The organism is Microcoleus sp. Pol11C3, assembly GCF_036701485.1.
Taxonomy (GTDB): Bacteria; Cyanobacteriota; Cyanobacteriia; order Cyanobacteriales; family Microcoleaceae; genus Microcoleus.
Genome location: NZ_JAUBQW010000004.1, coordinates 1 through 115,343 on the forward strand (window position 1 = coordinate 1; position 115,343 = coordinate 115,343).

Genomic DNA, 115,343 nt, shown 5'->3' on the forward strand with positions numbered 1-115,343 from the left:
TTTTTATTCAGACCTTCTAGGGTCGCACCTAAATCGATAAGCTGTTCAATATGACCCCGGTTTCTTTTGATATATTGGAGTTGCTTTTTAATTGCCTGTCTTCTTTTGTTGCGTGTGGGTCGTCTTTGTTTCGCTACTGCTAAGTAGTCTTTTCTTGCTAGATTACGGTAGGTTCTTGGTTTTTTATGGGTTTTTTCTTTGATTTGTTTATACAGGATATCTATGATTTTTTCTGTATGAACTCTGGCTCCGTTTAATAGTCCTAAGTCGGTCGGATAACTAATGTCGGCTGGGGCGCAGGTTGCATCTACGATCAACTTACCGCGATTGGGTGACTCATTTTTGGCGTCCGAATCCTTTTTTCTTTCGGGTTTGACAGGCGTGATGTCTCGCATTTTTTCAACCATGCGTTCGTTCACTTTATGAATTAGGTTGGGACTGATTCGTTGCCGAAAATGTACTAATAGTGATGGATCAAATGCGAGTTCATTGCTGTAGCTTGGTTGACCGATGAAGTATTGTAGATAGGGGTTTTCCCGGATCTGTTCTACTGTTTCCCGATCACTAATTCCTAATTTTTCTTTAATAATTAATGCCCCCAATGCCATCCTAAACGATTTAGCTGGTGCGCCCTTTTCTGTAGGAAAGTTTTTAGCATATTCTGCTTCAAATTCTGACCACGGGATTAGTTCGGCCATTTTTACCCAACGGTTGAGGAGTGACAGTTTTCCACATGAGGGGAGTTCAAAGTCGGAAGGTGAGGGAGTAGCAAGCTCAGCTTTTTTGTACACAATCGCAGGTGGTGATGCACGGGTTTTGACCTATTTTACCTGTTTATCTTGCACTTTATTCTCGATCGCGCGCTCAAAACCCAGGCTACCTCAAGTGCGATCGATATATTCAGCAAGCCCTATGTAGATGTTGTGCGTCCAGGAGTGGAATAATTAACTGGAGATTTGTGCTCCTTGGGTGTCGAGGTCGATCGCCCTTACATCAGCCTTCACCCCAAATTCCCCCCAAGCAGCCGCCATTTCCCTCACAACCACATCAACATTAGTAACATCCGTTAAAGCTAAAAGTGTTGGCCCGGCACCGCTAATTACCATCCCACAAGCCCCTGCATTCACGGCTGCTTCTTGCACCGCTTCATATCCCTTAATCAGCGATTGGCGGTAAGGCTGATGAATTTTGTCTTGGAGGGCGCAGCGCAGCCAGTTTTCATTGCCAGTTTCCAAAGCCCGCACTAGCAAACCAACGTGTGCGGCATTGAAAATCGCGTCAGCCTTACTGTAATCGTTGGGCAAAACTTTGCGCGCTTCGGCGGTAGAAAGTTCAAAATCGGGAATAGCTACCACCGGCACAATACTAGAATGCCAGGGAATATCGCAAATCTCCCAACCAAAGCCCTCTGCATCGTCATCGGGGCGTTCTCTGCGCCTCTGCGGTTGATTTTTCACACTTGACGCTGCGAGGCGACAACCTCCCAATAAAGCGGGGACAACGTTGTCGGGATGTCCTTCAAGTTCGATCGCCAATTGCATCACTTCCACCTGACTCAAAGGCTTTCCGGCTAATTCATTTGCACCGACTAACCCACCGATAATAGCTGTGGCGGAACTCCCCAAACCTCTAGCCAGTGGCACTTGCATATCTATATGTATGGCTACGGGCGGTGGGGATTGGTTCAGGCGATCGTATAACTTGAGAAAGGCTAGATAAGCGAGATTGCTGTCGTCTGTCTTGACTTTGGGGGCTTCTTGGCCTGTAACTGTAATTTTTAGTTTCTCTGTTGCGGAGGGTTCGAGTCGGGAGAATTGGAAGCGGTTGTAGAGGCTTAAAGCGGCACCGATGCAGTCGAATCCTGGGCCCAGGTTGGCGGTTGTGGCGGGTACGGTAACGGTGACGGTGGAGATTACGGACATTTTTTGAATACTTAATTTGGAGTGTTTAACCGCAGATGGACGCGGATGAACGCAGATAAATTTTTGATATCGGTTCGATCGACTATTTTAACTGATTCCTAGAACATCTTCGTAAATTTGTGCGATCGGGCCATGTAATAGCTGATATTTTTTAAGCTGGGCTGATATTATACCATAGACTTCTTGCATAAATCTTCGAGCGGCCAACCGCAGATGCAAAGCAGAGCGACGCAGATTAACGCAGATAATTTCAATAACAGAGAGCGAATGAATGCACTTCTAGTCTCTCTCATGTTTTCAAATAAACTTATTCTTGCAGCATTTCAAGATGCTTGATGGCATCTTGATAATCGTTGGTATTGCCATCTTTTTGATAGAGTTCGGCTGCTTTATGATAATCGGCGATCGCCCCGTCTTTGTCTTCTAAGAACTCGCGGACTCTGGCGCGGTTGTAGTAAGCATCGCCGTAGTTGGGGTTGATTTCTATTGCGCGATCGAAATCTGCTTTGGCTGCTGGATAATCTTTGAGGTTGCGGCCGTGGATGATGCCGCGTTTGTTGTAGGCTTTGGCGTAGTTGGGGTTGAGGCGAATGGCTTCGGTGTAATCGGCGATCGCCCCTTGAATATCTCCTGCTTCTGATTTTGCTAAAGCGCTGTTAAATAAGTCTTCAGCAGAATTTTGAACGATGAGTATTGGCGCTGACTCTGCTCGAATAGCAGGGGATATTCCGCCCAAAATCGTAACAAATCCTAAAATGCCGATCGCCCGGTAAAAGTGTTTCATAAATCTAAGCAAAAATCCGAGCGACAGAGCAACTAAAACCAGGTAACAAAGGCGAGGTCAATTCATCATCGCTCAACAGCGTAGCAACGAGCCTTAAACTTGCTTGTTCCCTGCGATAAACTTCAATTTGTCGCAACCGCCAATTCGCAATCCAGTATTCCTGTACTCCTCGTACCGAATAGAGTCGGAGTTTCAAATCTCTATCCCGTCTTTCATTGTCTGTACCAGCCGATAATACTTCAACAATTAACTCAGGTGCGGCGGTTAAATGGCCTGCTTCGTCTAGCAAGATAGCCAAGCGTTCATTGCTGGCCCAAACTACATCAGGAATAACGTTATCAGCATCCGTGAAAATAAGACCGGGATTGATTGCAGCACGTCCTAAACCAGCAGACATCGACCAAGTATCAAGCACAGAGAAAAATCTGCCACAAGTCTGTTGATGACCCCAATGCGGTGCTCTAGTCACAAATAACTCTCCATCAATAATTTCATAACGATCGCCGTTATCGGGCAATAGTTCTAAATCGGCGGTAGTCCAGCGTACTTTATCAGATATTGTCTGGCTCATACAAACACTCTTAATAGGTCATATAAACATTATAAACCTGTTTGTAGTAAGGACTTCAGTCCTCCGATCGGGCTTTTAGTCAATTAGGGCTAAAGTCCTTACTACAAACAATTCTGCCGATCGCAATTAACCGGACATGACATTACTTCAAAATAGTTTTAGAAGCAATCCGAGTTTTCTTGCGATCGGCTTCACTCAATTGTTCACCAGACTGCAAACGAGTAGCAGAGGTTTGCAGCACAGTTGCGGCACTTTTATCGCCCATTTGCAAAGCAGTTTTAGCCGCCGTTTGCAGCATCGTTGCCGCGCCGGCGCGATCGCCCTGTTGTAATCTAGTTTCTGCCAGTTGAGTTTGGCGGTATTTAGCCAAAGCTAAAATGTGCTGCTGCACCATCGGGTTAATTGCCGGCTGATAAACTTTCAGGACATTAGCAGAAACTGCAACGGGATCGGAAAGTAAACTTGAACCGACAGTCGGATCGTCATAGCGAATTTGCAATTGCCCGATCGCCTGTGTACCTTCGGGTAACTGTCCAATATAAATATTAGCCAAAACTACTCGCTCTATATCCTTCATTAAATCTCCCAGGCGCACCATAAAGCGATCGCCCTCTTGCTGTATCGGTAATTCGATCGTATCTGGGGCAACTTGAGCGATCGGTTTGAGTTCGGCTAACCGCACTTTTGGCATTAGGGAAAATAGCAAATAAGCATTAGTCAAACCTACACCTTGGATGCGAGTAAATAGTTTGCCAAACTCGTCTACCGCATCTTCAGGACGCTGAATGTGTGCCAGAGCACCGCCGCCCGCGTCAGCAATCTTTTCCAAAATATCCTGGTTCCAGTTATCGCCAAATCCCAGAGAATTTAAAGTCATGTTGTAGTCAGCAGCCAATTTAGCCAACTTCAAACAGCGGCTGTCGTCGCCGTGTTCGTTTTCGCCGTCAGTCAGCAGAAATGCCTGAGATATAGCTTCTTTTTTGCCTTTGCCCAACTCTTCAATACCTAACTTAATGCCCTCATCAATTGCTGTGCCACCGGCCGAGCGCAATTGCTCAATTTGCCGTTTAATACTGCTGGGATCTCCTACAATTTGATTGGGGACGAGGACTTTGGCTTTATGATCGAAAGCCACCGCGCAAAAGCGATCCCCGGGCTTCAACCTGTCTAGCAACCGTCCGGCGGCTTGTTTGACGGTTTCCAAGGGGCGTCCGCCCATCGAGCCGCTGTGGTCGAGAATCAGGCACAGGTTTAAGGGTACGCTAGAGTCGATCGAGCTTGCCGTCGCAGATACCGAAATCGCTAGCTGGCGCTGCGTTGAGGGCGCAGCAGCGTCAAGGTTAGGGTCGTTTAAAACCGGGAGCAAACTAACTTTCATGCGGGATACCTAAAGATTGCGTTACTATTTCTTTAAGAATAGCTCCATCAGTTCAGGCAACATTTCGGTTATATGAACACACCAATTAAAGCTGTGCAATCGCCATACTACGGGGAAGGGAACTCTCGGACGCCACCTCCCGATTTGCCATCCCTGTTGCTGAAGGAGCGGATCGTTTATCTGGGTATGCCTCTAGTGCCTGCGGTAACAGAACTGATTATCGCTGAACTGTTGTTCTTGCAGTACGAAGACCCGGATAAGCCGATCAAAATCTACATCAACTCGACCGGCACTTCTGGTTACAGTGGCGAACCCGTCGGCTTTGAAACAGAAGCCTTCGCTATCTGCGATACGATCAGGTACATTAAGCCGCCCGTGCACACTATTTGCCTCGGTTCGGCAATGGGGATGTCTGCGATGCTTTTAGCGGCTGGTACAAAAGGCTTTCGGGCGAGTTTGCCGCACGCTTCGATTGTGTTGCACCAACCCAAGGCTTACACGCGGGGTCAAGCAAGCGACATTCAAATTCGGGCTAAGGAAGTGCTGGCAAATAAAGCGACGATGCTTGAGATTTTTGCAAGCTGTACTGGTCAACCGATCGAAAAGATTACTAAAGATATGGATCGGTTGCTGTACCTGACGCCCCAGGAAGCTAAAGAATACGGTTTGATCGATCGCGTTCTTGAAACATCGGAAGAATTGCCGAAACCGCTGCCTGCAGGAGTCATATAACTGGGAATTGGAAATGGGGAATGGGGAATGGGAAATGGGGAATGGGCATGAGTAATAATTAAGGGTTAATGGCTAGTAGTTTCTACCCTGATTAGTTATTCAATAGTCTTTTTATGACTAACAATTCCCAATTACCGATTCCCAATTACCAATGCCCAATGCCCGATGCCCAATGCCCGATCACCAATTACCAACTAAACGGAGTTCCGAATTATGCCTATCGGTGTGCCAAAAGTTCCCTACAAAATGCCGGGGGGTTATGATACTCAGTGGATTAATATCTACGATCGCCTCTACCGGGAACGGATTATTTTCTTGGGCAGGGACGTTGACGATGAAATTGCCAATCAAATCATCGCTGTGATGCTCTATCTCGATTCGGAAGATTCAGGTAAGGATATCATTTTGTACATCAATTCCCCAGGCGGGATGGTGTCGGCAGGCATGGCTATTTTTGATACCATGCAGCACATTAAATCGGACGTGGTGACGATTTGTGTGGGCTTGGCTGCTTCGATGGGTTCTTTCCTGTTAGCTGCAGGTGCGAAGGGGAAACGGTTAGCTTTGCCTCACTCGCGAATCATGATTCACCAGCCTTCTGGGGGCGCCCGGGGACAAGCAACGGATATTCAGATTGAGGCGAAAGAGATTCTGCGCCTGCGCCACCAACTGAATAATATCTATGCTAAGAACACTGGCAAGCCGATCGAAAAAATCGAGAAGGACATGGATCGCGACTATTTCATGTCCGCTGAGGAAGCCAAGGAATACGGCTTGATTGACAGAGTGATCGAAGATCGTCCGTAAGTTATTTTTTCGCTTCAGTAGTGCGGGCAACCCTCGCACTACAACCTAGTTCGCAGTAAATTTTGGCAGAATCTTTACATTTAAGGATTCTGCCATATTTAATGGTACTATTAACGCTCATTCATGCTAAATGGATATTGCAGATTATTACCGACAGTTAGGACTGAGGTCTGGTGCGAGTTTATCGCAAGTTAAGGCCTCTTATCGGCAGTTAGCCAGACAGTATCACCCCGATGTGAATCCGGGAAACGAACAGGCTAAGAATAAGTTTATTGCTATTACTGAGGCTTATAAGTTCCTGGTGAATGTGGCCCCCCCCGATGTTGCGGAGTCGAAAGTTGCCAATTCAACTGTGCCACCTACTTCGACAAAGCGCGATCGGGGGGTGAAAGCTCAACCGCAGGCAGTTAATGTGAGTCGAAAAGAGCCGCCGGTTCCATCTAACGCGGATCAGTCGGCGGCGGAACAAAAGTTAAAGCAAGATGCTTATTTTGAGCTACAACAGTTGCTGAAATATCAGAGGTTCCCGCGGGCGATCGCCTTGATTGAGGGTTTGGCACAGCGGACTCCCGAAGATTTGGAGGTGCGTCAGTGGCAGGCGATCGCCTATCAGCGCTGGGGACGGCATTTGATCGGAGAAAAGCAGGTTGATAAGGCGAGAATTTATTTGAAAAAGGCGGTAAAAACTGACCCTCACAATCGTGCTTTGTGGGCGGAAGTTGAGCGGGATTTTCGCAAGTTGGAACAGATTTATTGAAGCGATGTTGTGTCCCCCTTTTTCAGGGGGTCTCCGTCGTTAATTTTTAATTTTTCTAAAATAACTTGGGTATTTTCAGGTCGGTTTTCCGGTAGCGGTTCCATTAATTCGTCGATCGAGTCTAGGAGTAACGGGTCAATATCTACAGCTTGATTCCTCCAATTAATTTTACCAGTTTTTTCATTGACGGGAAAGTCGATCGGCTGTATGCCCGTTAATAAATGTACAAAAGTACGCCCCAGGGCAAAAAAGTCCGATCGCACGCCTGCTTTACCTAGAATTTGTTCTGGTGCGGCATATCCAGCAGAACCTATGGGTGCGGTATCTATATCTGCTTCTGTGGCGGCGCCGAAGTCAATTAATCTCAATTTCCCATTGGCTTCAACCATCAGGTTGGATGGCTTAATATCCCGATGTACTACACGATAATTGTGGATTTCATGCAAAATATGAAGCATTTGTTGCAGCCAATCTAGAGCGAGATTTTGAAAAACGTACTGTTTTTTAGTTAAGAATTCTGCCAAGTTGTCTCCGGTAATTTTTTCCATCACCAAACAAGACAATTTCTGGAAGTTATGGGGAAGTTTAATTGGGAAATAACCGTCAGGTTCGACTTGGGGAACTGAGCCCTTTCCGGCCAGCCAAATCAAAACTCGCGCTTCTTGCTTGAACAACCGAACTAAATCGGGATTGTGGGTATGTTTCAAGACTTTTAAAATTTTGACAGTTCCCCATTCGTTTTCCCCTGTTCCCAAATCTTCGACTTCAAAGATGTCTGTAGGGCGTGCCGGATTGGGCGATCGCACTGGTTTAAGGATACGATAGCGATCGGCAATTAACAAATCCGTGCCACAAGCCTGACACTTTTGAGCAGCAGCAGGATTTTCGCGTTGTTCGCATTGAGGATTGATGCAGTAAATCATCTGTCTTGATGCGTCCCCGACTGACGGATTTAACGAATTGAATCAATTATTAGCATAAAACCCAGCAGTTCTGACCTTACTACTGGGTTTATATTTACCGCCCATTTGGGCACACTATCACATTTAAGTCAAGGATTTAAGATTAATAGCATCGCGCTCTACCGATTGAGCTACCCCCCTGCGTTTGGTAGAGGGGGCTGGATATGAGCCAGCAACCTCGATGATGTGATTTTCCTGACATTCGTTTTAGCGATCGGCGGTGAATGCTGAGTTTAGAGTAATAACTTGCTGTTGAATTTGTACGCAATGCTGCCTCTGCCGATTGGGCTACCCCCTATTTTGGGTAGGAGGGACAGGAGTCGAACCTGCACTATCACATTTGTACGGTTTAAGTTGAAGTTTTAGATTGAGCTTCTACTCTGTTTATATCTTAAACTATAACTATCAAAAAAGCAAGCATTCAGCGGAATATAAACTGAAAAAATCTTTCTCCCACTCTCTGTTCCTCAACTTCAGAATTATTAGCTTCTTCGCGGGCGAACATAACAGCTTGCTGCAATATTTCCACCCTTTGCAGCAACTCATTGATCTGCCGTGCTGGTAAAGATCCAGAAAACTTGACAGTCCGCCAGTAGCCGATCGTAATATCTTCGTAATAAACATCGACTTGAGCCGGATGGTGTTCGGTAGCTTCAGCTTTAACGTGATTGCGCGGAGTTTTAAAAGTCTTGAGAGTTTGCACTGGTTCTGTTGCCCAGCAGTCGGCCGAAGCATCGAAGTTCCAAGTCTCGGAAGCATCTAAAACGGGAAGTTTTTTGATGAATGCTTGCAAATCTGCTAACTGCTTTTCAATGAATAGCAAATAGCTGACGGGCACTTGGCTTAAAAGCACGTTGCCGTCTACAGTTACGTCGGCGCGGGCGCTACAATTTGTCCAATCTTTGGTTGCGGTTATGTCGAAGAGTTTGGTCAAAACTTCAGTCGTTTTGCGAATAATCTCTTCGGCTTTGACTTCAACTTTTTTGGACTCGGGCGGCAGTTGTTCGCCTTCTTCGTCTTTGGGACGGTAAGTGCGGGAGATTCCAGAAAGCACAGCGGGCTTCTGGAGTGCTTTTTGAGCTTCTGCTAGTTCTTGAACCGAGCGGCTTTTGATGCCTTTTTCGATCGCGATAATCTGATTTAAACGTGGCATTGTTCGATGTTATTGACGCTCAACTCATATCAAGCCGGGTTAATACTGATAATCAAATTGTTTGTCCTGTGGCTTTTAGGGCTTTGATAACTCTCCCTCCTCAGTACAAACCTCACGATCGTTCTTTAACCAAACTTGCTCATTTTGTAGTATGTCATACTTCACGGTAAATTATAAGCTTTCTTTTCTAGGCGCGGTGCCAAGAAATCCCGCCGCTACCCGTGCCCAGCAATTTATCTCTCAAAAACTCGGCAAAATCTCTAGCGTCGCTACCAAAGCGTAGCAAATATCACTCTTTGTTAGCGCTGTGAGTACCTCTTGAGATAGATGCGGAAATCCCTCCCAGGGCGCGTTGTCATATCGGGAAATATTTCTTAACATATAGATAACAAAGGGAATCCGAGGAGACACCAAAAATCCTTAAGCCCTTGGGGTGCCCCGGTTAATCAGACTTTTCGCAAACAAGGGCTAAATCAATGAACAAGCAGCAAAACTCCGAAGTTTCAGCATTTTTGCCCATGCTCCAAAAAGGCATTTGGCTGTTTGGGATTCTCTCTTGGATATTCGGGCTGACAGATAGAACTATTGCACTATTATCTGACGGATATTTGTCGGCGATCGATATTGTTCAGCTATTTACAGCATCCTTTTTCTTCATTAGCTGGCTGTTGTTAAGCCCGTTTTTGGGTCTTAATTCCCAAAGTCAGCCGAAGGAAGAAGCATCTCCATAGTTTTTAATTGGTAATGTTAGTTTCTCGATCACTCTTTGTTGCTTCTGGGGCAAAGCGGGCCGGCCAAATGCGATCGCAAAAAAACAAAGTTCCCGCCGTCACGCACAGCGGAATCGCCAACAGATTCAACAGCGGAATGCTCACCAAACCCAAACAAACCACACCAAAACTCCCGCTAGCCGGCAAACTCGCCCGAATTAGCTCAAACTTCTCCTGAAAAGGCAGCTTCCGCCGCTCCAAAGGTGCATTTAAAAAGTCCAAACAGACAATAGTCGCGCCCAAAGCTACGCCACCCAAACTGCTCAGAATAGATCCTGCGCCAGGGATAAAATTCAGCAGCAGCAGCGGTATACCGATGCTGAACAAAATTTGTAGTTTTCGCAGTTCAAAGCCGATCGCCATTTGAATATCCCCAAAAATACTCGCTAAATTCATCGGTGCTTCTGCGGGCAATTGACCGTTCCGCAGCAGTTCCAATTGTTCGGAAAGTTTGCCGTACCAGGGCGAACCTAAAATCACACCAAACTGCACTAACAAAAATCCAATTATCAGCAAAAGTCCTGACACTAGGAGGACCCGCAGCAGCCAGCCGAAAGCGACTGTTAACACGCCAAGAAAGCTCAGCCAAGCTGGCAAATTCGCAATTAGAGCATTAAATCGGACGGACAAATCGGCAACTAAAACGTCTATCCCTGCCAAACTGGGAAATAGCAAGCTTAAATAAAGACCAATACCAATTATAAAATTTAGCACGACGGGGACTAATACATAAGTCCATAGCTTGGGAGTTTGCAAAATCAGCGTGAAAGCTCGCAAAGGATAGGTGAAACCTGCCAGTAGTCCAATTTGTGCAGTAATGGCGGCGTGGGCGGGGTTTGAATTGAGCTGTTTAGACATATTTTCTGATTGTGAGGACTTGACTCTATTTTCTATTATCCACTTTCCATTATTATTAATGATGAGGATTTATCGCAGGTTGCCCAAAAGTGAAGCTTTTTATTTACCATACCCCGGAACTTACGCCAGCCGACAAAATGCCGGCTTGCGCGATCGCAGTTGATGTGCTGCGGGCGACTACGACAATGGCAACGGCCTTGAATAATGGGGCGGAAGCTGTTCAAGTTTTCAGCGACTTAGATAAGCTAATGGCCGAGAGCGAAAAATGGCCTGCAGATAAGCGGGTTCGCGCCGGAGAGCGCGGCGGCGGCAAAGTTGACGGATTTGACATGGGGAATTCCCCCTTCGACTGTACGCCAGAAAAGGTGACTGGGAAGCGAATTTTTATCAGCACAACTAATGGTACTCGGGCTCTGGAGCGAGTGCAAGCTGCTGCAACTGTGTTAACGGCGGCTTTGATTAACCGCAAATCTGTGGTGCAGTTTTTGTTAAATAAACAGCCGGAAACTATTTGGATTGTGGGTTCTGGTTGGGAAGGGAGTTATTCGTTGGAAGATACGGTTTGTGCTGGTGCGATCGCCCAAAGTCTCCTGGCAGAAAGCGGTATTCCTGCGAGCGATTTTGCTGGTAACGATGAAGTATTTGGGGCTATTGCTCTTTATTTGCACTGGCAAGATCGGTTGCACGAATTGTTGGAAAGAGCCAGCCACGGCCAGCGCCTCCTCGGTTTAGGTGTTATTGAAGATTTAAAATATTGCGCGCAAACGGATACTTTAGATGTGCTGCCTATGCAGCGAGAACCGGGAGTTTTGGTTAAGTCTGATTTTAAAATTCCTCAGACTGATTTCTGGGTTCAATCTTCGGAAAAAACGGCGACTTGAAATTTTCTGTGAATGCAGTATTAGTAAGGTGCGCCTAGGCGCACCCTACGGAAATTAGTAGGTAGTTAGTGAACAATATTTTTTTTAAGCCAGTAGAATTAAACATACTCGGTAGGAACACAAAATTGTTTTGCTCCTAGTCTATTGCAGGCAATTTAGAATTGCTGTATTCACCGCCGAAGCGCTGAATTAAACACTCGGCAATTCTGGCTGCTGCACCGGGTTCTCCCATGCGGCGCCAACCATTTTCAGCGATTAGCTGTAACCTGTCGGGGTCGCGGAGCAAAGACTGCACGGCGCCGGCAACTTCAGCGGGATGTTTGACTAAAATTAATGACGGGCCTAACAGGCGACTTTGAGCTTCTGCAAAAGCTGGATTAAATTGCGGGCCTTTTCCGGGAATGGCGATCGCCGGTTTTCCTAAACCTACAAATTGTTCTGTAGCAGTTCCTGCCATTGCTATTGCTAAATCGGCTTCGTACAAACAATCGTTAAAACTTTGCTGAGTCAAAATCATCGTGGCGTTTCTCTGCACAAATGTCAAGGGCAATAGCAAATTAGGAGATTCTTGCTGAATTTCTTGAGCGCTAGAAACAGGAGGCCGCAAAATACTTCCTTCTCGTCGCTGCGTTCTAATTTCGCCCTCTTGTCGCCAGCCGAAAAATTCTAAACTAGGTCGCAAAGCTTCTAAGTTTAACTCGGGAGAAATGGCTCCAAAAAATAACAATTTGCGATCGGCAAACAGCGACAAAATTCCGGCTACAGCCTCTACTATTAGCAGCCAATTAGCGTAGGCTTCCGGCGCTCTAGAACCGGGGAGTAAGGTGAAGACGAGCGATCGTTCCATTTCCCGAAACTCTGCGTCAGGGCCGTAAAAACCGGCTGGGTTTTCCGGTTCGAGTCCGTCCATCATCGGATTTCCGAGATTGTAAGCGGGAATTCCCAGCTTTTGTAAAGTCTCGGCGGTCAGAGCGTCCCTGGCAAAAACTGCCCGACAGCGCGATCGAGTCATCAACCAGCGCTCCCAAGGCAAATAAACCGATCGCGACCAACTCCACCCACCAAAGACCCTGGATTTGCGAGCCAGAGGCCCGTCCTCGTCCCGCAAATAATACTCGGACTTGGCAGTACCGACAAAGGCATAGGGCGCGCCGCCCAGCCAAGCAAACAGCAGCGGTACAATATCCCCGCAGGCTAAAATAACGCAGTCTTGATTCCCTGACTGTTGTTGCGATCGCACCCAAGCGCGGATGGCTTTAAACTGAGCGATGGTCAACTGAAGCAGGCCGCCTTTGACATCGCGCAAAAATTCCCTCCCGTCCATGTAAATAAAGCCGCCCGAAGGCATCCGCTGCACCGGGCCGATGATGCGGGCGTTTTCTAGTTGAGCGAAAGCTTGCCCTTCACCCACTAGCGGAAACACGGCTAATTCTGGCGGATGCGGGTGCTGTTGCAGTTCCTGCAAGATGCGAAGGGCGATCGCATCTTCTCCGTGGCCGTTACTGAGGCAAAGTAATTTCAATCCCAACTCTCTCAAAAACTGTCTCTGAATATATAGAAGCAAGATTAGCCGCAGGATGCAAGGTGGTATAGCCGAAGGAAGAAGTAAGTGGAGCGCCGATCGCACGAGTCCGGGACTTTTTGGTAAAATAGCAGATGAAACTCTATTTTATAGGTAAAATTGGATGGTACAAACCCGGCCAAAATCTTTGACACTCCAAGAGTTTCTGAAGTTGCCAGAAACCAAACCAGCCAGCGAGTACATTGACGGTGAAATCATTCAAAAACCGATGCCTCAAGGAGAACATAGTGTCATTCAAGGCGAGTTGACAAGCGCTGCTAATACTGCTCTCAAACCTCAAAAGGTGGCGCGAGCATTTCCAGAACTACGGTGCATTTTTGGCGGTCGAGCGATCGTTCCAGACGTGACTGTATTCACTTGGGACCGCATTCCCCGTAAAGAAAATGGTGGTGTGGCAAATGTGTTTGCGATCGCCCCGGATTGGACAATTGAAATCCTCTCCCCCGACCAAAGCCAAACTAAAGTTACTAAAAATATTTTACATTCTCTCAAACACGGAACTCAAATGGGTTGGTTAATCGATCCAGAGGAGCGATCGGTTTTGGTATATCGACCGACTCAATCAACGGAGGTGTTTGACGAACCGGAACAGTTATTGCCCATGCCATCTTTTGCCAGGGAATTGCAACTGACAGTAGGAGCATTATTTGGTTGGCTATTAGAGTGATATCATGTCCGATGGAGCGACCGGACATGATATCACTACTCACCACTGACCACTGACTACTGACCACTGACTACTGACTACTGACCCTCGATATATTGCTTTAAAGTATTCCGAATTTGTTTGAGCTGAAATCCCTTAGCGAGTTGGCGCAGCTTCGAGACAAACGGCACTAAATTAGGTTCTAAAATTTCCAGCTTAGCACTCTCCTCAAAAATTTCTTCAATGTCGCCCATAGCTGCGAGTTTCAAAATTTTTGCTACCGACTCTGAAGCCGCAGGTAACAGAGAAGAATAATCAGGAAAATCAGAGGCGGGTGACAAACTGGGAGTTTTGCGCTTTTTGTTTTCCGAAGATTCCCCATAAATCCATTCTAGTCCCAAATGCACGCGCAACTGTTCCAAAAAGTGATTTGCTTCGATCGGCTTGGGAAGAAAAGCATCGTACCCTGCGAGGATGCTATCTTGCTGCGTAGCCTCGAAAACGCTAGCTGACATAGCGATTAACACGACATCTTTTACTTCCGGCAACTGCCGCAGTTTTCTTGCAGCTTCTAAGCCATCCATTACAGGCATCCGCAAGTCCATTAAAATCACATCCGGTTGAAATTCAACTGTTTTGCAGAGGCATTCTTGCCCGTTTTGGGTCTCTGCAACCTCAAATCCCAAACGCCGCAGCAGCCTGCAGAACAAATCGCGATCCAGTTGATTGTCATCCACGATGAGCACTTTCCGCTTGTTGCCGATAAAACCGACAAGCCAGCGTTTTTCCTGCAAAGGAGACACCTCCAGGTATCGTTTAGCTGCTGGCAATTCTAAATCTACCCAAAAAGTGCTACCTTTTCCCAAAGTGCTGTGGACGCGAATTTCGGTACCCATTAGTTTCGCTAATTTCTGGCTAATCGAGAGTCCGAGACCCGTACCTTCAACAAACGTATTGCCTCCTACTTGGTGGAATGGCAAAAATATTTCTTCTAATTTGCTTTGGTCTATTCCAGAGCCGGTATCCTCGACTTGAAAGCGGATTTTTAAAGCGTGTTTGGCTACGATCGGATTATGGGCAAAGCGCATATAATTTTCTTTCAGTTCCGAACTCACAGTCGAGAACTCATAATTTTCTCCTTGCCCTCGACTCCAGGCCCCTGTGCCGACATAGCCGACTTTGAAAGTCACACCGCCACTGTTAGTAAATTTAACGGCATTGCTGAGTAAATTTATGAGAATTTGGCGCAATCTTTTTGGATCGACACGAACGTAGCTAGGTAGGGGAGAGACTTGTTCATAATGGAATAAAATTTCTTTTTGAGAGGCCCGCATCTGAAACAGATCAGCAATGTTTTTCGTGAAATTTAGAAAATTCAACTCTTCCGGGTAGAGTTCCATTTTTCTAGCTTCAATTTTGGAAAGATCTAAAACATCGTCGATTAACATCAGCAGGTGTTGACCGCACTGTTGAATATTGCTGAGACTTTCTTGGTGATCTGAGTTTAAGTCTTTGTCGGTTTTGAGGATTTGAGCGTAACCTAAAACGCCGTTTAAAGGCGTGCGTAGTTCGTGGCTCATATTGGCAAGAAATTCGCTTTTGGCGCGGTTGGCGCTTTCTGCGACTAATGCGGCTTGTTGGAGGGCAGATTCTGCAAGTTTGCGATCGGCAATTTCCGTTTGTGCTTGTTGAAATAGGGTCGATTGCTGGATCGCGATCGCCAATTGCACGCACAATTGCCGGAGGGATTCTATTTCTGAGGAATCCCAGGGACGGGGGCCACTGCAATCCTGGGCGATCAGCAGTCCCCAGAGCTGATTTTCTGCAGTCTGTTCGGTCTGGGAAATGCTTTCTCGTGCTTTTAAAATCGGCACTATTAAGTTAGCTTTTACTTCAAATCCTTCGAGAAGTTTCATGTGACATTCCGTCAGATTTTCCCGGTAAATATCTTCCATAGCTCGAATAGAGCCTTGCTGGTAAATCTCAACAAATTTCTCTCTAAAACAGCCGTCAAGATTGTTAAAGTCTCGCAGCGAAATTCGATTGTGTGCCACGGATTCCACAACTACAACGCCGCTCCAGTCGGGATTAAAGCGGTAAATAACGGTGCGGTCTGTTTGCAAAAATTGCCGCACTTGTTCGACAGCAGTGCTGAGGACTTCTTCTAAATTTAGGGAGGAGCGAATGCGATCGAGCATGGCAACTACTAGCCGTTCTCGCCTTAATTGCTGCTGCAGGGCCATCTCCGCTTGTTTGCGTTCGGTGATGTCGGTAATTACTCCCACTAACCCGATTAAATGACCAGTTTCATCTTTAATGCCGTCGGCGCGAAATAAAGTTGTTACCAGTTCGTTGTTTTTAGTGTTGATTTTGAGTTCGCCTTGCCAAGATTTGCCTTTACGGAGCGTTTTAAACATTTCTAGCAGCACTTTAGTTTGGGGGTAAATTGCTGTTAATCCGCCTGCTGTGTTTAGTTCTTCTGCGGTGTAGCCGTACTGTTGAACAAAGGCTTGATTGTGGTAGAGCGAGCGCCCTTTCAAGTCAGCAATGCCGATCGCGTCGCTGGTACTTTCTACGGCTTGAGTAACTCGTAGCAAATCTAATTCTGCTTGTTTGCGATCGCTAATATCAGTAATAGTGCCGATATAACCTTTAATTTCCTGCTTGTCTCCGATTTCTGCAATTGCCTGACCGATCACCCAGATTACACGACCATCTGGACGCTGAAAGCGGTATTCTGATGTAAAAGGAATTTTCTCAAAAATTGCTCGATGCCATTCATTTTTCACCCGCTCCGCATCATCGGGATGTATGGCATTCATCCAGCCAATTTCGGCTGCTATTTCTGCGTTTAATCCCGTGATTTCGCTCCACCGCTGATTCACATAAAGGCAATTTCCCGAGGTGTCGGTGTGGAATATACAAACTGGCGATGCTTCGGCTAAAGTTTGGTAGCGGCGCTGGCTTGATCGGAGTGCTGATTCTACCTGTTTTCTATTAGTGATATCGCGGACTATCGAAATTATCTCGCCGCCTGCAAGCATTGTCAGTGACAATTCTTGAGGGAACTTAGTACCGTCGCGGCGCTGACCGCTCGCTTCTATATTGCAGTACCCTTTTTGCAGGAGCATGGGCATTATTTGTAGTTCCAAAAAAATATTTTCTGCTTTGCTGTAGAGCATATTCCATTTCTTCCCATACAGTTCGCTAGTGCTAGCCAAACCGTACATTTTGAGATAAGCGTCGTTTGAATAAATACATTTTTTATTATCATTAAAAATGGCTATACCGTCATAAGCAGCGGCCATTGCTACTGCTTGTCGCTGGAGTTGGGACTCTGCGTGTTTACGAGAGGTAATGTCGTGACCTACGGAGTAGATTAAACCTTCTTCGCTAAATGGCGATGCCGTCCACAGGAAGTATTTGTAAGAACCGTCTTTGCATATGTAGCGGTTTTCAAAGGAGATACTGGACGTACCCGCGATTAGTTTCGATCCTTCGGTTGCGGTAGCTTTTCGATCGTCTGGATGAACAAACTCGATCATTGGCTTGCCCAACATTTCACTAATACTGTAGCCTAAAGCTGTTGACCAAGCTGGGTTTAAACGTTTAAAATTACCGTCAAAACCTACCATACAAAGCAAGTCTAAGGAGATGGTAAAAAAGCGATCACGCTCTGTTTGTGCCTGCTTTAATTCAGTGATATCCATCACTAAACCATCCCAGAGAATATCGCCTTCGCTGCCAGATTTGCTTTCATTATTGAGCCTTTCTGGTCTCGCAGCTCCTTGCAGCCACTTAACTTTTCCAGATGGTAAAGTCTGTCGCCACTGCTGCTGCCAAGGTTCCAAGGTAGCGGCAGAAATTTCGATCGATGCTTCTAAATTTAAGAGATCGTCTGCGTGGATTCCGCTGAAAATCAGTTCTGCATTTTCCTCTATTGCTTCTGCTTCTAATTCGTACAGTTGGCGGCTGCCTGAAGAGACGTAGGGAAAAGATATTTCTCCAGTTGCGGACATTCGTAATTGATAAATTGCTCCCGGCAGGTTAGCTACGAGTTTTTGAAATCGAGCTTCGCTTTGTTCCAGGGCTCTTTGCTGCCGTCTGTATTCGGTAAAATCTCTAATTGTGCCTACTATTACTTTACTGCCGTCCGCTCTTTTAAATACGCTTTGCTTGGTAGAGATAATGTGTTTTTTCCCTGCCGTGTCTGTGAATTTTTCTTCAGTTTCCAAGCAGATATCGCTTCTCAATACTTCTTCATCTTTTGTCCAAAAAACAGCAGCTTCTGATTTAGGGAAAAAGTCATAATCTGATTTGCCGAGCAGTTCTTGCCGCGATTTGCCGACCAACTGACAAAAAGCATCATTTAATATCATCCAGCGGTGTTGCTCGTCTTTGACAAAAATGGGGTCTGGCGTAGCATTTATGGTGTGGTTTAAAAATTCTTCTGACGCTTTCAGCTTGGCTTCGTAGCGGTAGCGATCGCTCACGTCCAACACTACTTCGATCATCCGGTTGATCGACCCGTCCTGGCGGCGGATGCAGCGCAGAGAAACTCGCGTATGAACTATTTCGCCGTCTTTTTTGAGCCACCTTTTGTCTAAGATGTAACCGTCGATCGTACCTGCTAACATCTGAGACAATTTTTCCAAATTGGCCTCTAAATCCTCTGGATGAGTCAAGTCTAGCCAATTGTTCTGCATGAGTTCGTAGCGCTCGTATCCCAGCAAATTGCACAGGGCATCGTTAACTTCTATCCAATTGCAATTTTGAGGAATTTCGCGGTCAATAATGGGAGCGATGATGGCAATTCCGATCAGGGAATTTTCCACCACCGAGCGATATTTTTCTTCGCTGTTTCGCAAAGCATCTTGATTGTTCTGGCGTTCTATGGCGTAACGGAGCGATCGAATTAACAGTTCGCTGTCGATTTTTCGTTTGACTAAATAATCCTGTACGCCAGCCGAAATTAACCGCAGGGCCAGCTCTTCGTCGTTTTGGGCAGTCAAAACTATGATCGGCACATTTACCCCGTACTCTTGTACCCCAGCCACCGTATCGAGTCCCATGCTATCTGGCAGCGAAAGGTCTAATAAAATTATGTCAAATTTTTCTTGATTCAAGCGCTGCTGGGCTTCGCTGAGGCGCTCTACTTTAGTCAGTAATATACGCTGCAGACCGCTAATTTCGGACAGCAAATCTTCAATAAGCTCCGCTTCTTGAGGGTTATCTTCTACTAACAGAACTTTAAAGCAGATAGGAGGCACAGCTAAGTCAAAAACTGCTTTCATAATAATTCTAAATCAAAAATAAATATAAAACTACCTTGGATTCCACCTCTTATTTTCTAGGCAATTATTGAATAACACCTACACATACATCGGCGGTCAGTTGATTTTAAATTTTAGATTTTAGACTTCGGCGTAAGCGCTAGAAAAGAAAGATTTTAGATTTATTTGACAGATGAGTCTGCCGGCTTAAACATGAGTCTAATTTTTTTTGCTTTCCACGACTGGAGTAGGTGGCACGGTATTCGTTTTTGGGCGGGGTCACATTTCGGCGTGAGCGAGCGCTACAAAACTATTCTTTTCAGACTTATGATTATATCACAAAAAAAGTCCGCTGTCAACGCGAAACATTTTTTATTCTAACTGGCAATTTAGCTTCTACCTTGTAGCTTTTAGCTTCTGCCTTAAGATATAGGATTTAATTCAGCTTCCGCTGGCTTCTAGCTTCTACATTGTGCCGAAAGGATGTCTCGATTAAGCGAGAGTAAAGTGAAAAGTTGAACCTTGCTCCGGTTCCGACTCAACCCAAATACATCCGCCATGACGTTCCACAATCTTTTGACAAATTGCTAAACCAATACCTGTCCCAGAATATTCTCTTTGAGTGTGCAAGCGCTGGAAAATTTGAAAGATACGTTCTCGATGCTGCGTCGCAATCCCAATTCCATTATCCGAGACAGAAAATAACCAGTCTTTCTCATGTTTGCAAGCGGTAATATGAACCACAGGCGGTACATCGTGGCGATATTTAATCGCATTGCTGACTAAATTTTGAAAAAGCTGTACAAGCTGAGAAATATCCCCCATTACCGCTGGTAATTCGCTGTAGGTTACAACTGCTTGAGTCTGGCGGATCACCCCTTGCAGGTTTGCCAGTGCTTGCTCGACTGCGTAATTGCAATCGGTAATTTGAAAAGGTTTCTGACTCCGACCAACTCGCGAATATTCGAGCAAATCGTCAATTAAACTTTGCATTCTCGTGCAGCCCTGAACGATATTGCCGATAAACTTAATAGCTTGGCTATCGAGTTGATCTTTGTAGCGTTTTTCTAAAAGTTGAGCGTAGCTGGCAATGGTTGCTAAAGGCGCTTGCAAGTCGTGAGAAGCCACATAAGCAAATTGTTCTAGTTCCGCATTTGAACGCGCCAATTCTTGGTTAGATTTTAAGAGAGCCGATTCCGCGCGCTGGCGGTTCGATATCTCTTGTTGGAGGAGCAAATTTTGCTCTTGCAGGGTTTGTTCAACGGCGCGACGGGTGCTGATTTCTTGTTGCAGGATTTGGTTTTTTTCGTAAAGAGTTTTTTCAACGGCTAAGCGGCTCATGATTTCTTCTTGAAGCAGCACATTTTGTTCTTTTAGCTGCTTTTGTAAATTCCGCAGGCTGAGGTGACTTTCGATGCGGGCGAGCACTTCTTCAAACTGAAATGGCTTGCTGATATAGTCAACTGCTCCCACAGCAAATGCGTTTACTTTGTCAAATGTTTCATCTTTAGCGCTGATAAAAATTACCGGAATTTCGCGAGTTTTCGGTTGTAATTTCAAGTGCTGGCAGACTTCGTAGCCGTTCATTTCTGGCATCATTATGTCGAGCAAAATCAAATCGGGTGGATTAGAATTGCAGGCTCTCAGAGCCATTTTCCCGTTAATCACGCAGCGGGGGGTGTACCCTCTCTGAGTCAACATCGTAGACAACAGACGCAGGTTTTCTGCTGTATCGTCTACTACTAAAATGTTTCCTAACGGCGTCCCTGGTTGCTGATTGTTCATTGATTATTTCTCTGTTCTGTTTTCTTCACACAATATGTTTGCAGCTATTTTATTTAGGACTTACGGAAAACACCCGGTTGATAGTAGGAATATTGGGAAAAAAACGAGTAATCGGCTCATAAATCTGGTGTTGAGCCGTTTGTATACAAGAAAGTCTTGTTATTGTTAGTTTACCAATCCTCAAATCCCCAGCAGCAGAGTCAGAGCATTATTGTTCCAAGTCCATCCTTTATCTAAAACCTTAAATCCCGCGACTTTGCACATAGATTCTAAAGCAGAAGCTGTAGGCAGCCACCACCACGGGTCAAAGTCGTTGATGTCAAAAACTGCTTTCTGAATTAATCCTAAAATGGGTGCACCGTCGGTGTGTTCCTGCCAGTAAGCTGTTAAGATAGCTCGTTCTGCTTCGCCTAAAGCGGGAATGAAGATTACCCCAGAAGCTGGAATTTCGTAGCGTCCCCGCTCGTTTTCTATCACTTCTTGAGTAATAGCTGAAGTTAAGATTAAATACTCCCCAGTTATTTGACGCAAGCTCGTTAAAATTTGTAAAGGGTGGGGGTGATGGTATAAAACTCCTGCACAGTGAACTACATCGTAAGGCTCGCCAATTTCTGCAAGCTGAATCTGAGTTAGATCTCGATTGATACAATTATAATTAGCAATATTTAAACTTGTCATCCGATCGTAAAAATCTTGCCACCAGTGGATGGATGCCGGCATGGCATCAATCATTGTCAGAGAAACTGCACCGTATTTGCTAGCTACAGATACTTTTTCGCTGACAGTTCCCCACAATCCGCCTACTTCGGCAAAAGTCTTGCCTTTGACTACTCTGGCAATGTAGCGATCGCGAATATCGTTAGCCTCTAACTCTAATAATAGACTGCGATCGCCACTTTGATGCTTTATATCTAAAACTTCCACTAATTTACCAGATATTGCGGGATCTTCAGGTCGAATTTCTAAGGCCATCAAGTACAAAACTGTCGCTGCATCAAGCCGATCGCTCTCGGCCAACTTTTGGGCTATTTCGCAGTAAAATTCAGGAGGGTGCAGCGGCTGCAATTCGTGGTGATAGTAGCTGCTTGCTGCGTCTAAATCTGCCGGAGTTCTTTTGATGAGAGCATCGCCTAACTTGGTGTAAATTTTTGGTAACTCAGGCTCGATTTGTAGCGCACAAAGGTAAGCGGAGACAGCCTCGTTCCACTCGTGCAGCTCAGTCAAAGCCTCGCCTAAATTGTAATAAGACCAAGAAAGAGTGGGGTTTAGTTCAATAGCGCCCTTGTAGGCGACCGAAGCTGCTTTCCACTGCTGGGTTTTCAACAGCGCTTCTCCTAAATTGTGGTAAGTCCAAGAAAAGTTTGGATTGAGTTCGATCGCCCGCTGGTAGGCGCTGATTGCTGGCAACCAATCCTGGAGTTTAACTAAAGTTAAAGCTAAATTATAATGAGACCAAAAGAAATCTGAATCGAGGGCGATCGCCTTTTGGTATGCAGTCTCAGCTTCCGACCAATTTTGTAGTTGAAAAAAAGCATTTCCCAAGTTATAAAAAGCTCCGGAACAAGTCGGGTCTAAGTCAATAGCTTGCTGGTAAGCAGCGGCGGATTCCGACCAGTTTTCTAATTGACCACAAGCTTCCCCGATGCTGTAGTAAGACCAAGAAAAATCTGGGTTGATTTCAACAGCCGTGCGGTAGGCAACGATGGCTTCTTGCCATTTAGTTAACTTGAGCAGCACACTACCTAAATTGTAGTAAGACCAATAAGAATTGGGATTTAACTCAAGACTTTCCCGGTAGGCAGCCTCTGCTTCGTGCCAGAGTTCTTTGGCTTGCAAAACATTGCCTAATTTGTAATGAAACTCCGAAATATCCGGCTGGAGTTGAATAGCTTTGCGGTAGTGAACAATAGCTTCGTCCCACTGTTTTAGCTCGCTAGCTACTTCGGCTAATTGGCAGTAAGCTTCGCAAAAACTAGGGTTTAAATAAATCGTCCTGTGGTAACACACAAGCGCTTTTTCTGGCTTGTTTTGCGCCAATAAAGTATTGCCTAAATCGAGGTATTCTTCGGCTATTTCTATCGGTTCGACTATAAGTGCTTGATACCAACAGTCGGCTGCTTCCTCAGCTTGACCGACTTTGGTAAATATCCGGCTCAAATTTCGGTAAAATCCTGCAAAGTTTGGTTGGAGGGAGATGGCTTTTTGGTAACAGCCGATCGCCTCTTGCCACTGTTGCAAAGTAGCGCAGAGAGTGCCGAGGTTAGCAAAAGCTTCGGCAAAATCTGGTTGCAGCGTGATCGCAACTTTATACCAATACCTTGCGTCTTCTAGTTTACCCTGAGCTTGCAGCGCCTTCCCCAAGGTCTTGCAAGTGTCGGCGGAGTTGGGGTGCGATGCCAAAACTTGCTGGCAAAGTGCGATCGCCTCATCCAACTTCCCTAAAGCTAAATATATTTCTGCCTGTTGTTGTAAATCAACCGCTGCTGTTTCTGAATTCACTTTTGGCGTTCCTGTGTAGTAATTATTGCCTGTATAATTGTAGGGTAAAAATTGTCTAGTTTTTCTCTCAGGCACAGACATCTCCCTACCTGTAAATACCGGATCGCCTGCATAGCATTTGTGCTATCGAACTTTAAGTTAATTTGCACAACAATAGTTGAAGAAAAACTAATTTGGATTAAACTAAGATAGCAACAGGTTAACAGCGAGGTAAATAATGTCAGCAGCCACTCAGACACCGCAAGTCAGCGTAATTATACCAGCATACAACGGCTCTGGCTACATCGCGCAAGCAGTAGAAAGCGCCCTGTGCCAAACTTTTAGAGATTTGGAGATTATCGTTGTAGACGACGGTTCGACGGATGAGACACATCACGTATTGCAGCCTTATTTTGACAGAATTCGCTACGTATATCAAGAAAATCGAGGAGTAGCAGCCGCCCGCAACCGAGGAATTCAGGAAGCAAAAGGCGAATTCATAGCTTTTTTAGATCAAGATGACTTCTTTTTGTCAGATAAATTAGCAGCACAAATAGCCCTGTTTCGCCAGCAACCCTCATTAGGAATTGTTAACAGTGGCTGGCGTTTAGTTAACGAGCAAGGCGACGCTATTTCTGACATCAAACCTTGGGAGTATTTCCCCAAATTAGACTTAGAAACTTGGATAGTACAAATGCCCGTACTTCCCAGCGCCATGATGTTTTCGCGCCAGTGGCTGGAAATTGCAGGCGGGTTTAATTCTGAGTTTGATTCAGTAGACGATTCAGATTTAGTTTTACGTTTAGCAGTGTTGGGTTGCGAAGCAGCTTGGCTGCCTCAAGTCACAGTATCCTACCGGCAGCACGACCAAAACGTATCAATAAAAAAAGCCCTGAAACAAGCAAATCTTTTTATAACCTTAAAACAGCAATTTTTCGCTAAACCCGATTTGCCTCAGCACATCCGCGAGTTAGAAAATCCTGCTTTTTACGAAGCATTGACGTGGATGGCGTGGCAATTGTATTATAGTAGCTATCCAGTAGAGGCAGTTGAATTTTTCCAAAAATCTCTCTCCTACAGTCCTTATTCTCCCGCAATAACTGTAATAGATTGGGTCAAACGTCTAGCTAATATTTCTCAAGCTTACGGACTTACAATCAATTTTCAATCAATAAGAAACTTATCAGAATGGAAAAAGTTAATGGCTAGCATATTTTCGGCAAAAACACCGCGAGTCAGCGTAATTATCCCAGTATACAACTGCGAACGCTACATTACTATAGCGGTAGAAAGCGTTATCGCTCAAACTTACCAAGACTGGGAAATTATTGTCATAGATGACGGTTCTACAGACAGCACAAGCCTAGTCTTAAATGCTTACCGCGATATAATTCAGTACGTTTATCAAGAAAATCAAGGAGCAGCAGTGGCTCGGAATCGCGCTTGCGAACTGGCTAAAGGCGAATTTTTAGCTTTTCTGGATGCCGACGACTTCTTCCTGCCAGAAAAACTTGCAAAACAAATTGCTTGTTTTGACGCAGACGCTTCTTTAGATATGGTTCAAACCGGCTGGTTGATCGTCGATGAAAAAGGCAAAGATATTTCCCCAGCCCTGCCTTGGGAATACGCACCACAATTAAATTTAGAAGCATTTGTTATGTACAAATACGTGCGCCCCAGCGCGATGATGTTGCGGCGCGAGTGGTGGGAACGATTGGGGGGATTTGACCCTCGCTTTCCGCCAACTGAAGATTTAGATTTTGTCTTGCGTTTAGCTTTAAAAGGCTGCAAATGTGTTTGGTTAAAAGAAATACTAACCTGCTACCGCCAGCACGATAGCAATCTCATGTCCGGCGGCTCCAAAGTAATGAAAAATATGGAAGTTGTGATGGAGCAATTCTTTGCGCGATCGGACTTGCCCAAGTACATCCGCGACTTGAGACCCCAAGAACGTTACAGGTCTTTAGTGTGGACGGGATGGCGAATGTATCGTGACGGCCATTTTGCCGAGATGGCTGAGTGTCTCGAAAAATCTCTCTACTACACTCCTTTTTCTGGGACGGAAACTATTTTTAAGTGGGTGGAAGATTTTAAGGCATATTCGGCATCATACGGCGACAAATTTGATATTTGTGACTTGACTAATTTAAAGGAATGGCAAAGTATAGCATTCACGGCTGTCAACAATATTTCTCAATTTCAATCCGTCGCACCGAGTTTGATTGCTTCCCAGAAAGCAACGCACGTACTCATGTACACAGAAGACCACGGAGTAGGAGGTTTAGCTCAATTCAACCATTCACTTTTATGCAAATTAGTAGCCGACGGCTACCGAGTTAGTAGTGTTCAAACTCAAGCTTCTAACCCTTTAATTGCCGAACAACAGCAGCTAGGTATAGAGCATATTTGGCTGGAGTTCGATACGATGAAAGAGTTTGCGCGAATTGCTTATAATTTAGGCGATGCTGAAAAAATTTACGCGCAAGCTCAACCCGATTTAATTATATTTAGCGACGGCTGGGCAATGGCAAACTTTGCCGCCAAACAAGTTGCTATTAAGCAGAATATACCGTACATAATTGCTCTTGGTTATGTCGATAGTTATTCCAAAACATTCGATAGGGGCGATGGAATTTCTTATTTGGATGCAGTGTCGTACCAGTACAGTTTATCTCGCTCGGTAATAGCAGTTTCTCACAATAATTTAAACTTATTTAAGAGGATATTCCAAAATCCTTTGGAACAGGGAAAAGTTATTTATTACGGCAGGCCGAACAGTTATTTTGAACCGCCAAATCTTTCAAACCGCCAACGCCTGCGCCAAGAACAAGGAATCCCCGAAGAAGCTGTTGTTTGTTTCACGGCGGCAAGACTGACTCCCATTAAAGGATATCAGTATCAATTGCAGGCGATCGACCAACTGAAAAATCGTCCGATTTGGTCGCAGCTATACTTTGTTTGGGCTGGGCCCGGTTCTACCACTCACGACAATATGGAGCCTGAATTGAGAGCAAGTGTCAGCCAATTAGGAGTCACCGAACAGGTTAAATTCATAGGTCAGCGATGGGATATTGCCGATTGGTTAGACGCCAGCGACATCTTTATTTTATCTTCCGAAGCTGAGGGAATGCCGCTAGCAGTCATGGAAGCAATGGCGAAAGGATTGCCCGTAATTGCTACAGCAGTTAGCGGTATTCCTGAAGAGTTGGGAGATACGGGAAAGTTAATCGCCGATCCGACAATTGACCCGAAACAGACAGCACAAGAGTTAGCTGAAACGGTAGAACTATGGGCGCAAAATCCAGAATTGCGGAGGCTTGCAGGACAAGCTTGCAAACTGCGGGCTGAAGAATTATTCAAAGAAGAACGGATGCTTTTGGAATACGCAGAGGTCATCGAACAAGCCTTATCAGCTAGCAGCAATCAAGAACAATCATCGATCGCCCCCAAAGTCCAAAAGCAGATTCAGCAAGTTGACAGTATGCTCAATTACTACTATCTAGTATGGAAAGCATGGGAAGCTTGCGAGCGCGGGGATGTGTCGGGGATGGTTGAGAATTTGCAGTCATCTTGGAAATGCACGCCACTGTTGACAACAGAAACTATCTTGAGCTGGATCGCAAATTTTGTGGTGTTCTCTTCAGAAAAGGGCGTTAAACTCGATACTTACTCGCTAATTAATTCCGAAGCTTGGCAACAATTGATAGAATCAATACTGGGTTTTGAAGTTGCCTTGTCTGTTCGTTAGGACTTTGGATAGCACAATGTCATTTCGCCTCGTAATGGCAATCTTAAAATCAAAAGCCTAACACCGATAGATCCGATTTATGTAGGGCGGTGCCGTTCGCAGAAGTCTCACCTCGAAGCCCCCGTGGCGGCGCTTCTGGGTTTCTGAAAACCCTAACACTTTTAGTTAAAAACTCACCCCATAGAATATGCAATTCTCCTTCAAGTTCAAACCTATTAATAAGCTGCTGCTAATTTGCTTAGCTGCGCTAACTGTCCTGTTAATAACATATTTGGGGCAGCAACCAACTGTTGCCCAACTTCGATCGAACGTTACAGTAGATTTTGGAAAGCCAGCCACCGGTACAATTTCCATGAGCGGTATGCTGCACGGAATAGACCCCAGCCAGCCGCCGGATAACTCAATCAAACCCTTGCAGCTCAAACTTTGGCGCGTTGGGAGACTCGATATTTACGATCGAGTAATCGCCAGCGGAGCGGAATTTCAACTATTAGTTAGCGACATCTGGGGCTACGGCACCAACCCCAAAGGCTGGCCCTATCAAAATTACCCCGCGTGGGAAGCATTCATCCGACAGTTAGCCCAGCAAAATAAAGGCAAGAAAATTATTTGGGATATCTGGAACGAACCCGATTTAAAAAATCCGTTTTGGAAGGGAAGTAGAGAACAATTCTTTGAAACTTACAAAAGGGCTTACAAAATTTTGCGGGAAGAATTGGGGCCGTCAGCCATGATTGGCGGGCCGAGTATCAGCACTTACAACAAAGAATATCTCGCTGATTTTTTGGAGTACTGCAAAGCGAACAAACTGGAAGTAAATTTCCTAGCTTGGCACGAACTCAACGATAACATAATTTTATTTGTAGACGATCATGTCATCGATGCTAAACGCAATTTTCAGCAAAGTCCCTCTTACAAGGAACTGAAAATGCAAAAAATTTACGTCAACGAAATTGTCGGGGAATTAGCGCAGTACCAGCCGGGGGAAATTTTAGGTTATTTGTATAATTTGGAGTATGCAAAAGCCGACGGTGCTTGTAGAGCTTGTTGGGATACTAAAGGGCCAAAGAAAGTTAGCAATTGCTTCAACAATACGCTGACTGGGATGGTGACGCCTAATACTTTTGAGCCGAGAGCCGCTTGGTGGACTTACAAAGCTTATGCTGACGGAGTTAATTCGCGGGTGCGGAGTTGGTCAAATAACAATCGCCTTGTCGCTTTAGCCAGCAAGTCAAATCCTGAAGGTAAAGCACAGATACTTTTAGGTTATTTCGACCCCAATTCTTCCTCAGCAACAACGGTAACATTAAGCCTCGGAAATTTGGAGCAGCTAGGTATTCAAAAAGGTCAGAAAATCACTGTAAAATTAGAAAAAATTCCCAACAATCAAGAAGGAGCCGTGCCACAGCTTGTCACGGTTAAAGAAGAAAGTTTGTCGGTAAGTAGTGGCAGCTTGCCGTATGTTATCCCTAATTTCAACGTCCACGAAGGCTACTTATTGACGATTAGCAAGTGATATCGTTTTCGGTTGCATCGGAATTGTATAGAGGACACGGCAGTGCCGTGTCCCTACAAATATATAGATTTTAGCTGGGATTATTCAAAGATTTTTGCACCGATTCCAACCATTCTCTGACTGTTTGATTTTCGGATTGTGGGTCGTAGTAACACCCTAATTCATCGAGGATAAATGTTTCTAAATCCGCTGGGGCGATCGGCATTTCTAGCAGTTTGCTGAGTTCTTGCGATGCAGATTCAACACTTGCGGGCGGTTCGCTGCTGCGGTAGTTGTTCACTACATCGCTGGGAGTGTCAGCTTCTAATGGCCAGTCTTGGTGAAAGTAGGAACTGAAAAATTGGGTTAAATAAGGAAATTGATTTATCATTCGGGATAGGCTGTGAGAATAAAGTATCCGGGAGGTAATTGGGCGCTGCGCTGGAGGACGATTCTCAGGCGAGATGCTGAAGTTATTTTGGATGCGCGGCGGCGCAGAGTAATGCCAATGATTCTGTTGGCATTGTAGTCGATCGTATAACGATTGCCTCGACTTTTCACCCAAGAGTCGATCGCACTTTGATTTCTGTTCATTGCTTCTGCAATAGCCGCTTCGGCGACGGAACGGTCAGTAAAAGAAGATGCGGTAGAAATTCTCGTTTCGCTTGCGAGTCGCTGTGCTAGTTCTGCTTCTGTTTTACCAACGTGTCTCTCTAAAGTGTGTCCTCCTGCTGATTCGTGAAAGTCTAATCCGCCACCCGGTATGTTGGGTACAAAAGCTACGGTGGTTTGTGGTATGGTTGAGCCTTCCGGTGCAACAACCGTGGCGTAAACACCAGGTATTGCGGATTGGAATAATATAATTATTGAGGCGATCGCGCATAGGATACCTAAAAACTTTTTTAGGCGATCGAGTTTATTTTTCATTGCTGTTAAATCTCTTTCTTAGATTTAGTATAAATGTTTGCTGTTTTTTTGTCTATTTGCTAATCTACCATTCGTAAGTTATAAATTACGCGCAGCATTCAAATATACAGTGTGCAGTCCGCACCCTACTGTTAGTTAGAAATTGCGCGCATTATTTGAATACATGGTTGTCCGCGCGCACCCTACGATTATTCATAAAGAGACGTAAATATAGGGTGTTCCGCGCGCACCCTACGATTATTGAGAATAGTTCGTGATTTCTGTGGTTTACAAAGCTTCACTCAGTATGAGAAAAAGTTAATAATTCTTTGACTAAATCACTGATAATTGATGATAAATTAATTTATCATCTTTAAAAAATTGAAAAAATGCAAGTAGTTATCCTAGCAGGTGGTCTCGGTACTCGTCTCAGAGAAGAAACAGAATTTCGTCCCAAACCCTTAGTTGAGGTTGGAGGCCATCCAATTATTTGGCATATCATGAAGATATATGCACACTACGGTTTCCAAAACTTTATTGTGTGCTTGGGCTATCGCGGCAACATGATTAAAGAATATTTCCTCAATTATGAAGCCATGAACAATGACTTTACTATCTGTCTGGGACGCCAAAATATCATCACTTATCACGAGGAACATCTCGAACAAGATTTTAAGGTGACACTAGCTGAAACTGGCGCGGAAAGTATGACGGGAGGCCGGGTAAAACGGATCGAAAAATATATTGATAGCGAGAATTTCATGGTGACATACGGCGATGGAGTAGCTGATGTCAATATTGACGCCTTGCTCGAATTTCACAAGTCTCATGGTAAGCTGGCAACTGTCACTACATTTCGTCCGATTTCTCGGTTTGGAATTTTGGATGTAGACAGCGATAGCCGCGTAGTTCAATTTTCGGAAAAGCCTCAAATCGACGGCTGGATAAGTGTTGGATATATCATATTTAACCGCCGGGTATTTGAGTATTTGGGGGGAGATGATTGTATTTTAGAACAGGAGCCGATGCAGCGTTTGGCGGCAGAGGGACAGTTGATGGCTTACCGTCATGAGGGCTTCTTCTTTGCGATGGATACTTTTCGAGAATACAAGTATTTAAACGAGCTTTGGGATGAAGGGAAGGCTCCTTGGAAAGTGTGGAAATAAATTAGTTGGGGCATTCTCAGTAAGCCTTTTATGAACTGGCTCTCCGGCCCGTTCCACAAGAAATTTACTTTTTGTGGAACAGGCATCTTGCCTGTTCTTGAGAAGGGTGCAGAATGTGAGGAAATAAGTTTGTTTTGGGCTCTATTTTTAGGCTGGCTCACAATAATTTAGAGAAAAATAACTATAAAATAATTATAAAAAATGGATGCCCAATATATTCTTAACAGCACAGAAACTTACCTACAAAAGTGCGTTGCACCCCGCGCGGAAATTATCGACAGCGACTCGGAAGCGCTGAAAACAGCAGTTTCTGGATTGGAAGATCGATCGCTCTTAGCGTTGCGAGTTCCCCAAAAATGGGGCGGTGCCGAAATTGCACTGGAGATTTTTTACCAATATCAGGAATTGACGGCTCGATATTCCGGCGCTTTGTGTTTTCTGCAAACTCAGCACCACAGCGCAACTTTTATGCTTGCCAACAGCGACAATGAAATGCTAAAAAGCACATACTTACCCCCGATCGCCCAAAAAGAGTTACTCTTGGGTATTGGGTTTTCGCATTTAAGGCGATCGGGCAATCCGGCCGTCACGGCAACTCCCATAAAAGATGGCTATTTACTGTCAGGAAAAGTTCCTTGGGTAACAGGTTTTGGCTTGTTTCAAAAGTTTATTGTAGCGGCGGTACTTCCTGACGAACGCGCTGTTTTCGGTTTAGTGCCTTTTGCCAATGTTGAACGCGAATATGGTAAAATAGTTTGTAGCGAAATCATGCAGTTAATCGCCATGAACTCGACTAATACTGTGACAGCAACTCTGGATAATTGGTTGCTGCATGAATCGGAAATAATTTCAGTTAAACCTGTCGGCTGGATTTCGGAAAACGACACCAAAAATATACTGAATTTTGTGCCGGGTACTTTTGGCTGTAGTCGAGCGGGATTGGATGTAATTGCAGCAGCGGCTGCTGCTAAGAATTCACCTTTTATAACGGCGGCTTGCCAAAAACTAGAGCAAAAGCTCGATCGGCTAAAACAGAATTTCCAACAATCTCAACATAGCTCGAAAGCAGAACAATTAGCGCTGCGAGCTCAAGCCATTGATTTAGCGGTGCGTTGCGGGCACGCTGCGGTTGCAGTTTCTAGCGGTGCTGCTAACGGTGTGCTACACCCAGCCGGTAGAGTTTATCGAGAAGCTTTGGTGTATACTGTTTCCGGGCAAACAAAGGATGTGATGGAAGCAACGCTTGCTCGACTAATCGAATTTTAGATTTTAGATTTTATATTTATCTCGCCGAAGGTCAAAAACTCAACTTTGTTTAATAAATAATAGATCTATTTAACCCGATGACAAACAACTTTAAGTCAAATAACTTAAAAACGATCGCCTATAGCCAAATTATAGACTTAACCCATGGAATTCATCCCAACATTCCCCTTTGGCAAGGAGATCCAGCGACAGAAATTGCCACAGTAGCTCAAATAGAAACAGACGGGTATTTCCTGCGAAAATTCTCAATGGGAGAACACAGCGCCACTCACATCAATGCACCCAACAGCTTTTATGCAGGAGGCGCCAGCATTGATAGTTATTCCCCGCAGTCGCTCGTTGTGCCGGCAATTGCTATCGATCTCCGAGAGCAAAGTCTTCCCAATCCCGACTACACTTTAACAATTGATGATATATTGACTTGGGAACGGCAGCACAAACTTATAGAACCGGGAAATCTAGTTTTATTGTATACTGGCTGGCAAGAAAAATGGGATGACGAGCGAGCATTTTTTAACCTAGACGATCGCGGAATTTGCCACTTTCCCGGATTTGGCAAAGCAGCCACTCAATTTTTGCTAGAAGAACGCTCTATCGCGGGAATTGGAACGGACACCCACGGAGTCGATACCGGGCGAGATGAAAGTTTTGCCGTTAATAAATTGGTATTGAAAAAGCAGCGAATAGTGCTGGAAAATTTGGCAAATCTCGACTTGTTACCTGCTGCGGGTGAAATCACTTTAGTTATCGGAATCTTGCGTCTTTTGGGAGGTTCCGGGTCGCCTGTGTCAGTGTTAGCTTTTGTTGCTTAATGCGGCAAAACTTACATCTTGCACTATTCTCAAGCACAGGCAAGATGCCTGTTACACAAGAAAATTCCCTCTTTGTGGAACAGGCATCTTGCCTATTCCTAAACCGGTAATTGAGAATGGTGCAATATCTCAGGTAAAATTAGATTGAGAGAAGTCGAGTAAAAACAATAAGATTAATGACAGAACTGCCCAAGGATCTCAACGAGGCGATCGCCCAATCCCGCATTGCCACCGCCGCTGCCCTCTCGGACGGTCAAACTCTACTGCAAGTCGAATTAGTATTTCCAGAAATCGCACTGCAAGCACAGTCTATCACCGAACAATTCCTCCCAGAATTTGAGGAAATCTACCCCGGAGTAAAAGTCTTTTTTCCCGACACGGGTGCGGCCGCCCTCGCGCGCCGCGACTGGGGAGAAACACCGTTTAAAGTCACTGATTTGGGCAGCAGTCGCAGCCCTGTTGAAGATAAAATAGCACCGGAAGATCAACTTTTCATTTTGATTAATCCAGCCGCCGTAGAAGTTGCCCAAGTCGAAAAAATTTACATAGCTGCGGCCGGTCGCCCAGTAATTCTACTCAACCCGCGCCTGGAAGATGTTGCCACTATAGGTATAGGCTATGCGGGCCGGCAATTGCGCGATCGATTCCTCAGCAAAATTGAATCCTGCTACTATATCAGACCCCTAGACACTGCTGCTTTATTCCGCTGCTACCCCCAATCGTGGCAAGTGTGGCTGGAAAGAAACGACGAATACGAACTAATTTCTGAAACCGCCCAAAAACCAGTCGGAGACGATTTAGAGCGGATTTTAGCCGCTTCTCTCCCAAGCGCCGATCCTGACTCCACCACACCTGCAAAACCTCTAAAAAAGAAAGGTTTTTTGGCCGAACTCCAGACATTCCTCAAAGCTTTGACTCAGTGACAATCGTTAAGGCTCGATCGTATTTTAGGGTGTGTCAGCTAGGATTATTTTCGACTTAATCCCTCGGCTAATTGTTGACGCATCCTACAGGGTGAAATAACTCAAAGCTTTGGCTCAGTAACAGCAGTTGCAGAAGCACAATTAACACCTTGCCTCTGTTTCTATCAGTAGCTACGCAAATAGGTACTGGTGAGCTTTACAGAATCTTTATACAAAGCAGTATAATGGGTGACACCCCTCCACCGTAAAAGAGGGGAGGTAAATACCAGCAAAATCAGATGCTATAAGGTAGAGATGGGGCTTTTGAGTCAGGGAAGCGGATAAACACAATGGACCACCGGCGCATTGTTATCGGGGACGTACATGGGCATTACGACGGGTTAATGACCCTGCTAGAGGCACTTGCCCCCAGCTCGAACGATCGCGTCTATTTTTTGGGAGACTTAATCGATCGTGGCCCCAAAAGCGCTCAGGTATTAGATTTTGTGCAGCAAAGCCCCTACCAAACTCTGTTGGGCAACCACGAACAACTGATGCTGGAGGCTTTGTCGGGGACGCCGATGGATATGCGAGCGTGGCAATCTTGGCTCTACAGTGGCGGCGATGCGACAGTAGCGAGCTACAGAGATACAGGGATGATGCCGTACAAACACTTAGAGTGGCTGCGATCGCTCCCCACGTACCGGGACTTAGGGGACATCTGGCTGGTTCACGCCGGCGTTGACCCCCATCTGTCGCTCAATGAACAGTCGATCGAACAACTGTGTTGGATTCGCAGGGAATTTCACACCATGTCGAAACCCTATTTTCCCAATAAATTAATTATCACCGGTCACACGATCACCTTTACCTTTCATGGGGTCAGACCGGGCGAATTAGTCAGGGGCGAAGGGTGGTTGGATATTGACACGGGTGCTTATCATCCCAAAAGCGGCTGGCTGACAGGATTTGACCTAAGCTACCGCAGAGTTTATCAAGTAAATGTATTTAACAATCAAGTCCGAATTTTGCCGTTTGACGAAGTTGTCAGGCAATTGAAGCTGCAGCCGATTGCACCCCCGGAACCTGCGATCGATTCGGTTGTTCAACAGCAGTGTTAAATCACGTTTTCGTTGTAGGGTATTTCAGATTAAGTCCGCTCTCTTAAATCGAAATTAACTTGCTGCTGACTTACCCTAATAACTGGATTTGTTTTTTAACGAACCGCGAAGACGCGAAGATCGCGAAGTAAGAAAAGAGACGATAAGATAAGATAAGATAAGACAACAAAGTGCCTGACTGATTTACGTTTGCTACGAACCTAAAAGTCTGCGGATTTCTAGCCTGTAATCCTCATTATTCAAACCTTCACCGCTAGCAAGATCCGGATCTATAGCCTGCGAAATAGCAGCAATACGATCGCCAGTTGCCGGGTGAGTGCTCAAAATGCTAGGAGGAGAAGGCTTGTTGAGCAGCTTTTTCATAAAATCAACCATCCCAGATTGAGCGTAGCCAGCTCGCCCAATAGTTTGCAATCCCAACTGATCGGCTTCATACTCAGCTTGGCGACTGTGGGGGCGCCGCAAAGCCAATTCCACCCCAATCTGAACCGCCTGAGATTGATCGAGCCCAGTTGCCGAAGCTACACCTGAAGCTATGGCCATTTGACGCATTTGTTTAATCGCGTGGCGAGCACTAATGTGACCGATTTCGTGGGCGATCACACTTGCCAATTCTGCCTCATTGTCCGCCGCTGCCATCAAGCCTTTATTCACATAAACAAAACCGCCCATAGTTGCAAAAGCATTAATATTGTCGTCGTCAATCACTTGAAAAGTATAAGGAATATCGGGGCGAGTGCTTTCTTGAGCGAGTCGTTGACCGATGCGGTTGATATATTCTGTAGTGTCGCGATCGGGGTCAATCTTAAACTCGCTGTTGGTTAACTGCTGATTAATTTGTTTGCCAATAGTCACCTCTTGGCGATCGGACATATTCGACAATTGAATAACTTGAATGCCCCGAAAAATCAGTTCAGGCAAAGAAAATGCTTGAGTCGGTTCGGGGGAAACCACCCAGATACCCGCAGCCACAATCAGGGACAGAAACAAATAAATCCCCCGGCCGCAAGTATGCCGGCAAGTCAACCAAAAACTTTTTAACATGAGTGATAGGTGCCAGAAGTTAGATAAAATTGTAGGAAAAACTCGAAAAGTCACTAAATAGGCAGACGCAATTTGAGGCTGCTTAGTTGCTATTCTAGCTTTTTGTCAATTTTTAACGGCGCCACAAGCTTCTGGGCGATCGAACCCAGGCAAACCAACCGCCGTCAACTGCCTTCTGGGTTAAGTGTCCCAGTCATGCGGATTTTGGGCGATCGTTGTGGTAATATCTTTTAGCTTCAGGACTTACACATCAATAAAGTATGTCATTGCCAGCGGTAGCTCAGCAATTGCAGCATCTGTTTTTCATCCATGTCTGCGTAAGTCCTGAGCTTGTAAACATACTCCTGTCGCTATCAGTATAATAGGCGATTTATGAAAATTTTGGATTCTCAAGGCCGGCTGTTCGGCAAACTCAGCATTCTAGACGTAGCTGCCGCTCTGATCGTACTGCTAGTTGCAGTCGGAATCTTCTTCTTTCCCGGCACTTCTGGCGGTTCCGTCGCCCAAGTCGGCACCAGTGTCAAACCTGTAGAAATTGATGCAATTGCGATCGGTCTCAAAGGAACAAATGTTCAAGATTTGTTCAAAGCAGGCGATAAAATCAATGTGGTGATCCGCAATCAACCGTCCGGTCAGATTACCATCAAATCTGTCAAAACTCTCACCAGAACCCTAGCAGTTCCTCAGCCCAACGGCACTCTGAAAGCTCTCCCCGATCCCAGAGAAGAAGAAGCCTTCAGCAAAAATATGATGTTTACCTTAGAGGGAAAAGGTCAACTTACTGAAAATGGCCCGGTTTTAGGGAATACGAAAGTCAAAGTTGGCACTACGCTAGAGCTTGAAGGCAAAAAGTACATTTTCAACGCCAGCGTCATTGATGTGCGAGTCAAAGAATAGTCATTAGTCATTTGTCAGTTGATAGTTGATAGTTGTCATTGGTGTCAAATTCCGACTAAAATTCATGATAAATCTCGCTTCTAGCAGAGTCTAGATCCCCCCTAGCCCCCCTTAAGAAAGGGGGGACAAGAGTATTGTCAAAGTCCCCCTTATTAAGGGGGATTTAGGGGGATCTAGACTTGGATATAAACGAGAGATACAGAGGTCTTTAGGATTAAGGAAGGAGAATTAAATAACCTGCAATGCGTGATTATTCTTGTGGGATGGGCGTCTCGCCCGTCCCTTATAGACGCGCGAGACGCCCATCCCACAGGCTTATGCAAATTATTTAATTCACGATCCTAAGTTGACATCTATGGGTAGTGGGGAATTAATCTTCCTTCTTCCCTCGAACCTGGAACCTCTATCCGTGACATCCGTTTGCATCCGTTAAAAAATCCGTTTCCGAACTTGTTCACCCTTCCGAAAGCAACTTTAAATATTGCCGAATTAAGCCAATCGTAACAGCGGGAATTTCTAACTGCGGAGTCAAACCTACGTTTTCCAGAGGTTGAAAAACTTTGATTGCTTCGGGGTTGAGGTTTGCCAACCGCTGGCCGATATCGGGCCCGGTAAACTGCGATTTTTCTCCCCAAATAATCGCTGTAGGCGTTGTTAGCTGAGTGATGTACAGTGACAAATCAAAGCACAAATCTCCCCGCACAAAAGACAGGGCGGCATATTCTGCATTTGGTTCCAAAGCAGATTGGAGGTAAGCATCTACAATTTCTTGGTAAACGCGACGGGACTCGGCAAATTGGCGTTGTTCTAGGAAGCTACGGATGCCACCGTCTGTGGCGATTCCGGTACTGTAGAGCAAGCGATCTAAAATCGGCGTGTTGACTAGCTTAGCGAAGAAACTGGTGCCGTAATCTTGTCCGAAATCCGACAAACCGCTGGGTATGGTCAAAATCAGGGATTTGAAAAGATCCGGCCGTGCGATCGCAGCTCGAATCGCGATCGCCCCTGTTAGCGAAGAAGCAATCACATCTGTCGCACTGCCGCAAGTTTTTTCTAGAAATTCAATCAAAGTTGTGATATAATCTTCAACTTGATAATTTCTCTGCGGATGTTCCGATCGCCCCCAACCGATTAAATCAGGTGCTAAAATTCGATATTCTGCCGCAAAAGCCGGATAAACTTTCGACCATTCGTAGGCACTCGACCCGCCACCAAAACCGTGAAAAAATACTAAGTTTGGTTGATTTTCCGAAGTTGAGGTCGGCAACCCCATCCAAGGCATTTTTTCAGCAGTGTAGTAAACCATTCTGCCGAGAGAAGTAACTATTGATCGCTGACCGAAGCCGAGGGGTACAAGCATAAACTAACCTCAATCGCTGTTATATTTTAGATTCTTTTGAGCCGCCCCGTCTTTGTTTAAAAAACTTGCAAAGCTGGTGGCGTTTTTGTAAAGATTGAGTAATGATTTAAATCTATTTTAGTACAGGTGAAGCGTGAAACTACAGACAGCAAGTAAGTTTTGCGATTTGGGCAATTCGGCTGTGTAGTTATCCTTACCCTTGCAAACTACCGCCGATCGGAGATAATAGCAAAATGATGGGTAAGACCCCTCAACCAAATAGAGTCTGTTCGCCAACCCCGAAAGCAGGCGCTCGGAAAGGAGGACTATTACAACTCGCTTTCAGGCAGGCGGCAGGTTGGCCGACGCTGGCCAATCACAAATCATTAATCACGATATTTTGCGGAGCAGTGGCTTTTGAGGTCGAAAGTCTTTGTTGGAGGGCGGGCAATGGGGTTTCGATTCCTAATTGCAGGTTTGGCAATCACTGGACTCGCCGTTATCAATTCCAAAACAGAAGAAACAACTAATCTCAGGGAGGTCTACCAAAATGCAACTGCTCAGAAAACGGGATCGCGAGGGTTTTATGGTTGATGCAAAAAGTCTTCAATCTGACGGGTTGGCAGAATTTGACACAGCCTGTCGAAGCATGGATTTAAACGGCAAAAAGTCTGTTGTCGCCACTCCAGAACGCTCAGGCGCAGGGTCCGAGGTGCGATCGCGCGCCACAGTACCTGCGATCGTCCGCGTAGCTTTAGAAGATTTGAAATGCTTTGAAGTAGTAGAACATCAGTTTGCACATTGGGGGGTTAATTTTACCAATGCCGTCGCCATCCAACCTTCAAACCCAGCCTTTTTCACGGTTTCTGGGGCAACAGTGTTAATGGGGGCCCCCAAAAGCGGACTGATAGAAGTAACTTTTAAGTATCCAGTTCGCTGGGTGTCGGGACTTGTCACCAGTTCGCGACGAACTGTTTTATCTGCTTGTGACATTGACGGCAACCCAATTGTTCAGGATGAAATGCCGGCGCCCAATCTGGTCGGGTCTAATTCTCCGATCGCCCCTAGGGCTCCCCTGCGCGTAAAAGCTCGGAATATTCATAAAATTACTTTTTACGCTTTTGACGGTCAGCTAATAGTCGATGACTTGATGTTTGGATTTTAAAGCCATGCCATAAGTAGCATCCCAAGTCTGCAAACCTTCGAGAAGGGCATTGCGGACTAAAGCTTCTGGTTCCCGACTCAGCATCAGGCGAAAGCACTCGGCAGCGCGGGAACGGGCCATCCTCTTCGAGGGCTTCGCTAACGAACTTTTGACAGATCTCACAGGGCCAAACCCACCCTGATTCACCAAATCGGTCATTTGCCGCACTGCAATTAAACGCTTCACGGGGTCAGCATCAGTCAAATCCGCCAAGATGCGATCGAGCGCCACTTCATCTTCATCTTTTGCGGCCCCCAGACTCAACCCTTGCCGCAGCAACAGCCCTGCAATCGCGATCGTCCCCAAATTCTGCAAAATCAGGCTCAAAGCCATCCAGTGGCTCTCGGAGTCCGCCCAAACCCCCAAACTCATGTAAGCCCCCAAAGTAGCAATCCCGCCCGTACCCACGGCTAAAACAAATCGGCGGTTCGGGCCCTCCCAAAATTGCTCGCCTTTTGATCGCAGCAATTGCCAGTCCCAGGACTGCCCTCGGTAAACCAGCATCATCGCTGCTATCCCCAAGCCTGTGGAAAACAGTAACTCACTGTTCCACCACCCCCAAACTGCTGCCAGGGTGACAACTGCCAGCCAACCTTTCGATCGAGTCAAACTCTCTAGCAGCCACTTGAGAAACGCAGTAGAAACCACAGGCGATCGGGCCCACTCGCTTTTGCCATCTGCCCTCCGACGCCTTGTTTCGGCAGTCCGGCCTGTCGCTGTTGGGGTTCCCGGCGGGCGATCGTCCGAACTAAATGCCCTCAAAGCTTGGCTATCAGTTATTTCTAAAGACAGGTCGCTCAAGGGGAGATTACCGAGTTCCAAAGTGCGATCGGACACTTTCACAGGCGATCTATTCAGCTTGGTTGTAGTTTTTTTAACTTGATTCATACTAACTTTTTGAAAAAATAACTTAAAGTTATCCAGGCTTTTTTAGCACTGATTTAGATTCTCGTTAAACAAGAGTCTTAGACTCTATGATACCCTAAATTCACACCCGTGACGAGTACCGCAACTGCGCTAAATTCCGAGAAATCCTTACCAAAAATATAGCAATCCTCGCATCATTTGTGAATTTCTTACTCCCGAGCGAGATCGCGGCGAGGGTTGGGGTGGGGTAAAAGATTTACGACTCCTGCAAGGATTGCTATAGAGCTATTGAAGATATTTAAGAAAAGCACGACTGGTTAACAGCGAATATTTTTGCATCACTCTTGAGACAGAAGGTCGATCGGAGTTAACCTGATGGCAAAAAAACGAATTTTTTTAATTTCAGTCAGATAATATGTGAATTTTGAGTGATTCAATTTGTCCGCCAAGAAATGCACGACGAAAAATTAGCCTTTTCCCCCCAGGCCCGGACTCTCGCTGCTACCCCGGTGTCAGATGAGGCTGGGTTCAGCTTGACCGCTAAGCGGGACGAACCGTCGCCTCTGGGCGAGCCGAGAATCCAGACAGTATTGGTTGATAATTAATAGCAGAAGCCTTCTTAAACTGCTAAGATTTTTGAATTAATGGGAATTGAGTTAATTAAACCGGGTTCTGGTAAAAAGGAGTTCCTGATGCTCATGGGCAGGGGTTAAATGGCGGGAGCATCTCAAGTCGGGTAAATTAACCGTCATTCTTGTAAAGGCGCCTTTAGGCCCGATCGGCAATATCAGCCAGATATCGGCGTAAAACAGCCCGGCCACCTGCATATTATGGTCGATCGACCGGACTAGATAGCAGGAAGGCCCTCATCCAGGTTCAAACCCGTAAAGCAGCAAGGCAAGCAACCGACCGCGCGATCATGTTCGGCAAGTGCGGAGGCTGGAAAAACACCGGATTGTGATCAAACTCATACAGAACTTCGGCCCCAAAGTGTGTCTGGGGAGGTTAGGCTAGTGAAGAGAGGAAAAGAATAGTTACGATCGAGACTTGATTAGTCTACCTTGTAATTTATTGCTCAGTTGTCAAGCCCAACAGTTTTGGATTCTCGCGATGAGCGAGACTCTTGGCACTTCCAAAAAGTGGGGAACTCGACCGTCAAAGAACTTGGGTTTGATGGTAAAGCCCTTACCAGTATGTAAACACCTTACCGATGGCTCGCCGGAACAATCTTGCAGGAAAACCCATATCTAGTATGCAAAATCAATTCACGGTTCACTTCTGGGGCGTTAGAGGTAGCATAGCGTCTCCCGGGGCAGAAACAGTACGTTACGGGGGTAACACGCCCTGTATAGAAATGCGAGTGGGTGACAGTCGCCTAATTTTCGATGGCGGTACTGGATTGCGGGTTTTGGGACAAACTCTCCTGTCCCAGATGCCCGTAGAAGCTCATATGTTTTTTACTCACTCTCACTGGGATCACATTCAAGGATTCCCATTTTTTGTCCCAGCTTTTATTAAGGGAAATTGTTTTCATATCTATGGGGCAGTTGCTCCTTCTCCTAATAATGCTACTATCCAGCAGCGGCTCCACGACCAAATGCTCCACCCAAATTTTCCGGTGCCCCTGCAAATTATGGGGGCAGACCTGAAATTTAACGATATAGAAGTGGGCCAACCGCTGGAAATCGGAGATATTAAGGTGGAAACTGCTTTGTTGAACCATCCCGGGGAAGCTGTAGGCTACCGCGTCAACTGGCGGGGGTATTCGGCTGCTTACGTGACTGATACCGAACATTTGCCCGATCGTTTGGACGAAAATGTGCTGTATTTGGCCCGCGATGCTGAGGTGCTGATCTACGACGCTACTTATACTGATGAGGAGTATTATTCGGAGAAGAGTAGCAAGGTCGGCTGGGGACATTCGACTTGGCAGGAAGCGGTGAAGGTGGCAAAAGCTGCTAATGTCAAAAAGTTGGTGATTTTTCACCACGACCCGCTGCACAATGATGAGTTTTTAGACAGGGTGGGAGAACAAGTGGCTCAAAGGTTCCCGAATAGTTTGATGGCGCGGGAAGGTTTGTCGTTACAGTTGCTGCCTCCTGATCACCATTTGTCTGAAGTATCGGTGCAAGCGCCTAAAGTCCATGTCTGATGGATTTGAGGGCGTTGCTTAATCAGGGTATGAAAAAAAACAGTTGAAAATCCAGAAGCTTTGTGGATACTGGTTTCTATGACTTGCATATTTAGCATTTCATACCGTAAATCAGCAACGCCGATTTGAGATGGCCAGATGGTTCTGAAATCTTGAGCTCGGAAATCTCAACTTTAAGTTAGGGCTGACCTCAAAGACGGATACAAGCCCCCGACTGCTGTCGTGGAAAACAAAAAAGTTTAGACCAAAGTTCAATGTCCCAGATTGTATCTGTGGAGTCAATCTAAAATCTAAAATCTAAAATCGACTGGCGATCGCAATCTGGCTAAGTATGTCAAAATTTTAAGCGTGTGGGTAACTTCTTCTTGTACCGCTGCTCTGACTCCAACTTCTGTTGCCTTGGGAAACTTTGATGGTTTGCACCTAGGGCATCGACAAGTCGTGCAGCCAATTTTAAATCTATCGCTTGAGCAAAATTCTGCGACGGTTTTTGCGTCGGGGCAAAACTTGCGCTCCAACGCTGGCAAAGATCAAAATTGGGAAACAGAACATCCGGCGACCTGCGAAAATGACTCAGCAGCACCGCCGGATAGAGCCGACAGCCGCCATAATTTCGAGGGTTTGATAGGCCCCAGGGCACAGGGCAACAGCCTCTCTGGTCGCCATTCTGATGGGGTCGATCGACTTTACAGCACTGTGGTGACATTCGATCCGCACCCGCAAGAATTCTTTACGGGTCAACCGAAAAAACTGCTAACACCTCTGGCAGAAAAGGTAGAATTCCTCGCAGCAATGGGCGTCGAGCAACTTGTGCTGCTGCCGTTTGATCGAGAATTGGCGGCTTTGACTGCTTGTGAGTTTGTCGAGGAAATTTTGGTGCGGCAACTAAAAGCGAGTCGAATTAGTGTGGGCGTTGATTTTCGGTTTGGACGGGGACGCGCTGGGACGGCTGTGGATTTGCAGTCGATCGCCTCCGGTTACGGTATTGATGTTGCTCTTATACCCCTGCACAATTGCGGTGAGGGCGATCGGATCAGCAGTTCTGCAATCCGCGAAGGTCTGGCATCCGGCGACCTCCCAAGAGCGAATCAGTTGCTGGGGCGACCTTACAGTTTAGTCGGGACTGTGGTTGGCGGACAGCGGCTGGGCAGGACGATCGGATTTCCTACCGCCAATATCGAACTGCCGCCGGAAAAATTTTTGCCACGTTTTGGCGTGTACGCGGTGCGAGTCTCGCTGAAGCATGGAGGGGAAAAGATGAAAGAGGAAAGTTCTTCCTATAATTGGGAAAATCCCAAATCTTTAATCCCCGGCAAAGCATCAGACTTATCTTTTGTCAATGGGGTGATGAATGTTGGCTGCCGCCCGACGGTAGATGGCCAGCAACCCACTGTGGAAGTTCACCTGTTAGATTGGTCTGGGGATTTGTACGGTCAAACCTTGAGCGCGAGTTTAGTAGAGTTTTTGCGACCCGAACAAAAATTCGCTTCTCTGGATGCTCTCAAAACTCAAATTCAGGCAGATTGTGATATTGCTAGAAGCCTCTTAACTGCTAAAGTCTAATAATTATGTGATCTAGAACAGCGTCATAGGTTTAAAAAGGGTGCAAGATGAGTCAGACTAAATTCTAGTTCTACAAATACGAAGTCCGCAAGGATAAGACTCAAGATTTTCGAAATCTTGATATCTTTTCCACAATTAGCAATTAGCAATTAGCAATCAGGGATATGAGACAACATATTGAGCGGCTCAAACAAAATCTAGGCAAGACTATTGTTGGCAAAGCTGATGCTATTCGCTTGGTGCTGGTAGCGGTGCTTTCGGGCGGACACGCGCTGCTGGAAGACGTGCCGGGTGTGGGAAAAACTCTGCTGGCGAAGTCTTTGGCGCGATCGATCGATGGCAAGTTTCAGCGGATTCAGTGCACTCCCGATTTGTTACCGACGGATATCACGGGTACTAATATTTGGAATCCGCGCAGCGGAGAGTTTGAGTTTTTGCCCGGGCCTGTTTTTGCTAATGTTCTGCTTGCCGATGAAATTAATCGAGCGACGCCGCGAACTCAGTCAGCTTTGCTGGAGGTGATGGAAGAAAAGCAGGTGACAGTAGATGGAGTTTCTCGGAATGTTCCGGCGCCGTTTTTTGTGATTGCGACTCAGAACCCGATCGAATATCAAGGCACTTTTCCGCTACCGGAAGCTCAGATGGATCGGTTTACTTTATCTTTGACTTTGGGGTATCCCGCTGCGTTGGAAGAGTTGCAAATGTTAGAACGGCTTTCTGATAGTTTTGCTGTTGAAGATTTGCAGCCTTGTATTTCTTTGGAAGAAGTGCAGGAATTGCGCCGTTTGTGCGCTGCTGTGAAGGTGGAAGGTTCTTTGAAACAGTATATTGTAGATTTGGTGCGATCGACGCGGGAAGATGAGGAGATTACTCTGGGGGTGAGTCCCCGAGGTGCGGTGGCTTTGCACCGGGCGTCCCAGGCTTTGGCGTTTATTTCCGGGCGGGATTTTGCTACCCCGGATGATGTGAAGGATTTGGCGCCGCACGTACTGTCTCACCGATTGATTCCGGCGGGGGGAAGGAGGGCTAAGACGATTGTTGACAAGTTGTTGCGGTCTGTTCCTATTCCTTAAAAAGTTTGTAAGTAGGTTGTTCTAATTAAAGGAACAGGCAAGATGCCTGTTCCACCAAGAATGAATTTTTTTGTGGAACAGGCATCTTGCCTGCCCTTGAAAGACTTATTAATAATTGTGCAAGATGTCATATCCAATCTGGTAGCATCGGAATTATAAAATCTAGTCAACAGCGATGCCCTGAGCGAAGCCGAAGGGTCAACAATCGCGGACGCTGCAACAGGAATAGATATAATTCATCTGCGTTAATCTGTGTTTATCTGCCTGTATCTGCGGTTAAAAAAAGATAATTTCTCGGGTCGCAGATGAGAATGGATTCACGCAGATCAAGAGAAGAGATATATGAAGAATTCCCATGCTAACAGATTTGATGTCAGTTAATCAATAGGTTTTGCACCATTCTCAAGCACTCTCAAACAGCGCCACTAATTTTTTTGCCTCTAAATCAACATTGTGTTGTTGAGCAACCCGTTCTGCTCCTGTTTTCCCCATTTGTTCTAGCTTTTCTAAAGGTGCTTCCAATACTGCGCGCATCGCTACCGCTAATGCTTCTGCGGAACCGGGAGGAACTAACCAACCGCAAACACCGGGTTCTACAAGCTCCGGGATGCCAGCAACATAAGTGCTAATTACGGGCCGATTGAGAGCGAGGGCTTCCATAATTACGACGGGCAAACCTTCAGCAAAACTCGGCAATACCATTGCCCGTGAAGCTAAAATCTCTTGCTGAACTCGATCGCCACTGGCCCAGCCGGTAATTTCTATATGATTTTGCAGGCCGAGTTGCAGTATCTGCTTTTCAATATCCGATCGCAGCGGCCCGTCTCCTACCAGTACCAACTTAAACTCTAAGCCTTGAACTGCTAGCAAGTTAGCAGCTTCTAGCAATAACAAATGACCTTTTTGTTCGCTGAGCCGCCCAACGCAAGCTAAGCGGGGTGCTGCAGGTATGGGGACGTAGGGTGCAGCTAAAAATGCAGCATCTACGCCGCAGTGTATGACGTGAATTTTTGACCAAAAAGTGCGATCGCACCACCGAAAAAGCTGACTTTTACCGAAAGAACTAACTGCTGCTACAAAGGTCGATCGTTTAATTTTTTCGTCTAAGGAAAGAAGTGTTGCTTTATCGAATTCTTCAGGGCCGTGAACGGTGAAACTGTAAGTCGGGCCGCCAAGAACGCGGCACAACATTGCGACTGTTGTGGAATTTGTCCCGAAGTGAGCGTGAACGTGTGCTGTACCCGATTCGGCAAACCAATTTAAAAGAATGCAAGCTTCTGCTAAATAAGCTAGATGCAGCAAAATCCCCCGTTCCGAGTGCCAGCCAACTTTGAACATTAACCGCACAGCTTCGATGAATCGAATGGGTCTAGTTGCGGCAACGCGGAGTAAACCCCACGCTAACCCCTGTACACCAACTCCTAGGATTACTTTAGTCAATTCTTGCTCTAGTTTGTCGGCCCCGTCTACGAGTTCTGATTCGCAGGATCGGATCGAAAAACGTGCGACTTTCATGCCGCAATTTTCAACGGCTAGAACTTCTCTGCGGACAAAGCTGTGGCTAACTTTGGGATATTGGTTGACTAGATAAGCGATGTTCATGAACGGGGATAAAATTTTATGGTAAAACTTAGATTAGTTTAGCCTTTGGCGGCACTACGCGGGCAACAAATTTAGCTGATTTGTTGAGATTATTGGAGCATGGGTGGAGGGCGATCGCTTTTGGTGGGATGGGGGAAGTGGCAGCGGGGCGATCGCTATTCCGGCGGGAGGAAATCAATCCACACATTTTACATTTTTAATACAATAGCCAGGACAGTTTTTAGGTAGTAGTTACAAACCCTTGATTTTCACGCAGGCAGCTCGATCGCCCAATCGTCATGAAAGCTTTATTTTAAGGTTGGCAATCAAAAACTGTCTGAAGTATTTTCATATGCAAACCACTCCCAATCAGGTTTAACAGCCCCCAGATTCCCTCAATAATTGGTAATTATTCAACGTGCAATTCCATCTAATTTCCTATTGTCACCTAAATTTTCCCGAAAATCACCAGCCCGAAAAATAACCGCCCAAATCCCCAAACAACCAGCAACTCTCGCAACTCTCACAACTCCCCCAACTCTCACCACCAAAAATTTTTCTGAGGCGACTTGCTCTGCATCTACCCAAGATGACAGCAAATAAGGTAAAGTAAACGGCACAAGAGTCTAGAACTCTCCAACGACCGCAACTCGGCAAACCCGCCCCTGACCAGCAAAACTGGTCGGTACAGGCGGCATTAACCGCTAACCGTCAACCTCTAACAACCGAGAAAAATGCAAACCTACTACTACGTTTTAGCCAGCCAACGCTTTTTGCTAGAAGAAGAAGCCCTAGATGAAGTGTTTAAAGAAAGAACTCGCAACTACAACGAACAAGAAAAACAAATAGACTTCTGGTTGGTCAAACAGCCCGCTTTCCTAGAAGCACCGACAATGGCAGAAGTTAAAGCAAAATGCCCTCAGCCATCCGCCGCTATTATTTCTACCGATCCTGTCTTCATCACTTGGTTGAAACTGCGATTAGAATATGTACTGACAGGTGAATTTCAAGCACCATCACCAACTATTCCCGATGCCCTTGCATCCCTACAGACAGCATGAAAAAAGTAGCCAAAAATTCGACAGAAAAACTAACAACAATTAGGGGTAAATTGTACAAATATATTTTGTCTCTCCCCCTATTTTCTGCTACTTCGATAGCCATTTTTGCCTTGACAATTTTATCGAGTTCTGTTAAAGCTGAGTCGAGCTGCCAACCGCCCCAGTCCGATGAATATTTACTGTTAATTGTCACCCCAACACCCGAACAGCAAGAAAGAGCAAAACGCTCTTTTCCTGGAAATACTAATAACACAGTTTGTCGGTACATCAACGACACGGTGACGCGAGTTGGTGGCTTTCGCGACTCGCAAATCGCCAGCGATTGGGTTAAATACATCGAAGATGTTGTCGGATTGCAAGCTTACGTAGTACGATCGCCCGCAGCGGCGCTACCCCAAAATTTGCCCGTCTACAACCCTCAGCCAGCACCAGGTTCTGAACCAATCACCAATCCTTCAACAGGCAATCTTGCCTTCAATCCCCAACCCCTGGGCCCTGGTTATGCAGTGTTAGTAGATTACTTCAACCAACCGGAATTAGCCGCCCAAGTCAGGCAAGCATTAGGCACGCAAGTAGGCTTAGCTTCCTACGGCCAGCGTCCCTTTTTATTCGTCGCTTATACAACGGATCAAAACGCCGCTACTGCAGCGGTAAAAGCATTGAGCGATCGAGGTTTTTGGCCGATGTTAGTAGACAGCCGCCGAGTTACCGTAATTTCTCCCGCTGTTCGCTAAAAGATAACCTACCCCCACGATCGTTCGGATATTGAAATCGCTACTACACAAATTCTCGTCCTAGCAGAGGGGGACTAATAACAATTATTGTTGTTGTTGTTGTTGTTGGGATTCTAGCGGGCTTCTTCCTAGCTGACTTTCTGCCCGCTTTTTTGCTTCAATTGCAGCGGAGTAATCCGGTTTGTAGCGAATTGCTTTGTCATAGGAGGCGATCGCATCTTCGTATCTTTTTACCGCCACAAGTGCATTACCGCGACTATACCAGGCTTCGGAGTAATCTTGCTTAACATAAAGGGCTTCATTGTAAGAGACGATCGCATCTTCGTACCGCTTTAAATTGTACTGAGCATTGCCTCTATTGTACCACGCTTGATATTCTTTCGGGTTTAAATCTAAGGCTCTGCTGTAACACTCAATTGCTTGTTCGTACCTACGCAATTCGTGGTAAGACCAACCTAAATTGTACCATGCTTGATAATAATCCGGTTTTAATTTAACAGCTTTTTCGTAAGCTTCTACCGCTTCTTCATGTCGGCGCATTTTTAGCAAAGCGATGCCTTCACTGTACCAGGCTTGATAAAAATTTGGCTGAAACCGCACGGCTTTTTCGTAGGCTTCAAAAGCTTCTTGGTTTTTGTTTAATTCGAGGAAAACATTGCCTAAATTGTACCAAGCTTCATAATTATCAAATTTAATTTCAACTGCTTTTTGATAGGATTCTACGGCTCGATCGTACTGTTTTAATTTTTGGTAAGCTTGTCCTCGATTGTACCAGGCACGGTACAAATTAGGCTGAAATTGTACGGCTTTTTCGTAGGAGGCGATCGCTTCTTCGTACCGCTGCGAATCTAATAAAACATCGCCTCTGCCTTCCCACGCTGCCGCATAGTCGGGCTGGATTTTCAAAGCGTTATCAAAAGATGCGATCGCCTCTTGAGACTGTTGCAACTTCTCCAAAGCATAACCGCGTCCCGTCCAAGCTTCCAAGTATTCCGGCTTTAATTCTATGGCTCTATCGTAAGCTGACTGCGATTCTTGGTATTTTTTCAATTCGTACAAAGTTTTGGCTTTTTCCTGCCAAACTTCCGCATAATCCGGTCTGAGAGTTATTGCTCGCTCGTAAGCTGCCAGAGCTTCTTCAAATCGACTTAAATTGTAAAGAGTATTGCCTCGGTTGTACAAGTCAGTTGCATTGGCCGAATTAAAACTATTTACACCATAAATAGATGCTATAATACTGATGCCAATTAAACTGGTCATCGCCCCGATTTTAAAATACAGTTTTTTTCGCGGTTTATGCGGCTTATTCGCAGCAGCAACCCGAGGCAATACAGGAACTGTACCGCTGAAAGAATTTTTCAATTCTTTAATAGCTTGCAGCGTTTCGCCTGCACTAGAATAACGTTGCCGAAAATCGTACTTTACCATGTTATCTAAAATCTTCGCAAATTCAGGACTGACTGATGTTTTGTCCTGCCAAATAATTTCCTCTGTATCGGGATTTTTTGGCATTTGGTGAGGATTTATGCCAGTGAGGAACTGAATTGCGATCGCACCGGCAGCATAGATATCGCTGCTGAGTTTAGGGTTGCCGTGAGATTGTTCGCTGGGCATATAACCGGGAGTACCGATGCTGACACTCAAGCTATTCTTTGGCTGAGGATTGGTAATTTGAGTAGTAATTTCTTTGACTGCACCGAAGTCAATTAAAACTAATTTTCCGTCTCTATCTCTGCGGAGGATATTGCGGGGATTGACATCGCGGTGAATCACATTTTGCTGGTGTACAAAGTCTAAAATTTCGAGAAGTTCCTGCAATATACAAATGACTTGATCTTCCTGCATAACTCCCGCATTTCCATGGGAAGCGGGTATAATTTCTTCACTTAAATCGTGACCTTCTATAAATTCTTGAACGAGATAAAACTCTTGATTCTCTTCAAAAAAAGCAAAAAGTCTGGGAATGCGATCGTGATTTCCCAACTTGTACAAAACTTGTGCTTCAGTATCAAATAAACGTCTTGCTACCTGTAGAGTTTCCGGATCAGTTGCTTGAGGTTTAAGCTGCTTGACGACGCAGAGGTGATTGCCTGGTAGCTGCTTATCTTCCGCTAAATAAGTTTGAGCAAATCCGCCGCCTCCCAAGTGACGGATAATACTGTAGCGATTGCCGAGTGTTATTCCAAGCATGAGATTTACCTAATATTCCTAGTCTTTTGGAGAATTAGCTTCCAACCAAGCTGTTAAATCTTCGGCATTAGAAAAATCTAACATGGCTTCTGCAAGATTCTCTAATTTATCGATCGGCAATTGGCGAATGCGGCTTTCAATATCCGGGTTTATTGGACCTAAACGGCGACTCAGCAAACGCATAATTAACCCTACTTGTCCTTCTTGTCTGCCTTCTTGTCTGCCTTCTTCCCTGCCTTCTTCCCCACCTAAAGCCACTGAACCCTCTTGATCTTGAGCAAAAAACTCTTGCTGTTGTAATATGTTAAATTCCTCCTGTGTCAAACTAACTTGATTGGCAATTTCAAAAGCTTTCTGAATTTCCGGGACTGTGACCATTGTTTGAGGTACTTCATCCAAAGTGCCAGTAGTTTTAATAAAGTAAATCCACTTGTCCGTAAGAGTTTCCAGTCGATCCAATTCTTTCTTAAATTTGGGCAACTCTACAAATACTAACTCAATGTCATTTTGTAGATAATCAGACAAGCGACTTCTTTCTTTGAAGACAAAATGCGAAATCACATTTTGCTCGCGCGAAACATTTCAAAATCAGTGATAGTCAAAGCAATTACAGGTCGCAATTGCTTGTATAGTTCTCCCCTTGTTAATTGTAGTGCATAGGTTTTTGCTGCATTGTACAAAACTCGCTTGCCAAATGCCTGTACCTTCAAAACTTGCATTTCAATAATCACAAATGTGCCGTCATTAAGTAGCGCTTTGACATCTAAGTAACTGTTTTTAACTCCGGCTATTTGAGGGCCAAGATAAGGGTCAAGGATTTCTAAGCTTTCAATGATGGATCTGCCTTCATAGAGTATGGCATTCAAAAAACTAATCAGAATGTCGGTACTCTGGGCAGAGCCAAATATTTTTTTGAATGCAAAATCAATTTTGGGATTGATAAATCTCATGTTATTTTTCTCCTTAGACATTGGTATGGTGCGCGCTGCACACCATACTTTAATTTTACTTTAAACGGCTTTCAAAATTTCATCATCGACTGAAAAATCTATCTCAGCTTTGTCCCGTCCCGAAACTACATAATCATTCTGAAAAGAATCTTTCAATCCAGAAACTAAGTCAAATTCTGGCTGCCAGTTAAGCTCGGTAACAGCTTTATTAACTGAAGCGAAAAAGTGCTGCAATCGCATCGGAAAAGCTTTCTTTTTGCCGAAGTCAAATTGTTTCGGATCGTAGTGTACAATCTTAATAGCATCCGGGGATTTGCCTGCTGCTTGAATGCAGGCGCGGGCTAAACCGTCAAAGGTGACAAATCGATCGCCCGAAACGTTGTAAATTTGCCCGATCGCCCTTTCGTTGCCCAAAACCGCCGCCATTGCTTTAGCCAAATCCTGACAGTGCCCCAACTGCGTGAAGTGCATTCCGTTACCGGGAATCGGAATCGGTCGATCGCGCGCAATGCGATCGAAAAACCAAGCCTCCAAATCGTTATAATTTTGGGGGCCGTAAATGTAAGTCGGGCGAATCGAAGTCCAAGGCAAACCGGACTCAGCCAAGTAATTTTCGGTTTCGCATTTACCCAAATGCCGGCTTTTAGGATCGGTAGCATCCCCTTCGATATGAGGCATTTGATCCGACTTCAAATAAACCCCCGCAGAGCTCATGTAAACAAAGTGCTGCACCCGCCCTTTAAATATTTCAGCTAAAGGCTTTGTATCGCTGAGTTCGCGGCCGTTGTTGTCAAAAACGGCGTCAAACTCGGTCGCCGATAACTTTTCTTTCAGTTGTTCCACATTTGTGCGATCGCCCTGAATCTGTTTTACGCCCGCAACCGGTACCGGCTTGTTGCCCCGGTTAAACAACACCACTTCATGCCCTTGTGCTGCTAAAATCTTAGTAAGATAAACCCCGATAAACCGAGTACCGCCCATCATTAAAATTCGCATTATTTTCGATGCTCTTTACAGTTAGTGTAAATATCTTACAATAAAGTTATGCCCTAGCTTTATTCAAATAGGAGTTACGCATAAATACCAGAGCACTGAGCGTAGCCGAAGTCTTGACCTGTATCAAAGACTTAAATCCAGTATTTTCGTAAAAAACCCGGTTTCTGCCGACCGGACGATCGAATTGTGCGATACTTCGACTACGCTCTGTTACCGTCGCTCAAACAAAATAAACATAATTTCAATTTGCCTAAAATAGCCCTATGCAAGTTCCCCGGCTGCATCCAGAAACAATCGAAGAAGTCAAACAAAGAGCCGACATAGTAGACGTTATTTCCGGTCGCGTCGTGTTGCGAAAACGCGGTAAAGAATTTGTAGGTTTGTGTCCTTTTCACGACGAAAAATCTCCCAGCTTTACAGTCAGCCCAGCCAAACAAATGTACTATTGTTTCGGCTGCGGTGCAGGCGGCAATGCTTTTAAATTCCTCATGGAATTGGAGAAACGCCCTTTCAGCGAAGTAGTATTAGAATTAGCTAAAAATTATCAAGTTCCCGTCAAAACTGTCGAACCCGAACACCGACAAGAATTGCAGCGGCAAATTTCTCTGCGCGAACAACTCTATGAAATCTCAGCACTAACAGCCAACTTTTACGAACACGCTTTGCGGCAAACCCAAGGAGAAGAACCCTTAGCATATCTCAAATCAGAGCGTAAGCTTAGCGAAGAAACTATCCAACAATTTCACTTAGGTTATGCACCCCAAGGTTGGGAAGCACTTTACAGTTATTTAGTAGAACAGAAAAACTATCCGGCGCAATTAGTCGAACAAGCTGGATTAATTGTACCACGCAAATCTGGAGGCAGCGGCTATTACGATCGCTTCCGCAATCGCATTATGATTCCCATTCGCGACACCCAAGGCAGAGTCATCGGTTTCGGCGGCAGAGCTCTTGGCGACGAACAGCCGAAATACCTCAATTCTCCCGAAACAGAACTCTTTGATAAAGGCAAGACTTTATTTGCCTTAGATACGGCGAAAACAGCCATTAGCAAAGCCGATCGCGCAGTGGTGGTAGAGGGGTACTTTGATGCGATCGCACTTCAAGCAGCCGGCATCTCCAACGCCGTCGCTTCCCTCGGCACAGCCCTCAGTTTAAACCAAGTGCGGCAGTTATTGCGCTACACTGACTCCAAACAAATTATCCTCAACTTCGACGCCGACAAAGCAGGAACTCAAGCAGCAGAACGCGCGATTGGAGAAATAGAAAAACTCGCTTATCAAGGAGAAGTGCAACTGCGGGTGCTCAACATTCCCGACGGCAAAGATGCCGACGAATATCTCAAAACATACTCCCCAGAACAATATCGAGAATTGCTCGAAAATGCTCCGCTTTGGATCGACTGGCAACTGCAACAAATGCTCGTAAATCAAGATTTGAAGCAAGCAGATACTTCCCAGCAAGTTACAAAAAAAATTATTAAATTATTAACCAATATCACTGACGACAATCAGCTAGCACATTACCTGCAAAAGTGCGCCGAAATTCTCAGCAAAGGAGATTTTCGCCTCACCAAAATGCTAGCCGAAAACTTGCTAAATCAAGTAGGCAGCGATTGGGCAAAGCGGCAGAGTCAAGACGAATCATTGACAATGCCCCTGTTAATTAGAAACAAGCTGAAGCCGAACAAACAATATAAAAAGCAGCGGGCAACTGGCGAAAACAAAAACTCAAAATCCAGCTTATCTGCCGTAGCCCGCAGTCTTTTAGAAGAAGCCGAAGCGCAATTATTGCAGATTTATTTGCATTGTCCCGAATACCGCCAAGATGTCATAGAAGCAATAGAAGCTAGAGACGTGCAGTTTAGCCTCTCTCACCACAGATTCTTGTGGCATCAGATTGTGAATGCAGAAATATTGCACAAAATGTCTTTACAAGTAGCGCCTTCAGAGTTAATATTGAAATTGCAAGATAGCTTTATTGAATATCCCAATCAACTCAATCAAATCTCGCATTTATTTCACTTAAACGAGTTCTCAGAAAGAAACGTTTATCGCGCACCTCTAGTAATTAGATCTGCCCTCGCCTGTATCGAGCAAATTATCAGCATGAAGCGCCGCCGGATTGCACTCAATATGTGGGAAAAAGCCAAGGCCGCTAGCAGTGGCGAAGAGGCTCTAGAATATCACCAACTCTTCTGCGCCGAACAAGAATGGCTCAAGGAATTAGAACGGCTGCGTCAAGTTAATTTTTATGATTTAACATCCGTGCCTTGGGGCTAATAGGATTTGAGTTGAGTTTGTAGGGTTCAATCGGTGCGGTGGGCATGGAACTCTACAAACTCAACGGATGCGGTGTGCATGGAACCCTACGAAGAGAGGTTATGCGTCCACGAATGTCATGGCAAAACAGGTTCGCAGTAAGGAATGCAAGTCATTTCTTCAACAAGCCTTTTAATAATCGCAAAAAAGAGTTTCGCGAGTATCTCTACCTGTCACGGGATTAGTACCTTTTGCCACTTTACAAAGTTTTTCTATCATATCGTCTCGCAGCAGTGTCTCTGTAAAATCAGCACCGTCAATCACAGCTCCTTCGAGCCTGGTATTGTAAGCGAAAGCACCCTCAAGAATAGCATTAGTTAAATTTACTTTCCTCATGCGAGCCAAATCTAAAGTAGCACCCGTTAAATTAGCGCCTTCTAAATTTGCCTCCTCCAGATTGGCACCAAAAAAGCTGACGCCGCGCAAATCTGCATTAGTAAAATTGCTGTTGCGAAGATTAGCTTTATTAAAACTGTCGTCAGTCAGAACTTTGCTAGTAAAATCAGCGCCGACTAGGATTTCTTTGTCGTGATCCAAAGCGAAAGCAGGTGCGGGATTAATGCCGATCGCCCCAGCGGCAATTACTGCTAAAATAACAAAACTCAGCAAGAAAGTATAAATATTTTTGCGATGTTGGCGAATTCGAGAATTCATAAATTAAAGCTAATGGGCAGCCGTGACAGTTCAGAATTGAATTCTACCAGAAAGCGCGATCAGGCGATCGCCAAGCCATCAAAGACGATCGCCACGGCTAACTCCAATTGCCCCCAATCCCCAAACTCTAGGGATATCGGCACATTGGGAGAAAACTTAGTCGCCGAGTGGTTGCAGCAGCAAGGTTGGGAAATCCTGCACCGGCAGTGGCACTGTCGCTGGGGAGAGATTGACATCATCGCACTCGGAAGAGATGAAGAAAGCCCAAAAAACCAAGTTCTTCTCAATCACCAATCCCCAACATTAGCATTTGTAGAGGTGAAAACTCGCCGCCGGGGAAATTGGGATGCTGGTGGAATGCTAGCTGTTACCACCACAAAACAAGCCAAACTTTGGCAAACAGCCGAAATATTTTTAAGCACTCGTCCAGATTTAACCAATAATTCTTGTCGCTTTGATGTCGCCCTAGTCAGGTGCGAACCTTCACGACCAAACACTAAGCAAATATTACCGTTAACAACAGCGAACTCTCAATCCGCCCTTGCAGAAAACTACCGCCTTACCCTACAAGAATACATTCGAGCGGCTTTTAGCAATTAACAATATATAATTAAAAATTAGAGGGCAAAATCACAAAGCAATGGCACTAGGTAGTTTTTAATTATTAATTTCCCTAGGCGGTCGCGCATTTCTCTCTTGAGCTTTAACGGAGCTGAAAAAAGCGTTAAATCTTCTCCCGCTTTCCCCTTCTCTCCCTCTCCTGTTCTGTCATCACAGTTAATTTATATGCGTAGCAATCTAGGCCAGAGTTTCCGGGCAATATCCCAGACCCTTGACAAACTGCTGGCGAAACGCTTCAATTTCCTTGCGGTCAGGGCTGCCGTGACAAACCACGGCCACCTGGTAGCGGCGCATCACGCTCAGTGGCGACTGTCCGGTTTCCAAACTCCAAAGTGCCATTTGCAAGCGAATTTCAGGATCGTAAGGAATCCCGAGTTCGTTCATAAAAGCCCGAAAATCCCCGTGCATTTCTGGAGTTAAATATTGGCTCATTTTCACCTTTACCACCCAGCCGTCAATTTGGTGAATAACAGTGATAAATTGCAAGGGAAGATGATGAGCCGTGCGTAGGTAATCCACGACTCTCAGAGTAAGGCTAGTATTGGCGATGTAGTAGAGGTATTCCATAACGATCCTTATGAGCCTTATGAGCAAAGCTGATGCTATACCTCTATCGTCGCGGACTCTACCCGCCACCACAAGGGGAAAAGCACCCGACTTTGGATGGGGGTTTTTACCCAATTTGTTACCTAGTTGACAGATCGATCGCACAGGAATTCACTCGATGACAGAGATGGACTGGTCTTTGGACGGCTACGACTACGAACTCCCGCCCTCACGCATTGCCCAAAATCCCGTAGTGCCGAGGGACAGTTCTCGCTTGCTGGCTGTAGATTCTCCCAGCAGCCACCAACACCGGATTTTTAGGGATTTACCCGATTTGCTGCAACCGGGCGACTTGCTGGTACTCAACAACACCCGCGTGCTGCCAGCGAGGCTCTACGGACACAAACCCAACGGCCCGGCTGTGGAGATATTGTTGATGGAAGAACGGCAGCACAACTGCTGGCTGGCTTTGGTTAAACCGGGGAAACGCTTAAAGTTGGGAGCAAAAATTGAGTTTGATCCCATCGCCCCTGCCTGTGAGAACTCGACCACAGCTCCTTGCTGTTGCCTTCCCGATGCCACGATGCCCGATCGTCGTCGATTGACTGCAACAGTTATAGAGAGGGACGACGCCACAGGGGGACGGCTGCTGGAGTTTGACATCCCCACAGATGAGAATCTGGCGAAGTTTTTGGACGAATACGGCCACGTACCCCTGCCGCCCTACATCGAAAATTCCCAAGCTTCAGCGGAACAGTACCAGACTGTTTATGCCGATCGGCTTGGGGCTGTGGCGGCACCCACAGCAGGCCTGCACTTCACCGAAGAATTGTTTAGTCGCTTGCAGCAGCGGGGAATAGAAAAAACTTTTGTCACCTTACACGTCGGAGTAGGGACGTTTCGCCCGGTGGAGGTGGCAGACGTGACGGCTCACAAAATGCACGGCGAATGGGTGGAAGTACCCCCCGCCACCGTTGATAAAATCCGGGAAACTCAAGCCAGAGGCGGGCGGATCATTGCTGTGGGTACCACAGCAGTGCGAGCTTTAGAGGGAGCCGCCGCCGCGAGTGGCGATTTTTCCTTGCAACCTTTTTGCGGCCCGACAAATTTGTTTATCTACCCTGGTTACAAGTGGCGGGTTGTAGAGGGGATGATTACCAATTTTCACTTGCCCCGCTCTACTTTGATGATGATGGTAAGTGCGATGATTGGAAGGCCTCGGCTGTTGGATTTGTACCGAGAAGCGATCGAGCATCAGTACCGCTTTTATTCTTTTGGCGATGCCATGCTGATTTTACCAACAGCAAAAAAGGATTGATCGATCGGGCATCGGGTTCGCCCCATGCCCGGTATTCCGTTTCTATTCTTCCTCCTCTTCTTCATTGCCGGGATACACGAAGCTATTGGAACGCCCAGTCAGAACAGATTTGCCCAGAGACAGAGCTTTCTGAGCTGCCACTACAGCTTTGCGCTTCCATGTGGCCTTACGCATATTCTTCTTGGATTTGGAGGTTTTCTTCTTAGGGACTGCCATGACAAATACTTTCTGCTTGCTTATATAGACAAACAAACATTCTAGCCGATTTTGCCGGCAATGCTTACTCAAAAAACGGCAATAACTGCTCACCAACCAATATCAAGTAGTAGGGTGCGTCAGCGATTAGCTTCTGGAAAAATAGACAAAATCCCCTAGTTAACGCACCCGCAGCAGCTAAAGTTCGTGAAAGTGGTAGATCACGACGCCAGTTACGGCATCGTTCTCGATACTCACATAACCCGTTTTGAGCATTGCCGTGAAAGCCTCTTCCACTTCGGCAAAAGTAGCGCCGGTTGCCATCACCCCTTGGGTGACAGATAATCTTCCGTTCTTGGTATAAGCTGCCTTCAGGAGTTTAATCCCTAACTGGTCTGGAGTTGGCTTGGGATATGTCGCGGCGATCGCCCCGCTGACTGGATATAGCGGTATACCTTCGCCAGATACGCCAAGTTTGCCCCTGAGAGTGGCATTGTGTTCGTCCACCATGTTCGGCAGAAGCAGCAAGTCAAACAATTGCCCAAACCCAAACAAACCAAAGGTAAACAGCCACAGCAAACCCGTACCAATCTTGCCGTTGTAGAGGCGGTGGAGTCCGAATGGGCCGAAAAAACAAGCTGCCCATAAAAGGTAACTAACACCTAAATTGCTCATTTTCTGACCGTCCTGCCTGATTATTCTAAGAATTGAAGTCCCTCTATACATTTTGTACTTTCTATCTGGTGTTTAAACAGCTTGACATGGCAAGTTATTTGTGCAGTAACCTGATGAACTGACAAAAGGCAGAATTTTGTTTCCCAATACCTTCTGTCGGGAAGCCCATGAGTAATTTTGCGTAGCAATTCTTAACGCCAGCAACATATTTGCGCGGGCGAGAGCTTGGTAAACTGGAGGGCGTGGAAATTACAGCAGCTTAGACCTGGATTCCACACGGAGCGCCAAAGCAAGCGCGCCGCCAGCGCTGGCCGGACATACACGAGCGCGATCGCCCGCAGTACCCGACAATTGAAACAAGCGAGTAGTTATAAGCAGAAATCCAATAAACATATGGTAGATTCCCTCAAAAAACCCGCTTTTGCTGAGCCGCAAGAAGCGAAAACCCCAGCCAAAGAAACTATTCTCACACCGAGATTTTACACAACAGACTTTGACGAGATGGCCAAAATGGACATCTCGGTAAACGAAGCCGAACTCGAAGCAATTATCAAAGAGTTCCGCGTTGACTACAACAAAACCCACTTCGTGCGCGATGCCGAGTTCGATCAATCTTGGGAACACATCGACGGCGAAAAGCGCAAATTATTCATTGAATTCCTCGAACGCTCTTGCACCGCTGAGTTTTCTGGCTTCTTGCTCTACAAAGAATTGGCACGCAAGCTCAAGGACAAAAATCCGGTACTTGCCGAAGGTTTCTTGCTCATGTCCCGCGACGAAGCGCGGCACGCCGGATTCCTCAACAAAGCGCTGTCGGACTTTGGTTTGTCCCTGGATTTGGGCTTCTTGACAAAGAGCCGCAGCTACACATTCTTTAAGCCGAAGTTTATTTTCTACGCCACTTACTTGTCGGAAAAGATCGGTTATTGGCGCTACATCACGATTTACCAGCACTTAAAAGCGCATCCTGAAGACCAGATTTATCCGATTTTCCGATTCTTTGAAAATTGGTGTCAGGATGAAAACCGTCACGGAGATTTCTTCGATGCGGTGATGAGAGCTCAGCCTCAGATGTTGAACGATTGGCGCGCTAAGCTTTGGTGCCGTTTTTTCTTGCTGTCAGTGTTCGCGACAATGTATCTCAATGATATCCAGCGCGCCGGTTTTTATCGATCGCTCGGACTCGATGCTCGCGAATACGACATTGAAGTGATTAAAAAGACCAACGAAACAGCAGGCCGCGTATTCCCCGTGATGCTGGACGTGAACAATCCCGAGTTTTATGAACGGCTGGATGTTTGCCTCAAGAACAATCAGCAGTTGACTGCAATTGTTGCTTCTAATACTCCGAAATTCTTGCAATTCTTCCAAAAATTGCCTTTGTATTTGTCGAACGGCTGGCAGTTGTTGAAGCTGTACTTCATGAAAACAATTGAATCACCTTCAGTAGAGGGGGCAGTCCGTTAATTTTTGATTTTTCATCCTCTGTGACGGCGGTTCTGCAGCAAGCGGAGCCGCTTTTTTTTATAATTGCTCCTTTCGGGCCCGAAGAATTAGTATTATTGAACCGCGAAGACGCGAAGGGCACGAAGAAAGAAGGAAGAAGGAAGACGGTTGACTGTTGATTGTTGTTGATGGCAAGCCTGATGCCCGATGTCCGTATAGGTTTTATCAGCAATTAATCGGACTTGATATCATAACTGTTTTTCCCTAAAATTTATCGCCATTCGCCCTGAAGCGTAAAAGCCGCCCAATAATAGGGAGAACGCCACTCTTCCTGCTTCAACATTTCCAGTTGCGCCGCCCTTAAAGCAGCCGCTGGCGTTAACCCTTTTTGCAGCATTCCCTGATAGAAACTCGACATTAAGGTAGCCGTTCCTTCATCGTCCACACTCCACAAACTCACCACCACTCGCTGAGCCCCTGCATACATAAATCCCCGCGTCAATCCTACCATGCCCTCGCCTTGAACAATCTGTCCCATTCCGGTTTGACAGGCACTTAACACTACTAAATCTGCTGCTAATTTGAGATTGAAAATATCAGTTAGTCGCAGAAATCCGTTTAAAGGATTGCCATTTTTATCTACTAGCGACATGACGATTCCCGACAGTTCCGGGTGATCGCTATTGGCGAAACCGTGAGTGGCAAAATGAATGATTTTATATTGGCTTAAGTTCTGACTGGTTGCGACGGCGCGGCTGGCTGCAAAATCCAAAGATTCGGTGCGAGAATTAGCTGGTACTAACGCTTGAATGATTTGAGCTTCTTGGCGAGTGAATTTTAAACGGCTCAACTGTAAGTTATTGTCGCGACCAGAGCGGCTTAAACCCAGATTTACTGATTCTATTGCTTGCAGATTGGTGGCGGTTGACTGGTTTTTGAGTCGTTCATCTTCCGGGCTAAAAACTGGATCGGCGAGAATCGCTAAAGTCCGAGTAGGAGGTTGTCTGTCACTGTAGTTTTGTCTTAATATTCCCAAGGTGGAAGCAGAAGGCAGCAGCACGATTTCATGGTCTACTATTAAAGGTGGATTCCCATTTTCACCGGGTTTTCCAGGGAGCGAGAGGGCAGCAAAGGGGAGGTAATGGAGAATGCCATCGCCAACTATCAGCAGGCGCTTTTGACCCAGTTGGGCAGCAACGGGCTGTAAGATAATTTGACTGATAGCATCGTTCGCTTGGGCGATTTTAGAGGGGCTGTTTCGGGAACTTGGAGCTGTGAGAGCATCGCGGAAATTGCGGGCGGCTTTTTCGAAGTCGGCGCTTGGAGGCAATTCATAACTGGTGATGCTGGTTTTAGTCACAGCCCACAGATAGCTGCGGTCTTTTCCTATAGAATACTGGAGTAAAATTGTATTCTCATCGAGGATTTGTTGTTGAATTTGTGCAAGCGTTAGAGGTTGCGGTTGGGTGAGGGCTGCGTACCGGGGGCTAGTAGCACGGATTTGTGTTTGAATGTCCTGATATTGTGCGATTAAAGTTTGCCGTTGTTGTTCTAATTCTGCTTCTTGGGTGGGAGTGTAGTTGGGGCGATTGAAAACTTCGACGCGCCGTTTTTCAAGGGCATCGAGTTGCTGTTGCAAACTGCGTTCTCGCTGCAATAATTCTGGGGCGACACCTTGGCGAATATCGGCGTTTGCTTCTTGCAGAAGTTCGAGGAGACTGCGGGCGCGGGAACGTTCGCTGGCTTCAAAGGCTTTGGTATCATAACCAGATTTGGGTTGCGTTTTGTGCAGTTGCATTAACAGGTCAATGTAGAACTGGTAATAGTTTTGTACGGTGGAAAAGTATGAGGTGCGGAGTTCAGGGCTGGCAATTTTGGTGCGGAGGCTTTCAATAATTTTGAGCGAGGCTTCAATTTCAGTGAGAGCTTCGTTAAGATTACCAGAGTCACGTTTGATAGTAGCAATACTATAGAGGGTAAGAGCTTCTAAGGAGCGATCGAGGGTGGCTTGAGTCAGAGGAAGGGATTGATTGAAATACTCTAATGCTTTCTCTTTGTTTCCTAATTCTGCGTAGCTCCTGCCGATACCTATAAGGCTGTAGGCTTCTCTTTGGCGATCGCGTGCTTTCCGACTCAAAGAAAGAGACTGATTGTAATAGTTTAGGGCTTTTTGTTGGTCTTCTAATTCTGCGTATATGTTACCAATGCCAGTGAGGGTGCGAGCTTCTCCAGAGCGATCGCCTACTATTCGCTTGAGGATAAGGGATTGGTTAAAATATTCTAAGGCTTTCTCTTTATCTCCTAATTCTGAGTAGGCAATGCCAATGCTGGTGAGAGTGGTTGCTGCTGAGGAGCGATCGCCTAGAGTCTGGAAAATTGCAAGGGACTGGCTGTAATACTCTAGAGCTTTCTGTTGGTCTCCCAATTCTGAGTAGACATGGCCAATGCTGATTAGAGTAACAGCTTGCCCAGGGCGATCGCCCACAGCTTGGCTGATGGGAAGAGACTGGCCGTAATGCTCTAGGGCTTTCTGTTTTTCTCCCACTTCTGAATAGACAATACCTATGTAGTTAAGGGTACGAGCTTCTTGTTCACGTTGACCTATAGCCCGGAACAATTTAAGGGACTGGTTGTAAGAGTCTAAAGCTGTTTGTTTCTCTCCCAATTCTGAGTAGACTCTACCAGCAGAAATCAGGGCGAAGGCTTCAACAGAGCGATCGCCTATTTCTCGACTGAGGGGAAGAGATTGGTTGTAATAATCTAGGGCTTTCTGTTTCTCTCCCAAACCTGAATAGACATTGCCAACGACGATCAAGGTGAAAGCTTGCCAACGGCGATCACCTATTTCCTGGCTCAAAGAAAAGGACTGATTATAATACTCTAGCGCTTTCTGCTGTTCTCCAAATTCTGCGTAGATCATGCCAATACCTAGAAGGTTGTAGGCTTCTTTTTGGCGATCGCCTATTACCCGGCTCAAAGAAAGGGACTGATTGTAATAGTCTAGGGCTTTCTGTTTTTCTCCTAAAACTGAGTAGACTCTGCCGATGTTGGTGAGGGTGACAGCTTCCCCTGAACGATCGCCCACAGCCCGTTTCAGTGGAAGCGACTGGCTGTAATACTCTAGCGCTTTCTGTTTTTCTCCCAAATCTGAGTACACCTCGCCGATGTTGTTTAGGGTGACAGCTTCCCCAGCGCGATAGCCCCCGGCCCGAAACAGCTTTAACGCTTCTTCATATTTGGCGAGTGCTTTTCTTAAAGATTCCGCCGTCCCCTCCTGGTAAAGTTGAGCCCCTTCTTTCAAAGCTCTTTCAGCAGCCGCCGCCGCAGGATTTCCCCCTCCCTGCTGCGATACCCCTTGACTAATTTTAATCGCACTGGGTGCAGCTACCGCCGGGACTCCTAGCAAAATCAGAGCACTTACAGCGAGTCCGCAACGCCCCCAAACCAACAGCGTGAGATTCATAAACACCTGCTCAAACAAGACCTTGTTAACCGGTATCATAGTCGATCGCAGCTTGTCAGGTGCGCTTTCCCTTCCGGCGTGCCGATTACATCGGGGGCATATTGTGCCATCCCGTCGCTGCACGTAGTGCCGCACCTTCCAAGCGCGATCGTCCGCATCGGATTTGCCTCCGCGAAGGTTAAAAGTCATAATTGTAATTTTTACGCTATTCTCAACTCAGTATTTTTAAATTAGCGATCGCCCCCAAACCTAGCATCTACTATTTTCTGATGTTTTATGAACCCCAACAAAAAACACTCTCACAAATCAATTTTTGTTTTTGCCCTGGGAATGCTCGGTGTGTTCCTCTTTTCCTTAACTCTACGCTTTTGGCAACTCGAGCGATTTAACACTTTAGTATTTGACGAGGTTTATTACGCGAAATTTGCCAACGACTATCTCACCAAAACTCCTTTTTTCAACGCTCACCCGCCGCTGAGCCAGTACATAATTGCGATCGGCATTGCGATCGGCACTCACCTTCCCTTCGGCAAAACAGCCGTCAACAGTATGGCTGGCTCCCTGCTTTCCCCTTGGGATTACCGCTGGCTGAATGCTCTCACAGGTTCCTTTATTCCCCTAGTTGGGGGAGCCCTAGCTTATCAGCTAGTTCGGCGGCGCACCTTTGCTTTTATTGCTGCTTTATTTATCGCCTGCGACGGTCTGTTTTTAGTTGAGTCTCGCTACGCACTGAACAACATTTATCTAGTTTTATTTGGGATTTTAGGTCAGTTATTTATTTTAAAATCCGTAGAAGCCGACGGCAAAAAGCGCTGGCTTTTGCTGGTAATCGCCGGGATAGGTTTCGGCGCATCTGCGGCTATCAAATGGAACGGATTATGGTTTCTTTTCGGTACTTATCTAATTTTAATCTGTGCTTGGGCAGTTCGTTTTATCCAGGGTAACAGAGGAAATGAAGAACAAAGCCGCGAGGTAGATTCCCCTCTAATTCCTGCCGAAAGTCCCGTACAAAAACTGACTAAACTCAATTTTATAGAACTCTGTTTGAGTCTAGCTATTATTCCTATTCTAGTTTACAGCATCTGTTGGATTCCTCACCTGCACTTTAATCCAACTCCCAATTTCTGGCAGATGCAAACGGAAATTTTGACTTATCACCAGCGGATTAAAAGCGGCCCGGATGTACATCCTTACTGTTCCACATGGTACAGTTGGCCTCTGATGCTGCGCCCCATAGTTTACTTCTACAAAACTGCTAGCAGCAATGCCCAACCCGATCCGGTTTTGCCACCTTTACCTGAAGGTGCAACTCAGGCAATTTTTGACGTTCACGCAATGGGAAATCCATTGCTTTGGTGGCTGTCAACCTTAGCTTTACTGCTAGTAATAGGAGTTTTAGTTCACCGGATTTTGGTGTGGCTGCAAACGCGCAGCGAGGCTTCTGTTGACACGATAGAACAGCAGCGACCGATTTTGTTTCCGCCGACTGCTGAAATGTGGCTGGGGTTATATTTAATAGTTAATTGGGCCGCTAATTTGCTGCCTTGGATGAAGGTGACTCGCTGCATATTTTTGTACCATTATATGGGCTGTTCTGTGTTTGCAGCCTTAGCACTTGCTTGGTGGGTTGACAGGTGGCTGCACAGCCCTCAAACTCGACTCCGAGGGATGGGGGTAACAATTATTTTTCTGGTTTTGGGTGCTTTTATTTTCTGGATGCCTATCTATTTGGGACTGCCTTTGTCGAAGTGGGAATTCGATATTCGGATGTGGCTTCCTTCTTGGGTTTAAGTTAGAAATAATTCTTTTATTAGCGGGCAAGATGCCCGTTACACAAAGAAAATTAAGTTTTGTGGAACAGGCATCTTGCCTGTTCCTAACCAAGGTGCAAGATGCCCCTTCCACAAGAAAATTAAGTTTTGTGGAACAGGCATCTTGCCTGTTCCTAACCAAGGTGCAAGATGTAAGTTATAACATTTATTACCAAGGTAAGTTTGCAAAAGCGAGCATTATTTTTGATAGAGTGCTCGATAAACTGGTTCGCCCCGTTTCAGAGTCGCAATTTCTCTTTCAGTAGCCACAGGCAGGGGATTTTCGGCTAACCATTCGCCACCATTTTGACGTTGAAAACTGGGGTGAGACGAAAAGCGATCGCACATTTCTCTTTCTACTTCTTCAATATCTGACTGAATAAAAACTTCGCCACCAATTCCCAGATAAATTGCCAATTCATTAACTAATTCCTGCTGCACGACCCGCCGTTTGTGGTGCTTTTTCTTGAACCACGGATCGGGAAATTGAATGCTAACTCGCTGCAAAATACCTGCGGGTAAAGTTTCTAAAATTGGTTTGAGAGAACTATTCGCATTGCAAAACAAATAGTGCAAATTTGTCAAGCCTTTTTCGTCCCGCCAAAGATTCGCCTCTTCTACCAGAGGTTCCCGAATTTCTAATCCGAGAAAGTTCCAGTCTGTTTGAATTTGCGCCATGTGCCACAAAAACCGTCCTCTGCCGCAGCCGATATCTAAATGCAGCGGTAAATTTAAGTCGGCATAGATTTGAGTCCAATCCGGGGGACTTGCAGATGCTTGATATCTAATTGATAGGGGATTGACGTGTTCCCGCACTCTTACTCTTGCCAATTTTGATGTCTCCTGAATGTAATTTTGAACCGCTGATGAAGGCAGATTAACAGGGATTAACACAGATAAATATTGATTTTTGCGATGTTGTCTAATACTTTTTAGTTAATGAGCAATTAAAAAATGTCCCTCGGCAATTTTTAGTTGCTCATTATTGCATTAGGCTTCTGGTTCAATGCCTGCTGCTCTTAATTGCGCGGCTAGTCGATCGGCTCGCTGCCGTTCCCTTTCTACCATCTCTACTCCCCACAATAACATCTCTCCGCTCTCATCCCACCACCGCAGCCAATATCCGGTTCTTTCCGCCTTTGTTCCCTGCCAAATACCTCGAAATAATCCAACTCCCGGAATACAATAACGATTGTTTGAATCCGGCTGCTGTACTTGATATTGTCCTAATGAATTCAACTGATAGACTTCGAGAACTCCGGCGGCAGGTTCAAAAAGTGCATAGATGGGCACTCGCAATACTTGCTCGTAAAAAAACTATTTTCCCGGCGGATACGGTGGTTTTATCGAATATTCATCGTTGGGACTAGCTGACAAAAATTCCATCACAATCGCCGGAATTTTTCCTTCTAAATTCGGAGTGTAACTGCGGCGAATTTCTTGACTAGAAAGCGGCTGGACGTTGCGGGCATAAAACCAATCGGGAGCTTTAATAACTAACTTGCTATCTACAGTCGCACAAATGCCCATATTTGGGGCAATTAATATTCCTGTTACAATTAGCCCAGCGATTTCTAAGATTTCTCGCAAGGCGGCGGCTAGCAAGGGTTGGTCGATGTTTTCTACTGGTTCCTCGTCTAAAATGAAGTCGTCTGGCAATTTTTCCCAGGTAATTTTTAAGTCGGCTGTACTGGCTGCCACGGTATTTTACCTCTTACGGAGATTACTGGAGCGCGGCTCGCAATACTTCGCGATGAAAGAGCGATCGCTCTACTATAAATTTTATCCTGTCTGGCGATAAGGCGTCGCCGTTAGCATAGTGTTCGATCCAGGTTTTGCTGATTAAATAAGGATCGTCTGGCAATTCTGATAATAAGTATCCCGGCATTTCTAGCTCTTCCATTAACTGGCTGACTTTCGGATCGTAGCTGAGGGCAAAACAGCGACATTCTTCGGATGCTGCCATAATTAAACTGTGATAGCGCATCCCGATCGCCATTTCGACTCCCCGGAACACTCCTTTCAATTTTCTCGGATCGTCTAAACTGAGGATGCGGCTCCTTTTGGGCAGGGCTTCGTGTAAATGTTTCGCAATTTCTAAGTCGTGAGACGCTTGAAAAGGCAGCAGCAAAATTAAGGTGCGAGTTGCTTTTTGAAAGTCAACTAAAGCTTGAGTTAAGATTGACAAACGAGCGGGAGTTAGTGTATAATGAGAACGCAAACAAACAGCAACTCGGGGCGCAGGTAAATCCCACAAACCTGACACGGGAGAATTCTCCAAAGCCCACACGGGATCGGGCGCTAAAGTAAAGGGAATTTGCCAATCTGCAAGTAAAGTAGCTGAGCCTTTATCGCGCACGCTGACGGCGGTGCATCCAGCAAAACAGCGCTGAGATAACTTGCGAGTCATTTCGCGCTTTAAAGGGCCAATTCCCTGGGCCCAAGCAACAGTTTTTAAGCCCATCCGCTGCGCTAATCCCATCAAACCCCCATAATAGAAAGGGCTCACAATGCTAGTAGCGTCTTGGATTAAACTGCCGCCGCCCCAGATTAGGGCGTCAGAGGTGCGGAGTGCTTCGAGAACTTGAAACGCATTCATGCGATCGCGCGCAGCTACCCCGTACCGCTGATTTGTCTCGACAGGATTGCCAGACAGGACGATCGGCGTCACGCCCTCTGGTAACATTTGCAGTAGGGATGCCAACAGCGCCTCGTCGCCGCCGTTGCCTTTACCGTAATAGCCGCACAAAATTGCTCGCATTTCTACTCTTTTATTTGTTTGTGATGGGGAATCTAACTATTTTAGATTTTAGATTTTAGATTTTAGATTTTTTTGAGATTTGAAATTTGAAATTTGATACTACTACCAAAAAAATGCTACTGTCAGCAAGCTTCAAGGCTTTACGTCATCAGTCAGCTCAAATCGCAAATCTAATAAAATCTCGAATCGCTAATCTAGAATTGTATGACGCATCATACTTTATATGACAATTGCGTAAGTCCCGATCGATAAATCTTTCATCATCGTTCAGAATACAAAAAATGCACGCTTTGTCAATTCCCACCTGGATTATTCACATATCTAGCGTCGTCGAGTGGATTGCCGCCATCTGGTTAATTTGGACTTACGGCGAAGTCACTCAAAACCGAGCTTGGTGGGCCCTTTCCGCCGCAATGCTGCCCGCTCTCGTTAGCGCTATGTGTGCCTGTACGTGGCACTATTTTGACAACTCCCCAGCCCTAGAATGGATTGTTACCCTGCAAGCGGCGATGACTCTCTTCGGCAATTTTACTCTGTGGGCGGCGGCTTGGTGGATTTGGCGATCGGCTCAGCCAGCCGAGAAAATTAAAGATTAAAAAAAGGAGAAACTAAGTGAAAAATAGCACTATTTGGGCAACATTTACGGCAAGTTCACTTTTGTTAGCTGCGGGATTTTTGCTTCCCAGCCAAGCCAGCAACAACCGAGTACAAGTCGCCCAACAGCCTAACTGCAAAAGTCCTCAAACCACGCTAGACATGAATATCTGTTCTAGTCAAGAGTTTAAAGCAGCCGATACAAAGCTCAATCAATTATATCAGCAACTTAGGCCAAAACTCAACAGCAAACAGCAGCAAAGATTGACGGTTGCACAGCGTAGTTGGCTGAAGTTTCGTGATGAAACTTGCAATTATGAAGCAGGGAAGTTTGAAGGCGGTTCTGTGGCTGCTTCTACTTACGGTTATTGCAGAGCGAGGGTGACACAAGAACGGGTTAAAGACTTGGAGCGTTATTTGGAACAAGCAAATGTGTAAAAGTTCGATCGCGAGCGAGAATAATTTACCCATTAAATCATCAATACCGCGACAACCTCATCTTTTGCACTTATAGAAGCCCCAGCACAAACCAGCTCAAGAGTGATATAAAGCTTTGTTTTTTATTTTACGCTTTGACACGCCGATGGTGTAAAATCTAAATTCTCAAATCTTATATTTTAAATCCCTATGTCCTTCGTTGGTTTGCACATTCACAGCGATTATAGCTTACTAGATGGGGCGTCTCAGCTACAGCAGCTCGCAGAACGGGCGGTGGAATTGGGGATGCCCGCGATCGCCCTTACAGACCACGGGGTGATGTACGGGGCGATCGAGCTAATCAAAGTTTGCCGAAATAAAAATATTAAGCCGATTATTGGCAATGAAATGTATGTCGTCAACGGCGATATAGAAGTAAAAGTTCGAGGTAGAAGAAAATACCATCAAGTTGTTTTAGCTAAAAATACCCAAGGTTATAAAAACCTCGTCAAACTAACCACAATTTCCCATTTAAAGGGAATGCCTGAAAGAGGTATTTTTGCCCGACCTTGCATCAACAAGGAACTGCTAAAACAATACTCCGAAGGTTTAATTGTCACCAGTGCTTGTTTGGGCGGGGAAGTTCCCCAAATGATTCTGCAAAACAAGCTAGATGCTGCCCGTGAAGTAGCCACATGGTATAAAGAAGTATTTGGGGAAGATTACTATATAGAAATTCAAGACCACGGTTCCCAAGAAGACCGCATGGTGAATGTTGAAATCGTCAAAATTGCCCGCGAACTCAACATCAAAATAATTGCTACAAACGATTCTCACTACATTTCTTGCAACGACGTAGAAGCACACGACGCTTTGCTGTGCATCAACACCAACAAACAGATTGAAGAAGACAAGCGGATGCGCTACAGCGGTACCGAATATCTGAAGTCTGCGGACGAGATGGCGCAACTGTTTCGAGACCATTTGGATGATGAAACAATCAAAGAGGCGATCGACACCACATTAGAAGTCGCAAATAAAGTAAAATCCTATGACATCATGGGGGAATACCGCATTCCCAACTATCCAATTCCCCCAGAACACACAGCAGATACCTATGTCGAAGAAGAATCCTGGAAAGGACTATTAGAACGCCTCAAATCTCGAAGCCGCAACGAAATTCCCGCCGTCTACAAAGAACGGCTGGAATACGAACTAAAAATGATTCAGCAAATGGGTTTTTCCACATACTTTCTAGTAGTTTGGGACTACATGAAATATGCCAGGGACAACAACATTCCCGTAGGGCCGGGACGCGGTTCAGCCGCAGGTTCCCTCGTAGCATACGTCTTGAAAATCACTAATATTGACCCCGTGCATCACGGACTGCTATTCGAGAGATTTCTCAATCCAGAACGCAAATCTATGCCAGATATCGATAGCGACTTCTGCATAGAAAGACGCGATGACATGATTAAATACGTTACTCAAAAGTATGGCGAAGAGCGCGTCGCCCAAATTATTACTTTCAACAGAATGACATCAAAAGCTGTTTTGAAAGATGTTGCCAGAGTTTTAGGCATTCCCTACAAAAAAGCAGACGAAATGGCAAAATTAATTCCCGTGTCCCGGGGAAAACCGGAAAAACTTAAAGTCATGATTTCCGACGACACACCTGCACAGGAATTTAAAGATAATTACGAAAATACAATTTGCATAAATGCCGAAACTGGGACAGAAGTCCCAGTTCGTCAGTGGATTGACATGGCGATTCGGATTGAAGGAACAAACAAAACCTTTGGCGTTCACGCAGCGGGCGTAGTGATTTCTTCTGACCCGCTAGATGAAATTGTACCGCTGCAAAAGAACAATGAAGGTGCTGTAATTACCCAGTATTACATGGAAGATTTGGAAGCACTAGGTCTGCTAAAAATGGACTTTCTGGGCTTAAAAAATTTGACAACGCTCCAGCAAACTGTTGTTAATATTAAGCACACCCAAAATATAACTGTCGATCCGGAAAGCCTACCTTCTGATAATGAGCGCAAAGCTCAAGAGACTTTTGGCAGAATCAAAAAGTTACCCGATGATGTAGATAAAACTTATAGACTTTTAGAAAGAGGAGATTTAGAAGGTATTTTTCAGCTAGAATCCTCTGGAATGCTTGATGTAGTGAAAAAACTCAAACCTTCCTGTCTGGATGATATTTCTTCTATTTTGGCACTTTACCGACCAGGACCGCTGGATGCAGGTTTGATTCCTCAGTTTATTGACTGCAAGCACGGTAAAACAGTTGAGTACGATCATCCGCTATTAGAACCAATTTTAAAAGAGACTTACGGAACGCTTTGTTTTCAAGAGCAAATTATGCGGATGGCTCAAGATTTGGCGGGCTATTCTTTGGGGCAAGCTGACTTGCTGCGGCGTGCAATGGGTAAGAAGAAAGCTGATGAAATGCAGAAGCAAAAAGAAACGTTTATCGACGGCGCAACTAAGAATGGAGTGAGTCAAAGAATTGCTGAAAAGTTGTTCGCGCAGATGCTGCAATTCGCGGAATATTGCTTTAATAAATCCCATTCAATGGCCTATGCCTATATCACTTATCAAACAGCTTATTTGAAGGCGAATTATCCTGTAGAATACATGGCTGCACTGTTGACTGCTAATAGGGGCGATCAGGATAAAGTACAGAGATATATCGCCAACTGTCTCAAACTGGGTATTGAGGTTGAGCCGCCAGATGTTAATAGCTCGGAACTTACTTTTACACCGCTGCCTAAACAGATGACTGGCTCTGCAAAAGATAAAATTTTGTTTGGGGTTTCGGCTGTTAAAAATGTGGGAGAAGCGGCGATTGAAAATATTTTGGCGGCGCGGCAGGAAGGGGGTAAGTTTAAATCGCTGCCGGATTTGTGCGATCGCGTAAATCTCCATTCTGTCAACCGCCGCGCTTTAGAAGCTTTAATTCAATGCGGTGCTTTTGACAAAATTGACAAAAACCGCAAGCAATTAGTAGACGACCTCGAAGGGGTGATGAAATGGGCCGGGGACCGCAAAAGAGATCGAGAAAGCGGGCAAGGTAATCTCTTTGATTTGTTAGGTACGAATAGCTTTGGTAAGTCGGTCAATACCTATGAGTCGGCACCAAAAGCTAAATTGGTAAAAGATTATGACAAACAGGAAAAATTGCGTTTAGAAAAAGAATTGCTGGGCTTTTATGTATCAGAACATCCCCTAAAGTTTCTCATGCAAGTAAACCAAGACCCAGATGTTGTGACTCTCGAACAGTTAGCAGATAAAAAGGGGAAAGTATCAGTTATTGTCATGCTCAGCGCTATCAAACTTGTAGTGACAAAAAAAGGCGAGGCGATGGCAATTTTGCAATTAGAAGATTTGACACATCAAATAAAAGCTGTTGTGTTCCCCAAGGCTTACGAACAAGTGAAACCTTATATTGTAGAGAATGCTATCTTACAGATTAGTGGAAAAATCGAGAAAGATGGGGAGGAAATTCAGATAATTGTAGACACTGCAAAGCCGGTTGAAACAGTACAGGTTACAGAGGAAATCGAGAGGACGGAATCGCAAATAAACAACTCTTGGCTGACGGAACCAGTCAACGTTGTACGATCGACAAAACCTGTCGAAGTTTTAGAAATGGTGATTGTCAAGCTGACACCGCAGCAAGTACAAGACGGGGAAAAACTCAATGACCTCAAAGCCCTTTTGGAAGAACTTTCCGATGGGGGAGAAGATGCTAGCGTTTCTGTGGGGGGAATTGTTGTCGGTGAATATTCCTGTCAACCCTTTCGCATTAACCGTCAATTGTGGGTGCAAAATGGCGAGGGAACTGTTAGCCGTCTCAAGTCGGCTAAATTTGATGCTTGGGTTTTTCCTCTAGACAATCGCGGGGATGCTGCGGTGTTTCGAGAAATGCGATCGCAACTTAATGTACATTCTTGGGCCAGTCGTTTACTTGACACTGACACCGATCGCCTTCACAAGTATGTCACTTATCTCGCCCAACTAAACAGACGCCCGCCAAACTAACACTTCGCCGCCATCCCCACCGGTGACTAAAGTTTGACCGTCAGGACTAAAAGCCACCGGATTGCACCCAGCAAGAGAGCACAAACATTCTCCTGTTTCCAGGTTCCAGAGTTTAACCGTACCGTCTCGACTGCCGCTAGCCATAATTTCGCGATCTGTACTAATCGCCACTGAAATCACCGCATCAGAATGCCCCCTCAAAGTATTAATCAATTCCCCTGTATCGGCATTCCACAATTTAACAGTAGCGTCGGCACTTCCACTGACAATCATCTTGCCGTCTTGACTAAATGCGATCGCATAAACCCAATCTGAATGACCGAAAAAAGTCCGTACACTCTCCCCAATACCTACCAGCCACATCTTGATAGTTGTGTCAGCACTGCCGCTGGCAAGCATCATACTTTGAGGGCGGAAACTAACAGATAAAACCTTGTCAGAATGTCCCGAAAGTTTTTGAACCAATTCTCCGTTGCGCTGGTTCCACAATTTAATACTCTTGTCGCCGCTGCCACTCGCAATCGCTCCAGAGTCGCAACTAAAAGCCACCGAGTACACGGGGCCGTACCGGTGACTGTACGGCGAACCAAAATCGCTATAAAATTCGCGAATCATCGCCTTTTTATCCAGCTTCCACTCAATGACTTTTCTGTCAAAACTGCCGCTAACCAGCATTCTCCCGTCTGGGCTGATTGCCACAGCATCAACCGTTGCGGAATGGCCGAAAAAAGTATGGATGAATTCACCTGTTTGCAGGTTCCACAGCTTAATTGTTTTATCATCGCTGGCGCTAGCGAGAATATTGCCTTGAGGATTAATAACAACAGCATTAACCGAGGCTGAATGACCCTGGAGAATGCGATCGCGCCGCCAGTTATTAGACGACAATAATCTCGGATTGCCAGCGGATGGCGCAACATGAATCTTCTGGGGCGGGGCGGCCGAGACGGCGGTTGCTTTATTGGGCTGCGAGTTAGTTACTGGCGAATTAATAGCTATTTTTGTTGGCGAATTATAACTGATTTGAGAGCGGGAATATTGCCCAACATTTACCAAGTCTTGCAACACTTCAGCAGCGGATTGATATCGCTCTCTTACCGAATCTTTGAGCAATTTGTTCAAAATAGTGGCTAATTTTTGGCTGACTTTTATGCCTTTTTGCGCCAAGTGCGATCGCCAAATCCATTTGCATTCTAAAGCATCAAACAAATCCTTCAATACCGCCCCAGTTAGCAGGTGAATGCAGGTAACACCCAAACTGTAAAGGTCGCTCGCTGGATACGCCTTGCCGCTGCGAATTTGTTCTATCGGCGCATAGCCAGCAGTTCCAGTTATCGTCCCAGTTTGCGCTTCAGAAAGGCCGGTAATGTGCTTAGCAACTCCAAAATCAACTAGCACAAACTGACCCCCCCTGGCATTCCCCTGTACAGCAGGAGATTCAGCGACAATTAGCCCTTTCATACCACCAGAAGATTGAGGTATATTTGCCCCTCCTTTTCCTTTACCAGGAGTCGAGCTGCCATATTCCGCCGCCCACAAGGTTTGGGGAGTTCTCCGCACAATATTTTCCGGCTTAATATCCCGATGAATCACCTGCTGCTCGTGAACAAATTGCAAAACAGGCAACAAATTGATCAACAATTCCCAAATCTGTTCCTCGCTAAAAGCTCCCCGCTGCTGCAACTCCTGAAACAAATTATTTCCCTCGATTAACTCTTCCACAAGATACAGACGTTTGGCTTGTTCAAAAGAAGCCAGCAAACTTGGAATCTGCGGGTGTTCTCCGAGTTCGTGCAGTCGGTGAGCTTCTTGTTTGAACAGTGCAGTTGCCTTTTCTAATTCGGCTTTTTCTTGAACTTGGGGAAAAAATTGTTTGATGGCGCAGGGAGTTTTCAACCTATCTTCATCGACAGCTAAAAAAGTTCTGCCAAATGTTCCTTCACCGATAGGTTGAAGAGCACGGTAACGCTCTTTCAGCAGCAATTTTGAGCCGCACGCCAGACAAAAATTGGTTGAGTCAGCATTCTGCGGCTTTTGGCAATGGGGATTGAGGCAATAGCTCATCTTTTTTCCGGCCTGGAGATTCCCACCACAGCTAAACTTAGCAACATGGTAGTTTGTTTCCACTCACGCTCAGAGCACCATTCTCGATAATACCTGAGAAACTCGCTTTCTTAACCCAAAATCTCGGCTCTCAAGTTGAGCCCGTGGCAAGAAACCAAGGTGAGGACACTAGAAGTGCTTGATGTGAGTTTCCATATATTCTAATGCTTTCCTAAAATTTTGCAGGTTGGCGGCTCACAAACTGGTATGTCAACAGTTAACTGTTAACTACAGCTCTTCTGGAGCATTTATGCGGAGAGCAAATACCAAACTGAGATGATCCCGGCTATTCTCCCCCATCTAAAAGACACTCTTGCTCCTCGCCGCCCTTCTGTGAGGATGCTTTGGCTTTAATCACCGCTTCTCTAAAGCCTAAAACTAATAAAATATTGGCAAGTGTTAAAAATAGTTCTGCAGAACCGTGCAGCCAATCGACATTTGCTAGCGACTCGTTGTAGGCAACTTTTGCGTAAATTGCGGCGGGAATCGTCACCGCTACAAAAACGAGAGTGCCGTAAAATCCCATCAGAGCTAAACGGGGTGTTTTTCCCGATCGAGTCAAAAACCAGAGAAATCCCAAGTAGGGAAATAGAGACAGAACAAATAAAGTTTCTTTGGAAATCATTAGTAATTCGTGAGCAACCAGATACTATGATAAATTAAAAAGTCAAAAATTAGTGTGAATAATTTTTAACTTTTAATGGGTAGTTTTTAATATTTAATTAGACAGATTCACCCGTTTCTATCAAACCGCTATAGAATCACCCAAGACCACAACTCTTAACCCAAGCCGCAGCAGGTGGGCAGTATTCACAACCCCTCACCCACGCGGAGACAAAACCCGTCACTTTTCCCCTAACACCGTTTTTATAATAACACATTTTTCACCGTGCCAGTCTGTTAATTGTCCCTCACTCCAAAGCTACCCAGCAATTAGAAATAGAGACGGTTCCAAAGTTTTATGTCTGCTAGGCATCAAGCAATCATCGTTCAAAACCTCTAAATCAAAGCAGTTATTTCTATCTGCTGCCAGAATTTCATTCAGCTTAGCATCAAAATCAAAACACGGCCCGCAATCCCAAACTTTGAGTTCCAACCGTCCGTTAAACACCCAAATTTCCAGTTGAACAGGAGTTTCTACTGGCAAATTTTTGTGAGCGTGGCGAACTGCATTAGTGAAACCTTCAGCCAGCGCCAACTGAAACTTCCACCAAACCTCATTGGGGAGCGATATATCTTTCAACTGTTCAAACCACAACAAAACTTGAGTTAAAGCCTTGACATCTGTGGTGACTTGCAGGCTAATATGTTGAACACAAGTTTCATGCAGCTCTTCTTCCTGCTCTGTTTCAGTCTGCCAATCCCAAGTGTTTAATAAATTCATTAACCCATCTAAAACGCTAGCTTTTTTTATATTTTGGGAGCGATCGCGACTTTCTACTTCGTAGCTTTTGCTCAGCGACAAACAATTTCGATTGTCGAGAGTCCGGGTGTAACTGATCTCGTCTGCAATCTGCCACATGAGTTTGATCCCCCTGCCACCTTCTGCAAGTTGATCTATGCTGTTCGACATCTATTTTCCTCGTCTGAAACTATTAGCTGTACCCTATTTTCCCACCCGCCGAGACACGTAGTATTTGTTTTATACTTGCTTGCTCGGTATTATTTCGGGGATCACACAAAAATGCTATCTTTTTTACAGAAGGCAGCGCATCAGCAATATGTCTTAAGAGTCTAAGCCAATTGGCTTATTTACCGATCGCCTGTACGGAGAACGATCGCCCTACGCAGCACAATCCAACTGCACTAAGTACAAATACTTATTTGTTGTCGGAGTCAGCCACTTGCCTGGGCCGTCACAAGCTCCAGAATCCCTGGGATTGAGCGTGGGCTTCGGGCCGTTGGAAGCGGGAAGGGAGCCTGGAAGTGTTCTCATCCCAAAGGCGTAAGCCATATCCGTGAGGGCGATCGAACCTTACACCGTCGAGCCGCGTCAATCCACTAGACTAGGACTTACGCAAACAACCCGGTTTCTGCTTAGGATCGTGAATTAAATAATTTGCATCAGCCTGTGGGATGGGCCAGAAAGCCCGTCCCTTATAGACGGGCGAGACGCCCATCTCACAAGAAAATCACGCATTGCAGGTTATTTAATTCTCATTCCTTAGAATATTGGGTTTGAGAGCGAGAAATTAACGCGGAAACCGGGTTTTTGGACCCGCGCGTGTAAGTCCAGCAGACAACTCGGTGATGAAAGGCAGTTACAGGACTTACGCAGACCATGACCAAAATCAAACTTAAAATTCTGACGGCAGCGATAATGCTACTCCCATTTTGCGCCGCACTTCCCTTATCAGCTCAAAATCTGTCTCTAGTCAAGCGGCTGCTAGAAACCAGAGGATGTCCCGGATGCGACTTATTTGGCGCTTCCTTGAGCCGTGCAGATTTGTTTGGCGCTTCCTTGAGCCGCGCCACTCTCAGCAGGGCCGACTTAGTTGATGCCGACTTGACTGCGGCTGACTTAATGGAAGCTAATTTAAACAACGCCAACATGAGAAACGCCTTGTTGGCCGACGCCGACCTCAGCAAAGCCGACATGAGCAGGGCAGACATCAGGGGAGCCAACTTAGAAAATGCCAACCTCAGCGAGAGTTTTCTGCGAGACGCATCCCTCCAGTTGGCTAATTTAAAATGCAGTAATTTGAGCGCCGCCAAACTAAGTAGAACCGACCTGAGAAATGCCGATTTAGCTGGTGCAAGTCTCCGCGGTGCCGACCTCCAAGAAGCCGATTTAAGCGGTGCAAATCTCAGCGGGGCCGACCTTAGAGCGGCCGACTTGAGGGATGCTAGATTGAACAAAGCTAATCTTACAGATGCCAATCTCTGCGGCGCCCGGATGCCAGACAGAAAAATATCTCGGCGCGGCTGCGAAGTTAAGAAAGAACAAGCGATAAGCACGAACAATTACTGCAATTATTGCTATGCCTTGAATGACTGGTGGCTGAATGTGTTAAGGTTGAACTAAGCGGTATCATCGGGATAACTGCTCCGCTTTAGATATGTACTGTTAGAAAGGCGAGCAGGCGGTACATATATCAAACTTAACCTGTTACCGCCAATAGCTTTTATCTACTTTGAAGAACCTAAAAATTGGCTCAGTATTTGCAGATATTCTGCGCCCCCGATCTGTGCCACATTAGTGTGACCTCCATCAGGAACTATGTAAAGCTGTTTGGGCTCCGGTGCGGCCTCAAACATTTTTTTGCTCATTTCGACTGGAACTACATTGTCAGCAGTCCCGTGAATAAAGAGCACGGGCATTTGCAGGCGATCGACTTTTGAAAGAGAATCAAACCGCTGTGTCAGCAAAAAATCGATCGGAAACATCCAAAACAGCCCTTTTTGGAACTCCACCATCGCCCGCGTCGAAGTAAAAGAGCCTTCTACAATTACCCCTGCCGCCTCCGGGTGACGCACGGCTAGATCGATCGCGATCGCCCCTCCCAAAGAATGACCGTAGATATAAATTTGATTCGGGTTAATCCCCCGCTGTTTCACCAAATAATCCCAAGCAAGTTGAGCATCCTCATAAACCTGAGATTCACTCGGAAAATCGCCCTGGCTTTTTCCATAACCACGATAATCCATCACAAATACCGACAAACCTAATCGATGAAATCGATAAGCGTGTTCGACATTTGCTCCCACATTTGAAGCATTGCCGTGCAGGTACAAAACTACCCCCCCTAACCCCCCTTTGTTAAGGGCGGGAACCGCAGCGATCGCCCGTTTGTCACTTTGGGGCGTAGCCAGAAACGACTCCCCCTTTCTCGCTCCACCCCTTGCTAAAGGGGAACTGGGGGGATTTTTCGAGGCAGGAATCCACCACCCGTGCACGGTGTCCACCCCACCTGTTTTAGTTGGAATTGGCAGCCAAACATCTTGATATTTCAACTGGAAATCATCTGGCGTAGTTTCGATCGCCCGCGCGGGAAAAAAGATAAACTTACCTTGCGCTACAAATAGGAATACACAAGCAGCAGAATAAGCAACGGTCAAAACTATCCCAAAAGCTATTAGCGATTTAGACAAAAGGAATACTAGCAACTTGTTCATAGATAGAGCACGCGGGAAAGTAGAGATCGCTCAAAAGCTAATGGCAAATGATTAATTCAGACAATTAGCCAAGATCGATTACTAACTTCCGCCGCAGCATTCCGGCGATTTTCAAAAATTAATCCAATTCCGGGTGGTGTAAGTGCCAATTCGTAGACTGTTCGTAAGCGTGAGCCACTTGAAACAACCGAGATTCTTGCAAAACATTACCAATCAGTTGTATACCCACCGGCAGTCCTTTATCATCAAATCCGCAGGGCAAACTCAAAGCTGGCAAACCAGCAAGATTCACGGGAATAGTCATCAAATCTGACAAATACATACTCAGGGGATCATTGAATTTTTCGCCTGCCTTAAATGCGGTAGTAGGAGCCGTGGGACAGACTAAAACATCAACTTGAGAAAAAGCTTTTTCAAAGTCTTCTTTAATCAAAGTCCGAACTTTTTGAGCTTTTAGATAATAGGCATCGTAATATCCAGCCGACAATACGTAAGTGCCGATCGCAATCCGGCGTTTAACTTCCGCACCGAACCCTTGAGAGCGGGTTTTGGCATACATATCCAAAAGATTATCGGGATCTGGAGATCGGAAACCGTACTTCACTCCATCATATCGCGCCAAATTTGCCGAAGCTTCCGAGGGAGCAATGATGTAGTAAGTGGGCAAACCGTAGCGAAACCGGGGACAAGAAATGACTTGAATTTCTGCGCCCAATTGTTGAAATTGCTCGATCGCCTTAGTAACAGCGTCTTTAACCCCCGATTCCAGCCCTACACCAAAAGTTTCTTTAATTACACCAATTCTAATCTGACCCTTTGGTCGCAAACTGGGTCTTAAAGCTTGAGCGTAGTCAGGAATTGGGACATTAAGACTCGTGGAATCTCTCGAATCATAACCCGCGATCGCCCCCAACAAAATCGCCGTATCCTCAACATTCCGGCCAAAGGGCCCGATTTGATCGAGTGAAGAAGCATAGGCCACCAAACCGTAGCGAGAAACCAACCCATAAGTCGGTTTCAGCCCCACCAACCCGCAAAAAGCAGCAGGTTGGCGGATTGAGCCCCCAGTATCCGAACCCAAACTCACGACGCATTCTCCCGCGGCTACCGCTGCGGCCGAACCGCCAGAAGACCCTCCGGGCACGCGCTCCAAGTCCCAAGGATTCGCGGTAACTTGATAGGCAGAAGTTTCTGTCGAGCTCCCCATTGCAAACTCGTCCATATTCGCCTTACCCACAATCACCGCACCGGCTGCTTGGAGTTTCGAGACGACGGTGGCATCGTAGGGAGGAACAAAATTCTCCAAAATTCGAGAGGCGCAGGTTGTGGGAACGCCCTCGGTACACATATTATCTTTAACGGCGATCGGGATGCCGGCCAACAGCCCAATTTGCTCTCCGGCTGCGATTTGGGCATCCACTTTATGGGCCTGCGCCAATGCGCTGTCTGCCGTAACGCACAGAAAGCTTTTCAACTTCGGCTCTAGCTGGGTAATTCGGTCTAATGCTTCTTGAGTAATTTCCACAGCAGAGCGTTCTTTATTGACCAGTTGTCGGTGCAACTCGCGGATGGATGCCATGCTCGTACCTTTATCATTTCTACTTTGAGACAATACAGTTAATATAGCTGGCAATTGTACCTGCTTACAGCCCGAAGGCAAAGTCGGCTATTTTTGTGGCGAAAGTTCGAGCCTCAAAGAGGGCTCCGCTAACGGGCGATCGGTCATTTTATCTACAATAGATTAAATTCCCCAAATGCCACCGGACACAAAATAGCGATCGAGTTTTTTACCTAATCTTTTAACAAGCCAAGAAGGCAACTGTATCAGGACTGATGCAAAAAGTGGTTTGACGCGAGATTTATATGAGTAAGGGGTAAGGTGTGCAATGTGGCCGCTACATAATTAGGTTCTGCCTCCAAGAATGTATATGCAAGATCACAATCATTAGGAAATCCGTCATTCCCAATTCTGTAATCTAAATTATAAAATATTAGAATCCAGCTTCTCTTCGACGAAACCCAGCATTTAGGGTAGAAAAAGATGGCATAAAAAATAAACTAATCCCCGGTCATGACTGCTTTCTTCCCGGGAATCTTCAGACAACACTAAGAATTTATTTAAAGAAAAATTTTTAGTGTTGTGTTAGATACAATTTATTTTAAACAGCATATTTGGAAGCATCCAAAGCTGATTTTAAAAGAGATCAATTGCCTTTGGAAAATCCATAATAAACTAAAAATAGAAATTCTGATAATCTAATATTAGATTATTGCTGTATACTTCCTAATAATTAGGAGCAGATTATGAAGAGGACTTTTGTAGTCAAAAATTACTGAAAGTTATCAGTCATCCGAGTGAATTAATGAATGGCGACTGCGCGATCGAAGAAAATAGTGATCGACCTTTTCCGCTCCAGGCCCATTGTGCCAGAGGTGAAAAAGCCTGTCAGAAATCTGGGGCTCACAAAAAAGCTCGAAACGCTCACCGCCACGCCGAGGTCTTTTGTTGCGCGCACCTGCAAAAAAACAGCAGTCCTTCCTCAAGTGCGACTAGCTGCGTGCATTGGGGGTAAAAAAACCTACTTATTTGCCCGAACGATCCCCAGGAAAATAATTTCATCCGGAATTATCCCCAAAACCAAAGATATATGGTAAGAAGTTCCCGATGCCCCGTTGGAGGAATGCCACCTAAAGCTCACTTAGAATCCCACCTGACGGCAGAGGAACTCAAAATTCGCTACCGGCAGGCACAAAACACCACAGAGTCGCGCCGCTGGCACTTGCTGCTGTTAGTTTCCCGAAATTGGACTATCAAACAAGCAGCCCAAGTCGTAGGCCTCAACTACGACTACGCCAAAGAAATTGTCCAGCGCTACAACCGAGAAGGGCCTAACTCTGTGAGAAATCGCAGCGGAGACCGCCAGCCCCCTCCTGCCAAATCCTTGCTGAATCCTGAACAGCAGGAAGAACTGCGACAAGCGCTGCAAGGCCCTGCCCCCGACGGCGGAGACTGGACAGGCCCCAAAGTCGCTCGCTGGATTGCCGAAAAGATTGGTAGCGATCATGTCTGGCCCCAACGCGGCTGGGATTATCTCAAGCGGTTGGGTGCTGACTGGCGACGGCGGCGCAGAAAGTAGATAGTTAGCAATATTTAGAGGGGGTTGATTGCCTTCGTGCGATCGCTCCCTTTATTTTGGTTATTTTGCCACATTGGCGCGATCAAAACCATTTGAGATTTTAGATTTTAGATTTGTTCTCCTATCTAAAATCTCCCATCTAAAATCTCAAACCGTTTGACTGATGTAACAATAGCTGCTTATATAGAATTTGGTTGTGTTGAGGATGTTAAATATGCCAGAGTTCAGGCGTTTTTTGTCGATCGCCAACAAGATGGCGGCAGTAGTAGCCGGCATTGGACTGGTTCAGATGTTAACCATCGCAAGTTCATTCTCTCAATCATCTAGCCCGCGTTCCCTAGACGAACTCTACAAAACTCGCGATCGGCTCGTCACCGAATTAGAACAACCCCCCTCTCCCTCCCCAGAACCAACCCTGCTCTCGCGCTTAGTTCCCGTTGCCGCCAATCCTCAAGAACAACTGCTACAGCAGTTGCAAGCGGTGGAAGCTCAAATATTAGTAGAACAGAGGGCTAAGGACGACTTACAGCAAGCAGTCCGTTTAGCCAACAGAGCCGTAGAAACTAAACGGCAGCAAAATAAGTCGATCGAATCTTCGCAGCAAACTCAATTTTTATGGCATCAGGCCCTCAACAACTTGCAGGAAGTTCCTCAAAATTCATTTTTAGCTTCCCTCACTGCCTCGAAAACTAAAGAATACCGGGAAAATTTAACGCTAGCAACCTCTCAAGTGCAGCAAGCAAAATCAGATTTTTTGGCGGAGGTAGCCCGGGAAAGCGGTTTGTCTGAGCAAGCTTCGATCGGTGTTTGCAACCTTTCTAGAGAGTGCGTACACCTCCGGGGCGATGTGCCTCCTGTCAGTCCGGCCAGCTTAATTAAATTGCCGATTGCTGTCGCCCTGATGCAAAAAGTCGCAAAAGAAAAAATTAGTCTCAACCAGGAAGTATTTGTCAATGGGGGTAATTTCACCGAAGACTCATCTACGCAGATTTTGTCCCCTAAAAATTACCCGCTACACCTACTGTTAGAAGAAATGATTGATCGCAGCAGCAATACCGCCACCAATCAACTGATAGATTATTTGGGAGCAGATTACATCAATCAATTTTTAGATAATCGCGGCTACCAAGTCACCCGCGTCAACTTCAAATTAATGGGGGAAAAGATTATGCCCTCCAACCCCGGTTCTGGTCCCAACCGCCTGACTGCTAACGAACTCACCGAAATGATGGTGCAAATTTACAACGGCGAAACACCCGGTGCTAAACTATTAATAGAAACGCTCAACCGCCAGTACGATCACGCTCTGGGATTTGCCGCCTTGGAAGGAACTAAAGCTCAGTGGTTGGGCGAAAAAACCGGCCAAAATTCCCTGGTACTCGGCACAACTTTAGCGATGAGCATTGACGGCGAAGCCTATGTGATGACTGTGATTGACACCCGCAGCGGCGATCTACAAATGCGCCAGTCTATTTCTAAAATTGCCGATTACATTGTCCGAAACCCCAGCTTTTAATGGCTGGAATATAAAATTTATAGCCGGGGACAACGCACCGCCCAAATAGTTAAAAAATGCCGCATCAAAAACTCAGTGTTTCCGTCAAAGGCAAAGGGTTTCCGATTCTCTGCTTGCACGGCCATCCAGGTTCCGGCGATTGTATGTCAGTTTTCACAGAACACCTATCAAAACGCTTCCAGACGATCGCCCCAGACTTGCGCGGATACGGCAACAGCCGCACCTCAACTCGCTTTGAAATGACCGACCACCTGCTCGATTTAGAAGCACTATTAGACCGATTGGGAGTTGATCGGTGTTTGGTGATCGGATGGTCTTTGGGAGGGATTTTAGCCCTGGAATTAGCCATGAAATATCCAGGGCGAGTCACCGGTTTGATTCTACTTGCATCCGCCGCCAAACCGCGAGGAAGTCACCCTCCCATCTCTTGGCAAGATAACCTTTACACCGGTCTAGCCGGAATTATCAATTGGGCGATACCCGGTTGGCAGTGGAATATTGATACTTTTGCTAGGCGATCGCTCTTTCGCTACTTGATACAGCAGCAGAAACCCACCCCTTACCGCTACTTAGCACAGGCAGGTACCCCCGCCTACCTCAAGACTTCCAACATGGCCACCAAGGCGTTAAATACCGCTCTGAGGGCTGGATACGATCGACTGATCCACCTCGGCGACATTCAATGTCCGTGCTTGGTGTTGGCCGGAGAGGACGATCGGCACATCACCTCAGCATCTAGTTTAGAAACCGCCCGCCACCTCCACGATTGTCAGTGGCAGTGCTATCCAAATACAGCCCACTTGTTCCCTTGGGAAATTCCCGATCAGGTAATCGCAGACATCGATCGTTGGATTGAGAAATTCCCCCAAGCAATTGGTAATTGCGAGTCTTAATTTTGGAGTTTGTCAGAAGCAATTAATCACCCAACAGTCAAGAATTTTGAATTTATATCGTTTCCGTTTGCCTCCGAATCATAATTGTCGGAGTACAGTGCGAGCTTCCCGTTCGCTATTGGGGAGCGCAAGAAGGGTGTAATTCCGTAGTTACCGGATTTTAATTTACAACTCAAAACTCAAAACTCAAAACTCAAAATTCCCCCTGCTTCTACTGACCGCTCAAAACAGGCAACAGCCCTCCCTCACTAAGCTTTCCCAAATCATCTGCAACCGTCAAAGTAAGAGGTTTGCAGCGCAGAATTGAAACACGAAGACCTTCTGCACCTTCATTTTCTAGGTCTTCTATATATCCTGCTTTTGCAGATTCCGCTTCTGGAGCCGTCAAAAACGGCCCAAAATAGTAAATGCACCGCGGCGCTGAAGTTTTCACTTCAACCCACCAAGCCAATCCGAAAAAATTGAGCAAGCTAATCAAGAATTCTTTCATCTGATTTTCTAATGTATTTGACGGTGTTTTCAGGGTGCTGCGAACACGCCTAGGCTTTTGTTATTTACACGTGGCTGACTGCTACCAAGAACCGACCCCAACCTATTTAAAGCTGATCTCTAAATAGATTGGTGTCGAATTCCTGTTTGAACGTAGGGGCAATGCCCCTTCTACTTTCCCCTGAAGAAGTAACGACAGCCGATCGGCTATCCTTACTTGTTCAAAATGTGCTGCCGCTCAATTCTGGGCGGCATTCACAATAAACTACTCTGTTCTACTCTTTTTTTCAACCACTTTTACGATCCGTGTACATGAAACTTTTTGGGCCCGCGCTGGCGGTAAATTTCGTATAAAACCATCCCCGTTGCTACCGAGACATTCAGGCTAGGAGTATGGCCCCTTAAAGGAATTGAAACTAATCCGTCACAGCCGCGCTGTATCAAAAGGCTCAAACCGTCAGCTTCACCCCCCACAACTAAAACAGTGGGCCCAGAGAACTTGATTGTCTCTACCGAGTCACCCACGCCTGCGGCAGTGCCATAAATCCAGAATCCAGCCTCTTTCAATTCTTCCAGCGCCCGGTTAAGATTGACAACCCTCGCCACTGGCAGGCTTTCCAATGCCCCTGCTGCCACTTTTCTTACTGCCGAGGTAATCCCAACAGCCCGCCGCTGCGGAATCACCATGCCCTGAGATCCCAATGCTTCTGCGGTGCGAATGATCGCCCCTAGATTGTGCGGGTCATTGAGTCCTTCTGCCACCACAATTACTGGATCTTCGCAAGCAGACTTAGCCTTTGCTATCAGTTCGCTCAAGTCCAGGTATTCGTAGGCTGATACTTGAGCCGCTACGCCTTGGTGGTTTGCCTTGCGCGTGATGTAGTCGAGGCGCAAATCGTCAACTTCGTCAATGATGCTGCCGTTGGCTTTGGCTTCGGTTAGCAAGCTGTGAAAGCGGGGATCGTAGCGCAGGTGCGGGACAACCCAGATCCGGTTGAGGACTTGGTTTGTTTCTAAAGCCGCTTGCACCGCATGGCGGCCGTAAATCATGTCGTCTGTGTCTGCGTCTGGTTGCACGACTGTATTTGAGGCAGTGTCAACAGGTCGAGTGTCTCTGTCTTTGTCTCTGTCTCTGAAATGGTTGCCCCGGAATTCCTGCGGGCTATTGTCTTTGTCTCTGTCTTTGTAATAATTGCCCCTGGATTCCTGCGGGCTGCTATCTCTGTTTCTGTCTCGGAAATTGTTGCGGGCCGGCTGGGGGCTGCTATCTCTGTCTCTGTCTCGGAAATTGTTGCGGGCCGGCTGGGGGCTGCTGTCTCTGTCTCTGTCTCGGAAATTGTTGCGGGTCGGCTGGGGGCTGCTATCTCTGTCTCTGTCTCGGAAATTGTTGCGGGCCGGCTGGGGGCTGCTGTCTCTGTCTTGGTAATAATTGCCCCGGGATTCCTGCGGGCTGCTGTCTCTGTCTTGGAAAGAATTATTTCTGCGAAGGGAGGGTTGGCTGTCGGAATCCACTCTCCGTTTGAAAATTGCTCTCACGGGCATTTCTCGGGATTGGGGGGAGAAGGTCGATCGCTTTTGAGGCGCGTCTACTCCGCGAGTTTCGGGACGGGGCTTGCGTTCAAAGCGGGGAGAGGACGGTTGTGAGTCCTGACGGCGGCCTTCGCTTTTGAATGGCTTGCTGTCGGAATTTGATCGCGAGGAGTTTGGTCTGGTAAATTTTCTCATTGGTTTCTTGTGGTCAAAACGTTTTGGCTGAAGGCTAATCGGTTGTAGATTGTAGACTTGAGATTCTTGATTGAGGGAGCAATCTTGGGGCTTTGAGATTTTAGATATTCTAGGGAGGGAGCAAGGATTTTGCTGTGTTCAAATTGCTAGTTAATAACTGATAAATCCTGTTTTGCCGATCGAGATTTTTCCGGTTTTATGTTAGCCGTGCCAGGATGGTTAATTAATCCCTCCCCATTCCCAACTCTTAACTGCTAAATCCTTTATGTCTCAAGATCTAAAAGTGCCAGAAGTTCGGTCAATCTTTCGGGATCGGTGAGATACAAATATCCGACCAAGGTTTCTAAGCTGCTGGCTTGTTGGTATATCTCTGGATCTGCTCGTTTAGAACGGCCCGCTGCAGCATTGCGGCCACGCTTGACAATTGCTAATTCTGTACTGTTCAAGTAAGGAGAGATCGATCGCAAGTGACGCGCTTGAGTTTCGGCTCGTACTTGCCCCACCACCAATTCGTGATAAGCTTGCAATCTTTTGGGTGGCACTAAGTACGAACTACGAACGTAGAGTTCGTACACTGCATCTCCCAAATATGCCCAGGCTGCGGGCGAAATTCTTTCTATTTCTGCTGGTGTAGCCCTCGCAGGATGCACTCGATTTAAACTGATATCCGTCAGACTCAGTTTGAGCCCGTCATCTGCGATCGGCGACATACTTTTTTAAATAAAACTTTCGCACAGCTTGGTTTTTCTAGTCACTTACTTATTGCGTCTTTCGTTACTTCAGCAATTATAGCTTTCACAGGAGAGTTCGCTCTCAGATCACGAAGCGAGATATATAGGCAAAGCCTGGCGCGACGATCGCACTCCTGAAAAAGGCTTTTTACCAAATGGGGATGCTTTAATTTTTATACCATTTTTCCGCGTGTTTGCCACACATATTTTACTGCCACTCCACCGAAACTCTAAGCATCGGGGAAATAGCGGCTGGCGAGTGTCGCAGCTTCTGGGAAAATCGGTATTGTTTTACCAGCACAAAAATAAAAATTTGCTATCCAGCGTTGAGAACCGGATAGCTAATTTAATTCACTTTGGCGTCAAGCATCCTTGACGTTTTTTACCGCCTCATCAACCGAAGGCTGCAAAGACAAAAATTTCTCTAAGCGAACCAGTTTAACAGTCTGAGTTACGCGGGGATTTGAGACAATTTGCAATGTCCCTTCCAAGGTTTGGGCTTTTTTGACAAGTTGCACAAGTGCGCCCAAGCCTGAACTATCCACAAAGTCTATCTGAGACAAGTCCAAAATTACGTGTTTTGGGCCCTCGTCAATACATTTGCTTATTACCTTCCGAAAAGTGGCCTCAGAAAAAGCGTCCAGCAGGCCCGTCAGGCGAAATAACTGACAGTTATTCCTGACTTCGCGAGTGCCTCTGAGGCTAACGGTCAGGGTCAATGACTCAGAAATGACACCCTCCTAGCTAGATATGGCTTAAAGTCGAGGCTTCATTATACGAGTTTTTTGGTCTTTTGTCTACATTTTTTTAGTCATTAGTCATTAGTCAGAAGCGATCGACACAAACAGCCTCTGATGACTGCTGACTAATGACTGCTGACTAAGGACTACTTTCTGCTGGCTACTTTCTGATGGTTTCGCATTGACTGCACGAATCGATCGAATAAATAGTCGGCGTCGTGCGGGCCAGGACTGGCTTCTGGGTGGTACTGGACTGAGAACAGTGGCAGGGTTTTGTGCTTCAATCCGGCTACGGTGCGATCGTTCAAATTGAGATGAGTAATTTCTACTTCGGGGACTAGGGAATCGGGGTTGATGGCAAAACCATGATTTTGGCTAGTAATTTCTATTTGCTGAGTTAAACCCGCTGGATGATTCAATCCCCGGTGGCCGAACTTAAGTTTAAAAGTTTCTGCACCCAAGGAAAGTCCCAAAATCTGGTGTCCCATGCAGATGCCGAATACGGGTTTGTCCGACTTTAACAAAGCTTTCGCAGTCGCGATCCCTTCCGTTACCGCCGCCGGATCTCCGGGGCCGTTGGACAGAAAAATGCCGTCCGGGTTGTATTTGAGGATTTCCTCCGGCGACGTGTCAGCCGGGACAACGATGACCCGACACCCGTAACTCGCCAGACGGCGCAGGATGTTGCGCTTGATCCCAAAGTCTAGCGCTACCACCGTCCACATTTGGCCGTTAGCAGGTTTGACTGTAGGACTGAACTCCCAAACCGAGTCCGTGGCTTCAGACCACTCGTAAACCTCGCGAGTCGTGACTTCCTGGACCAGATTCAGCCCGTCCATGCTGGGGGCGTCTTGCACTTGCTCCAAAAGCTCCGCCTGGTCGAGAATCGTGGTCGAAATGCCACCGTTGATCGCTCCCACCGTGCGAATTTTGCGAGTGAGAGCGCGGGTGTCGATCCCGTAAATGCCGGGGATATCGTACTGTTTTAGGTAGTCTTGCAGAGATTGCGAGCAGCGCCAGTTGCTGGGGCGGCTGCATACGTTCCGGGCGATCGCACCTCGAATTTGCGGGCGCGAGGATTCTTCGTCTTCGAGATTTACCCCGGTATTGCCCAATTCTGGATAAGTAAAAGTTACAATTTGACCGCAATAGCTGGGATCAGTCAATACTTCTTGGTAGCCCGTCATTCCCGTATTAAATACTACCTCGCCAACGACGGTGGCGTCAGCGCCAAACGACCAGCCGCGGTAAGCAGTACCGTCAGCCAGGACTAGGAGAGCGGGTTGTGCAGTTGAAAGTGACATGGCATCCTTAATTACTTTCGTTTGGTTTAATTCTTACCACTGCCAGGGATTTGATGCTAGTCGGCAATATACAGATATTATTTTAATTTGTGCAAGGGTTCGGAAAAGCAAGGCACTTATGCCGGAGGCCGGATGCAGAAGGCACTTATGCCACAGGTAATCAAAAAGCAGCAATAAGTGCAAATTCTCCATCTCCCCCCGCGCCAGCAATTTATCTGCCAGCAGCTTAGGCGGCGGGCGGAAATTCTATATCTCTACCAAATCTATACCAAAAGGCAGTTGTCGCTGTTACGATCGAGCTACAGCGTTTAATCAAACTATGCCCAGCAAATCTCCCTTGCCTTTACCCTCAAACTCAAAAAAGCCTGTACTGATCCCTCAAAACCTGCGCCAACCTTTACTGGTTGTAGCAGGGGTTATTTCTCTGAGCAGTTCAATTTTAGTAGGGACGGTTGCCAACTCCTCGCGAGCAGTGGCTCAAGAAAGTGAGGGATGCTTCATGCGGAGTTCGTCAGGCCGCACCCTCAACCTCAGCCAATCAGTCTGCGGTTTTCTACCCGAAGGATTGACTCCCGCCACTTCGGCGACGGCCAAGTCGGGAGTGTTTCAGGCAAAAATCAAACGCCGAGAGGCTAATATCCCGGTCATAGAAGTCACGTTTAACGGCAAACAAAAGTTCGAGATGATGGTAGATTCTGGAGCTAGTGGCACAGTAATTACACCAGCAATGGCTAAAGCCTTGGGCGTTGTTCTCCAGGGAACAGTGCAAGCACAAACTCCGAACGGAGTGGCTACTTTTCCCCTCGGTCGCTTGACTTCTATTGAAGCAGGTGGTTTGGCGGTTCAAAATGTAGTTGTTGCCGTCTCGCCATCCCTAGAGATCGGACTGTTGGGTCACGACTTTTTTGGCAATAAAGACATAACTATTAAGCAAGATGTCATAGAATTTCGATCGCGGTCTTAAAAAAAACGCAGAAGGAAGAGGGAAGAAGTAAAGAAAGATTTAGAATTAAAAAATTTTTATTGTTGGTCAGTTAAAACTGACATCTTGCACCATTCTCAAGAACAGGCTTTCCGGCCTGTTCCACAAAGAGTGAATTTTCTTGTAGAACAGGCCGGAAAGCCTGTTCATAAAAAGCTTATTGAGAATGGTGCAACATCTCAGTTAAAACAAAAAATTCCTTCATCCTTCATCCTTCATCCTTCATCCGTTACATCCGTGGAGCGAATCCGTTGCCGAACTTCCTTCTTCCTGACTTCCGTTACATCCGTGGAGCGAATCCGTTGCCGAACTTCCTTCTTCCTTCATTTCAAAAACTCAATCAACTGTTGCAGCTTCAACCAAGATTCGCCACTCAATAAAATGTCCTTAGCCAGAGAAACTCCTGCTGCGTGAGAACCCATAGGAATTGCCCCTCCCACCTGAAAAGCCAAAGACGCATTCAAAGCTACAACATCCATTTGTGCTGGCGTACCTTTGCCTTGCAAAACGTTCCGCAAAATCTCGGCGTTTTCCTCAACATTTCCGCCTTTTAACGAGCCGATCGCACTTGGTGTCAATCCTACCTTTTCCGGGTCTAAAGTAGTCAGTTCCACATTGCCACCCGACAAAACGGCCAAATCAGTCACATCACCTAAACCCGCCTCATCCAACTTTTCTCTGCCGTGAACGACTACAGCCAACTCAGTCCCCAACTCGCCCAAAGCTTGGGCAATAGTTGATACCAGACTAGGATCGAACACCCCAATTACCTGCCCTGTAGGGCGCATAGGATTGACAAGGGGCCCTAAAAGGTTAAAAACAGTCCGCACCTTCAAAGTGCGCCGCAGCGACGCTACAGCCTTAAGTGCGGGATGCCACCCAGGGGCAAATAAAAAGGTGATACCCACGGAGTCTACGGCAGCTTTCACCTTCGCGGCATCGGCGTTGAGGTTGACTCCGAGTGCTTCCAACACGTCAGCAGAGCCCACTTTGCTTGATGCCGATCGATTTCCGTGTTTCGCGACTCGAACTTTGCCGGCGGCAGCCACAAAAGCTACAGCAGTGGAAATGTTAAACGTGGAAGCGCCGTCGCCCCCCGTGCCGCAAGTATCAATTAATTTGAGATTTGAGATGGGAGATTTGGGATCGAAAACGCTCTCCGACTCGCCTGTGAGGGACTGAGACTGCAATACCTGAGCCATTCCTGCTAATTCTTGGGCAGAGATGCCTTTGGCTTGGAGGGCTGCTAAAATCGCTCCTGAGAGGACGGGGGGAATGGCTTCTGCGAGCCATCCCTGCATTAAGTCGGCTGCTTGGGCGCGTGAGAGAGATTGTCTGTCTAATAGTTGTTGCAGGAGGGCTGGCCACAGAGAAGAATCCGCCGTCTGGGTTGAAGCTGGGGATAACTCTGGCGTTGCTAGTAGAGGAGAATCTGTCATTTATTAGTTCTAGTCAAATTTAGTCCGATCGAGCTTTGCGGCCAAACCGAGAATCGATCGGGATTTTACCAGACTTGCCGACCACATTTTGCGCGATCGGACCCAGATTTTTGCCCAAATGCCAACACCGCTACAGAATTTTTTCGCCCACAGCAGCAGAATATGAATTTTTTGATACAACAATTACCCTATTGTTGTGCCAACTTTACATATAAACCCCAGATCGTACAACTGCCAGCAGTCTGCTGTATTATCTATCAGCAATAATACTTAACAGTAACTCAGAGCACCCAAAGACCGATAAAAGTTTCCGACAGGAGTTGTGGAGAGCAAAAAATTTTAGACATTAGGGAGCCCCAGATTCATCTGTGGAGTCAATTCTTTAATCTCAAATCTCAAATCTCAAATCGATTGACAGCAAGGACAGCGAGCGTTTAGCTCTTGTATGCGGGTTAGTTGCCTCGGGTAAGAGTCGATCGTACTCTCACCCAAATCCTAAAAATAGAGTCTTGCGGTTGTAGAAGTTGCTGCCTTTTATTATTGTAACAACATCCTTGCTACTAACTTATTTCAGGGTATTCAACGGCTAATATATCCAGGGAGATTTCAAGGAGCAGGTTTTGCAACACCTGCACCGCAGGCAGATCGATATGCCCATGCGATCTTGACAGCCACTCAAGCCTCAAATAAATACCGGACCAACTAAATTTTTGGCAGCAACTACTAACAACTAACAGCCCAGTAGGACAGATGAATAAACACACTCGTCTCCGGCTGCGACACACCATCTTTCAGCCTAACTAACGGCTCAAATTTAACGTAAGTGTTCAGGGGGGTAACGAGAGAATAAGGGTTTCAGGCGATAAAATCACTTGACTTAGCCTCCTAAGTTCAAACTTAGGGGTTTAATAGTGTCCCAAACCCTATTAACTTCGTACCCCCCCTGAACACTTACAATTTAACAGTCGGTAGACCAAAATATTCAACTCACACACAAGAGCAGGGTATTCACAAGTGGGAAATCAAAAAGTAGAAAATAAAGCCATAGAATGCCTGAATGTCGCGGAGGCACTGCACCAAATGGAAGCCAAATATTATAGTATGTTTGAAAATGCTGTGTCGGGTATTTTTCAAACAACCCAATCCGGTCGCTACATCAGCGCTAACCCAGCTTTGGCGCGAATCTACGGATATAATTCCGCCGCAGAATTGATGGGCTGTCTGACTGATATTAGCGATCAGCTTTACGTCAATCCCGATCGGCGCGATCAGTTTGTTTCTGCTTTGCAAGAACAGGGCATAGTATCGGATTTTGAGTCGCAGATTTATCGCCGAGACGGAACAATAATTTGGATCGCTGAGAATGCGCGGGCTGTCTGCGGTGAAGCAGGGAAATTGCTCTACTACGAAGGTTTTGTAGAAGATATCACCCAGCGCAAGCAAGCTGAATCTGCACTTCGAGAAAGCGAAGAACGCCTGCGATTAATAATTGAAGGCGTTAAGGATTATGCTATATTTATGTTAGATCCTGATGGATATGTAGCTAGCTGGAATTCAGGTGCAGAACGCATTTTTGGATACAGAGCGCATGAAATAGTCGGCAATAATTCGGAGTGCTTTTTCACTAAAGAAGATCTTGAAATTGGCAAGCCCCAAGAAAAATTAATCAGGGCAGTGGCAGAAGGTCGATACGAAAATGAAGGCTGGCGGCTTCGCAAAGACGGATCGCGATTTTGGGCGAATATTATTGTTACTCCTTTGCGCGATGAAAGGGGAAAGTTGCAGGGCTTTTCTCAAGTAATGCAGGATATTACTGAGCAAAAGCGGGCGGCTGAGGAAAAGATGCAGTTGATTGCTTCTTTGCAGGCGTCGGAAAAAAAGTTTCGCACTTTGTACGAATCGACGACTGATGCGGTAATGCTACTAGACGAAGAGGGTTTTTTGGATTGCAATCCGGCTACTTTAAAGTTATTTGGATGCAGCACTGAGTCGGAGTTTTGCGGCAAGCATCCTGCAGAATTTAGCCCGACATTGCAACCTGACGGACAAGATTCTATGAGTCTTTATCAAGAGCGCATTAATACCGCTATGCGATCGGGAAATTGCCGTTTTGACTGGCGGCACTGTCGTTTGGATGGTTCTGAGTTTCCGGCGGAAGTGCTGCTAACTTCAATGGATATCGGCGGCAAAATAGGGCTGCAAGGCGTGGTGCGCGATATCACTTATCGGGTGCAGGCTGAGGAAGCTCTGAAGCAGGCTAATGAGGTATTGGAATGCCGGGTTAAAGAGCGGACAAGTCAGTTGGAAGAGGCTATTAAAAAGTTGAGTTTATCGGAAGAAAAGTTTTCTAAGGCTTTTCGATCGAGCCCAGATCCGATGATTATTACTACTTTTGCGGAAGGTCGTTTTATCGAAGTTAATGATAGTTTTTTGTCCATGACTGGTTACGATTTAGAAGAAACGACCTGGAATACAGTACCGGGGTTAAATATTTGGGTAAGGCCTGAAGACCGAGTTAATTTTAGGCGAAGTTTGCACGAACAAGGTGTTGTTCGCAATCAGGAGTGCGAGTTTCGGATGAAGTCGGGATCGCTGGTGGTGTGTTTGCTGTCAGCGGAATTGATTAATTTGGACGGCGAACTCTGTATGCTGGGGGTGATGACGGATATTACCGATCGCAAACACGCCGAAGAAGCCCTACGGGAAAGCCAGCGGGCCTTGGCGACGCTGATGAGCAATTTGCCGGGAATGGCCTACCGTTTTCGCAATGATGCCGATCGCAGTATGGAGTTTGTCAGCGAAGGTTGCTATCAGTTAGCTGGTTATTCTCCTGAAGAATTTATCGGCACTCGGCAAGTTTCTATATCGGAATTGACTCACCCGGACGATCGCGATAATTTGTGGAATGCTGTGCAAGTTGCCTTGCAAGAAAATCGACCCTATCAGCTAAATTACCGAATTACTTCTAAAAATGGCGAATTAAAATGGGTTTGGGAGCAAGGTTTGGGAGTGTTTTCCGACTCGGGAGAATTGATAGCTTTGGAAGGGTTAATTACTGATATTTCTGAGCAGAAACGCAGTGAAGAAGCTTTGCTGCGATCGCAAACAGAGTTAACCCAACAAAAACTTCAACTCGAAAATACTTTGCACGAATTGCAGCAAACTCAAGCGGTATTGATTCACACTGAGAAAATGTCTACTCTAGGTCAAATGGTAGCTGGTGTTGCTCACGAAATTAACAATCCCGTTAGCAGCGTCTGCGGCAATCTCGTTCACGTCGGCCACTACACGGAAGATTTGCTGAATTTGCTCGATATGTACCAGCAGCAATGCCCGCAGCCGCCGACAGCAATTCAAGATAAAATTAAGGATATCGAATTAGAGTTTCTGCTAGAAGATTTGCCGAAAGCGATGTCTTCGATGCAGGTTGGGGCCGATCGCATTAGGGAAATCGTGCGATCGCTCAGAAATTTCTCCCGTAAAGACGATTCTCAAATGAGCAAAGTTAACCTGCATGAAGGGATTGAAGGAACGCTGCTGATCCTGCAAAGCCGCCTGAAAGCCAGAGGCAACTATCCCGAAATTGCGGTAATTAAGGACTATGGAAATTTGCCTTTGGTTGAGTGTTATGCGGGGAAAGTCAATCAGGTATTTATGAATTTGATCGGAAATGCGATCGACGCGATCGAGGAATACAACGAAGGGCGTTCAGTTGACGAAGTAAAAGCTAACCGCAGCAAGATTAAAATTAGGACAGAAGTCCAAACCTCCAATGCTGTAATTAGGATTTCTGACAACGGCCCCGGTATGGCCGAAGAAGTTTCCCAGCAGTTATTCGAGGCTTTTTTTACCACCAAACCCGCCGACAAAGGCACCGGTTTAGGTTTGTCCATTTCCTACAAAGTTGTCCAAGAACACGGTGGCAAACTGAGCTGCGTGTCTGCACTCGGCCACGGAGCCGAGTTTATCATAGAATTGCCGATCGAACAAATTAGTCAGTAGTTATTAGTCAGTAGTCAGTAGTCATTAGTCATTAGTCATTAGTCAGTAGTCATTGGTTATTACTAAAAATCACCAACTGTCAACTGTCAACTGTCAACTGTCAACTAACTATTGACACCTTTCCCAATAAATTCGAGCCACCTTATCCCCCGGATTTTGCCGCACACAATCCGCAAAAAGTCCCGCAGCTTCCCTAAAACTATTCATATTGTACAAAGACAAAGCCTCAGTAAATAGTTCCATAGTCCCTAACTTCCCCGCTTTAACTTCCGGCCAATCCGCATCAAAAACTTCATAAACAGTCACCCATTCAGACTTACCCTTAACCTGAACTTTATCAATTACCCGAATTTCATAATCAGCCGGATTTGTCAAGCGCTCGAAAGTCTGCTGAGTAATTAACAGCGACACCCCATAATTTTTCGTCAAACTTTCAATCCGAGAAGCTAAATTAACCGCATCGCTAATCACAGTACCCTCCATCCGGCTTTTTCCACCCACTATACCCAGAATCAAAGAACCAGTATTGATTCCCACCCCAATCTGAACCGGCACATAACCCACAGTAGCGCGATCTCGATTGTATTCAGCAAGACTATGCAGCATGGCAATTCCCGCTTTCAAAGCATCATCCGCCCCCTCGCTAAACAAAGCCATGATTGCATCGCCAATATATTTATCAATAAACCCCTTATTTTTCACAATCAGCGGTTCCATTCGACTCAAATAAGAATTGATAAATTTGAAATTTTCTTCCGGTGTCATTTGTTCCGAAAGAGTAGTGAAATCGCGGATGTCAGAAAACAAAACTGACATTTCCAACTCTACCGCTTCTCCCAATTTAATATCAACAATACTGTCACATCCCAAGAAAGCTAAAAACTCATTGGGTACAAAGCGACTTGTCGCCTCCGCAATTTCTAATTCTGCCTCCAGTGAAATTTCCAAATTGCAATTGACCTCAAAGAGATCCTCAATGAACTTTTGGCGCTCTGCCTCAGCTTCTTGGCGTTCCGTGATATCTTGAAGAGTGTTGATAGCATAAACAATATTGCCTTGTTGATCGTAGATTGGAGTAGCAAATATTTCTAGGGGAATAACCTTGTCACCTTGGTGAACTTCTGCATCGTCAGCCGTAGCAATTTCTCCCTTCAACGCGCGCACGATGGGCAAATTCTCCGTAGGATACTTTTGATTTGTGCCTGCTTGATAGAGTTGATAAACCTCTGACAATTGCTGGGAACTCGTATTCGGCACAATTCCTTTACCAAATATCTCTTGTGCTTTCCGATTGATGTAGTAAGGTTTGCCGTCCGCATCCAGCACACCCACGCCAATCGGCATTGCTTCCAAAAACTGTGTCAACCGATTTTCATTTTCGTGTAGTTTAGCAATGAGTATAGTTTGCTGGCTGTTTAACTCGGCCAACTCCTGATTTATTTGCTGGAGTTGGACATTTTGTTGTGCGAGTTGTTTATCTTGAATATAACTATTTAGCGCTTCTCTAACCGTCAATTTCAAGTCTTCTGCTTGCCAAGGTTTGGTAATATAACGATATAAGTTTGCAGAGTTGATAGCATTGGTGATCGCCCCAATATCTGCTTGTCCTGTCAGCATTATTTTTATAGTTTTAGGCGAAATTAGATGAGCCTGTTTTAACAGCTCATCTCCCTTCATATCAGGCATAATGTGGTCGGAAATAATTAAAGGAATTTCATCCCCATCCTCTAGCAATTCTTCAATTAACTCTAATGCCTCTTGCCCACCTTCGGTAATTTCGATTATATAATCATTGCCAACAGCCTCTTGCAGTTCTGCTTTGAGGCTCCTGAGTACAGTTTTCTCATCATCAACACAGATAATTACCTGTTGGCTCATAGTTTAGATAAACCAGATTTTATAGTTTCTAGCAACTCGGATTCCAACCAAGGTTTAGATAAGCAAGAATGGAGATTAGCCTGTTTTTGGGCTCGGTCAATTGCTACTTCATCCGCTTGACCAGTCAGCATAATTTTAATAACATTGGGGTATTCATTGTGAATGCGAATCAGCAGCTCATCTCCCTTAATACCGGGCATCAACCAATCCGAAATAATCATAATAACGTGGATTTCTTCGTCATAGAGTTCGCTAATTAGATCTAACGCCTCCTCAGCATCTTCGGCTCCTTCGTAGGTGTAGGCATTCCCAAATTCTGCTGCTAGCTGCGTCCTGAGACTGTCTAATACCATTCTCTCATCGTCAACGCACAAAATAACTGGTTTAGACATCTATTTCCCCCTTTTTTAATTGTTATTAGTAGCAAAACTAGCAAAAGTAGTAAAGTGTATTAGTAGACCCCATCTTATCTTAAGATGTCACACGTCAACTGCTCGCCAAATCCTCTTGCCCTCCCCAGTAGCCGAAACCAAGCAATTGATATGCGTAAGCATAACGCATTGTAGTGCTGTTTTACATCCGTTTCCCGTGGAATCGAAGTTATGGGCATCAAAACACTTTAACTTTTAAAATCCTCCCACTTGAGTAGATTGCAGGTTGGGTGTAACTGACATCTTGCACCATTCTCAAGAACAGGCAAGATGCCTGTTCCAGAAGAGATGAATTTTTTTGTAGAACAGGCCGGAAAGCCTGTTCATAAAAGGTTTATTGACAATGGTGCAAGATGTGAGGTGTAACCAAGTAAAATCCGACCGACTTACTACCTTATATCGTTTGCGAGATCCTTGACCTGCTTATACAGTGCTCATTGGTAGGGAAACATTAAATGTAGTTTTGCCAGGAATTGATTCCACTTCAATTTTTCCCTGATGCTTGTCAACAATCTTCTTCACAATATCTAGTCCCAATCCGCTGCCTTCTCCTGCGGGCTTAGTAGTAAAAAACGGGTCAAATATTTTCCCTTTTATCTCTTCTGATATCCCTTTGCCACTGTCGCTAATGCTAATCTTAGCCTGGTCATCTTGAGCCGTTAACTCAATTGTTAACGTACCTCGATAATCCATTGCTTGCAAACCATTGTGAATTAAATTCGTCCAAACTTGATTTAGTTCGTCGGGATAGCACAGTATCGGCGGGATTTCGGCATAGTTTTTGATGACCTCCACTCCCTGTTTGAGTAGATTTTGATAGAGGGTTAAGATTGTTTCAATACCTTCTTTAATACTGGCTGCTGTTTTTTCGCCCGACTGTTCGTAGCGGGCATAAGTTTTTAAGGCAAAAACTACTTTTGATGCTCTGTCTGTGGCTGTGTTGATAGTAGCGAGGCCTCTTTTTAATTCGGAAAGTTTGTAGGCGATTTCTAAGAGGTGCAAACTATCGGCTCTTTGCAACAAAGGGACAAAGGCATCTATTTCAGTATAAACGCCCATGATCACTAGGCGATCGGCTACGGTATCGCCACTTTCAATTCCTAATTCTTCCAGTTGGCTTCTCAAAGCTCTCTTCAATTTGCGTTCTTCTTTGGTTGATAAGCTTGCTTCTTGTTCGAGGGAACGCTGGAGTAAACTCAAGAAATTCTCTGCTTCTTGTGGGGAGAGAGATTGAAAAAGTGCCGGCAACTGTTCTAAAGTTTGATTCAAGAACTTAGAAACATTTCCTGCCGAGGAGCGAATTGCACCCAGGGGAGTGTTAACTTCGTGAGCAACTCCTGCCACAAGTTGTCCTAAAGCTGCCATTTTCTCTGATTGAATCAATCCTTCTTGGGTGGCTTCGAGATTGCTTAAAGCTTGTGATAATTCTTGAGTGCGTTCTTCTACTTTTGCTTCTAAGTTGGTATAGAGTTGGGCATTTTCGATCGAGATGGCAGCTTGGGAGGACAAGACTTTTAACAGGGCTAATCTGTCGGGAGTAAATGCACCTGTTACCAGGTTATTTTCTAAGTAAATTATTGAAATAAGCTGATTTTGTTTGAGCAGAGGAACGCATAGGATTGATTTAGTTTTATGTGCCTTTATATAAGTGTCATTAGTAAATTTACCTTCACGAGTAGCATCATTTAAAACAACATCTTTGTGAGTGCGACTTACATAATTAATCACTGATAGTGACAGTAAATGACTGCTCTCCACTGGGATTAACTGCAATAAATTAATGCTGTCGCCATCAACTGCACCGGATGCTTCAATGAGTAGTTTACCATGAGATTCCAACAACAAGTACCCCACCTGTGCGCCAGCATTCTCAATCATAATTTTCATTAAGTTTCGGAGTAATTTCTCTAGCACAATTTCACCAGCAATGGCTTGAGAAGCTTTGATAACTGTCGCTAAATCTAAAGCTGTACCCGCTCCTGTAGTAGTGTGAGTAGTGGCGATGCTCGTGCCTGTGTTTTTACCAATAGTCGCCGCAGATTTAACCTGTAATTGTGGATATCTTGCTTCTAAATTCTCAACTTTTGCCCTAGCTTGCCAGCGAGTATAGCCGTAGTGTGCTCCTTTGAGATAGGTTTGGGCAATCTCCTCCATACCACTTGCCAGATAAAATTCTGCTGCTAACTCATAGGCTAAAGCTTCATATTGAATATATCCGCTGTCTCTTGCTCCTTTAATCGCTCGATCGTAAAGTTTTGCTGCTTGCCAATTATCTCCCAATACTCGCGCTGTTTCAGCTTCTACTAGGTCGTATTTATGCTGGAAATTGAACGGGGCAAGCTCTGCCCATTGCTTCATTTGCTCCTGGTTTAATTCGACTCGCTCCAAGTTTTCCATGAGTTGGGGAGAATACTGAGCGAGCAGGGCAAGAGAATAGTAGAAGTTATGCAGAGCAACATACATAAATCCCATGATAGAATCTATGTATTCTGCGGCTGCGATCGCATTTTTTACGGCCCCGGCACAGTCTTTGAATAAGTAAGAAAGATTTAGTTTGGCGAGGTAAACCAAACAAAGCAGCGTGCGGTTATTCGTGGCTAGCAAACGGGGAATTATTTCCTCCTCGTTAAAGCTTTCGCCCAGCAAACTAGATGGGGTGGCAGTTGTTTCCAAAAGATTTAAGGTAACTTGCCGCCAGATATTAGTTTGGTAGAGAGCATATTCCTGTTTAAGCTTCGATAATTGTTCGCAGGATTGCTGCATTTTTGAGGCGACACATTCTAGTTCTTCTCCCGTCAAAAATAGGGTGACGCAATAAGCTTTAATACAATAACAGGCGTACTCATTGTCTCCTGTATCCAGTCCGCTTTTACTTCCCTCTAGGAGCAGAGAAAGACTGCTTTTTTCGGGGTCTTTCCAGTGCTTAACGAAAGAACAAAATAAGTTATAAACTTTGGCTTTTAGTTCTGTAGCATGATATATATTTACTAGCTTTAATGCCAATTGTCCGGCGTGATATCCCGTTTCTATGTTGCCTTTTGCCGAACAGATAACAGCATACCCAACATAAGCATAAGCAGCCAAGGCTGAATAACCTTTTTGAATTGTCAAGTTAACCATAGTCAACATAATTAACACTAAAACTCCGGGTTTCGCAAATAAAGCTGACGGAGAAATAGACATCAAAATCCGCATGGCTGCTAGTTGAGCAGCGTCAGTCATTTCCGGGAAGCTTTCTAAGTCCATCAGTGTTGGCAGCTCTATGTTACTATCTTCTCCTGTGGATAGAGAAATTTCCAGTAATTTCAATGCTTCTAAACCAGTTTCTATTGCTTTAAGTGGCTGGTTTTGAGCGGTATAAATTTGCACTTTAAGTTCGTAAGCTTTTACCCTGTCTAGCTGATTTTTTGCTCGTTCCAAGATAACTTCAGCTAATGTTTCTGCCTGGTGAAATTTGGTGTTTAAATATTGACATTGTACAGTTTCTTGATAGAGATTTAGGGTTAATTCATACTGCGTTCGCCAGCTTTCTTCGGTTAACAGGCTTAACCCTGTCTTCAAATATTCAACCGCCGCAGTATAAGCCGTCGCTGCTTTGGCTTTCTGGCCGGCTATCAAATTTAGTTGGGCAATTTCGTTTCCCTCTTGTTGATGGGTTAGTAGGGGCTCTACTGCCGTGCTTGCCCCTACCCCAAGATTGAGATGATCGACAATTTCAAATATTTTTTTTGATCGTGTTTCCGGCGAACTATTCTTTAGCAACAAACGACCAATTTGTAAATGGATGGCTTGTTTTTCTGATTCGTCAATCAAAGAATAAGTTGCTTGTTGGATGCGATCGTGTCCAAATTTATAGTTTTGAATTAAAAGTTGACTATCTAATTCTGAGATAGTAAGAATTAACTCAGCATGAATGGCTTTTTTCAGAGCATAGAAAATTTCAGCGGGGGAACGATCGCAAATAATTGATAAAGTGTTTAAGTCAAACTCTGAACCTATACAAGCTGCAAAACGCAATACCTGCTGAGCGGTTGACGGCAATTTTTTGAGTTTGGTAATCATTAATTCTACCACATTGTCAGTAATTGCCCTCGCCTCAATCTGAACAATATCCCAGTGCCAAGTGCGATCGATAAAATCGAAGCTTAGCAGGTTTTCAGCATATAACGTTTTCAACAATTCACTGACAAAAAAAGGATTGCCCCGGGTTTTTTTCAGGATTAATTCTGCTAAAGCTCGAACCGAAAAACCATCGCATTGTAACGTATCAGCAATCAATTCATTGATATGTTCTTGCGCTAAAGGTACAAGGGTAATCTGGTTGACGACCGATACTTGCTCAGAGCGGATTGCTTCCAGAGTCACCATCAAGGGATGGGTGGAATTGACTTCGTTGTCTCGATAAGCTCCAATCAAAAATAGATATTGGGTATCTGCATCTGCCATCATCAGTTGGATTAATTTGAGGGTGGCAGTATCTGCCCACTGCAAATCGTCCAGAAAAATGACTAAAGGATGCTTTTTTGAGCAAAATACCCGAATGAAATTGCCACAGATAAGATTAAAGCGATTTTGCGATTCAATGGCGCCTAATTCCGGCAATGTCGGCTGTTTGCCCACAATCAATGCAACTTCGGGAATTACATCAATAATGATTTGACCGTTAGCACCAAAAGCAGCTAATAATTTTTCTCGCCATTGATTAAGCTGTTCTTCGCTTTCGGTCAATAATTGTCGCACTAATCCCGAGAAAGCACTGACAAGAGCAGAGTAAGGAATATTACGCTGAAATTGGTCGAACTTTCCAGCGATAAAATAGCCTCTAGCCTTGGTTATCGGTTTATAAACCTCGGATACCAGTGCTGATTTGCCGATGCCAGAATAACCAGCAACCAGCATTAATTCTTTACAGGATTGCTGATTATTTTCAGTTTTGCTAACTCTATCGAAGGCTGCTAGTAAATCTGCAACTTCTGCCTCACGTCCGTAAAGTTTCTGGGGAATTTGGAACTTGTCGCAAATATCTTGACTGCCAAGGGGGAACGATTCTATTTTGCCCTTTGTCTGTGACTGGTTCAAACATTTTTCTAAATCTGCTTTGATTCCGCAGGCACTTTGATATCGCTCCTCGGCTGTTTTTGCCATCAGTTTGAGTACGATATCAGAAATAATTTGGGGAATTTCTGGATTAACCTGATGCGGCGGTACGGGTTGTTTAGCCATGTGGCAATGTACCAACTCCAAAGCATCGTCAGCGACAAATGGAAGTTGTCCGGTGAGGAGTTCGTAGAAGGTAACGCCCAAAGAGTAAAAGTCGGTTCGATAATCGAGAGAACGGTTCATCCTTCCAGTTTGTTCTGGAGAAATATAGGCTAATGTACCTTCTAAAATATTGGGGTTTTTTAGGGTAGGATTTTCACGGGTGAAGACGGTAGCAATGCCAAAATCGATAATTTTGACTTGCCCGGTTTCTGGATTTAGCAGGATATTGGCGGGGTTAATGTCTTTGTGGATAACTTTGGCACCATGAATTTGAGCCAAAATCTCTGCTGTTTGAATAGCGATGCGGAGGAAGTGCTGTAAAGATGAAATATTTGGGGTTTCTACAGGGTTATCCTTCAACATTTCTAAAGAAGTGCCGCCATAATCTTCAAAGATAATGACTAGGGTTCTTTGATACTCATGTAGGCTATAAACTTTGACGAATCCTTCGATATTGTTGAGATTGCAAGTAATTTCGTATTCCTGCTTGTAGCGGGTAAGTTCAGCAGGATCGGGATAATCTTGCTCGAGCATTTTGAAGATAACAAGTTGATTGTCCTGTTCGCGAATGCCTCGATAAACCGTTGAATTTGGGCTTTCGTAAATTCGATCTAGAATCTCGTAGCCTTCAATTTTTAACATTTTGGGTGATTTTTATAATGTTAATTTTTATGTAAGGTATAGTAATCTGCACCCTCTTGAACAGTCGCTTTTTTTGAGCGGAATTATGTCTATTTAACCTGACTTGTATTATTGACTACAACTAGCTATCTTCGACAAGGGCTAAATGATAATCGGTGAAAAGCCGATCGCCCGCAACGTTCCAAAGCTAATTTATGTTTAGCTGTACCATATCCTTTGTTATTTGTCAAGTCATATTCAGGATACTTAATAGCCATCCGCAGGATTAATTCATCGCGCCAAACTTTCGCCACAATACTAGCAGCAGCAATCTGAATCGATCGCGCATCACCCTTGATCATCGTCTCTTGCTCGATCGCCAAATTGGGAATCCTTTGATTGCCATCAACCAAACACAAATCAGGCTGAACATTCAGCTTCAAAATCGCCCGTTTCATAGCCAACAAAGAAGCCTGCAAAATATTGAGGCGATCGATCTCCCGCACCGAAGCCGCACCAATTTGACAGTCAACCGCCACAGCCCGGATTTTCACAGCTAACCGACTCCGGGCTGCGGCACTCAACTGCTTGCTGTCGCGCACCCCGCAACTTGCTAATTCATCGAGAACTTCGTCGGGCAAAATGCAGGCCGCAGCCACCACCGGCCCGAACAAAGCACCTCGTCCGACTTCATCCACACCCGCAATTACCAGAGCGTTCGAGGGAGAGGGGGAAAGGGGAAGATGGAAAGATGGGAAGAGAGTAAAAATTTCTACTTCTTCCTTCTTCGCTCTTCCCTCTGACTTCTTCCCTCTTCCCTCTGACTTCATATCACTCATCCACAACGGCTGACGAGCGGCGGCGGCGGCGACGGTTGATAGCAGGCTCCTCGGGTTCGCTGGGTTCGCTGGGTTCGCTGGGTTCGCTGGGTTCGCTGGATTCGCTGGGTTCGATCGGCTCATTGAGTTCTATCGGCTCATTGAGTTCTATCGGCTCATAGGATTCTATCGGCTCATAGGATTCTATCGGCTCATAGGATTCTATCGGCTCATAGGATTCGCCCATCACATCGCTGGGTTCCTCAATCTGATCAAAATCATCAGTTTCGTCGATCAAACTCTCGCCATAAATTGGGGCATCATCATCATCATCATCCTCAGAAAAAACCGGCTCAACTACCGACCTTTCTGGATAATAATCCCGTTCCTCAACATTCTGTGCAGGCGTCGTCGCTTCAAATTCAAATTCGAGCTGCTCGAAAGGCGGCTTGTTCGGGGCCGCTCCCGGGAGAGTCACCGAAACGATCGCATTTTTAGGATTTTTCACGCTGCGATCAGTAAGCACCAAAGGAGAAACCCCCATCAGAGCATAAACATCCTGCTCCTCCGCCGTCATTTCCACCGAAATCATCTCTGGAGGCTCCACCATCGGCTTCATCAACTCAGACTTAGCCGGACGCACGCGATCGAAATCCTCGCGCCTGCCAACAGTCGCCATATTCACCAGCCCGAAGCCCTCCGACGCCGCCCGGATGCCGGGAGGTGCCAAATACTCAGAGCGCGTATCCGCGACGGGCGCACTCGAAGTATTCGGCAGCCGCAACTTGCTGCGTACCGGTTCCTCCTCCGCCGGGAGAGCAAAAGGCTCTTCACCAATCCGGCGGCGACGGCGCCGTCTAGTTCCGTTCCCCAAATCCTGATAGCTGGGATGGTTGAGCAAGTCCAAAGGCGATGCGTTGCTGCCGGTCTCAAAATCCAAACTTTCGCTTTGAGGTTCCCAAGCAGCCCGAGCAGGTTCGGGGGGGCGTTCTTCCCGCACCGGGGCAGGAGTTGCAGCAGCCACAGGCGTCAAGCTGCGGCGTTCCAATCCTTCGGGCAAATTCAACAAAACACGGTTCGACGTAGCAACGGTGCGATCGCCCGATTCCCGCACCGCTGCGGCGAAGTCTTCTTCTCCGGGCAAGTGCACCAGATGACCCAACCCGCTGCAAGTCGGACAACTGTGGCCGAACAACTCGTAAATATTTTGACCTTGACGCTTGCGGGTCAGTTCTACCAGTCCCAATTCCGACAGTTGAGCGATTTGCGGTCGAGCTTTGTCAGCTTTGAGAGCTTTATTGAAATGTTCCAGCACCTGCAACTGATCGCGGCGGGATTCCATGTCAATAAAGTCAACAATAATCACCCCGGCAATATTGCGTAACCGCAGTTGTCTAGCAATTTCCGTTGCTGCTTCGCAATTTGTCCAGAGTACCGTTTCCCTCGCCGTCGCCGATCGAGTAAACGAGCCAGAGTTGACATCGATCACCGTCAGCGCCTCAGTCGGCTCGATAATCACATAGCCACCCGAAGGCAAATCAACCCTTGGTCTGAGGGCTTCTCGAATCGCAGCATTAACGCGGAAAAATTCTAAAATCGAGGTGCGCTCTCGGTGGTGGTCGATCAAAACTCCCGCAGGAAGTTTACCGCCGTTCCAGCTCATCAACTGCTGCTTCACCCGCTTAATTCCATTTTGCGAGTCCACCACAATCCGATTCACGTCACCGCTGAACATATCTCGCAGCACGCGCTGGATAAAATCGTCATCCCGGTTGAGCAGTGCCGGCGCCCGCGAAGTACCGCCTTCGAGTTGAACTGCTTCCCACTGTTTTTGGAGGACTTCCAAATCTTCCATGATCGCTTCTTCGGTCATCCCTTCAGCTTCAGTGCGTACCAGCAGCCCCATCCCTGCCGGTTTCACCAAAATAGCCAGGGCTCTGAGGCGGTTGCGCTCGGCTTCCGACTTGATCCGCCGCGAGAGATTGACTCCCCTGCCGTAGGGCATCAGTACCAAATAGCGGCCCGGCAGGGTAATGTTGCCTGTCAGCCGGGGGCCTTTGCTGCCCGTCGGTTCTTTCATTACCTGTACCACCACTTTCTGCTGGGGGGTCAGGAGTTCTGTAATTGCTCCTGCCGAGCGTTTAAGGCGCAGCGGGCCGAGGTCTGTGACGTGCATAAACCCGTTACGTTCTGGGTCGCCAATATTGACGAAGGCCGCATCTATCCCAGGGAGTACATTTTCAACAATTCCCAAGTAAATGTCACTGACTTGGTGGCTGCCTGTGGCTACCACAAGTTCTTGGATTTGATCTTCTGAAAAGACGGCAGCAATGCGATGCTGCTCTGCTATAACTATCTGCTTTGTCATTCAATTTCCTCAAAAAACTGGCAGCAAGTTAGAGACACTTACGCACAAAAGTGTTTCTGACTTTGACTGTAATTAGTAGTAGCTTGAAGAGTTATGAGCTGTGAGTTGGTGCAGGGAGGAAGGAAATTTAACTGTTGACCGTTCACTGTTAACTGTTGACTGTTCAGTGTTAACTGTTACAGATAAAGTAGTTAAACCCGCCCGTACATAGTTATGAGTTATGCTCAGCAGATAAATCTGAGAGAGAGAAATAAGGAGGCTTTTATCGAGTTAGCAATATTGAGATTTGAGTTGAGAATTGCGAAATCAATACTCAAAATTCAACACTTACAACTCTTCCTTTGAACTCAGCGAATAAATTCATTGACACCGTACCAATTTCTTAACACACAACTTAACACTACGAACTGATAACTCCGCTTGCGTTGTGGTAGAGGGCTGGTTTTGAGCGAAAGTAGGTAGGAGTGAAAGCGCCTAGACTTTTGTTGAATTCTTGTGCGATCGCACTCAACATACCCCAGTTTGGCATTCGACTGCAACCTTCGCCCCGGCCAACCCTAAAACCTCGTCAGTCGATTTTAGATTTTAGATTTTAGATTTACTCCACAGATGAATCTGGGAGAGTGAAATTTAGTCTAAAATCTAAAATTTTGGTTCTCCACGAATTAAGTCGGGGGCTTATTTCCGTTTTTTTACGGCTCAGTCGATTTTAGATTTACTCCACAGATGAATCTCGGAGATTGAACTAGAGTCTAAAATCTAAAATTTTTGGTTCTCCACGAATTAATTCGGGGGCTTATTTCCGTTTTTTTGACGGGTCAGTCGATTTTAGATTTTAAATTTTAGATTATAGATTTTAGATTTACTCCACAGATGAATCTGGGAGATTGAACTAAAGTGTAAAATCTAAAATTTTTGGTTCTTCACGACTTAAGTCGGGGGCTTATCTGCGTTTTTTGACGGGTCAGTCGATTTTAGATTTTAGGTTTTAGATTTTAGATTTACTCCACAGATGAATCTGGGAGCTGGAACTTTAATCTAAAATCTAAAATTTTTGGTTCTCCACGACTTAAGTCGGGGGCTTATCTCCGTTTTTTGACCCGTCAAAAACATCTATTGTTGAATACCCGCTCTGCGGTTTGAACCGTGAGATTTTTGAATAAGCCGACCACCGACAACCAGTCGATCGATCGAAATTAATCGCTAAATTTGGTTCAGACCCCGCTCCTGCGGGTTTGGCGCTAGATTTAGCCCGTGAATGTACAACAAAAAGGCTTGAAGTCTTGAACAGAAGCAATTTGCACCCAGCCCGCGTTGCTGGTTGACTCTTAGCGACGAGCGACGAAAGCGCTCGAGCCGCCGAGGCTTCCATAACAAGCGATTATAGCGTGAAACGACACATCCCGATCGAGAGCCGAAGGTGAAATATTCCACCACAGCTTCCCTATCTTAACCATAACCCAGGATTAGCTGACTACGCTCAACCTGCAGAAGCTGAATTTCCTGCTGGCTGACTTGTTCGAGCATGAACACAATATGTTCTGGCTTGAGCAAGTTGCCGTCGCTGCGACAACTGCCGGTAAAGCGCAAGACGGCTCTACCTTCGGATGTAGCACTCCTAGCAGAGGTGCTGCTGTCTGGTTTCTGGTCTACAAGTTCTAGTTTGTGCAGCCTTTCGCGCAAATTGACATCCTGCGTCTTTCCCGACTTAGTAGTATGCACCCGCCAAAAAGCCTCGGTTTCGGCGATCGTCTTGACCCAAGCTTCCCAGTTGGTATCAGGAGCCAGGGAGACAGGAGCAACATTTTCCCGGTCTAATTCGCCATTTTCTGTCAACGAGCCTGCGGAGGCGACAGTAATTACGTACTCCGCTGCTTCTAACAACTGGTTAGCAGAAGGAGCCTTGAGATCGATCGACTCAACCTTGTAAATCGGAATATTTTCCGGCAGCTTAGCGGCCAGCTTTTCCCGAAAACTCTCAATATCGATCGACTCAGTGAGCTCAAAGTCGGCAATTTCCCCAGTGCTGGTAACGCCCAGAGGCAGAGCATTTGCCAGAGAAATCCGAGGGTTCGGGTGAAACCCGCCGGTAAACGAAATCGGCAAATCGGCTCTGCGGACTACTCGATCGAACAATCGGATCAAATCCAAATGACCAACCAAAGCCATATCGCCCACCTTCCCGAACCAAACCCGAAAACGCTGTTTCCGATCCGTATTCGGCACGAACTCCCCAGCAAACTCTGGAATTGGCAGCGCATCCACAACCACATTGTGTCCGAAATCGGTGCCGCAAACCCCGCAGCGCGAACACCCTTCAAAGGAACAGTCGGGAACCGTCGCTGCTTCTAAAGCCTTTTGCAAGTCTATTTTCAGCCAGTTTTTGTCAATTCCCGTATCCAGATGATCCCACGGTAAAGGTTGATCCAGTAGGGGCGGTGTCCCCGTGCCCGCCCTCGCCGTTAAATTCATCCGTGTATCCGTGTCGTGTTCCTCTTCCCGATCAAAAAGATTCCACTCGCCGCTTTCGACTTGGCGGTATTTCCAGGTAAGGCCCGACTCATCGATCGCCTGAGTCCAAGCTTTGTAAGCCTGATCCAAGCTTTCCCACCACGCATCCATACCCGCGCCAAGTTCCCAAGCGCGGCGGACTACAGCGCCCAAACGCCGATCGCCCCGTCCGACAAAATCCTCCATTGCCGAAATCCGCACATCAGTGTAATTCACCTTGACGCCCCGCATCCCCCGAAATTCTCCCTTCAGGAGTTTTTGCTTGCGGGAAAACTCAGCAGTAGAAACCGAGTGCCACTGAAAAGGAGTGTGAGGCTTAGGCGTAAAATTAGAAATTGTCAAATTAAAATTCAGTCCCCGTCGGCCCTGTAGCCTGCATTCCCTGTGCAGCCAGCGGACTGTTTCGGCGATGCCCAAAACATCAAAATCTGTTTCTCCGGGCAAACCGATCATAAAATACAGCTTGATTTTATCCCAGCCCCGATCGACCGCAGTTTTGACACCCCGCAGCAATTCTTCGTTGGTCAAACCTTTGTTAACGATGTCGCGCATCCGCTGAGTACCAGCTTCCGGCGCAAAAGTCAAACCACCTTGTCGCGTACCGCCGAGAATGTCGGCAATATTATCGTCAAATCTGTCAACCCGCTGGCTAGGTAGAGACAGAGAAATATTTTTATCTTTCAGGCGATTTTTGATTTCCATCCCTACTGCTGGAAGTGCCAGATAGTCGGAACAACTGAGGGAAAGCAGGGAAAATTCGCTGTGCCCGGTGGCTTGCATCCCCTGTTCGATCGCCTCTACGACTTGCTGCGGTTCGACATCGCGCGCGGGGCGAGTCAGCATTCCCGGCTGACAGAAGCGACACCCGCGAGTGCATCCCCGGCGGATTTCTACTGTCAGTCTGTCGTGTACTGTCTGGACGTAGGGAACCAGGCCGATCGAATAAGCTGGTATGGGAGTTGCCACGCGGCGAAGAATTCGTTCTGGAACTTGCGGGCGGTTGGGATGAACAGAACCGTCGGCCGCCATATCGTAGAATTGCGGGACGTAGACGCCTGGAATTTGCGCTAAATCTAGCAGCAATGCTTCTCGGCTCAAATTATTTGTTTTGCCTTCTGCCAAAATCAAGCCAATTTCTGGCAGCAATTCTTCTCCATCTCCCAAAGCGATGAAGTCAAAAAAGTCAGCGTAGGGTTCGGGATTGGATGTTGCTGTTTGCCCGCCAGCAAAAATCAGCGGCATTTGACCGTTTTGGTCATTTGTCGCTCTTTCTTTCCAAGTTAGGGGAATGCCGGCTAAATCCAGCATTTCCAGAATGTTTGTTGCTCCGAGTTCGTAGCTGAGGCTGAAGCCCAGAATATCAAATTCTGTGAGCGATCGCCTCGATTCTACGGCAAACAGCGGAGTTTTGGTCGATCGCAGTTTTGCTGCCAAGTCTGGTGCGGGCAAATAAGCTCGATCGCACAACTGTCTCGGCCCTGCGTTCAAAATGTTGTAAAGGATGATGTGTCCCAGATTGGAAGCACCAACTTCATAAACTTCTGGGTAAGTGAGCACCCAGCGCACCAACGCCCCGTCCCAAGGCTTGTGCGTAGACCCCAATTCGTTGCCCAGATAACGAGCAGGCTGATTAATGTCTGCTGTAAGTAATTCTTCGACTTTTACTGCCACGGCTCGACTCGCTCTCATATTTGCGACTCTTAAGCAGCCTACCTTAAAATCTGCCAACACGCCAACGGCACTCAGTCAATTTTAGATTTGAGATTTTCGATTGAAGAATTGACTTGCAGCATTGAATCAAAGGAGCTGGAACAAAAGTCTAAAATTTTGGGAGCACCCATTCGCTCGGAGGGCAAGCTGTCAACTGTCAACTGTCAACTGTCAACTGAAACAGGAGTTTTCGGCATCAAAGCTATCGACATTTTCAAATATTTCAAAAACTCGATCGAGTTGGCTGAGTTCCAGAATCATCCTAATCCCGGGGGATACCGAGCAAAGACTAAACCTGCGCCCCATTTTTTTCGCCTGCTTGAGGCCCGAAACCAATGCCATCAAACCGGCACTGTCAATAAATGTTACTGCGCCCAAATCTACTAGTACCGCTACCACCCCGGGGGCTGCAATTGCTGTCGTTAGTTGTACCTCGAATTCTCCGCAGGTGGCTGCATTCAGGTAGTCTAGGGGTCGAATCACCGTAATTGGTTTATGGGCAAGAAGTGTCTGCATATATCAAACCTATGGTTCCTACGTATTTTCAACTACTGTGCTGGACGGACGTAAGCCTAAACCTACTTGATTACTCTGAGCCTAACTTAATCTGAGGCAAACTGACCCGTTGTTTTCAGTAGTTTTACTGAATCTTTATTTATTGACTCTTTTTTATGAAATTTTGCGTAAGATTTGGGCAGGAAACGTAAGCGACTATACTATTTTTTATTTGGGACTGAAGGTTTAGTCTTGGTAACTCTAAAAATTGCGACCGACTTTGCCTTAGCTGTTAGATGAAACTGAACAATGTAATTTAAATCACTTGTTAGTTCTGATCTAGATCACCTGTTTTCTCGACACTTCAGAGGAAAATTAAACTGTACGGAGTTCTCCGACTTACTATGCAAGCAACTCATGCTATTCGTCAACTTGTAGAAAAAGCCCTCTACATTAAGCAGTTGACGCCTGACATTGAAAACGAAATCAACTATGAGCTCACCCGTTTGGGGTACATCTCGGATATTGATTATGAGGCTTTAGAGTTATTAATGGATGAAATGGATGCCGGCCGGGTGCAATTGGTATCTAGCCGTCGATAGTGGGAACCGGGCGCCCAGTCCATATCCAAGAACCCAAAAATCCTTGCACTGCGGGCAATTAGAGCAGTGTTAGAAGCATTTACGTCGGCCGAATATTTTTCTAATGAAGCATCTGGTTGCTGAACTTGATATTTGAGGAAATAGTGTTAGGGGCGATCGTTCCTGCACCTCTGATCAAAAGCTAAAAACTTTGACTTAAATTAAATTTATAACTTTTGGGGTATGACAAATTAGGTTAATTGTAACTAAGAGTCATGCTTAATGAAGCAGCTAATTGCTGAACTTGATATTTGAGGAGAGACTGTTAAGGGCGATCGTCCCTGCACCTCATACAATTTTAGATTTTAGATTTTAGATTTTAGAAGTCGGACTACTGATGATTATCAGGGTTGGGAACTCGTCTACAGTTGCATTCCTTTTAGAAACTGCGATCCGTATCAAAAACTATACAGTGTTACCCAAATTAAATTTATAACTTTTGGGACTTGACAAATTAGCTCTAAGTCTACTTCATACTAAAAAATTGTTTCGGCCGGATTAGGACTAAGGCCAACTGTCACGAATAAAGCTTAAATTTTAATTATGTAGTTGGGCTTGTACGCTATTTTCTAAGCTAAGGATCGTGAATTAAATAATTTGCATAAGCCTGTGGGATGGGCGTCTCGCCCGTCCCTTATAGACGGGCGAGACGCCCATCCCACAAGAACAATCAGGCATTGCAGGTTATTTAATTCTTATTCCTAAGAGCGCACAAGCGCAACTACATATTTTTGTTTAATCTACCAGTTGGCCTTAGTCCTAAGAATTATTATTATTATTATCCGATCGCTCCAATGCAAGAAAATTGGTTTGTAGTCCAGACCTCCATCCTCAAAGTTTGCAAACACACTCAATCTAAAATCTAACCTCTAAAATCTTTGAGCGCGCCGCTAAACTTGCCACCACCGCCACCAACTCAGCAGGCTGGATCGGCTTGGGCACGTAAATATGAAAACCTTGCTGCAGTGCCCGTATCCGTTCCTCTACCCTACCAACCGCCGTGAAAGCCAACGCCGGAATTTCCCTGTCCACCATCCGCGATCGCACTTGTTGCAACAGAACCTCTCCATCAGGGGCCTGCATCTCGATATCGATCGCCAACACATCCGGATTCAGCCTTTCAATCGCCTCCAGGGCAGCCATTCCAGAGCTAGCAGTCTCCACCTGGGCCCCACAATCTTCGAGCACTGTACAGGCAAAATCCAGGGAATCCGCGTCGAGATCGACTATTAACACCCGCACTCCAGAAAGATTGCTGCTGACAAAAGACTCCTTTACAGGCGATCGCGCCTTGCTTTGAGGGATCGCAAACTCCCCAAGTCCAGCACCAGAAAATCCGCTGTCGCCATGAAGCTGTTGAATGGGCAATCTCACTAAAAACCTCGATCCTTTTCCCTTCCCGGCCGATTCCGCTTTCACCGTTCCCCCGTGCATTTCCACAAAATGGCGCACTAGGGCCAAACCCAAACCCAATCCGTTATACGATCGCCTTGTAGAGCTGTCAGCTTGGCTGAACCGATCAAAAACGTGGGGTAAAAACTCTTCTGAAATCCCTTGTCCCGTGTCGCTGACCTCAATTTCGACACTAGCGGGCGACAATTTTTTACAGCAAGCGGATTCCTCGCGGGCAAAAGTCCTCTCCATCTTTCGCACCTCCACCTTAACCTGTCCGCCATCGGGAGTAAACTTAATCGCATTCGACAGCAAATTCCACGCTACCTGCTGCAAGCGGCCCGAATCGGCAAAAATCCGCCCCGCCGTTGGGTCGAAATCCGTCACCATTTCAATATTTTTGGCCGCAATCGCGGGCGCCAGAGTATCGATCGCAGCCTCAACAGTCGCAATCACATCCACCCACCGCAAATTCAGCGACAGTTTCCCGGTAATAATCTGCGACACGTCCAACAAATCCTCGATCAGAGTTGCCAGCGATCGTGTATTGCGGTCGATCGTTTCCAGAGCCCGAACAGTCGTTTTTTCGTCAAACTTCCGGTTTCGCAGCAGTTGCGCCCATCCCAGCATCGCATTCAGTGGCGTCCGCAATTCGTGGGACAAAGTTCCTAGAAACTCGTCTTTAATCCGGTTCGCCCGCGCCAATTCCTGGGCTCGATCGTGCAGTTCTCTTTCCAACTGCTTGCCCACCGTCAAATCGA

General features: G+C 45.9%; 87 protein-coding genes and 2 pseudogenes (1 of these 89 running past the window's edge). 37 read left to right on the forward strand and 52 right to left on the reverse strand.

The features are described 5' to 3' along the window. The 5 genes from QUA40_RS02110 to QUA40_RS02130 all read right to left on the reverse strand — a co-directional run. A partial coding sequence (locus tag QUA40_RS02110; RefSeq protein ID WP_333121378.1) for a transposase occupies window positions 1-791 on the reverse strand: 791 nt, incomplete at its 3' end. 153 nt (window positions 792-944) lie between these two features. Continuing rightward, a complete protein-coding gene (thrB, locus tag QUA40_RS02115) occupies window positions 945-1,922 on the reverse strand; it encodes a homoserine kinase (RefSeq protein WP_333121380.1) in 978 nt (325 codons plus the stop codon). A 307-nt stretch (window positions 1,923-2,229) separates the two neighbouring features. Then, complete coding sequence (locus QUA40_RS02120) at window positions 2,230-2,706, reverse strand: tetratricopeptide repeat protein (protein ID WP_333121382.1); 477 nt, start codon at window positions 2,704-2,706, stop codon at window positions 2,230-2,232. Between the two features lie 4 nt (window positions 2,707-2,710). Then, complete coding sequence (locus QUA40_RS02125; RefSeq protein WP_333121384.1) at window positions 2,711-3,277, reverse strand: Uma2 family endonuclease; 567 nt, start codon at window positions 3,275-3,277, stop codon at window positions 2,711-2,713. A gap of 142 nt (window positions 3,278-3,419) precedes the next feature. Continuing rightward, the gene (locus QUA40_RS02130) at window positions 3,420-4,655 is read right to left on the reverse strand and encodes a VWA domain-containing protein (RefSeq protein WP_333121386.1); all 1,236 of its coding nucleotides are present in this window, start codon (window positions 4,653-4,655) and stop codon (window positions 3,420-3,422) included. Window positions 4,656-4,727: 72 nt separating this feature from the next. Between QUA40_RS02130 and QUA40_RS02135 the strand changes: the two genes are divergently transcribed. The 3 genes from QUA40_RS02135 to QUA40_RS02145 all read left to right on the forward strand — a co-directional run bounded on the left by QUA40_RS02135 (window position 4,728) and on the right by QUA40_RS02145 (window position 6,951). Then, complete coding sequence (locus QUA40_RS02135) at window positions 4,728-5,387, forward strand: ATP-dependent Clp protease proteolytic subunit (protein WP_333121388.1); 660 nt, start codon at window positions 4,728-4,730, stop codon at window positions 5,385-5,387. Window positions 5,388-5,600: 213 nt separating this feature from the next. Next, complete coding sequence (locus QUA40_RS02140; protein WP_333121390.1) at window positions 5,601-6,194, forward strand: ATP-dependent Clp protease proteolytic subunit; 594 nt, start codon at window positions 5,601-5,603, stop codon at window positions 6,192-6,194. Window positions 6,195-6,324: 130 nt separating this feature from the next. Beyond that, a complete protein-coding gene (locus QUA40_RS02145) occupies window positions 6,325-6,951 on the forward strand; it encodes a DnaJ domain-containing protein (protein ID WP_333121392.1) in 627 nt (208 codons plus the stop codon). Here QUA40_RS02145 and QUA40_RS02150 read toward each other — a convergent pair. Together QUA40_RS02150 and QUA40_RS02155 are read right to left on the reverse strand one after the other, a co-directional pair. Beyond that, window positions 6,945-7,874 (reverse strand): serine/threonine-protein kinase, encoded by a 930-nt coding sequence (locus QUA40_RS02150; RefSeq protein ID WP_333121394.1) that lies wholly within the window; start codon window positions 7,872-7,874, stop codon window positions 6,945-6,947. The two genes, QUA40_RS02145 and QUA40_RS02150, sit on opposite strands and share 7 nt — an antisense overlap. Before the next feature lie 460 nt (window positions 7,875-8,334). Then, window positions 8,335-9,066 (reverse strand): DUF7873 family protein, encoded by a 732-nt coding sequence (locus tag QUA40_RS02155; protein WP_333121396.1) that lies wholly within the window; start codon window positions 9,064-9,066, stop codon window positions 8,335-8,337. A 476-nt stretch (window positions 9,067-9,542) separates the two neighbouring features. Between QUA40_RS02155 and QUA40_RS02160 the strand changes: the two genes are divergently transcribed. Continuing rightward, the gene (locus QUA40_RS02160; RefSeq protein WP_333084919.1) at window positions 9,543-9,797 is read left to right on the forward strand and encodes a hypothetical protein; all 255 of its coding nucleotides are present in this window, start codon (window positions 9,543-9,545) and stop codon (window positions 9,795-9,797) included. Between the two features lie 3 nt (window positions 9,798-9,800). On the opposite strand, the gene QUA40_RS02165 is transcribed toward QUA40_RS02160, so the two are convergent. Beyond that, window positions 9,801-10,694, reverse strand: coding sequence for an EI24 domain-containing protein (locus tag QUA40_RS02165; protein WP_333121398.1), 894 nt, complete (start codon window positions 10,692-10,694; stop codon window positions 9,801-9,803). An 89-nt stretch (window positions 10,695-10,783) separates the two neighbouring features. Between QUA40_RS02165 and QUA40_RS02170 the strand changes: the two genes are divergently transcribed. Beyond that, window positions 10,784-11,575 carry a 2-phosphosulfolactate phosphatase family protein gene (locus QUA40_RS02170; RefSeq protein WP_333121400.1) on the forward strand — a complete coding sequence of 264 codons (792 nt, stop codon included), beginning with the start codon at window positions 10,784-10,786 and terminating at the stop codon, window positions 11,573-11,575. 136 nt (window positions 11,576-11,711) lie between these two features. Here the strand turns inward: QUA40_RS02170 and QUA40_RS02175 are convergent, their stop codons facing one another. Further along, window positions 11,712-13,097, reverse strand: coding sequence for a lipid-A-disaccharide synthase-related protein (locus QUA40_RS02175; RefSeq protein WP_333121402.1), 1,386 nt, complete (start codon window positions 13,095-13,097; stop codon window positions 11,712-11,714). A 163-nt stretch (window positions 13,098-13,260) separates the two neighbouring features. On the opposite strand from QUA40_RS02175, the gene QUA40_RS02180 reads away from it, so the two are divergent. Next, on the forward strand, window positions 13,261-13,824 hold the full coding sequence (locus tag QUA40_RS02180) for a Uma2 family endonuclease (RefSeq protein WP_333121404.1): 564 nt from the start codon (window positions 13,261-13,263) through the stop codon (window positions 13,822-13,824). Between the two features lie 77 nt (window positions 13,825-13,901). Here QUA40_RS02180 and QUA40_RS02185 read toward each other — a convergent pair whose 3' ends face one another. The 3 genes from QUA40_RS02185 to QUA40_RS02195 all read right to left on the reverse strand — a co-directional run bounded on the left by QUA40_RS02185 (window position 13,902) and on the right by QUA40_RS02195 (window position 23,360). Then, the gene (locus QUA40_RS02185; RefSeq protein ID WP_333121406.1) at window positions 13,902-19,097 is read right to left on the reverse strand and encodes a PAS domain S-box protein; all 5,196 of its coding nucleotides are present in this window, start codon (window positions 19,095-19,097) and stop codon (window positions 13,902-13,904) included. Between the two features lie 471 nt (window positions 19,098-19,568). After that, window positions 19,569-20,861 carry an ATP-binding protein gene (locus QUA40_RS02190; protein ID WP_333121408.1) on the reverse strand — a complete coding sequence of 431 codons (1,293 nt, stop codon included), beginning with the start codon at window positions 20,859-20,861 and terminating at the stop codon, window positions 19,569-19,571. 180 nt (window positions 20,862-21,041) lie between these two features. Then, window positions 21,042-23,360 carry a tetratricopeptide repeat protein gene (locus tag QUA40_RS02195; RefSeq protein WP_333121410.1) on the reverse strand — a complete coding sequence of 773 codons (2,319 nt, stop codon included), beginning with the start codon at window positions 23,358-23,360 and terminating at the stop codon, window positions 21,042-21,044. A 217-nt stretch (window positions 23,361-23,577) separates the two neighbouring features. Between QUA40_RS02195 and QUA40_RS02200 the strand changes: the two genes are divergently transcribed. Further along, on the forward strand, window positions 23,578-27,087 hold the full coding sequence (locus tag QUA40_RS02200; protein WP_333121412.1) for a glycosyltransferase: 3,510 nt from the start codon (window positions 23,578-23,580) through the stop codon (window positions 27,085-27,087). A 187-nt stretch (window positions 27,088-27,274) separates the two neighbouring features. Further along, on the forward strand, window positions 27,275-28,603 hold the full coding sequence (locus tag QUA40_RS02205) for a GH39 family glycosyl hydrolase (protein ID WP_333121413.1): 1,329 nt from the start codon (window positions 27,275-27,277) through the stop codon (window positions 28,601-28,603). A gap of 70 nt (window positions 28,604-28,673) precedes the next feature. Here the strand turns inward: QUA40_RS02205 and QUA40_RS02210 are convergent, their stop codons facing one another. Together QUA40_RS02210 and QUA40_RS02215 are read right to left on the reverse strand one after the other, a co-directional pair. Then, window positions 28,674-28,973 carry a contact-dependent growth inhibition system immunity protein gene (locus QUA40_RS02210; protein ID WP_333121414.1) on the reverse strand — a complete coding sequence of 100 codons (300 nt, stop codon included), beginning with the start codon at window positions 28,971-28,973 and terminating at the stop codon, window positions 28,674-28,676. Then, the gene (locus QUA40_RS02215) at window positions 28,970-29,509 is read right to left on the reverse strand and encodes an RNase A-like domain-containing protein (protein WP_333121416.1); all 540 of its coding nucleotides are present in this window, start codon (window positions 29,507-29,509) and stop codon (window positions 28,970-28,972) included. Before QUA40_RS02215 ends, QUA40_RS02210 begins: the two co-directional genes overlap by 4 nt. Window positions 29,510-29,877: 368 nt before the next feature. Here QUA40_RS02215 and rfbF point away from each other — a divergent pair, with 368 nt between their 5' ends. From rfbF to QUA40_RS02240, 5 genes are all read left to right on the forward strand, one after another. Further along, window positions 29,878-30,654, forward strand: a complete 777-nt coding sequence (gene rfbF, locus QUA40_RS02220) for a glucose-1-phosphate cytidylyltransferase (RefSeq protein ID WP_333121418.1) — start codon at window positions 29,878-29,880, stop codon at window positions 30,652-30,654. Window positions 30,655-30,855: 201 nt separating this feature from the next. Next, a complete protein-coding gene (locus QUA40_RS02225) occupies window positions 30,856-31,920 on the forward strand; it encodes an acyl-CoA dehydrogenase family protein (protein WP_333121421.1) in 1,065 nt (354 codons plus the stop codon). A gap of 77 nt (window positions 31,921-31,997) precedes the next feature. Beyond that, a complete protein-coding gene (locus QUA40_RS02230) occupies window positions 31,998-32,732 on the forward strand; it encodes a cyclase family protein (protein WP_333121423.1) in 735 nt (244 codons plus the stop codon). Between the two features lie 176 nt (window positions 32,733-32,908). Further along, on the forward strand, window positions 32,909-33,655 hold the full coding sequence (locus QUA40_RS02235) for a DUF1995 family protein (RefSeq protein WP_333121425.1): 747 nt from the start codon (window positions 32,909-32,911) through the stop codon (window positions 33,653-33,655). Between the two features lie 329 nt (window positions 33,656-33,984). Then, window positions 33,985-34,755: a metallophosphoesterase family protein gene (locus QUA40_RS02240; RefSeq protein WP_333121427.1), complete on the forward strand. Its 771-nt coding sequence runs from the start codon at window positions 33,985-33,987 to the stop codon at window positions 34,753-34,755. Between the two features lie 192 nt (window positions 34,756-34,947). Here the strand turns inward: QUA40_RS02240 and QUA40_RS02245 are convergent, their stop codons facing one another. After that, window positions 34,948-35,799: a M48 family metallopeptidase gene (locus QUA40_RS02245; RefSeq protein WP_333121429.1), complete on the reverse strand. Its 852-nt coding sequence runs from the start codon at window positions 35,797-35,799 to the stop codon at window positions 34,948-34,950. Between the two features lie 102 nt (window positions 35,800-35,901). On the opposite strand from QUA40_RS02245, the gene QUA40_RS02250 reads away from it, so the two are divergent. Beyond that, complete coding sequence (locus tag QUA40_RS02250; RefSeq protein ID WP_333121431.1) at window positions 35,902-36,033, forward strand: hypothetical protein; 132 nt, start codon at window positions 35,902-35,904, stop codon at window positions 36,031-36,033. A 138-nt stretch (window positions 36,034-36,171) separates the two neighbouring features. Next, window positions 36,172-36,696 (forward strand): DUF4330 domain-containing protein, encoded by a 525-nt coding sequence (locus QUA40_RS02255; RefSeq protein ID WP_333121432.1) that lies wholly within the window; start codon window positions 36,172-36,174, stop codon window positions 36,694-36,696. Window positions 36,697-37,150: 454 nt separating this feature from the next. Here QUA40_RS02255 and QUA40_RS02260 read toward each other — a convergent pair whose 3' ends face one another. Then, a complete protein-coding gene (locus QUA40_RS02260; protein WP_333121434.1) occupies window positions 37,151-38,056 on the reverse strand; it encodes an alpha/beta hydrolase in 906 nt (301 codons plus the stop codon). A 529-nt stretch (window positions 38,057-38,585) separates the two neighbouring features. Between QUA40_RS02260 and QUA40_RS02265 the strand changes: the two genes are divergently transcribed. Beyond that, the gene (locus QUA40_RS02265; protein ID WP_333121436.1) at window positions 38,586-39,200 is read left to right on the forward strand and encodes a hypothetical protein; all 615 of its coding nucleotides are present in this window, start codon (window positions 38,586-38,588) and stop codon (window positions 39,198-39,200) included. On the opposite strand, the gene QUA40_RS02270 is transcribed toward QUA40_RS02265, so the two are convergent. After that, complete coding sequence (locus QUA40_RS02270; protein WP_333121438.1) at window positions 39,168-40,127, reverse strand: hypothetical protein; 960 nt, start codon at window positions 40,125-40,127, stop codon at window positions 39,168-39,170. The two genes, QUA40_RS02265 and QUA40_RS02270, sit on opposite strands and share 33 nt — an antisense overlap. Before the next feature lie 407 nt (window positions 40,128-40,534). Between QUA40_RS02270 and QUA40_RS02275 the strand changes: the two genes are divergently transcribed. The 4 genes from QUA40_RS02275 to QUA40_RS02290 all read left to right on the forward strand — a co-directional run bounded on the left by QUA40_RS02275 (window position 40,535) and on the right by QUA40_RS02290 (window position 44,894). Further along, on the forward strand, window positions 40,535-40,711 hold the full coding sequence (locus QUA40_RS02275) for a hypothetical protein (protein ID WP_333121440.1): 177 nt from the start codon (window positions 40,535-40,537) through the stop codon (window positions 40,709-40,711). 638 nt (window positions 40,712-41,349) lie between these two features. After that, on the forward strand, window positions 41,350-42,258 hold the full coding sequence (locus QUA40_RS02280) for an MBL fold metallo-hydrolase (RefSeq protein ID WP_333121556.1): 909 nt from the start codon (window positions 41,350-41,352) through the stop codon (window positions 42,256-42,258). A gap of 348 nt (window positions 42,259-42,606) precedes the next feature. After that, window positions 42,607-43,821, forward strand: a complete 1,215-nt coding sequence (locus QUA40_RS02285; protein WP_333121442.1) for a bifunctional riboflavin kinase/FAD synthetase — start codon at window positions 42,607-42,609, stop codon at window positions 43,819-43,821. A gap of 164 nt (window positions 43,822-43,985) precedes the next feature. Beyond that, a complete protein-coding gene (locus QUA40_RS02290) occupies window positions 43,986-44,894 on the forward strand; it encodes a MoxR family ATPase (RefSeq protein WP_333121444.1) in 909 nt (302 codons plus the stop codon). Window positions 44,895-45,296: 402 nt separating this feature from the next. Here the strand turns inward: QUA40_RS02290 and QUA40_RS02295 are convergent, their stop codons facing one another. From QUA40_RS02295 to QUA40_RS02305, 3 genes are all read right to left on the reverse strand, one after another. Then, window positions 45,297-46,496 carry a glycosyltransferase gene (locus tag QUA40_RS02295; RefSeq protein ID WP_333121446.1) on the reverse strand — a complete coding sequence of 400 codons (1,200 nt, stop codon included), beginning with the start codon at window positions 46,494-46,496 and terminating at the stop codon, window positions 45,297-45,299. Between the two features lie 28 nt (window positions 46,497-46,524). Further along, window positions 46,525-46,683, reverse strand: coding sequence for a hypothetical protein (locus QUA40_RS02300; RefSeq protein WP_333121449.1), 159 nt, complete (start codon window positions 46,681-46,683; stop codon window positions 46,525-46,527). A gap of 205 nt (window positions 46,684-46,888) precedes the next feature. Further along, window positions 46,889-47,095 (reverse strand): hypothetical protein, encoded by a 207-nt coding sequence (locus QUA40_RS02305; protein ID WP_333121451.1) that lies wholly within the window; start codon window positions 47,093-47,095, stop codon window positions 46,889-46,891. Between the two features lie 114 nt (window positions 47,096-47,209). Here QUA40_RS02305 and QUA40_RS02310 point away from each other — a divergent pair, with 114 nt between their 5' ends. Both QUA40_RS02310 and QUA40_RS02315 read left to right on the forward strand, forming a co-directional pair. Next, window positions 47,210-47,536 (forward strand): MgPME-cyclase complex family protein, encoded by a 327-nt coding sequence (locus QUA40_RS02310; protein WP_333121453.1) that lies wholly within the window; start codon window positions 47,210-47,212, stop codon window positions 47,534-47,536. After that, entirely contained in the window at window positions 47,533-48,270 is a 738-nt protein-coding gene (locus tag QUA40_RS02315; RefSeq protein ID WP_333121456.1) for a hypothetical protein, read from the forward strand. Before QUA40_RS02310 ends, QUA40_RS02315 begins: the two co-directional genes overlap by 4 nt. An 84-nt stretch (window positions 48,271-48,354) precedes the next feature. On the opposite strand, the gene QUA40_RS02320 is transcribed toward QUA40_RS02315, so the two are convergent. The 3 genes and pseudogenes from QUA40_RS02320 to QUA40_RS02335 form a co-directional block, all read right to left on the reverse strand. Further along, complete coding sequence (locus QUA40_RS02320) at window positions 48,355-50,460, reverse strand: tetratricopeptide repeat protein (RefSeq protein ID WP_333121457.1); 2,106 nt, start codon at window positions 50,458-50,460, stop codon at window positions 48,355-48,357. Window positions 50,461-50,478: 18 nt separating this feature from the next. Further along, window positions 50,479-51,410: pseudogene (locus QUA40_RS28910) on the reverse strand (Rpn family recombination-promoting nuclease/putative transposase). 60 nt (window positions 51,411-51,470) lie between these two features. Continuing rightward, window positions 51,471-52,406: an NAD-dependent epimerase/dehydratase family protein gene (locus QUA40_RS02335; protein WP_333121463.1), complete on the reverse strand. Its 936-nt coding sequence runs from the start codon at window positions 52,404-52,406 to the stop codon at window positions 51,471-51,473. 263 nt (window positions 52,407-52,669) lie between these two features. On the opposite strand from QUA40_RS02335, the gene dnaG reads away from it, so the two are divergent. Then, on the forward strand, window positions 52,670-54,688 hold the full coding sequence (dnaG, locus tag QUA40_RS02340) for a DNA primase (RefSeq protein WP_333121465.1): 2,019 nt from the start codon (window positions 52,670-52,672) through the stop codon (window positions 54,686-54,688). Window positions 54,689-54,859: 171 nt separating this feature from the next. On the opposite strand, the gene QUA40_RS02345 is transcribed toward dnaG, so the two are convergent. Then, window positions 54,860-55,381 carry a pentapeptide repeat-containing protein gene (locus QUA40_RS02345; RefSeq protein ID WP_333121467.1) on the reverse strand — a complete coding sequence of 174 codons (522 nt, stop codon included), beginning with the start codon at window positions 55,379-55,381 and terminating at the stop codon, window positions 54,860-54,862. Window positions 55,382-55,393: 12 nt separating this feature from the next. On the opposite strand from QUA40_RS02345, the gene QUA40_RS02350 reads away from it, so the two are divergent. Next, a complete protein-coding gene (locus QUA40_RS02350; protein WP_333121469.1) occupies window positions 55,394-55,981 on the forward strand; it encodes a YraN family protein in 588 nt (195 codons plus the stop codon). Window positions 55,982-56,179: 198 nt separating this feature from the next. Here QUA40_RS02350 and QUA40_RS02355 read toward each other — a convergent pair whose 3' ends face one another. Continuing rightward, entirely contained in the window at window positions 56,180-56,569 is a 390-nt protein-coding gene (locus QUA40_RS02355) for a hypothetical protein (protein WP_006632408.1), read from the reverse strand. Between the two features lie 157 nt (window positions 56,570-56,726). Between QUA40_RS02355 and queA the strand changes: the two genes are divergently transcribed. Further along, complete coding sequence (gene queA / locus QUA40_RS02360; protein WP_333121471.1) at window positions 56,727-57,866, forward strand: tRNA preQ1(34) S-adenosylmethionine ribosyltransferase-isomerase QueA; 1,140 nt, start codon at window positions 56,727-56,729, stop codon at window positions 57,864-57,866. A gap of 42 nt (window positions 57,867-57,908) precedes the next feature. On the opposite strand, the gene rpmF is transcribed toward queA, so the two are convergent. Continuing rightward, window positions 57,909-58,082 (reverse strand): 50S ribosomal protein L32, encoded by a 174-nt coding sequence (gene rpmF / locus QUA40_RS02365; RefSeq protein ID WP_006632406.1) that lies wholly within the window; start codon window positions 58,080-58,082, stop codon window positions 57,909-57,911. A gap of 177 nt (window positions 58,083-58,259) precedes the next feature. Then, window positions 58,260-58,736 carry a TM2 domain-containing protein gene (locus QUA40_RS02370; protein WP_333121473.1) on the reverse strand — a complete coding sequence of 159 codons (477 nt, stop codon included), beginning with the start codon at window positions 58,734-58,736 and terminating at the stop codon, window positions 58,260-58,262. A 393-nt stretch (window positions 58,737-59,129) separates the two neighbouring features. Between QUA40_RS02370 and acsF the strand changes: the two genes are divergently transcribed. Then, on the forward strand, window positions 59,130-60,203 hold the full coding sequence (acsF, locus tag QUA40_RS02375; RefSeq protein ID WP_333121557.1) for a magnesium-protoporphyrin IX monomethyl ester (oxidative) cyclase: 1,074 nt from the start codon (window positions 59,130-59,132) through the stop codon (window positions 60,201-60,203). Window positions 60,204-60,453: 250 nt separating this feature from the next. On the opposite strand, the gene QUA40_RS02380 is transcribed toward acsF, so the two are convergent. Beyond that, entirely contained in the window at window positions 60,454-63,834 is a 3,381-nt protein-coding gene (locus tag QUA40_RS02380; protein WP_333121475.1) for a tetratricopeptide repeat protein, read from the reverse strand. 87 nt (window positions 63,835-63,921) lie between these two features. On the opposite strand from QUA40_RS02380, the gene QUA40_RS02385 reads away from it, so the two are divergent. Further along, window positions 63,922-65,436: a phospholipid carrier-dependent glycosyltransferase gene (locus tag QUA40_RS02385; RefSeq protein WP_333121477.1), complete on the forward strand. Its 1,515-nt coding sequence runs from the start codon at window positions 63,922-63,924 to the stop codon at window positions 65,434-65,436. A 218-nt stretch (window positions 65,437-65,654) separates the two neighbouring features. On the opposite strand, the gene trmB is transcribed toward QUA40_RS02385, so the two are convergent. From trmB to csaB, 3 genes and pseudogenes are all read right to left on the reverse strand, one after another. Beyond that, a complete protein-coding gene (trmB, locus tag QUA40_RS02390) occupies window positions 65,655-66,287 on the reverse strand; it encodes a tRNA (guanosine(46)-N7)-methyltransferase TrmB (protein WP_333121479.1) in 633 nt (210 codons plus the stop codon). Window positions 66,288-66,446: 159 nt separating this feature from the next. After that, a pseudogene (locus QUA40_RS02395) lies at window positions 66,447-67,157 on the reverse strand (Uma2 family endonuclease). A gap of 22 nt (window positions 67,158-67,179) precedes the next feature. Further along, window positions 67,180-68,217 (reverse strand): polysaccharide pyruvyl transferase CsaB, encoded by a 1,038-nt coding sequence (gene csaB / locus QUA40_RS02400; protein WP_333121480.1) that lies wholly within the window; start codon window positions 68,215-68,217, stop codon window positions 67,180-67,182. 281 nt (window positions 68,218-68,498) lie between these two features. On the opposite strand from csaB, the gene QUA40_RS02405 reads away from it, so the two are divergent. The 3 genes from QUA40_RS02405 to QUA40_RS02415 all read left to right on the forward strand — a co-directional run bounded on the left by QUA40_RS02405 (window position 68,499) and on the right by QUA40_RS02415 (window position 73,278). Then, entirely contained in the window at window positions 68,499-68,813 is a 315-nt protein-coding gene (locus QUA40_RS02405; RefSeq protein WP_333121482.1) for a DUF2499 domain-containing protein, read from the forward strand. A gap of 16 nt (window positions 68,814-68,829) precedes the next feature. Then, window positions 68,830-69,249: a lysozyme inhibitor LprI family protein gene (locus QUA40_RS02410; protein ID WP_333121483.1), complete on the forward strand. Its 420-nt coding sequence runs from the start codon at window positions 68,830-68,832 to the stop codon at window positions 69,247-69,249. 189 nt (window positions 69,250-69,438) lie between these two features. Next, entirely contained in the window at window positions 69,439-73,278 is a 3,840-nt protein-coding gene (locus QUA40_RS02415; protein ID WP_333121485.1) for a DNA polymerase III subunit alpha, read from the forward strand. Here the strand turns inward: QUA40_RS02415 and QUA40_RS02420 are convergent. From QUA40_RS02420 to QUA40_RS02435, 4 genes are all read right to left on the reverse strand, one after another. Next, the gene (locus tag QUA40_RS02420; RefSeq protein ID WP_333121486.1) at window positions 73,255-75,342 is read right to left on the reverse strand and encodes a serine/threonine-protein kinase; all 2,088 of its coding nucleotides are present in this window, start codon (window positions 75,340-75,342) and stop codon (window positions 73,255-73,257) included. The two genes, QUA40_RS02415 and QUA40_RS02420, sit on opposite strands and share 24 nt — an antisense overlap. Before the next feature lie 325 nt (window positions 75,343-75,667). Beyond that, a complete protein-coding gene (locus QUA40_RS02425; RefSeq protein WP_333073253.1) occupies window positions 75,668-76,006 on the reverse strand; it encodes a DUF3593 domain-containing protein in 339 nt (112 codons plus the stop codon). Between the two features lie 297 nt (window positions 76,007-76,303). Further along, entirely contained in the window at window positions 76,304-76,954 is a 651-nt protein-coding gene (locus QUA40_RS02430) for an ATP-binding protein (protein WP_333121488.1), read from the reverse strand. 210 nt (window positions 76,955-77,164) lie between these two features. Then, entirely contained in the window at window positions 77,165-77,335 is a 171-nt protein-coding gene (locus tag QUA40_RS02435) for a hypothetical protein (protein ID WP_333121489.1), read from the reverse strand. 327 nt (window positions 77,336-77,662) lie between these two features. On the opposite strand from QUA40_RS02435, the gene QUA40_RS02440 reads away from it, so the two are divergent. Next, entirely contained in the window at window positions 77,663-78,406 is a 744-nt protein-coding gene (locus QUA40_RS02440) for a pentapeptide repeat-containing protein (RefSeq protein ID WP_333121491.1), read from the forward strand. Between the two features lie 104 nt (window positions 78,407-78,510). Here QUA40_RS02440 and QUA40_RS02445 read toward each other — a convergent pair whose 3' ends face one another. Both QUA40_RS02445 and gatA read right to left on the reverse strand, forming a co-directional pair. Then, window positions 78,511-79,497 carry an alpha/beta fold hydrolase gene (locus tag QUA40_RS02445; protein WP_333121493.1) on the reverse strand — a complete coding sequence of 329 codons (987 nt, stop codon included), beginning with the start codon at window positions 79,495-79,497 and terminating at the stop codon, window positions 78,511-78,513. A 118-nt stretch (window positions 79,498-79,615) separates the two neighbouring features. Further along, complete coding sequence (gene gatA, locus QUA40_RS02450) at window positions 79,616-81,076, reverse strand: Asp-tRNA(Asn)/Glu-tRNA(Gln) amidotransferase subunit GatA (protein WP_333121495.1); 1,461 nt, start codon at window positions 81,074-81,076, stop codon at window positions 79,616-79,618. Between the two features lie 1,102 nt (window positions 81,077-82,178). On the opposite strand from gatA, the gene QUA40_RS02455 reads away from it, so the two are divergent. The 3 genes from QUA40_RS02455 to QUA40_RS02465 all read left to right on the forward strand — a co-directional run bounded on the left by QUA40_RS02455 (window position 82,179) and on the right by QUA40_RS02465 (window position 85,043). Then, entirely contained in the window at window positions 82,179-82,634 is a 456-nt protein-coding gene (locus tag QUA40_RS02455) for a helix-turn-helix domain-containing protein (RefSeq protein ID WP_333082743.1), read from the forward strand. 214 nt (window positions 82,635-82,848) lie between these two features. Continuing rightward, window positions 82,849-84,150, forward strand: a complete 1,302-nt coding sequence (locus QUA40_RS02460) for a serine hydrolase (RefSeq protein ID WP_333121497.1) — start codon at window positions 82,849-82,851, stop codon at window positions 84,148-84,150. 56 nt (window positions 84,151-84,206) lie between these two features. Then, window positions 84,207-85,043 (forward strand): alpha/beta hydrolase, encoded by an 837-nt coding sequence (locus QUA40_RS02465; RefSeq protein WP_333121499.1) that lies wholly within the window; start codon window positions 84,207-84,209, stop codon window positions 85,041-85,043. 211 nt (window positions 85,044-85,254) lie between these two features. Here QUA40_RS02465 and QUA40_RS02470 read toward each other — a convergent pair whose 3' ends face one another. The 5 genes from QUA40_RS02470 to carA all read right to left on the reverse strand — a co-directional run bounded on the left by QUA40_RS02470 (window position 85,255) and on the right by carA (window position 90,032). Continuing rightward, window positions 85,255-85,533, reverse strand: coding sequence for a DUF1816 domain-containing protein (locus QUA40_RS02470; protein ID WP_333121501.1), 279 nt, complete (start codon window positions 85,531-85,533; stop codon window positions 85,255-85,257). 296 nt (window positions 85,534-85,829) lie between these two features. Continuing rightward, window positions 85,830-87,257: a 23S rRNA (guanosine(2251)-2'-O)-methyltransferase RlmB gene (gene rlmB, locus QUA40_RS02475; protein WP_333121503.1), complete on the reverse strand. Its 1,428-nt coding sequence runs from the start codon at window positions 87,255-87,257 to the stop codon at window positions 85,830-85,832. Window positions 87,258-87,520: 263 nt separating this feature from the next. Further along, window positions 87,521-87,967, reverse strand: a complete 447-nt coding sequence (locus QUA40_RS02480) for a ribonuclease III domain-containing protein (protein WP_333121505.1) — start codon at window positions 87,965-87,967, stop codon at window positions 87,521-87,523. Between the two features lie 383 nt (window positions 87,968-88,350). Further along, a complete protein-coding gene (locus tag QUA40_RS02485; RefSeq protein ID WP_015176627.1) occupies window positions 88,351-88,707 on the reverse strand; it encodes an STAS domain-containing protein in 357 nt (118 codons plus the stop codon). Between the two features lie 167 nt (window positions 88,708-88,874). Further along, the gene (gene carA, locus QUA40_RS02490) at window positions 88,875-90,032 is read right to left on the reverse strand and encodes a glutamine-hydrolyzing carbamoyl-phosphate synthase small subunit (protein ID WP_333121507.1); all 1,158 of its coding nucleotides are present in this window, start codon (window positions 90,030-90,032) and stop codon (window positions 88,875-88,877) included. A gap of 319 nt (window positions 90,033-90,351) precedes the next feature. On the opposite strand from carA, the gene QUA40_RS02495 reads away from it, so the two are divergent. After that, window positions 90,352-90,996: a retropepsin-like aspartic protease gene (locus tag QUA40_RS02495; protein WP_333121509.1), complete on the forward strand. Its 645-nt coding sequence runs from the start codon at window positions 90,352-90,354 to the stop codon at window positions 90,994-90,996. Between the two features lie 341 nt (window positions 90,997-91,337). On the opposite strand, the gene trpD is transcribed toward QUA40_RS02495, so the two are convergent. Beyond that, on the reverse strand, window positions 91,338-92,453 hold the full coding sequence (gene trpD, locus QUA40_RS02500; RefSeq protein WP_333121511.1) for an anthranilate phosphoribosyltransferase: 1,116 nt from the start codon (window positions 92,451-92,453) through the stop codon (window positions 91,338-91,340). A gap of 9 nt (window positions 92,454-92,462) precedes the next feature. Further along, window positions 92,463-92,633, reverse strand: coding sequence for a hypothetical protein (locus QUA40_RS02505; RefSeq protein ID WP_333121513.1), 171 nt, complete (start codon window positions 92,631-92,633; stop codon window positions 92,463-92,465). An 834-nt stretch (window positions 92,634-93,467) separates the two neighbouring features. Here QUA40_RS02505 and QUA40_RS02510 point away from each other — a divergent pair. After that, window positions 93,468-96,455 (forward strand): PAS domain S-box protein, encoded by a 2,988-nt coding sequence (locus QUA40_RS02510; RefSeq protein WP_333121515.1) that lies wholly within the window; start codon window positions 93,468-93,470, stop codon window positions 96,453-96,455. Between the two features lie 108 nt (window positions 96,456-96,563). Here the strand turns inward: QUA40_RS02510 and QUA40_RS02515 are convergent, their stop codons facing one another. From QUA40_RS02515 to QUA40_RS02545, 7 genes are all read right to left on the reverse strand, one after another. Then, window positions 96,564-98,333 carry an adenylate/guanylate cyclase domain-containing protein gene (locus QUA40_RS02515; RefSeq protein WP_333121517.1) on the reverse strand — a complete coding sequence of 590 codons (1,770 nt, stop codon included), beginning with the start codon at window positions 98,331-98,333 and terminating at the stop codon, window positions 96,564-96,566. Beyond that, a complete protein-coding gene (locus QUA40_RS02520) occupies window positions 98,330-98,725 on the reverse strand; it encodes a response regulator (RefSeq protein WP_333121518.1) in 396 nt (131 codons plus the stop codon). The genes QUA40_RS02515 and QUA40_RS02520 overlap by 4 nt, the downstream gene beginning before the upstream one ends. Window positions 98,726-99,187: 462 nt before the next feature. Continuing rightward, window positions 99,188-104,668, reverse strand: a complete 5,481-nt coding sequence (locus QUA40_RS02525; protein ID WP_333121520.1) for an AAA family ATPase — start codon at window positions 104,666-104,668, stop codon at window positions 99,188-99,190. A 125-nt stretch (window positions 104,669-104,793) separates the two neighbouring features. After that, the gene (locus tag QUA40_RS02530; protein ID WP_333121559.1) at window positions 104,794-105,477 is read right to left on the reverse strand and encodes a ribonuclease HII; all 684 of its coding nucleotides are present in this window, start codon (window positions 105,475-105,477) and stop codon (window positions 104,794-104,796) included. A gap of 1 nt (window position 105,478) precedes the next feature. Further along, complete coding sequence (locus tag QUA40_RS02535; protein ID WP_333121522.1) at window positions 105,479-107,833, reverse strand: Rne/Rng family ribonuclease; 2,355 nt, start codon at window positions 107,831-107,833, stop codon at window positions 105,479-105,481. 1,449 nt (window positions 107,834-109,282) lie between these two features. Next, window positions 109,283-112,015: a TIGR03960 family B12-binding radical SAM protein gene (locus tag QUA40_RS02540; RefSeq protein ID WP_333121524.1), complete on the reverse strand. Its 2,733-nt coding sequence runs from the start codon at window positions 112,013-112,015 to the stop codon at window positions 109,283-109,285. 210 nt (window positions 112,016-112,225) lie between these two features. Further along, entirely contained in the window at window positions 112,226-112,570 is a 345-nt protein-coding gene (locus QUA40_RS02545; RefSeq protein ID WP_333121526.1) for an STAS domain-containing protein, read from the reverse strand. Window positions 112,571-112,953: 383 nt separating this feature from the next. Between QUA40_RS02545 and QUA40_RS02550 the strand changes: the two genes are divergently transcribed. Then, entirely contained in the window at window positions 112,954-113,151 is a 198-nt protein-coding gene (locus QUA40_RS02550) for a hypothetical protein (RefSeq protein WP_015176637.1), read from the forward strand. 894 nt (window positions 113,152-114,045) lie between these two features. On the opposite strand, the gene QUA40_RS02555 is transcribed toward QUA40_RS02550, so the two are convergent. Further along, a protein-coding gene (locus tag QUA40_RS02555) for a PAS domain S-box protein (protein WP_333121527.1) crosses the window boundary here: on the reverse strand, window positions 114,046-115,343 show its 3' portion. Its footprint extends 1,678 nt past the window's final position; 1,298 of the gene's 2,976 nt are visible here — the last part of the coding sequence; the start codon falls outside the window, past its right edge; it ends in the stop codon at window positions 114,046-114,048.

Coding starts and splice junctions, on each gene's coding strand:
- thrB (WP_333121380.1), bottom strand. CDS start 1,922: ATGTCCGTAATCTCCACCGTCACCGTTACCGTACCCGCCACAACCGCC.
- QUA40_RS02120 (WP_333121382.1), bottom strand. CDS start 2,706: ATGAAACACTTTTACCGGGCGATCGGCATTTTAGGATTTGTTACGATT.
- QUA40_RS02125 (WP_333121384.1), bottom strand. CDS start 3,277: ATGAGCCAGACAATATCTGATAAAGTACGCTGGACTACCGCCGATTTA.
- QUA40_RS02130 (WP_333121386.1), bottom strand. CDS start 4,655: ATGAAAGTTAGTTTGCTCCCGGTTTTAAACGACCCTAACCTTGACGCT.
- QUA40_RS02135 (WP_333121388.1), top strand. CDS start 4,728: ATGAACACACCAATTAAAGCTGTGCAATCGCCATACTACGGGGAAGGG.
- QUA40_RS02140 (WP_333121390.1), top strand. CDS start 5,601: ATGCCTATCGGTGTGCCAAAAGTTCCCTACAAAATGCCGGGGGGTTAT.
- QUA40_RS02145 (WP_333121392.1), top strand. CDS start 6,325: ATGGATATTGCAGATTATTACCGACAGTTAGGACTGAGGTCTGGTGCG.
- QUA40_RS02150 (WP_333121394.1), bottom strand. CDS start 7,874: ATGATTTACTGCATCAATCCTCAATGCGAACAACGCGAAAATCCTGCT.
- QUA40_RS02155 (WP_333121396.1), bottom strand. CDS start 9,066: ATGCCACGTTTAAATCAGATTATCGCGATCGAAAAAGGCATCAAAAGC.
- QUA40_RS02160 (WP_333084919.1), top strand. CDS start 9,543: ATGAACAAGCAGCAAAACTCCGAAGTTTCAGCATTTTTGCCCATGCTC.
- QUA40_RS02165 (WP_333121398.1), bottom strand. CDS start 10,694: ATGTCTAAACAGCTCAATTCAAACCCCGCCCACGCCGCCATTACTGCA.
- QUA40_RS02180 (WP_333121404.1), top strand. CDS start 13,261: ATGGTACAAACCCGGCCAAAATCTTTGACACTCCAAGAGTTTCTGAAG.
- QUA40_RS02185 (WP_333121406.1), bottom strand. CDS start 19,097: ATGAAAGCAGTTTTTGACTTAGCTGTGCCTCCTATCTGCTTTAAAGTT.
- QUA40_RS02190 (WP_333121408.1), bottom strand. CDS start 20,861: ATGAACAATCAGCAACCAGGGACGCCGTTAGGAAACATTTTAGTAGTA.
- QUA40_RS02200 (WP_333121412.1), top strand. CDS start 23,578: ATGTCAGCAGCCACTCAGACACCGCAAGTCAGCGTAATTATACCAGCA.
- QUA40_RS02205 (WP_333121413.1), top strand. CDS start 27,275: ATGCAATTCTCCTTCAAGTTCAAACCTATTAATAAGCTGCTGCTAATT.
- QUA40_RS02210 (WP_333121414.1), bottom strand. CDS start 28,973: ATGATAAATCAATTTCCTTATTTAACCCAATTTTTCAGTTCCTACTTT.
- QUA40_RS02215 (WP_333121416.1), bottom strand. CDS start 29,509: ATGAAAAATAAACTCGATCGCCTAAAAAAGTTTTTAGGTATCCTATGC.
- rfbF (WP_333121418.1), top strand. CDS start 29,878: ATGCAAGTAGTTATCCTAGCAGGTGGTCTCGGTACTCGTCTCAGAGAA.
- QUA40_RS02225 (WP_333121421.1), top strand. CDS start 30,856: ATGGATGCCCAATATATTCTTAACAGCACAGAAACTTACCTACAAAAG.
- QUA40_RS02230 (WP_333121423.1), top strand. CDS start 31,998: ATGACAAACAACTTTAAGTCAAATAACTTAAAAACGATCGCCTATAGC.
- QUA40_RS02235 (WP_333121425.1), top strand. CDS start 32,909: ATGACAGAACTGCCCAAGGATCTCAACGAGGCGATCGCCCAATCCCGC.
- QUA40_RS02240 (WP_333121427.1), top strand. CDS start 33,985: ATGGACCACCGGCGCATTGTTATCGGGGACGTACATGGGCATTACGAC.
- QUA40_RS02245 (WP_333121429.1), bottom strand. CDS start 35,799: ATGTTAAAAAGTTTTTGGTTGACTTGCCGGCATACTTGCGGCCGGGGG.
- QUA40_RS02255 (WP_333121432.1), top strand. CDS start 36,172: ATGAAAATTTTGGATTCTCAAGGCCGGCTGTTCGGCAAACTCAGCATT.
- QUA40_RS02260 (WP_333121434.1), bottom strand. CDS start 38,056: ATGCTTGTACCCCTCGGCTTCGGTCAGCGATCAATAGTTACTTCTCTC.
- QUA40_RS02265 (WP_333121436.1), top strand. CDS start 38,586: ATGCAACTGCTCAGAAAACGGGATCGCGAGGGTTTTATGGTTGATGCA.
- QUA40_RS02270 (WP_333121438.1), bottom strand. CDS start 40,127: ATGAATCAAGTTAAAAAAACTACAACCAAGCTGAATAGATCGCCTGTG.
- QUA40_RS02290 (WP_333121444.1), top strand. CDS start 43,986: ATGAGACAACATATTGAGCGGCTCAAACAAAATCTAGGCAAGACTATT.
- QUA40_RS02295 (WP_333121446.1), bottom strand. CDS start 46,496: ATGAACATCGCTTATCTAGTCAACCAATATCCCAAAGTTAGCCACAGC.
- QUA40_RS02300 (WP_333121449.1), bottom strand. CDS start 46,683: ATGTGTGGATTGATTTCCTCCCGCCGGAATAGCGATCGCCCCGCTGCC.
- QUA40_RS02310 (WP_333121453.1), top strand. CDS start 47,210: ATGCAAACCTACTACTACGTTTTAGCCAGCCAACGCTTTTTGCTAGAA.
- QUA40_RS02315 (WP_333121456.1), top strand. CDS start 47,533: ATGAAAAAAGTAGCCAAAAATTCGACAGAAAAACTAACAACAATTAGG.
- QUA40_RS02320 (WP_333121457.1), bottom strand. CDS start 50,460: ATGCTTGGAATAACACTCGGCAATCGCTACAGTATTATCCGTCACTTG.
- QUA40_RS02335 (WP_333121463.1), bottom strand. CDS start 52,406: ATGCGAATTTTAATGATGGGCGGTACTCGGTTTATCGGGGTTTATCTT.
- dnaG (WP_333121465.1), top strand. CDS start 52,670: ATGCAAGTTCCCCGGCTGCATCCAGAAACAATCGAAGAAGTCAAACAA.
- QUA40_RS02345 (WP_333121467.1), bottom strand. CDS start 55,381: ATGAATTCTCGAATTCGCCAACATCGCAAAAATATTTATACTTTCTTG.
- QUA40_RS02350 (WP_333121469.1), top strand. CDS start 55,394: ATGGGCAGCCGTGACAGTTCAGAATTGAATTCTACCAGAAAGCGCGAT.
- QUA40_RS02355 (WP_006632408.1), bottom strand. CDS start 56,569: ATGGAATACCTCTACTACATCGCCAATACTAGCCTTACTCTGAGAGTC.
- queA (WP_333121471.1), top strand. CDS start 56,727: ATGACAGAGATGGACTGGTCTTTGGACGGCTACGACTACGAACTCCCG.
- rpmF (WP_006632406.1), bottom strand. CDS start 58,082: ATGGCAGTCCCTAAGAAGAAAACCTCCAAATCCAAGAAGAATATGCGT.
- QUA40_RS02370 (WP_333121473.1), bottom strand. CDS start 58,736: ATGAGCAATTTAGGTGTTAGTTACCTTTTATGGGCAGCTTGTTTTTTC.
- acsF (WP_333121557.1), top strand. CDS start 59,130: ATGGTAGATTCCCTCAAAAAACCCGCTTTTGCTGAGCCGCAAGAAGCG.
- QUA40_RS02380 (WP_333121475.1), bottom strand. CDS start 63,834: ATGACTTTTAACCTTCGCGGAGGCAAATCCGATGCGGACGATCGCGCT.
- QUA40_RS02385 (WP_333121477.1), top strand. CDS start 63,922: ATGAACCCCAACAAAAAACACTCTCACAAATCAATTTTTGTTTTTGCC.
- csaB (WP_333121480.1), bottom strand. CDS start 68,217: ATGCGAGCAATTTTGTGCGGCTATTACGGTAAAGGCAACGGCGGCGAC.
- QUA40_RS02405 (WP_333121482.1), top strand. CDS start 68,499: ATGCACGCTTTGTCAATTCCCACCTGGATTATTCACATATCTAGCGTC.
- QUA40_RS02415 (WP_333121485.1), top strand. CDS start 69,439: ATGTCCTTCGTTGGTTTGCACATTCACAGCGATTATAGCTTACTAGAT.
- QUA40_RS02420 (WP_333121486.1), bottom strand. CDS start 75,342: ATGAGCTATTGCCTCAATCCCCATTGCCAAAAGCCGCAGAATGCTGAC.
- QUA40_RS02425 (WP_333073253.1), bottom strand. CDS start 76,006: ATGATTTCCAAAGAAACTTTATTTGTTCTGTCTCTATTTCCCTACTTG.
- QUA40_RS02430 (WP_333121488.1), bottom strand. CDS start 76,954: ATGTCGAACAGCATAGATCAACTTGCAGAAGGTGGCAGGGGGATCAAA.
- QUA40_RS02435 (WP_333121489.1), bottom strand. CDS start 77,335: ATGGCTTACGCCTTTGGGATGAGAACACTTCCAGGCTCCCTTCCCGCT.
- QUA40_RS02440 (WP_333121491.1), top strand. CDS start 77,663: ATGACCAAAATCAAACTTAAAATTCTGACGGCAGCGATAATGCTACTC.
- QUA40_RS02445 (WP_333121493.1), bottom strand. CDS start 79,497: ATGAACAAGTTGCTAGTATTCCTTTTGTCTAAATCGCTAATAGCTTTT.
- gatA (WP_333121495.1), bottom strand. CDS start 81,076: ATGGCATCCATCCGCGAGTTGCACCGACAACTGGTCAATAAAGAACGC.
- QUA40_RS02455 (WP_333082743.1), top strand. CDS start 82,179: ATGCCACCTAAAGCTCACTTAGAATCCCACCTGACGGCAGAGGAACTC.
- QUA40_RS02460 (WP_333121497.1), top strand. CDS start 82,849: ATGCCAGAGTTCAGGCGTTTTTTGTCGATCGCCAACAAGATGGCGGCA.
- QUA40_RS02465 (WP_333121499.1), top strand. CDS start 84,207: ATGCCGCATCAAAAACTCAGTGTTTCCGTCAAAGGCAAAGGGTTTCCG.
- QUA40_RS02470 (WP_333121501.1), bottom strand. CDS start 85,533: ATGAAAGAATTCTTGATTAGCTTGCTCAATTTTTTCGGATTGGCTTGG.
- rlmB (WP_333121503.1), bottom strand. CDS start 87,257: ATGAGAAAATTTACCAGACCAAACTCCTCGCGATCAAATTCCGACAGC.
- QUA40_RS02480 (WP_333121505.1), bottom strand. CDS start 87,967: ATGTCGCCGATCGCAGATGACGGGCTCAAACTGAGTCTGACGGATATC.
- carA (WP_333121507.1), bottom strand. CDS start 90,032: ATGTCACTTTCAACTGCACAACCCGCTCTCCTAGTCCTGGCTGACGGT.
- QUA40_RS02495 (WP_333121509.1), top strand. CDS start 90,352: ATGCCCAGCAAATCTCCCTTGCCTTTACCCTCAAACTCAAAAAAGCCT.
- trpD (WP_333121511.1), bottom strand. CDS start 92,453: ATGACAGATTCTCCTCTACTAGCAACGCCAGAGTTATCCCCAGCTTCA.
- QUA40_RS02515 (WP_333121517.1), bottom strand. CDS start 98,333: ATGAGCCAACAGGTAATTATCTGTGTTGATGATGAGAAAACTGTACTC.
- QUA40_RS02520 (WP_333121518.1), bottom strand. CDS start 98,725: ATGTCTAAACCAGTTATTTTGTGCGTTGACGATGAGAGAATGGTATTA.
- QUA40_RS02525 (WP_333121520.1), bottom strand. CDS start 104,668: ATGTTAAAAATTGAAGGCTACGAGATTCTAGATCGAATTTACGAAAGC.
- QUA40_RS02530 (WP_333121559.1), bottom strand. CDS start 105,477: ATGAAGTCAGAGGGAAGAGGGAAGAAGTCAGAGGGAAGAGCGAAGAAG.
- QUA40_RS02535 (WP_333121522.1), bottom strand. CDS start 107,833: ATGACAAAGCAGATAGTTATAGCAGAGCAGCATCGCATTGCTGCCGTC.
- QUA40_RS02545 (WP_333121526.1), bottom strand. CDS start 112,570: ATGCAGACACTTCTTGCCCATAAACCAATTACGGTGATTCGACCCCTA.
- QUA40_RS02550 (WP_015176637.1), top strand. CDS start 112,954: ATGCAAGCAACTCATGCTATTCGTCAACTTGTAGAAAAAGCCCTCTAC.